This window comes from Aliiroseovarius crassostreae (assembly GCF_025137635.1).
GTDB lineage: Bacteria > Pseudomonadota > Alphaproteobacteria > Rhodobacterales > Rhodobacteraceae > Aliiroseovarius > Aliiroseovarius crassostreae.
In genome coordinates this window covers 1,479,080-1,592,674 of sequence record NZ_CP080772.1, presented here as the reverse complement: position 1 = coordinate 1,592,674, position 113,595 = coordinate 1,479,080, and the positions used below count along the sequence as shown (strand labels likewise).

Genomic DNA, 113,595 nt, shown 5'->3' with positions numbered 1-113,595 from the left:
AAGGTTGAAAAGCAGGAATTTGACACGGTGATTTCGGCGGTCGGCATTGTCGGCAATGTCGAAGGGCTGGGTCTGGAAGGGCTTGGCGTGAAGGTTGACCGCACCCATGTGGTCACCGACGCCTATTGCCGCACCGGTGTGGACGGTCTTTATGCGATTGGCGACATTGCCGGTGCGCCGTGGCTTGCCCACAAAGCCAGCCATGAAGGTGTGATGGTGGCCGAGCTGATCAATGGCCTGCATGCCCATCCGGTGAAACCAGAAAGCATTCCGGGCTGCACCTATTGCCACCCGCAGGTGGCCTCGGTCGGCCTGTCGGAGGCTAAGGCCAAAGAGCAGGGCTATGAGGTCAAGGTCGGCCGTTTCCCGTTTATCGGCAACGGCAAGGCCATCGCCATGGGCGACGCTGAGGGGATGATCAAGACCGTGTTCGACGCCAAAACCGGCGAGCTGCTGGGCGCCCATATGGTGGGCCCCGAAGTGACCGAGATGATCCAGGGGTATGTGGTGGGCAAGACGCTCGAAACCACGGAAGAAGAGCTGATGCACACGGTGTTCCCGCACCCAACGATCAGTGAATCGATGCATGAGGCCGTGCTTGACGCCTATGGTCGCGCATTGCACATCTGATCTAAGGGTCTGATATTAAAGGAAACCCGCGCTGATCTGGCGCGGGTTTTTCCATTGTCGGGATCTTATCGGGTGACCTCGCCACCTGCCTGATGCCAGTGGCCGAGGCCACCGATATTATAGACCTCATCATATCCCAGTTTCTTCAGGATACGGATGCCCATCGCTGAGCGTGCACCTGAGGCGCAGTAAAGGGCGACCGGTTTGGATGGGTCGATCGCCTTGTTGAAATCTGGCCCTTTGGGGTCACATTGAAAAGGCATCACGGACAGGGGAACCACCAGTGCTCCCTTGGCTTTGCCGGTCATCTGCACTTCGCCCGCGTCGCGAACATCAATCACGGTGATTTCGCCTGCCTTGGCTTTACGAACCGCGTCTTGCGGAGCCATTTTCGCGCCGCCCATCATGAACCCGAACATGTTTTGCCTCTCTTGATGCTTGTGCAAGGCATATAGAGCGGTGCAGGGGGCGGTCAATATGACCTCCCTACAAATATTCAAAAAAAGAGATGTGATTTGGTGAATTCTTGCCGCATGTCAGGATGTTCCGTCTATGTTCTCACTTTTCGATTGTCCCAATGGGCTGTTTGCCCTATCGGTTAAAGCTAAGTGAACAGGGCTGCGCAGGAGAGATCGGCGCGGCAAAGGGGGCAAAATGGCCGAGCTTAAGGAAATCCAGGTGCGCGGTGCGCGCGAACATAACCTCAAGTCGATTGATGTGGATATTCCGCGTGACGAGTTGGTGGTGATCACCGGCCTGTCCGGGTCGGGGAAATCCTCGCTTGCCTTTGATACGATCTATGCGGAAGGGCAGCGACGCTATGTCGAAAGCCTGTCTGCGTATGCGCGCCAATTCCTTGATATGATGGAAAAACCGGATGTGGATCATATTGCGGGTCTGTCGCCCGCGATCTCCATCGAACAAAAGACCACCTCCAAAAATCCGCGTTCAACCGTCGGCACGGTCACGGAAATTTACGACTACCTGCGCCTGCTTTTTGCCCGCGCGGGCACGCCTTATTCACCTGCCACCGGCCTGCCGATTGAGGCGCAGCAGGTCCAGGATATGGTGGATCGGGTCATGGCGATGGAGGAGGGCACGCGTGCCTATTTGCTGGCCCCGATCGTGCGTGACCGAAAAGGTGAATATCGGAAGGAATTTCAAGAGCTTCAGAAGAAGGGTTTCCAGCGCGTCAAGGTGAATGGGGAGATGTATGAGCTTGATGCGCCCCCCACGCTTGATAAGAAGTTTCGCCATAATATTGATGTTGTCGTGGACCGGATTGTGGTGCGCGAGGGGATGGCGCAGCGATTGGCTGACAGTTTTCGCACCGCGCTGGACCTGGCTGATGGCATTGCCGTTCTGGAAACAGCCCCGCGAGAGGGAGAGCCGGAAAATTTCACGTTCTCCGAGAATTTTGCCTGCCCCGAGAGTGGTTTCACCATCCCCGAGATCGAGCCGCGCCTGTTTTCCTTCAACGCCCCGTTTGGGGCCTGCCCGGCATGTGATGGTCTGGGGAAAGAGCTGTTTTTCGATGAACGCCTTGTGGTGCCGGATGTGACCCTGAAAGTTTATGACGGGGCGCTGGCGCCCTGGCGCAAGGGCAAATCCCCCTATTTTCTGCAAACGATTGAGAGCATTGCAAAACACTACGAATTTGACCGGAACACCTCCTGGAAGGACCTGCCAAAACATGTGCAGCAGATCTTTCTTTACGGATCTGGTGGGGAAGAGATCCCCTTCCGATTTGATGAAGGGGGGCGGGTTTATGAAGTCACGCGGCCATTTGAGGGTGTTATTCCCAATATGGAACGGCGCTATCGTGAAACTGACAGCAACTGGGTGCGGGAGGAGTTTGAACGCTACCAGAACAACCGTTCTTGCGGGGCGTGTGGCGGCTATCGTCTGAAGGACGAGGCGCTGGCGGTGAAAATCGGTCCGGCAGAGAACCTGATGCATATCGGGCAGGTTGTGCAGCTTTCGATCCGCGAGGCGCTGGCATGGATCGAAGAGGCGCCAAAGTCGCTTTCGCCGCAAAAGGCAGAGATCGCCCGCGCGATTGTAAAAGAGATCCGCGAGAGGCTGGGCTTCTTGAACAATGTCGGCCTTGAATACCTGACCCTTGCGCGCAATTCCGGCACACTTTCGGGTGGGGAGAGTCAGCGGATCCGGCTGGCAAGCCAGATCGGATCGGGTCTGACCGGTGTGCTCTACGTGTTGGATGAGCCGTCGATTGGTCTGCACCAGCGCGATAATGGGCGGTTGCTGCAAACGCTCAAGAACCTGCGTGATCAGGGCAACACGGTGATTGTGGTCGAACATGATGAAGAGGCCATTCGCGAGGCAGATTACGTTCTGGATATCGGGCCGGGGGCAGGGGTGCACGGGGGCGAGATCATCGCCCGTGGCACGCCGCAGCAAATTGCCGAAACCGCTGATTCCATTACGGGTCAATACCTTACCGGTGTGCGTGAAATCCCGGTCCCTTCAGAACGGCGCAAGGGAAATGGCAAGAAAATCACCGTGAAAAAGGCCACGGGAAACAACCTGAAAAATGTGACAGCCGATTTCCCGTTGGGCAAATTTGTATGTGTGACCGGGGTGTCCGGTGGTGGCAAATCCACCCTGACCATCGAGACGCTGTTCAAGACGGCCTCGATGCGGCTGAATGGTGCGCGGCAGACACCTGCGCCCTGTGAGACCATCAAGGGGCTGGAGCATCTGGACAAGGTGATCGACATTGATCAGCGTCCGATTGGGCGCACACCGCGTTCGAACCCGGCGACCTATACCGGCGCCTTTACCCCGATCCGCGAATGGTTTGCCGGGCTGCCCGAGGCGAAAACCCGTGGATACAAGCCAGGCCGGTTCAGCTTCAACGTCAAAGGGGGGCGTTGTGAGGCCTGCCAGGGGGATGGGGTCATCAAGATCGAAATGCACTTCCTACCCGACGTTTATGTCACCTGCGAAACATGCAAGGGCGCGCGCTATAACCGGGAAACGCTTGAGGTCACTTTCAAGGGCAAGTCGATTGCAGATGTGCTTGATATGACTGTCGAGGATGCGCAGGAATTCTTTCAGGCGGTGCCTACGATCCGGGAAAAGATGGACGCGCTGATGCGGGTTGGTCTGGGCTATATCAAGGTGGGGCAGCAGGCCACCACCCTGTCTGGTGGCGAAGCGCAGCGGGTGAAATTGTCAAAGGAGCTGTCAAAGCGCTCAACCGGACGCACCCTTTATATTCTGGATGAACCCACCACCGGACTGCATTTTGAAGATGTGCGTAAGCTGTTGGAAGTTTTGCATGAATTGGTGGATCAGGGGAATTCTGTTGTGGTGATCGAACACAATCTCGACGTGGTGAAAACGGCAGATCATATTATTGATATCGGGCCAGAGGGCGGCGATGGCGGGGGGGCGATTGTGGCCAAGGGCACACCGGAACAGGTTGCAAAGGTCGTGGAAAGTCACACCGGGCGTTATCTCAAGGATATGCTGTGATGCCCAAACCTGTCCTGGCCGTCCTTGCGATTGTTCTGCGTGGTCAGGACGTGCTTTTGGTGCAGCGCAAGAATGAACCGGATGCAGGTCTTTGGGGTTTTCCCGGTGGACGGTTGGAATATGGTGAAACGCTTGAGGAGGGGGCGTGTCGGGAGCTTTTCGAAGAAACCGGCGTGCGGGCCTCTGCTGAACGGTTTTTGGACCTGCAGGAGGTGATCAAACCACCGCTTCCGGGGCAGGGCGAACCGGCGTTTCATTACGTTCTTCTGGGGATCAAGTGCCGCTATGAAGGCGGGGAGCCCTCAGCGGCTGATGACGCGTTGGAAGCCCGGTTTGTGCCTTATGAGGATGTGTTTAAAGCGCGCTTGCCGCTGTGTGATCAGGTGGCTGACATGCTGTCGCGCGCCATGGAATAAAAGAAAACCGCCCGGATTTCTCCGGGCGGTTTTTTCTTTTGATGTCAGGTGGTTGGCGCAGTGCTTAGCCGTCGAAATCAACCTCTTGCACCAGCTTCAATGCGGCGGGGCGTTCCTTGGCCACCTCCATCAGGTTCAGGCTGTCAGCGGTAAAGCTGCCCCAGCTTTTCACCAAGTCATCCGCCTCGGTGCCCGGTGCAATCGGGTATTCAAAGTTCTGCGCTGCATAGATTTCCTGCGCTTCCGGCGAGGACAGGAATTCCATCAGCTTCACAGCATTGTCCTTGTTCGGCGCGTGTTTGGTCAATGCCATGCCCGACAGGTTCACATGGGTGCCGTCCCCTTCGAAGACCGGGAACACCACGTTCACGCTGTTGGCCCAGGCTTTCTGCTCCTCATCCGAAAGCATCTTGCCCATGTAATAGGTGTTGCCGATCGAGATGTCACATTCGCCGGCCCAGATCGCCTTGACCTGTGCGCGGTCATTGCCTTGCGGTTTGCGGGCGAGGTTGGATTTCACCCCTTCCAGCCAGGTCTTGGTGGCCTCTGCACCATGGTGTTTCAGATAGGCCGAAACCAGCGCCAGGGTGTAGGAATGGGTGCCGGACCGGGTGCAGATGCGTCCTTTCCACTTCGGATCAGCCAGATCTTCATAAGTGGTCACGTCCCCTTCGGCCACACGGTCTTTCGAGGCGTAAACGATGCGTGCGCGTGAGGTCAGGCCGAACCACTGGTCTGCGGGGTCACGGAACTCAGCCGGGATATTTGCTTCCAGTGTTTCGGATTGTACAGGCTGGGTCAGGTCCGCTTCCACAACGCCATTCAGACGAGAGATATCGGTGGTCAGCACCAGGTCGGCGGGCGACCGTTTTCCTTCTGCTTCCAGACGTTCGATCATGCCTTTTTTCAGGAAGGCCACGTTCACGTCGATGCCGGTTTCCTTGGTGAAGGCGTCCATCAGCGGCTGGATCAGCTCGGGCTGGCGATAGGAATAAACATTCACCTCGTCGGCCGAGGCCATGACGGGCAGGGCTGTGGTCAGGGCAAGTGCAGCGGTGAGGGTGCGGGCGAAGGTCATCATGCGACTCCTTGGAGCATCAATTTCGTTGCGCGTCTTAAACCCGACAAAAACACTTCGGTCAATACCTGATTAAAAAAATCAGGCAAAAGATCGCCGGTTTTATCCGTTTTTCAGTTTGTCCGCGGCGCGGATCTCGTTCCAAAGGGCATCCATTTCGTCCAATGAACTGTCTTCCGGCTGTCGGCCCTGTTCTGCAAGGCGTTGTTCAATATAGGAAAATCTCCGCTCAAATTTGGCGTTGGCCTTGCGCAGCGCCTCTTCGGGTTCGACGTCCAGATGGCGGGCAAGGTTGGCGATGACAAACAGCAGATCCCCCATTTCCTCGCGGATTTCATCCTGGGTCAGCCGGTTTTTTGCCTCGACCAATTCGCGTGCCTCTTCCTGAAGTTTGTCGAGGACCTGCGTGGTTTCGGGCCAGTCAAACCCAACGCGGGCCGCGCGTTTTTGCAATTTGGCAGCGCGCAGCAGGGCGGGCAGGCCAATGGCCACTCCGTCCAGCACACCTTTTTGCGCCTTTGCCGCGCGTTCCGCTGCCTTGATGGTTTCCCAATCCCGCGTCTGCTGTTCGGCGGATTTATCCCGGCTTTCGTTGCCAAATACATGAGGATGGCGGGCAACCATTTTGTCTGACATGCTATTGGCCACATCATCAAAGCTGAACAGCCCCTTTTCCTCGGCCATCTGTGCGTGGAAAACGGATTGAAACAACAAATCCCCCAACTCGCCTTTCAACTCCTCCCAGGCTTCACGTTCGATTGCATCTGCCACCTCATAGGCCTCTTCGATCGTGTAGGGCGCTATGGTCGAGAAGTCCTGCTCGATATCCCAGGGGCATCCCGACTTAGGATCCCTGAGGCGCCGCATGATTTCACGCAAACGCTCCATCCCGCCATTGGGCCCGCCATTGGAGTTGTGCACAATCTGGTCAGATGTATTCGTCATTGCAATTGCCCTTCGTTTCGGGAAAGCCTGCCTTCAGTTGCCAGGCGTGAGTTAAAGGAGGTGCCCATGCCCGTTATCAACCGTATCGCTGATTTTGGCGAAGATATGAAGACCTGGCGGCGCTGGATGCATGCCCATCCGGAGTTTGGGCTCGAATGTCACCAGACTGCCGCCTATGTGATGGAGCGGCTGCGAGAGTTTGGCGTGGATGAAATTCACGAGAAAATTGGCGTCTCGGGGGTGGTGGCCGTGATCAATGGGCAGGGAGAAGGCCCAACCATTGGCTTGCGCGCCGATATGGATGCCCTGCCAATGCAAGAAATGACCGGGTTGGAATATGCGTCGCAAACGGACGGCATGATGCATGCCTGTGGGCATGACGGCCATACAACCATGTTGCTCGGCGCGGCGCGGTATCTTGCGGAAACCCGCAATTTTTCAGGGCGCGTGGCGCTGATTTTCCAACCAGCCGAGGAAAATTTCGGCGGCGCAAAATACATGTGCGATGACGGCATGATGGACCGGTTTGGCATCCAGGAGGTTTACGCTCTTCATAATCTTCCCGGTGAAGAGCTGGGCAGTTTCATCACCATGCCCGGCCCGTTGATGGCGGCGGAGGACACGCTGCGGGTCAATGTGACCGGCGTCGGGGGGCATGGGGCGCATCCGGACGAATGCCGTGATCCGATCATGGCGCTGGTCTCGATTGCTCAGGCGCTGCAGAGCATTGTCAGTCGCAACCTGCCGCCGATGGAGCAGCTGGTGATTTCCGTCACGCAGGTGCATGGCGGCACAGTGGATAACGTGATCCCGGAAACCGCCTGGCTTGAGGCGACGATCCGTTCTTTCACACCAGAGGTCCGGGACCTGGCGGAAAGGCGGGTGCGCGAGATTGTGGCCGGGCTTGCTGCGGGGTTCGATGTTTCGGCAGAGGTGGTCTATGATCGCGGCTATCCCGCGACTGTGAACCATGCGGAGCAGACCGAATTTGCGCTTGGGATTGCCCGTGAGCTTTCTGGGGAGGCGCGGGTTGATGGAAATGGCGGTCTTTCCATGGGGGCGGAGGATTTTGCCTATATGCTGGAAGAGCGACCAGGGGCCTACCTCTATCTCGGACAGGGCGAGGGGCCGTATGTGCACCACCCGGAATATGATTTTAATGACGACGCTTCCCCCTATGGGGCCAGCTTCTTTGCGCGACTGGTTGAAAAGCGGCAGCCAGTGAAGTGATCTTTATTTGATCAAATTTCTGGATTGTCTGCACGCAATGTGTTAGGCAGGCCAAAAGCATTGGTCAGACAAGGGCCACATCCAACAGGAGAAGACCATGGCACTGGAAGACGCCAGCAAAGAGGTGGACACCGCGATCACTCGTGACGGGTTCAAGGGGTTGTCTTTTGAAAATACCTTTGGGGGGGTCACATCCTTTTTACGACGCACCTTCACCAAGGATCTGCGCAATGTGGATATTGCCGTGACCGGGGTGCCGTTTGATCAGGCTGTCACCAACCGCCCCGGCACCCGTCTGGGTCCACGGGCGATCCGTGAAGCGTCGGCATTGCAATCCCCTGATCCGGCCTATGGCTGGGGCTTTGATGTTCTCAGCGAGTTTGCCATCGCCGATTATGGTGATCTGGCGTTTGACTATGCGAATACCGCCCAGTTTCCGACCACGCTGGAACAACATATCGCCGGCATTCTGGATCAGGATTGTGCAACGCTCACGCTGGGCGGGGATCATTACATCACCTATCCGATCTTGCGCGCATATGCCAAGAAATATGGCCCTTTGAGCCTGTTGCAATTCGATGCGCACACCGACACCTGGCCCGATGATGACCTTACGCGGGTGGATCATGGCACCATGTTTTACAAAGCGGTGAAAGAGGGGATCGTAGACCCCCGGCGTTCGGTCCAGGTGGGTATTCGCACCACAAACGAAGACACGCTTGGTGTGAATATCATTGATGCGCGTGAAGTGCATGAGACCGGTCCGCAGGCGGTGGCGAAGAAGATCAAATCTATTCTGGGAACACATCAAACCTATCTGACCTTTGATATTGATGGTCTGGATCCGGCGTTTGCGCCGGGGACCGGAACGCCGGTCTGGGGGGGGCTGACCTCCGCGCAGGCGTCGATCATTCTGCGCGATATTGCTGGCATCCATCTGGTTGGCGGGGATGTGGTTGAGGTGTCCCCGCCTTTTGATACCACCGGGGCCACGGCGATTGCCGGGGCGCATGTGGCGATGGAGATACTGAATCTCTGGGCCTGGACCCGACGCTGACACTCTTTTTGTCCGACATATGATCATATCAGGGGGAGGCCGCCCGGAACGGGACACCCGGCGGTTTTCTTCCCCGCCTCAAGATTTCCGTTGAGGAAGGCTCGCATCCTGCCCCAAGCCATGATAGTGCGCCGCGCGAAATGTGCAGAGGTGATCGGAATGCAAACTGGAATTTGGCTGCTGGCAGGGCTTGTCGCATTGGCGATGCTGGGGGTGGTGGCTCTGGCCGGCTATAGTCGGTGGGCACCGCTTCCCACCGGGCGTCTGGCGGACCATCCGGGGCCGCAACCCCGTGGTCAGCACACGTTGGAAGGTGGCGTGAAATACGTGCTGCCACTGGGGCAATTGCCGCAAGGTGGTGTCGCGCGCTTGCTGGATCTGGTTCGTAAGACCCCGCGCACGGAAGAACGTCCCGCTGCCGATGGATACAGTTTCGTGCATCGCTCGCGCCTGTTCGGCTTTCCTGACATCACCCGGATCTGGGTTGCAGACGGGCATCTGCATATCCATTCGCACCTGGTGATCGGCCGCTCAGATCTTGGGGTCAATGCTGCCCGGCTCTCCAACTGGCTCAAGCTGCTTTATGCCCAGCCGGGACGAGAGGCAGGCGCGGCCCGTGTCGCGCCAGATCGGGACATTCAGGCTCATGTCGCATAAGGCCATGAAGGCGCGCCCGTCCACGAACAGACAGGTTTCCTGACCCAGCTCCACCCGTCCGCCCTGACTGTCGGTGCAATAACAGTCGATCACCCGCCCACTGGGGGCGGTCACATCTGCCTGGGCTGCCGGGCCGACAAGCATGGTGATAAGAAGGAAATGGCGCATGAGGTCAGTATATCACGGTCCGGCCTCTTGACCAAAACCCGGCAATAAGACAGACCGATCTTCATGGTTCCTTTGGAAAAACTCAACGCGATCACCGAGCGGTTCGAATTTCTCGAAGCGCGCATGTCACAAGGTCTGTCCGGCGATGAAATCGCCGCGGTTGGCCGTGAATATGCGGAGCTGAAACCCGTGGTGGAGGAAATTGCAGCCTATAAGCAGCTCCTGGCCGATATCGAAGAGGCCGAGGTGATGATGGGCGATCCGGAGATGCGGGAACTGGCGGAAGAAGAGTTGCCCCAGCTGACCGCCCGCCTGCCCGAGGCTGAGCAGGGGATGCGGCTTGCACTTTTGCCCAGGGATGCGGCGGACAGTCGCCCGGCAATGATTGAGATCCGCCCCGGCACCGGCGGGGATGAGGCGGCGCTTTTTGCCGGTGATCTGCTGCGTATGTATCAGCGATACGCCGAAACGCAGGGCTGGAAGTTCGAAATCATGCAGCAGTCCCTGTCGGAACTGGGAGGAGTGAAAGACGTCACCGCACATGTGAAGGGCGAGGGGGTCTTTGCACGTCTCAAGTTTGAAAGCGGTGTGCATCGGGTGCAACGCGTGCCGGAAACCGAAAGTGGCGGGCGGATCCATACCTCTGCGGCAACCGTGGCGGTTCTGCCGGAAGCCGAAGATGTGGATATCCAGATCGACGCAAATGATATCCGCATTGATACGATGCGGTCCTCCGGCGCGGGGGGACAACATGTGAACACAACCGATTCTGCGGTGCGGATCACTCACCTGCCAACCGGCATCGTTGTGACCAGTTCGGAAAAATCCCAGCATCGCAATCGCGAGATCGCAATGCAGGTTCTGAAAACCCGACTGTATGATCAGGAGCGGCAACGGATTGACGATGAACGCTCGGCGGACCGGAAATCACAGGTCGGTTCAGGGGATCGCTCGGAACGGATCCGCACCTACAATTTTCCGCAAGGGCGCATGACGGACCACCGGATCAACCTCACGCTTTACAAGCTTGACCAGATCATGAACGGGGATCTGGACGAGGTGATTGACGCGCTGATTGCCGAAACCCAGGCCGCACAATTGGCTGAGATGGACACATGACTGCGCCTGATCTGACGGCACAGATGCTGCTGGTGCAGGGTGTGCGGCGGCTTTCTGAGGCGGGTATTGAGGGTGGAGCGGGGGATGCGCGCGCGCTGCTGGCTTACGCCCTGGGGATGGATCGCGGACGTCTGACGCTGGCGCTGCCTGACCCGGTCAGCGCGGATCAGAAACAAAGGTTCGACCAAGCCATCGAGGCCCGGATTGCCCGCCAGCCGGTGGCTCAGATCGTGGGCAAACGCCATTTCTATGGGCGTGATTTCCGCGTCACTCAGGATGTGCTGGATCCGCGCCCTGAGACCGAAGAACTGGTCTCACTGGCCCTGCAGGCGCCGTTCGGGCGGGTTCTGGATCTGGGCACGGGATCAGGCTGCATCCTTGTGACACTTCTGGCTGAATGTGAGGGCGCGCAGGGGGTGGGGGTGGACCTGTCGCCCGCGGCGCTTGAGGTGGCTTGCGAAAATGCCAGGGCCCTTGGCGTTCTGCCGCGTGTTTCCTTTCTCAAAGGCAGTTGGTTTGCACCCGTTCACGGTCGATTTGACCTGATCGTCTCCAACCCACCCTATATTGCAGCCGATGAGATGGCTGGTCTCGCGCAGGATGTGCTGAATTGGGAGCCGCATATGGCGCTGACGCCGGGCGGGGACGGGTTGGAACCGTATCGCGAAATTGCCGCTCAATCGATCCGTTTTTTGCAGCCGGGCGGGCGGGTGATGGTTGAAATTGGTCCCACGCAGGGGGCAGCGGTGGCCGCGATGTTTGGGGGGGCTGGCCTGTCCGATGTTCAGATCAAACAGGATATGGATGGCCGGGATCGGGTGGTTTGTGCTATACTGCAATAGTCCATCCCGCATTTTGGTCTCTGACTGCGCAAAATGATGCGCAAAAATGTGGAAAAAACGCGTTTTCCGTATGAAACAGGCAGATTGCACTTGTCTCTCCTGTCGGTGATGGTTACGAAAGAGATGTCGATGGCGGTAGTCCTTTGGGACATCGGTCGACTTTAAGCCCCAAAAACGGACCTGTGGATGCGCCTTCGCGCCCTGTCCGAGACAACACTGGTCCTTGCGACCACTTGCCTATGACAAGGCTGAAAGCAAAAGCTAATGAGATCTTCGAAGTCCCGCTCGCGCAATAAGTCGAACCGCAACCGGAACAATCCGGGCAATATCATCAACCGCGTATTTGACAGCTCGGGCCCAGAGGGCAAGGTGCGTGGCACGCCGCAGCAGATAATCGAGAAATACAGCCAGCTGGCACGCGATGCTTTCCTGTCGAATGACCGGGTGGCCGGTGAAAACTTTCAGCAGCATGCTGAGCATTATACGCGCATTCTGGCAGAAGCGCAGCGCGAAGTGGATGCCCGGCGCCAGCAGGCAGAACAGCAAAACCGCGAGCGCCAGCAACGTGAAAAGGACGAACGAGAGCGTAAGGCAGACACATCCGCCGACGTCGTTGATACGCCCGCTGATGCCACTCTGGAAGGGGCTGAGCAACCTGATCTGATCGAGGCGCCCGAAGATAGCGGGCTGGTCGAAACACCTGAGAGCAAGCCCAAAAAGGCCCCGGCCAAACCGCGCAAACCGCGCCGTCCGGCCAAGCCCAAAACGGATGTGAAATCCGACGATCAGGGCGGGGGCGCGCAATCGCAGCCCGAAGCGCCTGATGCGCCGGAAGCTGCCGAATAACACGCCTGTCGTCTTTTTTGGTGAATTGGCAATTCTGAGGTGTCCAATGCTTTGCATGGGCACCTTTTTTGCATTCTGTTCAAGGGGGTAAAAGAAAACCCCGGTCGCGGGACCGGGGTGTTTTTTGTCTGTCAGATTGCCTGCCAGTTTGCTTTTCTGTGGTGGTCAGTCTTTGCCCCGATAGGGTTCGACATATTGCAGCGCCATGTCCCAGGGAAAGAAAATCCATGTGTCCTGGCTGACTTCAGTGATGAACGTGTCCACCTGAGGGCGGCCCTTGGGCTTGGCATAAACCGTTGCGAAATGCGCTTTTGGATACATTTGCCGCACCAGTTCCAGCGTTTTGCCACTGTCGACAAGATCGTCGATGATCAGGATGCCTTCGCCGTCGCCCATGATCTTTTCATCCGGCGCTTTCAAGACTTCCGCCTCGCCCTGGGCCTGATGGTGGTAAGAGCGCACGGAAATCGTATCCACGGTGCGAATGTCGAGCTCACGGCTGACAATCATCGCAGGGGCCATGCCGCCACGGGTAATGGCCACAACCGCGCGCCATGCGCCATCATCCGGGCCCTGTCCGTCCAGACGCCATGCCAGCGCCCGAGAATCGCGATGGATCTGGTCCCAGCTGATGTGGAACCCTTTTTCATGGGGCAGACGATCATTCATAACAGTCCCTTTCAATCACTTGCGGCCGGTGGCCACATCGATATCCGGTGCATCGACCGCTTTCATGCCGACAACGTGATAGCCGGCATCCACGTGATGGGTTTCACCGGTGACACCGCTGCCGAGGTCGGACAGGAGGTACAGCGCGGACTTGCCGACATCTTCAATCGTCACATTGCGGCGCAGGGGCGAGTTCAGCTCATTCCATTTCAGAATGTAGCGGAAATCCCCGATCCCGGAAGCGGCGAGCGTCTTGATCGGGCCAGCAGAGATCGAGTTCACACGGATATTGTCCTTGCCCAGGTCTTCCGCCATGTAGCGGACCGAGGCCTCAAGCGCGGCTTTGGCAACACCCATCACATTGTAATGCGGCATCACCTGTTCGGCGCCGTAATAGGTCAGTGTCAGCATCGAACCGCCATCCGGCATCATCGCCGCCGCACGGCGGGCCACGGCCGTAAAGCTGTAGACAGAGATATCCATGGTCAGGCGGAAGTTTTCGGGGCTGGTGTCGATATACCGCCCGCGAAGTTCAGTTTTGTCCGAGAAACCAATGGCATGGACGATAAAGTCCAGCTTGCCCCATTTCTCTTCCAGGGTGGCAAAAAGCGCATCAATCGAAGCGGCATCCGACACGTCGCAGGGTTCGACAATATCCGACCCAAGCTGTTGCGCCAGCGGGGCCACCCGCTTTTTCAAAGCGTCCCCCTGATAGGAAAAGGCAAGCTCTGCACCCTGATCCGCACAGGCTTTGGCAATCCCCCATGCAATGGATTTGTCATTTGCGAGCCCCATAATCAGGCCGCGCTTGCCATTCATCAAACCGGTCGACATTCTCTGTTCCCCGTCCCACATTTCTGGTTTAAGCCCATTTAGGCGATTGCCCATCTTACTGCAAGTCTGGTTGGAAAGACCAGATACATTAGGCTGACAATCGCGAGACAAATGCGCCTTAATGGCGTCTGTTTGATTGGTTCGGAAAGGAAGTGACATGTCTGAGCGGGACGGGATCTTTGCGGGCGACAACCCATTTGAAATTGCGCGCAGCTGGCTGATCGAGGCGGAAGCGTCCGAGCTGAACGATCCCAATGCCATTGCGCTTTCCACGGTGGATCCGAAGGGGATGCCGAATTCCCGAATGGTGCTGTTGAAAGAGATCGAGGATGACGCTTTCGTTTTCTATACCAATTATGGCTCGGCCAAGGCGCAGGAGATCGAAGCCACCGGCAAGGCATCGTTTGTAATGCACTGGAAATCGCTGCGCCGACAGATCCGGGTGCGCGGCACGGTGACACGTGAGGAGGGGCCGCAGGCAGATGCTTATTACAGCTCCCGGTCGCTGAAAAGCCGCCTCGGGGCATGGGCCTCGCACCAAAGCGCGCCGCTTTCATCGCGTGCCGCGCTGATGGCTGAGGTTGCCAAAGTCACCGCCACCCATGGTCCATCACCGAAACGTCCGCCTTTCTGGGGCGGATATCGCATTCACCCGGTTGAGATTGAGTTCTGGGCAGATGGCGCGTTCCGGTTGCATGACCGCTTTCGATGGACACGCGAAGAGAGCAATCCGAATTGGGTTGTGACCCGTTTGAATCCTTAAAAGAAAGTAAATTTTTGCGTTGTTCATGCAGGGTTACCGGTCAAAACCTGTCTAAAAGGACAGGTAGTTTTGGCTTGCGGGCACACACCAATTGTTTCAAAACTATAGGTGGGGATGTGAACTTTTAGGGTGACCAGATGACGCACGAGTCTGAGGTGCAGAACACAGTGGTTCTGCATGGACATGTAAAGTGGTTTGATCCCACCAAGGGATTTGGGTTTGTGATTGCCGATGAGGGTGGCGCAGATATTCTGCTTCACGCCAATGTCCTGAGAAATTATGGGCAAAGCTCCGTCGCGGACGGGGCCGGGATTGAGATTGAAGTGCAGGACACCCAGCGTGGTCGTCAGGCGGTTCTCGTCCGGTCGATAACGCCGCCGGAAACACCCGATCTGACCGGGCTGAGCGAAGAGCAAACCGGTGAAATTGATCTCGAAAATGCTGGCCCGATTGAGCCTGCCCGCGTGAAGTGGTTTGACAAGGGCAAAGGGTTTGGCTTTGCCAATATCTTTGGCTCGGATGAAGACGTGTTCATTCATATCGAGGTTCTGCGCCGGTCCGGTTTGGCAGATCTGCAGCCCGGAGAGGCGATTTGCCTGCGTACGGTTCAGGGAAAACGCGGAAAACTAGCGCTTGTCGTATCGGCTTGGGATTCTGCCGTGAACGGAACCAGTTGATCTTGTCCTGCCTTTGCGTTTTGAATGCGGGCAGGGTGACAAGGGATCTGGTCCATGCGGTTTTTGCTTTCAGTTTTGCTGATCTGTCTGGCCTTACCGGGGCAGGCCGAGTGTCGTGCTGATCGCGTGGATCTGCGCGGGGTCTGGGGGCAGGCAGGGTTTTCCGTTGAAGTGGCCCAGACCAACCGGGAGCGCGCCAAGGGGCTGATGTTTCGTGAAGAACTGCCGAAAGGGCAGGGGATGCTGTTTGTCTATCCCTTCGCGCATCAGGTGGCGTTTTGGATGAAAAACACCCTGATCCCGCTGGACATGATTTTTCTCTCTTCTGATGGGCGGGTCACCTATGTGCATGAAAATGTGCAGCCCGGGGACCTGACACCTGTCAGCGGGGGGCAGGATGTGCGCTATGTTCTGGAAATCAACGGGGGGCTGGCGCGGCAGATCGGTATTTCAGAAGGCAGCGAATTGCGCTCTCCCTTCGTGGTGCAAAGCCTTGCGGCCTGGCCCTGTTCCGAGTGACGCAAGCTCCTGGCTGTCACCTGAAAATTTTCTGGCCAGATTTCTCACTTTTCCGACGTTTAGGGCTTTTCTCACACAAAAGAGATCGTTATCTGTCCTCCTGTCGGGGCGTAGCGCAGCCTGGTAGCGCGACGGTTTTGGGTACCGTAGGTCGCAAGTTCGAATCTTGCCGTCCCGACCATCTTCTCCTTCTATCTGTTGAAGTTACTGGACTGCCCAGAAGTGTCGTGTGTGACGCGCAGGACGTGGCGTCTTCACCAGAAGGCTGGTCCTGCGGGAGGATTGGGTCGAGCGCGCCCCCGGTTTTCAGATTTGTGTATCCCAACACAGGGTTTTCCACAGGTCCCGAAATGAGGGGCGCATCACCGACGTGGGTGACCGTGTCGGGAGAAGAGCGGACAAACCAACCGAATTATCAGGAAAACAAGGCTACACGCGGTGGTTGTGTTTTAAGGGAATCAAAAGGTTAATTCCCAACGGCAAAACTGCCATGTTGGGTCAATGGAAAAGAGCTGTGGATATATCTTAAAATATCATTGACGTCTCATGTCCTCCTACGCCACGTTGTGGGGGTCGATCACATGGCCACAAGATATGGTGGCCTGGTGGCGGTGGGACAGTTGGCATAGTGCATGAGGGCTGCTTTGGCGGTCTTGGCGTTGACACAATGCGCATGAAAGATCCCGTTTCTACCATGGGCTGGCGATGTCGAAGATTTTTGGGACAGAGTGGCCAATGGCCATACCGCATGCATAAGGATGACAGGGCAAGATGAAGATTGAGCGCAAATTCACCAAAGCCGGGGCGGATGCCTATGCTGACCTGGATTTCACCACCACTTCATCCGAGATCCGAAACCCTGATGGAAGTATCGTGTTCCAGCTTGAAAACTGCGAAGTTCCCGCCTCCTGGAGCCAGGTTGCCTCGGATGTGATTGCGCAGAAATATTTCCGCAAAGCAGGTGTTCCGGCGGTGTCGAAACGGGTGAAGGAAAAGGGGGTTCCATCCTTCCTCTGGCGCTCTGTTCCGGATGAAAAAGCCATGGATGAACTGCCGCAAGAGGCGCGGTTTGGTGGCGAAACCTCAGCCAAACAGGTTTTTGACCGGCTGGCCGGGGCTTGGGCCTACTGGGGCTGGAAGGGCGGGTATTTCACGTCAGAAGAGGATGCGCGCGCGTATTTTGACGAAATGCGCCACATGCTTGCAAGCCAGCGGGCCGCCCCGAACTCGCCCCAATGGTTCAACACGGGTCTGCACTGGGCCTATGGGATTGATGGGCCAAGCCAGGGGCATCACTATGTCGATCATGCGACAAAGAAACTGACCCGTTCGACCAGCGCATATGAGCATCCGCAACCCCATGCCTGTTTCATCCAATCCGTTGGCGATGATCTGGTGGGGAATGGCGGGATCATGGATCTGTGGGTGCGCGAGGCGCGCCTGTTCAAATACGGATCAGGCACCGGCACGAATTTTTCCAGCCTGCGCGCCGAAAACGAAGCCCTGTCTGGCGGCGGTAAAAGCTCCGGCCTGATGGGGTTCCTCAAGATCGGGGATCGGGCTGCCGGGGCGATCAAATCCGGTGGCACCACCCGGCGCGCCGCCAAAATGGTGATTGTTGACGCCGACCACCCGGATATCGAGGAATATATCAACTGGAAGGTCAAGGAAGAGCAGAAAGTGGCCTCGCTGGTCGCGGGCTCGAAGATGCACGAAGCGCATCTGAACGACATTTTCGCCGCGATCCGCGCCTGGGACGGGGCGGAAGAAGACGCCTATGATCCGAAGATCAACGAAAGCCTGAAGGGCGCTGTGCGGGCCGCGAAAAAGGTTGCGATCCCAGAAACTTACGTAAAGCGCGTGTTGGATTACGCCAAGCAGGGCTTTGCCGCGATTGAGTTCCCGACCTATGACACCGATTGGGATAGCGAGGCCTATGCCACCGTCTCGGGGCAGAACTCCAACAACTCGGTCCGGGTAACCGATGCCTTCCTGAAAGCGGTTGAAAATGATGCGGACTGGGAGCTGATCCGCCGGACCGATGGCGCCGTTGCCAAGACCATTTCCGCCCGCGATCTCTGGGATCAGATCGGTCACGCCGCCTGGGCCTGTGCCGATCCCGGCATTCAGTATCATGATACGGTCAACGCCTGGCACACCTGCCCGGAAGATGGCGAGATTCGCGGCTCAAACCCGTGTTCGGAATATATGTTCCTTGATGACACCGCCTGTAACCTCGCGTCGATGAACCTGCTGACCTTCCTGAAGGACGGTGTGTTTCAGGCTGAGGATTACATGCATGCGACCCGGCTTTGGACCGTGACGCTGGAAATCTCGGTGATGATGGCGCAGTTCCCGTCGAAAGAGATTGCGCAGCTTAGCCATGATTTCCGCACACTCGGGTTGGGCTATGCCAATATCGGTGGCCTGCTGATGAATATGGGGCTTGGCTACGACTCGGTTGAGGGGCGTGCCCTGTGTGGGGCGCTGACCGCGATCATGACCGGCGTCGCCTATGCCACTTCGGCTGAAATGGCGGGAGAGCTGGGGGCATTTGACGGTTACGCCCGCAATCGCGAACACATGCTCAAGGTGATCCGCAACCACCGCACCGCGTCCTATGGCGCGTCGGATGGGTATGAGCAGCTTGAGGTTCTTCCCGTGCCACTGGATCACGCCAACTGTCCCGATGCCCGTCTGGTTGAGCTGGCGATGGGGTCTTGGGACGAAGCGCTGCTTCTTGGCGAAAAACACGGGTTCCGCAATGCGCAGGTTTCGGTCATTGCGCCCACCGGCACAATTGGCCTTGTGATGGATTGCGACACCACCGGGATTGAGCCGGATTTCGCGCTGGTGAAGTTCAAAAAGCTTGCCGGGGGCGGGTATTTCAAGATCATCAACCGCTCGGTGCCCGCGGCCCTCGAAAAACTGGGCTATTCTTCGGCACAGATCGAGGAGATCGTGTCTTATGCGGTGGGGCATGGCACCCTGGGCAATGGCCCGGCGATCAACCACACCACGCTGATCGGGCATGGGTTCGGCGCAAACGAGATCGAAAAGATCGAGGCGGCGCTGCCCTCCGCTTTCGACATTCGTTTCGTGTTCAACCAATGGACCCTTGGTGAGGAGTTCTGCACCAATGTGCTGGGCATCCCGGAAGAAAAGCTGAATGATCCCGGGTTCAGCCTGCTTTCCCATCTGGGCTTTACCCGTCAGGACATCGAGGCGGCGAATGATCACGTCTGCGGGACGATGACGCTTGAAGGAGCGCCATTCCTGAAGAAAGAGCATTATGCCATTTTCGACTGCGCCAATCCCTGTGGTAAAAAAGGCAAGCGTTTCCTGAGCGTTGACAGCCACATCCACATGATGGCCGCGGCGCAGTCCTTCATTTCGGGCGCCATTTCCAAAACGATCAACATGCCCAATGACGCCACGATCGAGGACTGTCAGAAAGCTTATGAGCTAAGCTGGTCGCTTGGTATCAAGGCCAATGCGCTTTATCGCGACGGATCGAAACTGTCCCAACCTCTGGCCGCGTCGCTGGTCGAAGATGACGAGGAGGCAGAGGAGGTTCTGACCTCGGGCACCCCGCAGGAAAAAGCGGTGGTTCTGGCTGAAAAGATCATCGAGAAAGTGGTGATCAAAGAGGTGGCGCGCGGCCGTGAGAAACTGCCGGAACGGCGTAAGGGCTATACCCAGAAGGCGATTGTCGGTGGCCACAAGGTCTATCTGCGCACGGGTGAATACGAAGATGGCAATCTGGGTGAGATTTTCATCGACATGCATAAGGAAGGCGCAGGCTTCCGGGCGATGATGAACAACTTCGCGATCGCCGTGTCGGTTGGTCTGCAATATGGTGTGCCGCTGGAAGAATTCGTGGACGCGTTCACCTTCACCAAATTTGAACCGGCGGGGATGGTGCAGGGCAATGACTCGATCAAGAATGCCACCTCGATCCTCGATTACATCTTCCGCGAACTGGCAGTGTCCTATCTCGATCGCACTGATCTGGCCCATGTAAAACCGTCAGGCGCCAGTTTCGACGATTTGGGCCGTGGGCAGGAAGAGGGTGTCTCCAATGTTCAGGAAATGTCCGAGAGCGCGGCCTCCAAATCCCTGGAAGTGCTGAAACAAATCAGCTCTACCGGATATCTGCGCAAACGGCTGCCGCAAGAGCTGGTGGTGCTGCAGGGGGGGCAGGATGTTTCGTTGAACGGAACCGATCCGGTGGTGGCACTCGAAACTCTGGTCCCGGAAACTGCGCTGGATCGTGCGCCCTCAACGGACATTTCGACTGTTTCGACAAGCGATGCAGCCGATGCGTCGGGTATGGTCATGTCGATGGACCAGCGGACCAAGGCAAAGATGCAGGGCTATGAGGGGGATCCCTGTGGCGAATGCGGGAATTACACGCTGGTGCGCAATGGCACCTGTATGAAATGCAACACTTGCGGGGGAACTTCTGGGTGTAGCTGATTGAATTTGCGCCTTAATTCCCCTTCTTTGGGATGGGCGCAAGGGATAGGGTGGGCGGTTTTGCCCCCCATCCTCACGCGGGGCGGGTGCGCTCGCCCTCGACGCGGATAAGGCCGCAGGCAATAAATACGACGGGCAGTGAACGACGAGCCTTATCAGCGAAACTGGGCGCCTGCGGGCGTCCTTTCTTTTTCGGAAGGACAATTTAACTCTACTTTCCCTTGCGTAAACGGCCTTCGTGACCCAAGATCAAGTGGCAGGGGCAGTCGGAAAGCACCTCGGCTGTTGTGGAGTTGACGCTCTTTCGCGTCAAGTTCGTGGGTTGTGACGCCGAAATTGTGTGCGCCGAAGTCAAAACTCCGCTGGCGGGTCTCGTAACCGGTGAATAGAGTTACCCTAAAAGAATGGAGCAGGTCATGAACGGTATTGTTCTTTGGTACAAGAGGGACAAGAAGATCGGTTTGGTATGGTGTGATGATCAGGGCCCTCTGGCCTGTATCACGTCAGACACGCTGGTTCGAAGTGGGTTTGACCACTTGGAGGCAGGAGATCAGATCCTTTGCGATGTTCGTGACGCTGGCGGCATGCGAGAAGTATGCCGGATCCTCAGCCACCGCCCGTGCTCTTCAGCGTTGGATGTGCAGGTTCTGCTGCGGGCCGAGGCTGATAAAACAGAGCAGGTGGGTGGGGCAGGGGACGCCCCGGTAAGCGATCAGGCTGAACCGGACACCCCCACGGCAATAAACCAGGAGCCACAGGATGGCGGTGCGCGCCCGATCCCCCAAGCCGCTGGCCATCTGAGGGTTGTTGCGTAAAGCAGCCCGTCCCTGTTCAGCCGCGTATCTTGCCTCTCTGGAGAGACCTCTCCTGAAAGAAAATGGCCCACACCAATCGGTGCAGGCCAGTATTGAGCATCCTTCAAAGGGTAGGTGTCAGCTGTCTCCGCGAGACAGCGCAGCAACCCCGGTCCGGGCCACTTCCAGCAGTCCGAGCGGACGCATCAGTTCAGCAAAGGCATCAATTTTTTCCGTGGTGCCGGTGATTTCGAACACAAAGCTGTTCAGCGTGCTGTCGACCACATTGGCGCGGAAAATATCTGCCAGACGCAGAGCCTCAACCCGTTTGTCCCCGCTGCCTTCCACCTTGAACAGGGCAAGTTCACGCTCCACGGCCGGCCCTTCAACGGTCAGATCGTGGACTTCGTGCACCGGAACAATCCGCCCCAGCTGGGCCTTGATCTGCTCGATGATCGAGGGGGTGCCGGTGGTGACAATGGTGATGCGCGAGCGGTGCCCCTGATGATCCACCTCTGCCACGGTCAGGCTTTCGATATTGTAGCCACGACCGGCAAAAAGCCCGATCACACGCGCCAGAACGCCCGCTTCGTTGTCGACCACACAGGCCAGAGTGTGACGCTCGATCACTTCCGAATGCGGATCCCGCAGATCATAGGCCGATTTGCGCGATGAGCCTTTTTTGATTTTCAGTGCAGACATTTGCTTCGTCTCCTTACACCAAAGTTGCGCCAGCAGCGCCAATAACACCCTGGGTTTCCGCTTCACCCATCAACATGTCGTTATGCGGGGCCCCCGACGGGATCATCGGGAAACAGTTGGCGTGTTTTTCGACCAGAACATCCAGAATGAACGGCCCGTCATAGTCCAGCATTTCCTGAATGGCGTCATCCAGCTCTGCCGGGTCCGACACCTGACGGCCCTTGCAGCCAAAGGCCTCTGCCAGTTTCACGAAATCAGGCAGGCTCTCGGACCAGCTGTGCGAATAGCGTTCGCCATGCAAAAGCTCCTGCCACTGGCGCACCATGCCCAGGCGTTCATTGTTCAAAATGAACTGCTTGATTGGCAGGCGGAACTGCACGGCCGTGCCCATTTCCTGCATATTCATCAGCCAGGAGGCATCCCCCGCCACGTTGATGACGAGGCTGTCCGGATGGGCGACCTGTGCGCCTACGGTTGCCGGCAGGCCATAGCCCATCGTGCCCAACCCGCCGGATGTCAGCCAGCGGTTCGGATCTTCAAAGCCCAGGAACTGAGCAGCCCACATCTGGTGCTGTCCCACTTCCGTGGCCACGTAACGGTCCTTGTCCTTGGTCAGGGCTTCCAGACGTTCCAGCGCATATTGCGGTTGGATGATCTGGTCATTTTGCTTGTAGGTCAGGCATTTGCGCGCTTTCCATTCGTCAATCTGGCCCCACCATTTGGCGATGGCCTCGCGGTCCGTCTTGCGGCCACGTGCCTTCCAGACCTTGAGGATATCTTCAAGCACATGCCCCACGTCCCCCACAATCGGCAGATCCACATGGATCACCTTGTTGATCGAGCTGGGGTCGATATCCACATGCGCCTTTTTCGATTTCGGTGAAAAGGCATCCACGCGCCCGGTGATTCGGTCGTCGAAACGGGCGCCGATATTGATCATCAGATCGCAGTCATGCATGGCCATGTTGGCCTCATAAAGACCATGCATGCCCAGCATCCCGACCCATTTCTCACCTGAGGCGGGATAGGCCCCAAGCCCCATCAGGGTTGAGGTGATCGGGAAACCGGTGGCATCCACCAGTTCACGCAGCAATTGACAGGCCGCGGTGCCCGAGTTGATCACGCCGCCGCCTGTATAGAAAATGGGGCGCTTGGCGCTCTCCATCAGGTCAACCAGTGCGGTGATCGCCTCAAGATCGCCACGCAGTTGCGGGGCGTAATGGGAAATATCGGTTTTTGACGGGGCGGTATATGTGCCGGTGGCAAACTGCACGTCTTTCGGGATGTCGATCAGCGTCGGGCCCGGGCGGCCGGACTTGGCGACGTGGAACGCCTGATGGATTGTGTCCGCCAGCTTGTCAGTCTCTTTCACCAGCCAGTTATGCTTGGTGCAGGGACGGGTGATGCCCACCGTGTCTGCTTCCTGGAAACCATCGGTGCCAATCATGAAGGTCGGCACCTGGCCGGTCAGAACCACCAGCGGGATCGAGTCCAAAAGCGCATCGGTCAGGCCGGTCACCGCGTTGGTGGCACCGGGGCCGGAGGTCACCAGCACAACACCCGGTTTGCCGGTTGAACGGGCGTAGCCTTCGGCCGCATGAACCGCCCCCTGTTCGTGGCGCACAAGGATGTGGCGAATGTCGTTTTGCTGGAAGATCTCGTCATAAATAGGTAGGACGGCCCCCCCCGGATAGCCGAATACCGTGTCCACACCCTGATCCTTAAGGGCTTGAACCACCATTTTCGCTCCGGTCATTTGACGTGTCATCTTACTCTCCGTCTACACGCGTCCAAATTTTGTGAAGTGCTAAAAAAAAACCCCCGATCTTCGGGGGCGCATGGGGTTACCTTCAGGTTCCGTTACCGGCCCATGCGCCATGTTCCTACGACGACCAGAAGGATGTTCATTGGGGAAGGTCCCTATGTTCCATGTTTTCTTAGCATCCCCGGATGGGGACTGACTTCTTGCGCGACATTATGAGGGGGGGGCAGGGGCGTCAACAGCGAAAATGACGAATAAAATGTCGCAGGGTCGGTTTTTTTGAATTATTTGGAAATAATATTGCTCAGTCTGGTAATAAATGAAAATCGACTGGTGGAATTTGGTTGGGTGCGGTCAAAATTCTGCGCAGACCTTTTGTGACGGACACGCAGGGCGGCATGAAACGGGGGGCAGGGGGGCGGCGTATATCCCGATGCGTCAACAGTATTGGTATCTCGTGCCGCGCTTGGACGTCTCCCATCTCAGGAGAAAACCAATACGCTTTAATGATCCGTGTTTGGCAGGCTGGGCAGCTGGATCCCCGCAACCTGCTCTGAAATCGGATCAGTAGAGAGCGGATGCTGGTCCACCTCATAGGCTTTCGGATCCTGCAGTGGTTCCCACTCTCCGTGGCGATACACTTCGAGAGACGAGAATTTGGCCTTGTAATCCATTTTCGGGCTGCCAGGCACCCAATAGCCCAGATAGACATAGGGAAGACCCACTTCGCGGGCCAGTTCAATATGATCAAGGATCATGTAGGTGCCCAGGGACAGATCCTGCAGGCCCGGATCATAGAAGGAATACACCATCGACAGCCCATCATCGAGCACATCGGTAAGGCAGACCGCGGTCAGGTCTCCTTTGCGCTGATCGCTGGGGGAACGGTATTCAATCACCCGCGTCTTGATCGGGGTCTCTTCGATCATCGCTGCAAATTCGAACACATCCATATCCGCCATGCCCCCATCCGCATGGCGGCTGTCGAGATAGGTGCGAAAAAGGTCAAACTGGTTTTCGGTCGCCCAAGGTGCGCGGGCCCGCCGTTGCAGGGCTGCATTTTTCCGTGCGGTCCGTTTCTGGCTCTTGGTCGGAACGAAATCCTCAACCCGAATTCGGGCCGACAGGCAGGCATTACATTCCGCACAAGAGGGGCGATAGAGCACATTTTGTGAGCGGCGGAACCCCTGCTTGGACAGGCTGTCATTCAGTTCGGATGCGTGTTCCCCCTGAAGCGCGGTAAACAGTTTGCGCTCCTGCCGATCCTCAAGATAGGGGCAGGTCTGGGGCGCAGTTACATAAAACTGCGGCGCAAGGGGAAGAGAATGGCGCATGGTCATCCGTGTAAATCATGGTTTCCAAAAAGGTAACGCCAATAGGCGGGTTCCTTCAACCCCATAGCATGAAAAGGGTAAACGGCTGATTGTCACAGCCGTTTTGTCCCCGTTTTTGGCGCTATTGGCGGGCTTGCCGGTTCAGGGCGGTTGTGCCCAGCACCATGTCGATCAGACCCTGACCGCGTGGGGTGGTAAACATCATCACCAGAGAGATCAGTTGCAACAGAAATGTCGCCATTGAGATATAATAGCCCAGCGTGTGGAAAATCGCAGTCATCGGATCAAACCGGTCTCCGCGATGGGTGCGCAGTTCGATGGCCATCAGGCGCATGCCCAAAGTGGCAGACCGACCAGAGATCGTGAGGACCCGGTAAACAAAACCAACCGAGAAATAGACCAGCCCAAACAGGAAAAAGCCGATCCCGAAACTCAATAGGCTGGCCAGCACCGAAAGGGTGAAGATCACAACCACGTCCACGCCCCAGGCCATCAGGCGCTTCAGCGCAACACTTTCATAATATTCAGGCTGGTAGGTGGGATCAGGGAGCCCCCAAAGCGCATTATCTGTATGGGTCATTTTCTTTCTTTACCGGGTTGTGACGCAAAGGAAAAGCGCGCCCCATTAAGTCAGGTTGCGGGGCGCGCAGGGTGGGCAGGTGAGAAGGGAGGAAAGGGGTTACTTCTCGTTTTTGCCCGGTTCGTCAAGCGTATCTGCCTCATCTGCCAAATCATCACCTGCCTTTACGGCCGCATCACGGGTGGCATCGGCGCGCTCGTCCATAAACTGGTCGAACTCCGATTTGTCCTTGGCGGCCCGCAGGCGTTCGAGGAAGTTTTCAAAGGCTTCCTGCTCATCCATCAACCGGCGCAGGGTTTCGGCCTTATAGGCGTCAAAGGCGGTGTTGCCAGAACTGCGGAACCCGTGCCGACGGGCGAAATGCTGATCGCCTGACATGTGGTGGCGGTGATGGGAACAGGATTTCGAAAACATGCGTTTGCTCCAGATCATATAGGCAAGAAGGGCGAGGCCGACGGGCCAGAACAGGATGAAGGACACAACCATGGCAGCGATCCAGGCGCCTTTGCCACGTTGATCCAGCCAGCTCTCGGCGCGCGAAAACCAGCCTTGCGGGGCGGGGCTGATATGCGATTGGGCGGCGGTGGACATGGTGGTTCTCCGTAGGATTGTTTCGGTGTATGTGAATGCCTTTCACATTACTGCATGTGGGGAGCCTACGAAGGGGGTGCAAGGGTAAATGTGAATGTTTTTTACATTTTTCAGTTACCTAATTGAAAACATTAAATATAAACTGATGCTTTGCATTCTGTCTGTTGCGAAATAATGGCCCGAGTACCGCGCTTAAACAGTAAAACAGGCCAGTTTTGCCCCGCTTGCGCGGATCACATCCGCCGGAGGAGCCGCAAAAATATGGCGCGGTGTGCCTGCGGCGGCCCAGACAAGGTCAAATTCATTCAGACGAGGGTCGCAGAATGCACGAATGGGGGTCAGGTGCCCAACGGGGGAGACGCCACCGATTGCAAATCCGCTCTGATCCCGGATCAATCGCGCATCAGCTTTGCCCAGAGGTTCTCCCGCCAGGGCGGTGGCCTTGTCCGCACAGACCTGATTGCCGCCCGCAGTCAGAAACAAGATGAGGTTCCCGGAGTTTTCCCCCCGGAACATAATGGATTTCACGATCTGATCCAGCGCGCAGCCCGCCGCGGCGGCTGCCTCTTTGGCGGTGCGGGTGCTCTCGGCCATTTCCATGATCTCGACCGCGATCCCATGTGTTTCCAGTGCGGCCCGCACCCGTTTCAGGCTTTTTGACATCTCTGTTCCTTCGTTCGTTCCTCGCACCCTCAGGCGTTTCGACTTTAACCTTCTATCGGGAAACGTCGAGCCGCCGTATGAGATATCAATCTCATGGGCGTTTCGCAAAATACATGTGTTTCAGGTTTGTCCCGAAACGCATTCCCCTAAGGATGCAAAAAGACAGCGACTGAAATGTCGCAGCCCCCCTTTGCGCTGTTGACCCGGCGGTGCCGCGGGGGCAATTTTGCCCCATGACAACAGAACCTTTCGCCGCCCGCATCACGCGTTCTCCAATCGCATATGAAACCGAACCCGCCGGAGAGATTGCCGACCACTTCAAAGATCTCTCCCCCGAGCTGCGTGAGGTCCTGGCCGGCACCGCCGGCTGTTCGCCCTATTTGCGGGGATTGATGGAAAAACAGGCGGATTGGTTGCGAGCGGCCTTGTCGCAGAGCCCTGAGGGTGCTTTTGAAGATGCGATGCAGGCGATCGACGGCGACAGTGACAGCGCGCTGCGCAGCGCGTTGCGAATTGCCAAGCAACGTGTGGCCCTGCTCACCGGGCTGGCAGATCTTGCGGGTGTGTGGACACTGGAACAGGTCACCGGGGCGCTGACTGATTTTGCCGGGCACGCGACCGATCTTGCCATGAAGTTTCAGGTGGGACAGGAAATCCGGCGCGGCAAATTGCCGGGCATGAGCGAGGACGACATTGCCACGGCAGGCGGTATGGTTGCGCTTGCGATGGGAAAGATGGGCGGGCATGAGCTCAATTACTCGTCCGATATTGACCTGATCATGCTGTTTGATGACAGCCGGTTCGACAATCTCGATTTCCACGACGCGCGCGCAAGCCATGTGAAGGCCACCCGTCGGATGAGCGCGATGCTGTCTGAACTGACGGCGGATGGCTATGTGTTCCGCACCGACCTGCGGTTGCGTCCGGATCCTTCGGTCACGCCGGTCTGCGTGGCGATGCAGGCGGCAGAGCGCTATTACGAAAGTCTGGGACGCACCTGGGAGCGGGCGGCGCATATCAAAGCGCGCCCTTGTGGGGGCGATCTGGCCGCAGGCGAAGCCTATCTCAAACGGCTCAGCCCCTTTGTCTGGCGAAAGCATCTGGATTTTGCCGCCATTCAGGACGCCCATGACATGCGGTTGCGGATCCGGGCCCATAAGGGGCTGCATGGTGATATCACCCTTCCCGGTCATGACATGAAACTGGGGCGCGGTGGCATTCGGGAAATCGAGTTTTTCACCCAGACCCGCCAGATCATTGCGGGCGGGCGCGATGAAACCCTGCGCTCTCGCCAGACCGTGCCGGGGCTGGCCGCCCTTGCCGCGGCCAACTGGCTCCCGGATGAGACGGCTGAGGTTTTGACCCGCCATTACCGGTTCCATCGCGAGGTTGAACACCGGGTTCAGATGTTTCGCGATGCGCAGACCCATAAACTCCCCTCAAACCCCGAGGAGTTCGATCGCCTTGCGCGGATGATGGGTGAGGGGGATACCGAGGCATTGAAATCCCGTATCCACGATGCTTTGACCGAGGTGCATGAGGTAACCGAAGGCTTCTTTGCCCCCGATGACACGGGCGCATCCGTGCCCCAGCTGGAGGAAAGCGAAGCCGAGATCGTGTCGCGGTGGGAAACCTATTCCTGCCTGCGGTCCTCGCGCGCGGTCGAGATTTTCAACCGGTTGAAACCTGATCTGTTGGCGCGCTTGGCCGCGGCCCCCCGTCCGCATGATGCAATGATCCAGTTTGATGGGTTTCTCAGCCGATTGCCGGCCGGGGTGCAGCTGTTTTCGCTGTTTGAAGCCAATCCAACCCTGGTGGATCTTATTGTCGATATCGCCGCCACCGCACCGGCCCTTGCCGCCTATCTTGGTCACAATGCCCAGGTGCTGGATGCGGTGATCGGAGGCGGGTTTTTCGAACCCTGGCCCGGAGAGGCGGCCCTGACCGGGATGCTGAAGGACCGGCTGTCAAAGGCGCCGGATTACGAAGTCAAGCTCGACACCACCCGGCGCTGGATGAAGGAATGGCATTTCCGCATCGGCGTGCATTTCCTGCGCGGATTGATCCACGCACGCGAGGCCGGGGCGCAATATACCGACCTTGCCGATGCGGTGATCCGGGCGCTCTGGCCCGAGGTGGTGGCGAATTTTGCAGTGAAGCATGGCCCGCCGCCGGGGAAAGGGGCGGTGCTTGTCGGCATGGGCAGCCTTGGCGCGCGCTCGCTTTCGGCGATGTCGGATCTTGATCTGATTGTGATTTACGATGCAGACGGGCAGGACATGTCGGATGGCAAACGTCCGCTGGCCACCAAGCCCTATTACGCCCGTTTGACCCAGGCGTTTGTCACCGCAGTTTCCGCGCCGATGGCAGAAGGCAAGCTTTACGAGATCGATATGCGCCTGCGCCCATCCGGTCGACAGGGGCCGGTGGCCACGTCCATCGACAGTTTCCGCACCTACCAGCGCGACGAGGCCTGGACCTGGGAGCATCTGGCACTGACCCGCGCGCGGGTGGTCACCGGGCCTGCCGATGTTGCGGCCGCCTATGAAGCGGTTCGCCAAGATGTGCTGAGCTTTGACCGCGATCCGGCGAAAGTGGTGCAGGATGTGATTGATATGCGGGCGCGCATTGCTGCCGCCAAGGGCGAAGGCGGTGGGGCGCTTGAGGCCAAGCTGGGGGTGGGGCACCTGCAGGATGTGGAACTGGTGGCGCAATCCGCCTCGCTCCTGTCCCCGGATGTGGCGCGCACGCCCCGGGAACAGATCGCGCAGGGGGTCGCAATTGGCTGGTTCACTGACGCCCAAGGGCAAGCCATGGCTGACAGCCATGACCTAATGTGGCGGTTGCAGGCTGCGTCCAAATTGCTCAGCGATGGTCCGCTGGATCTGCAGGCGTTGGGGCAGGGGGGGCAGGACCTGCTCTTGCGCGAAACCGGGGTCGAGGATGAGGGCGAGCTGGTGAGCGAGGTTGAAACCCGTGCCGCCCGTGCCGCGGAAGCAATCGAAGAGGTGCTGTCGCATCCGCCGGTGGTGGCGGGATCGGTTTCGGCGTGAGGAGAGGGGCCCATGCGTGAGGAGGGAGAGGACATGAGCGAGCTGATTGCCGCCATCGATAAACGGGGTCTGATCCGCGAAAGCTATCGGATCGACGGGATTCGGTCCGAAGAGTGCCGGTCGATCTTTCTCGACTGGGCGCTGTTTGACGAACATGAGCTGCCACAGGCCGAACGGATTGCGTTGTTGCTTGAGACCTACGGTGCGGACGCCCCGGACCATCCGATGACGTCGGTCATGCGGGCTGCTCTGGAACCCGCTGTAACAACCGGCCGCCGTGGTGGGCGCAATGCGCGGGTGAAAACCTGAGACCGGTGGCACCATAACCCCGCCTGCGCCATTGGCTGAAACGGGGGCAGGTGCCGAGATGTTTTAGGTGAAAGGCCATGTGCGAAAGCGGGGGCAAAGCCCCTTTGCCCCCCGTCTCCCGTCACCCTAGTCGTCCCAAAAGGCGCAGCCCGGTCAATCGAACGCCTCTTTCGGGCGCAGCATCAGCCAGATAAGAGATGCGCCTGCCAGTGCCAGAAACGGCACCATCGCGATGTTCACAGCACTCCAGCCTTCCACGGCGGTTCCCCCAGAGCAGTTCATCAACCCGCCAGAGGCGAGCGAGGCCACCGTCACGCAGCCAAAGACGATCATGTCGTTCATCCCCTGCACCCGCCCGCGTTCTTCTGGTTTATGTGCGCCGGCCAGCATGGTGGTTGCGCCGACAAAGCCGAAGTTCCAGCCAATCCCAAGCAGGACCAGGGCAAGGAAGAAGTTCTCCAGTTCGACCCCCTGAAGCGCGACGATCCCTGCCAGCCCGAGGATGACCAGCCCCGAGGCTATCACGGCGCGCACCCCGAAGCGGGCAATCAGATGTCCGGTGAAGAAGCTGGGCACAAACATGGCCAGCACATGGGCGGTGACGATATTTCCCGCCATGTCGGTCTCAAAGCCGCAGCCGACAACGGCCAGCGGGGTAGAGGTCATGACCAGATTCATCAAAGCATATGAAACCATGCCGCAAATAATGGCCACGGCAATCACCGGATCCCGCAGCAGCTCAATCCTGGTGCGGCCCTTGGGGGCGTCCACATGTGGCTTTTCCGGCTTGGGAATGTCGAGGCCAAGGAAAAGAAAGGAGCCCGCAAGGTTGATGGCAATGATCGCCAGGTAGGCACCAAGGAAGGGCACCACCAGCATGTCATTGGTCAGGTTGAACAGTTGAGGGCCGATAATGGCAGAGGCCAGCCCGCCCGCCATCACGTAGGAAATCGCCTTTGGACGGAATTCGGGTGAGGCGGTATCTGCTGCGGCAAACCGGTAAAAACCCTGTGCGGATTGATACAGGCCCATCAGGAAAGACCCCAGAAGGAAGAGCGAGAAGTCATATTGCATCAATGCGTAGGCGCTGATGGCTGCGCCGAGCGACCCCCCACCAGTGCCAACCCAAAATCCAACCCGGCGACCATAGGTCTGCATCACCCAGCTGATCGGATTGGCCCAAACCATCGACCCGGCCACCATCAGTGAGATCGGCAGTGTTGCCCAACAGGGGTTTGACGCCAGCGACTGTCCCGCCAGACCTGCCATGGTGAAAATCATCGGCATTTGTGCGCCCAGAATGGCCTGGGCCAGCACCAGAATGGTTACATTTCGCCTGGCGCGGCTGTCATCCGCCATGGAAGGGGCATTAATATCGGTCATGGGTCAATAAGCCTGACATGAAGGGGTCAACCCCAAGCACCAAGCAAATTGCCGCCAAAAAATCAATCCGCTTTGTCGATCAGATGGGCAAAGCTGCCACTGACATTGGCGCGGATGAGCCCCATTGGAATAAGCGTTTGTCCCTCGGCATCCGTGGCCTCGAACAGGGCGGTTCCTTCGGCACGGATTGTGGTGGCGTAGTGGAACTCATGTGCATTCCAGCGCCCGGCAAAGGGCCCGAGATCCGTGCTGACCTGCCGATACCCCAGGTGCAGCTTGCGCTTGGAGAAACTGGTCTCAAGTCCCAGGAGGCCAAGCATCTCATGGGTATTTCCATCTTTGTCTTCAATGGTTTGGCCAAGGGTCATGTAACCTCCGCACTCACCGTAGATGGGGCAGGTTGCAGCGCGCATACCAGATTTGAAGCTTTGCGCATCTGCCAGTTGGGCTGCATGAAGTTCCGGGTAGCCCCCGGGCAGGAAAATGAAATCCGCATCTTTTGCCGGGGCTTCATCCGCCAGTGGAGAAAATGGCAGGATTGCCGCACCACCCGCCCGCCAATCGGCCAGAATATGCGGATAGGCAAAGGCAAAGGCGCGATCATGTGCCACAGCAATGCGGCCGCCCGGAGGGGTAAGGCGTGCAGCCGTTGGTGCGTTGGGAAGGGTGGTTGCCAGAGAGGTCAGGGCTTCGAGGTCGATCGCGTCACTCACCGCGTCGCCAACCCGGTCCAGATAGGCCTGCAGATCCGGGTGCTCGCCCGCTTGTACCAGCCCAAGGTGGCGTGACGGATGCGCCATCTGATCCTGACGATAGACTGCGCCCAGAACCGGCAGTTCGATCCGCGCCATGGCGGCACGCAGCATTGCCTCGTGGCGCGCCGATCCAACCTGATTGAGAATCACCCCGGCCACCCGCACATCGGGGTCATGGGCGGCAAACCCGGAAATCAGCGGGGCAAGTGATTGCGCCATACGTGCGCAATCCACCACCAGAACGACCGGAAGGTTCAGGATGCGGGCAAGGTCCGCGGTGGCGCCTTTGCCCTCTGGCGGGGCGCCGTCAAACAGCCCCATGGCCCCTTCGATGATCAGCAGATCACCACTCTGTCCCGCCAATGCCCGCACCCGGTCCGGCGACATTGCCCATGCGTCCAAATTCAGGCAGTCCCGCCCGCAGGCAGCGGCGTGAAAGCGCGGGTCGATGTAGTCCGGCCCGGATTTCGCCCCGGTGACATGATGCCCCTGACGGGTCAGAGCGCGCAGAATGCCCAGGGTAAGCGTGGTCTTGCCAGACCCCGAATTGGGGGCGGCAATGATCACACCCTGCGGATGGGGCAATTGCGCGGCGGCCATATCAGCGATCCTCAGCCGGGCGCCCCCGCCCAAGCGGGTCGGGGTTGCGCGGCGCCATGCCCTCTGCGATCGCCTGCCAGTCAAGCGCCTGACGCATCAATGTCGCGCGCCCGACGCAGATGATTGCCGGGGCACCAAAGCCACCAGCTTCGGCGTCTTCGACACAGGTGATCAGGGTGGTTTCCAGCACGCGCTGCTCTGGCGTGGTGGCATTGGTGACAATGGCAACGGGTTCTTCCGGTTCGCGCCCCGCGGCAATCAGGGCGGAGCGGATCCGCCCCAGATGTTTCATGCCCATGTAGATCACGATGACCTGCGACCCTTTGGAAATTGCGCCCCAGTCCAAAGAACCGGGCGTATTGCCGGACTGGTCATGCCCGGTCACAAAAGTAACCGACTGGTTCACATCACGATGGGTGACCGGGATGCCAGCATAGGCAAGACCGCCAATCCCTGCAGAGATGCCGGGGATGATGCGGATCGGGATCTGGTGCTGAACCAGCGTCTGTCCTTCTTCGCCGCCACGCCCGAAGACAAACGGATCCCCCCCCTTCAGGCGCAACACGCGCTTGCCTGCACGGGCGTGATCCACCAGTTGCAGCGAAATATCGCGCTGGTTGGCAGAGGGTTTGCCACCGCGTTTGCCGGCATAGATGATCTCGGCATCCGGGCGTGCCCAGTCCAGGATGACCTTTTGAACCAGTGCGTCATAGACAATCACGTCTGCCTGGCGCAGTGCATTTACAGCGTGCAGCGTCAACAGGCCGGGGTCTCCGGGGCCTGCGCCTACCAGCCAGACCCAGCCGGGTTTCATTTCGGGCCATGCGCCTCCGGCAAGTGAGGCAGGAAAAGAGAGTTCGTTTTGCATGGCGCTCTTATAGGTGGGAGTTCGACCGGGCGAAAGCCGTCTTGCGACATTCAGTTGTCTGCCACCGCCACACTGCCGCGCTTGCGCTCTCAAATGGCGCAAACGCCGATTGGCGGCGCGAAAAGAGACTGGTAAGGTCACGCCGATGACCGAGACAAACCCAGTTCAATTGCGCCGTGGCTGGACCACGGGGGCCTGTGCCACCGCTGCCACCTGTGCGGCGGTGCATCACCTGTGGGGCGGGGCGTTTCCGGACAAGGTGTCGATCACTTTGCCCAAAGGCGAGATGCCCGAGTTTGACCTTGAGGTTGCGCATCATGGTCAGGGCTGGGCCGAGGTTGGGGTGATCAAGGATGCGGGCGACGATCCGGATGTTACCCACGGTGCGCTGATTCTTTCCCATGTGCGCACTGGCACTGCGGGCCAGGGCATTCGCTTTCTCGCCGGGGAAGGCGTGGGTATGGTGACCAAGCCGGGCCTGCCCGTGCCTCCGGGAGAGCCCGCAATCAACCCGGTGCCGCGCCGTATGATCACCGAAGTGATCGAGGCCGCCGCCCGCCAATTCAATCATGTGCCTGACCTTGATGTGACGATTTCCGTGCGGGGAGGCGCGGACCTCGCTCAAAAGACCTGGAACCCGCGGCTGGGAATTGTTGGCGGGCTGTCGATCCTCGGCACCACGGGGGTGGTGCGGCCGTTCTCCTGTGCGGCATGGATCGCCTCTATCCACCGTGGTGTCGATGTGGCGCGAGCCACCGGGCTGCCCCATGTGGCTGGCTGCACCGGGGCCACCTCAGAGGCCACTGTGCAATCCCTCTATGGTCTGAGTGATGGCGCCATGATCGATATGGGGGATTTTGCCGGGGGTATGCTGAAATACCTTGCCAAACATCCGGTGGGACGGGTGACGGTTGGGGGCGGGATCGGCAAGATCACCAAGCTCGCACAGGGCGCGCGCGATCTGCATTCGCGCCGCAGTCAGGTGGACTTTGATCTGCTGGCGGATTGGCTTGGAGATGAGGATGTTCGGGGGATGAATACCGCGCTTCAGGCCTATGAAAAGTATGGAAAAATGATGGTTGATGTTGTGGCAGACAAGGCGTTGGCGCAGGTGCGTCAAATTTTGCGCAACACGGATTGTGTCGTGGATATCGTCATGATCGACCGCCCGGGCAACATCATCGCACAGGTGGGCGGATGAGCCGGCGGCGCCTCCTGCTGCTTGCGGGAACTGCGGAAGCGCGTGAATTGGCAAACCGTCTTGCCAAGGCGGGGTTTGAGGTGATTGCGTCCCTTGCCGGTTCAACGCGCCAGCCCAGACCAATGGCGGTGACCACGCGCATAGGTGGGTTTGGTGGTCAGGAGGCGCAGGCCGCCTATATGACGGATCAGGCATTTGATCTTGTCATCGACGCCACGCACCCTTTTGCCGACCGGATCAGCCAGCGGAGTGCCGAGATTTGCGCCGCCTTGTCGATCCCCTATCTCAGATATTCTCGCCCCGCGTGGGCACCGATCCCCGGTGAAACCTGGGACATTGTTGAAAATATACATCAACTGTCTGACTTAATTGGAGAAAAGGAGAGAGTGTTCCTCGCCACTGGAGGGCAGAGCAGCGATATCGCCAAGGCGTTGCCGGGTCGGGTTCTGTTTTGCAGGCGGGTGGATGATGGGTCAGAGCCTTTTCCCTTGTCCGGCGGATGGATCACCGGACGTCCGCCTTTTACCCGGGCGGCAGAAACCGCTTTGCTGAAGCAGCTTGGCGTGGGTTGGCTGGTTGCCAAAAACGCCGGGGGGGCGGCGCGCGCCAAACTTGACGCCGCGCGAGCGCTTGGGGTGAAGGTGGTCATGATCGCCCGCCCGGATGGGCCGGATGCAGAGACGGTTTCGACATTGGACGAGGTCATGGCCTGGGCAGAGGCCCATCAATGATGGAGCGTGTGATCACAGGGCAAGCCTGCTTGAAAGAGGGGGCCGATTGGCTGGTCGCATGTGAGCCACGATTTGCGAAAGCCCTTGAGCAGATTGATGAAATCCCGTTGCGGCTGAGGTCGGACGGGTTTGCGGCGCTTTTGTCCGCGATCGTCTCTCAGCAGGTGTCGACCGCATCGGCGCAGGCCATCTGGGAGCGGATCGAGGGGGCCGGGCTGGTCACGCCCGAGCGGGTTGCGCAGGCAAGCACCGAAGACCTCGCGCAACTTGGCCTGTCTCGTCCAAAAATCCGCTATGCGCAGGCCCTTGCAAATGCGGGGATTGATTACGCGGCGTTGCAGTCTGCCTCTTCTGATCAGGTGATTTCGACGCTCACTGCGGTCACCGGCATCGGAGAGTGGACCGCCGAGATCTATGCCCTGTTTTCGCTGGGGCGTGCAGATATCTTTCCAGCTAAGGATCTGGCCCTTCAGGAAGCCGCGAAAGAGATGTTTGATCTGCCTGCGCGCCCAAAAGATCGTGAACTGAAAGTGATGGCAGAGGCCTGGTCCCCATGGAGGGGCGTTGCAGCGCGGCTCTTGTGGGCCTATTACCGGGTGATCAAACAAAGGGAAGGGATCCGCTGATGACTCGCATTCTGGATGCAAAACGCCGCCCTGCGGCTTCGGGCACAACCAAATCTGTGGTGGTGTTCCTGCATGGGTATGGTGCGGATGGGGCGGACCTTCTGGGGTTGGCGGATCCCCTGTCCGAACATCTGCCGGATACCACATTCATTGCGCCTGACGCGCCGGAGAAATGTGCGGGCAATCCGTTTGGCTATCAGTGGTTTCCCATCCCGTGGCTTGATGGATCGTCGGAAGAAGACGCAATGCGTGGCGCGGAAATGGCCGAGGCCGACATCAATGCTTTTCTGGATGGGGTGCTTGAAGAGGAGGGGATAACCCCCTCACAACTCATTGTTTTCGGGTTCTCTCAAGGCACGATGATGAGCCTTCGCGTGTTGCCGAAACGCACCGAACCTGTGGCCGGTATCGTGGCCTTTTCGGGTCGGATGCTGGAGCCGGACGAGTTTGCAGCTCATATTGTCAGCAAGCCGCCGGTGCTTTTGGTTCATGGCGATCAGGACGATATGGTCCCGCCGCAACATTTCAGCGAAAGTGGCACCATTCTTGAGGCCAACGGGTTTGAAACCTATGGGTTCATTATGAAAGGCACTGGCCATGGCATTGCCATGGACGGGCTGTCGGTTGCGTTGCAGTTCATGCTCGATAAACTCGGCATTCAGAAGATGCAGATGGGAAATGAAGGCGAACAATAAGCGCCAGTCACGGTCATTTGGTCCGTCACATCTTTGTCACCTCTTGCGGTTATAGCTCACACAACCCTCTATCTTGGGGGTTGTTTGGTTTCTGTTCCTATATATAGTTGAACCAAGCGCAGGGGCGGGAGCTCCCGCCCCGTGAACCAAAGAGGTTAAGCACAGGGCGGTGGGGGAGTCCCAAATGGATGGCGATTTCAGAACAGAGTTTACGAGGGAGCCGGGGCGGATAAAGCAGCACCCGGCCTTGGTCCTGAATGCGGATTTCAGGCCCCTGTCCTATTATCCGCTTTCGCTTTGGCCTTGGCAGGAGGCGATCAAGGCGGTGTTTCTGGACCGGGTCAATATTCTGGCGGAATATGATGAGTTGGTTCATTCCCCCAGTATGGAGATGCGGATCCCCTCGGTTGTGGTTCTGAAAGATTACGTCAAACCCCAAAAGCGCGTGGCCTTCACGCGCTTTAATTTATTTCTGAGGGATGAATTTTGCTGCCAGTATTGCGGGGGCAAAGGGGACCTGACCTTCGATCACGTGGTGCCGCGGGCATCAGGTGGCGTGACCAGTTGGGAAAACGTGGTCGCGGCGTGCCAGAAGTGCAATCTGAAAAAGGGGTGCAAACCTCTGCATCGGTCAGGTCTGAGCTTGCGCAAACCCGCGAGGCAACCCACGGCGGAAGAGCTGCGCAATGTCGGGCGCAAGTTTCCTCCTAACCATTTGCATGAAAGTTGGATGGATTTTCTGTATTGGGATGCCGAGTTGGATGCCTGATGGACAGGCGATGCCATCTGAAAAGTGAAGACGGGATGTCTGGATCGGGTTAGCCTGTCCCAAAGGGAGGCTCAGATGATCAATCAGAAAACCGATGACTTTTTCAAACCCGTCTCGGGGTTTGACCTGCCACGCTTTGCGGGCATCCCCACTTTCATGCGCTTGCCGCATGTCGATCTGGATCATGAGCGGATCAAAGAGGTGGATGTGGGGCTGATTGGTGCGCCATGGGATGGCGGCACCACCAACCGGCCAGGTCCGCGCCATGGTCCCCGCCAGTTGCGGGACATGTCCACCATGATCCGTGCGCAAAATGGCGCCACCGGTATGCGCCCGTTTGAAGTGATGAACTGTGCTGATCTGGGGGACGTGGCGCCAAACCCCGCGGATGTCATGGACAGTCTTGAGCGGATGCAGATCTTTTACACCCGGGTGAAGCGGGCAGGGATCCGGCCTCTGACTGGCGGAGGGGACCACCTGTGCACCTTACCCATTCTGCGGGCGCTGAGCGGGGATGCCCCGCTGGGCATGGTGCATTTCGACAGCCACACCGACCTGTTCCATTCCTATTTTGATGGCACCATGTATACCCATGGCACCCCGTTTCGGCGCGCGGTTGAAGAAGAACTGCTGGATCCGAAGCGCGTGGTCATGATCGGGATCCGTGGCACGGCATATGATAGCGAGGACCGGGATTTTGCCAATGCAGTGGGCATTCGCGTGATCCCGATTGAGGAGTTCCATGCCCGTGGCGTTGTCGATGTGATGCACGAGGCGTGCGAAATCGTCGGCGCGGGGGATACCTATGTCAGCTATGATATCGATTTCGTGGATCCGGCCTTTGCGCCGGGCACCGGCACGCCAGAGGTGGGCGGGCCGACCTCCTATCAGGCGCTTCAGGTGGTGCGCGCCCTTGAGGGGATAAAGATTGTCGGCGCCGACCTGGTTGAAGTGTCGCCGCCATTTGACCCCGCTGGCGCAACAGCCTATCTAGGAGCGTCGATCATGTTCGAACTTCTGTGTGTCATGGCCGCTTGCAAGCCCACGCAGGATGGATGATCGCTAACCGGCACGTGGTTTGCGACAGATAAGTTACGGAGAGCTTCATGGTTTCGCGCGTTATCCCTGTGGATCCTTTCGATCTGGTCATCTTTGGAGGGACCGGCGATCTGGCCCGTCGCAAGATCTTGCCGGGCCTCTATCGCCGCTATCGTGATGGGCAGATCCCCGCAGAGGCGCGTATCATCGGCGCGGCCCGGTCAGAGCTTGATTGTGCAGGGTATCGGGACTTTGTTGAAACTGCCGTGCGCGAATTCGTGTCGAAAAAGAAATGTGATCCCAGTGTGTTGAGGGGGTTTCTTGATCTTTTTTCTTACGTGGCGATTGACGCACTTGGGGATGAGGGATGGGCGCATCTCGCCAAAGAAATGCGCAAGGACGTGGTGCAGGCCTTTTACTTTTCTGTTGGCCCTCGCCTGTTTGGACCGATCGCCGAACGCCTTCGGGGGCATGAAATTGCTGGCCCACAGGCACGGATCGTTGTCGAAAAACCGTTCGGGCATGATCTGGAAACCGCGCGCGCGCTCAATGCCACGCTGGCCCGGCATTTTGAAGAAAGCCAGATCTATCGGATTGATCACTACCTGGGCAAGGAAACGGTGCAGAACCTGATGGCGCTGCGGTTTGGAAACATGCTGTTTGAGCCGCTGTGGAATGCGCAATATGTGGATCATATCCAGATCACTGTTGCGGAAACCGTTGGGGTCGCCGGGCGCGGGGCCTATTATGACCGCTCGGGGGCGATGCGCGATATGGTGCAAAACCACCTGATGCAGCTTTTGTGCCTCACGGCGATGGAGCCTCCCTCGAAATTCGATCCAGATGCGGTGCGGGATGAAAAGCTGAAGGTGATCCGGGCCCTTGATCCGGTGGCGCCCGAAGATCTGGTGCGGGGGCAGTATCGTGGCGACGACGAAGTTCCTGCCTATGCGGGGGACGCCGAAGTCGATGCAAGTGATACGGAAAGTTTCATCGCGATGAAGCTGCACGTGTCGAACTGGCGTTGGAACGGCACGCCGTTTTACCTGCGCACGGGCAAGCGTCTTCGCGCGCGCATGTCTGAGATCGTGGTTCGTTTCAAAGAACCGCCCCATTCCATTTTTGAGGAAGATACCGGCCAGTCTGCCAATGAGTTGTCGATCCGGTTGCAGCCAAATGAGGGCATGGATCTGAAAGTGACCATCAAGGAACCGGGGCCGGGGGGGATGCGGCTGATCGATGTGCCGCTCGATATGACCTTTGCAGAAGCCCTGGGCGAAGAGGTGGCTGACGTGCCGGATGCCTATGAGCGGTTGATCATGGACGTGATCCGCGGCAATCAGACCCTGTTTATGCGTGGCGATGAGGTGGAGGCGGCCTGGGCCTGGACGGATCCGATCATCGAAGGCTGGCAGGCGCGTCGCGACAAACCGCATTCCTATGACCCATTCACGTCTGGGCCGGATGAGGCATTGATGTTACTACATAAAGATGGACGTCGTTGGAGGGAGCTGCGCGAATGAAGCTGATTGATTACCCCGACCAGGACATGATGATGCTGGACTTGGCGGACCGCATCGCATCTGAGCTTGTGATGACATTGGAACATGAAGACCGCGCCAGCCTGGCGGTGCCGGGCGGCGCGACACCGGGCCCGGTTTTTGACGCGCTTTGTGCGGCGGATCTGGATTGGGCGCGGGTGGATGTGATGCTGACCGATGAACGCTGGGTGCCGGAAACGCATCCGCGTTCCAACACGGCCATGCTGCGGGACCGGCTGCTGACCAGCCGGGCGGCCCGCGCCAATCTTGTGCCCCTCTATCACGCCGGGGCCACGCCCGAGCAGGTGATTGCGCAGATTTCCGATCGGGTGGAGGATTGCCTGCCGCTCTCTGTCGCCGTGTTGGGGATGGGGGAGGATATGCATACGGCCAGTTTGTTTCCCGGCGGTGACCAGCTTGCACAGGCTTTGTCGCGTGAAGCGCCAGCTGCACTGACCATGATCGCCCCCGGTGCAGAGGAGCCGCGCGTCACGTTGTCCGCGCGGGCATTGAACTCGGCGGTGAACAAACACCTGATTATCACCGGGCAGGCCAAGCGTGACGCGCTTGCACAGGCGATGGAGGCAGAGGATGCGCTGGACGCTCCCATCAAAGCGCTGCTTGGGGCGCTGAACGTGCATTGGGCCGCGTGATGTTCGGGGCATATGGTCAGCCCGCGGGGAATGTGTATAGTCGGTTCAGTGCAGTGCAGGTTTCTACCCTATCAAACAGAGTGCAGTATGACATTTGAAAAGCTTGTAGCCCATCGGGCCGCGCATCAAGCTCAGCGTATTATTGACCTTTTCGACGCGCCCGACCGGGCAGAGATGTTTTCGACCGAAGCCCTGGACATGGTGCTTGACTGGTCAAAAACCGCGATGGATGACAACGCCGTATCGCTTCTTCTGGAACTCGCATCAGAGGCCGGGTTGGAAGATCGGCGTGAAGCCATGTTTTCCGGCGAACCCATCAACGAAACCGAAGGCCGGGCGGTGCTGCACACTGCGCTGCGCGCCACCACGGCGCGGCGGATTATGGTGGACGGGCAGGATGTCGTGCCCGAGGTTCAGGCGACGCTGGAACGGATGCGCGATTTCTCGACCCGGCTGCGGGCGGGACAGATCCGCTCCCCATCGGGGGGGCGTTTCAAACATGTTCTGAACATTGGGATCGGCGGGTCCGACCTTGGCCCGGTGATGGCTGTCCGGGCGCTGGCGCCTTATCATGACGGGCCCGACGTGCATTTCGTCTCAAACCTCGACGGGGCACATATTCACGACACGCTGCGCCGCCTCAACCCCGCGGAAACCCTGGTGATCGTGGCGTCAAAGACATTTACAACTGTCGAAACCATGACCAATGCCGAGGTGGCCCGCAAATGGATCGCCAATCAAGTTGGTGACGCTGCAGCCGCACTGCATTTCGTGGCCCTGTCCTCGAATGAAGAAAAGACCGCCGAGTGGGGCTTGTCGGCTGAGCGCGTGTTCGGTTTTGAAGACTGGGTTGGTGGGCGCTATTCCATGTGGGGACCAATTGGTCTGTCGATCATGATAGCGATCGGAGCAGATCGGTTTTCCGAGATGTTGGCCGGGGCACGGGCGATGGACACCCATTTCAGGTCCGCCAAAGGGCGCGAAAATATGCCGCTGATGCTGGCCCTTACGGGGATCTGGCACCATCAGATCTGTGGGTATCCCACGCGGGCGGTTTTGCCGTATGAGCAGCGACTTGCACGCTTGCCTGCCTATTTGCAGCAATTGGAGATGGAATCGAACGGCAAGCGTGTGGCGATGGATGGTACGGCACTGAAAGTGGTGTCCGGCCCGCTGGTCTGGGGCGAACCCGGAACCAATGGGCAGCACGCGTTTTATCAGCTGATCCATCAGGGGACTGCTGTGATCCCCTGCGAATTCATGGTGGCGCGGGAAGGGCATGAGCCTGACCTTGCAGATCAGCACAAACTTCTGGTCGCCAATTGCCTGGCTCAGTCGCAGGCATTGATGATGGGCCGGGGCAGGGAAGAAGCCGAAGCCCGTATGCGCGCCGCAGGTTTTGAGGGGGAGGAGCTGATCCGTCAGGCTGCCCACCGGGAATTCCCCGGCAACCGCCCTTCAACCACATTGCTTTACCCCAAACTGACACCGCGCGTGCTTGGTCAGATCGTGGCGCTTTATGAGCACAGGGTGTTTGTCGAAGGGGTGCTCCTCGGGATCAACTCCTTCGATCAATGGGGGGTGGAGCTGGGCAAAGAACTGGCCACGGCGCTGGTGCCGGTGGTGACGGGTGCGCAGGGTGTTGACGGGCTGGATGCCTCAACCGCCCGGATGGTCAGCTACCTGACCCACGGATCTGATGTAACGTAATTTTTGCAGATACGCTTTGGGGTCGGTGGGTAGGCCGCGTTTTTGAGCGGTCACGGGCAAAATCGGACTGAACGTGGCGTTCTTATCATACCGGCTCCGCAACGGAGGGCTGTTGGGAGGACAGGCAGGACAAGCTGTCATAGACCCGTTGCCGGATTTCCGCGCTTTCCATCAGGACCTCGTGTTCCGCCCCCTCAATCATGACCAGTTTGCCGTCTTGCCACCGTTGCATATGTTCATGGATCGGTGACGCCTGCACGATCCGTTCGCAACTGCCCAGAAAGGTAACGGTTCTGACCTTTGGTGGCGGGGTTAACATCAAGGCGCGGGTTTCTGACAATGCGGCGTATAACCAGCCTGCCGTCGGGCCCCCCAATGTCAGTTCCGGATGCGCCTCGGCCTGAGCCTTCATATAGCGATACATTTCTGGATCCGTGGTCAGCAGGTTATCGGCAAACGGGGCAAGAGACAGGTATGTTTCGCGCTGGGTGCCGGGGGTCAGCATATGTTTGAACGGGCTCATATGCAGGGCCCAGCTCAGGCTCCACGCCACTGGTCGCAATGCGGGCGCCATGGAGATCCCCCACATGGGGGCAGAGAAAATGGCCCCCTCCACAGGAAGATTGTTCAATAGGGCCCGCAATCCGATGCAGCCCCCCATGGAATGACCGATCAGGTACCAAGGGCGTGGGAGGTCAAGTTGCCGGGCCAGATCCACAAAAGCCTGAACATCCAGCTGATATTCTGCGAAATCCCCAACATGTCCAAGGATGCGGTCCTGTTCAGGGCGATCCGCAAGCCCCTGTCCACGCCAATCCACCGTCAGGGTATGATATCCCTGTTCAGACAGTTCTTTGGCGATAATGCCATATTTTTCAATATATTCGGTGCGTCCGGGAAACAGAAGAACGCTGCCCCGCAGGTTCGAGCCGGAAGTGGCCGGCCAATGGCCGGCCCGCAGGCGCACAGCATCCGTCGCGGTCAGCCAATAGGCCTGCCCGCCAGCGGGACCTTGTGCAATATCATGAAAAAGCGGTGCGTTCAGCATGGTGCCTCTTGCGCAGATTGATCGCGTGATCCGCCGCCCTTGGAAGAGGGGATCAGCTCAGGACGCTGCCCAGCTGCATCGCCAGCCCCATATTGCCATCCACGCTCAGCTTGCCGGTCATGAAGGCGGTGGTCGGGTTCAGGTTCCCGGCCAGAATGTCTTCGAAGACATCGGCATCTGCTTTCAGGGTAACATCCGCATCATCGTCACCTGCGCGCACACCGTTGCTGTCGAGGATGATGGCGCCTTCGCCTTCAATCTCGAATTTGGCGGTGCCAGCGTCAAATCCGCCGGTCAGTTTTTCGCTCAGGGCCGCTACGGCCGCAGTGATCACGTCGCTCACGTGCAATCCTCCATTGGTCACTTTACCTGAAGCGTTTCTGGATAAACTTGAGACACATGTTTATTCTGAAACGCTCACATCATTGATATCTCTTGCAGTGGTTCGGTTTTTCCCATTGTCAGGTCAATACCGAACCGCTTTAGTCATATAGGTGTTACCGAAACGCTAACCTAGACTTTACGTTGAGGTAAACTCATTTTTTCGCTGACGTTTGGGAATGTGAGGTTTGTTGATGGAAGGGGGAAAGCTTCCCCATTGTTCTGTCATTCCATGCGCGCTAGCCTTGGTCATGTTTCGTGTCCTTCACCTCTTTTTACTGATATCCACACTGGGTCTGCTGACGCCGGTGAGTGCACAGGCACAAGATCAGAGAGAGGTGCCGCTGGACGCCCTTTATGCCCAATTGGAACAGGCGGATGACAGCAACTGGCAGGCGCTGGAACAGGCGATCCAGAGCCGTTGGGCCCAAAGTGGCTCTGCCTCGGTTGACCTGCTTTATATGCGGGCCAAATCCGCCATCGAAGCGGGCGATCTTGATGGAGCGTTCTCACATCTGGGTGCCGTGACCGATCATGCCCCCGAGTTTGCCGAGGGCTGGCATTTGCGCGCCACGGCATTTTTCCGCGCAGAACGCTATGGGCTCGCGCTGGACAGTCTGCGCCGGACCCTGGCATTGGAGCCACGTCATTTTGATGCGCTGCAAGGGGTTGCTGTGGTGATGGAAATACTGGATGAACCTGACCGGGCCTTGGAAATGTACCATGAAGTCCTTGCTATACATCCGCGAAATCCGGACGTAAAAGAGGCGGTGGCCCGGCTGACCAAACAGCTGGCAACTGATCTCTGACCCGCAATCAGCCCGCAAAAAAAGGCCAACAGATGGTTTCCGATACAGCCCGTGCCGGCAATCGCATCACTGCGGTGCTTGGGCCCACAAATACCGGGAAAACCCATTACGCGCTTGAGCGGATGCTCAGCTATCGCACCGGTGTGATTGGCCTGCCCCTGCGTCTGCTGGCACGCGAAGTCTACGACAAGCTGGTTGGGTTGCGTGGGCCAAATGTGGTGGCGCTGGTAACCGGCGAAGAGCGGATCGTGCCGGATCGGGCGCAATATTGGGTCTGCACGGTTGAGGCGATGCCGCCGGGCATCGGGGCGGATTTCGTGGCCATTGACGAGATCCAGCTGTGCTGTGATCCAGAGCGCGGCCATGTCTTTACCGACCGTCTTCTGCATATGCGTGGCACCCATGAAACGCTGTTCCTCGGGTCGGATACGATGCGCGGGGTGATTGCGGCCCTCGTGCCGAAGGTCGAATTTCTGCGCCGTGAGCGGTTTTCCGAACTGGTCTATGGCGGATCGAAAAAGATCAGCCGGATGCCCGGACGCTCGGCCATTGTCGGGTTCTCTGTCGATAACCTCTATGCCATTGCGGAATTGATGCGCCGACAGAAAGGCGGGGTTGCGGTGGTCATGGGGGCGCTCAGCCCGCGCACCCGGAACGCCCAGGTGGCGATGTATCAAAACGGCGATGTGGACTACCTGGTGGCCACTGATGCGATCGGGATGGGGTTGAACCTCGATATCGACCATGTGGCGTTTTCCGCGCTGGAGAAGTTCGACGGCCGCCGGATGCGCCCGTTATTCCCGCATGAGCTTGCCCAGATTGCGGGCCGCGCTGGTCGGCATATGAACCATGGCTCTTTCGGTGTCACCGGAGAGGCACCGCCGATGGCGGAAGAGGTGGTTGAGGCCATCACGGCGCATCGTTTCACACCGCAGAAAAAACTGATGTGGCGCAATGGCGATCTGCAGATGGGCACCCCAGAGGCGCTGATCCGGTCGCTTGAGGCGCCAAGCGGTAACGAACACCTGACCCGCGCCCGAGACGCCGATGACCTCATTGCGCTGAAACTGGTATCTGCCGACGAAGAAGTGTCTGCCCGTGCCACTGATGGTGCCTCAACCCAGCTTTTGTGGGAGGTCTGCCGCCTGCCGGATTTCCGTGGCATCAGCCATGGTGAACATGCCAGCCTTGTCACCAGCCTGTTTAAGGATCTGCACCAGCATGCAGAGATTCGCGAAGACTGGTTCGCACGACAGGTGAAACGCATCGACCGCACCGATGGTGATATTGACACATTGTCGAAACGGTTGGCGTTTATTCGCACTTGGACATATGTGGCGCAACGCCGCGACTGGTTACGTGATGTTGCCCATTGGCGCGGGGCCACCCGTGCTGTAGAAGACCGATTGTCGGACGCATTGCATAATGCGCTGACCCAAAGATTTGTTGACCGGCGCACCTCTGTGCTTCTGCGCCGGTTGAAGCAGAAGGAGAGCCTCGTGGCTGACGTGAATGACAAGGGTGAAGTGACGGTAGAAGGCCAGTTTGTTGGCCGTCTGGAAGGGTTCCGGTTTAGCCAGGATGCCTCGCAATCCCCCGAAGAGGCAAAAACCCTGCGTGCGGCCAGCCTTCAGGCGCTGGCACCGGAATTCCATCTGCGGGCAGACCGATTCTATAATGCCCCAGATACGGAAATGGATTTCACCGAGCAAGGTGGCCTGATGTGGGGGGAATACGCGGTCGGGAAACTCGTCAAAGGTGACGATGTTCTGAAACCGCGTGTCGAGGCATTTGTGGATGAAGAAGCCGGGGCGGATGTGGCTGAAAAAGTCGCACGCCGTCTGCAGCACTTCATCGACCGGAAAGTGGCCGCGTTGTTTGAGCCGCTTTTGGCGATGCAGAAGGACGAAACCCTGTCCGGGCTTGCCCGCGGCTTTGCCTTCCGCATGGTCGAAGAGCTGGGCATTATCCCGCGCGACAAGGTCGCGGGGGAGGTCAAGGATCTTGATCAGGACGCCCGTGGGGTATTGCGCAAACATGGCATCCGCTTTGGTCAGTTCACCATTTTCATGCCGCTTTTGCTGAAACCGGCACCGACCCGGCTGCGTCTGGTGCTGCATTCGCTGTGGCAAAATCTGCAGGAATTCCCCGAAGCCCCGCCCCCCGGCCTCGTTACCATCCCGGTGATCGAGGCAGTGGATCCGTCGGCCTATCTTCTGTCCGGGTATCGTCCCGCAGGTGCGCGTGCGATTCGCATTGATATGCTGGAACGCCTGGCCGACCAGCTGCGTGTAGAGAACAGCCGCAGTGGTTTTGAAGCCAAGGCGGATATGCTGTCGATCACTGGCATGACCTTGGAGCAGTTTGCGGACCTGATGCAGGGGCTGGGCTACAAGGCCGAAAAAGGGGAGCGGGTGAAAGTGAAGGCTGAGGCAGAAGCCGAAGCTGGCGCGGATCCGAAGGAAACGCCTGCGGAACCACCGGTGGAACAACCGTCAGAAACGCCGGCAGAGGCGCCTGCGGAGCCCCCCGCGGAAATTCCTGCGGATGCCCCGCAAGAAGCCCCCTCAGAAACGCCGGGCGAAGTGGCTGCGGCAGACGTGGCCGAGATGGAAACGTTCTTTACGTTCACCTGGGGCGGGTTCAACCGCCGTCAGGGCGCGCGCAACCAAGGTGGTCGCCGCGACAGCGGTGAGCGGCAAGGGGATCGCAAAGCCCAGGGCGGCAAACGCCGTGAAGGTGGTCGTGATGGCGGCAAGCCGCGGGGTAAACCTCAGGGCGATCGTCGGGGCAAAGGGGGTAAACCCCAACGCGACAATAAACCCAAGACCTACACAACCGGGCCGTCGAACCGCGACAAGAAGGTTGATCCGGACAATCCGTTCGCGGCGCTTCTGGCGCTCAAGGACAAGGGTTAAGTGTAAGTGGCGGCAACGCCCACTGAAGAAACTCCTCCGGGCGGCGCGTCTGCCCGGATGCGGGCAGACAAATGGCTCTGGCATGCGCGGTTCTTCAAAACCCGCGGTTTGGCCACCAAGCTGATCGCGGCGGGGCATCTGCGGGTGAATGGAGAGAAGATCTCCAAACCTGCGTTCCAGATTGGCCCGGGCGACGTTTTGACATTTCCGCAGGCGCGCCTTGTGCGCGTGGTCAGAATTTCCCTGCTATCCGTGCGGCGTGGTCCCGCGCCTGAGGCGCAGACCCTGTATGAGGATCTGAGCCCGCCACAGGGGGAAAACGACTTTCCTCCAAATATGGGTGCTGCGCCAAAATTTGACGGAAAAGGGCGCCCAACGAAGAAAGATCGTCGCAACTTGATGAAAAGCGGGCAGCCCCCGCTTGATTGATCCGGCGCCTTCAAATAAGTGGGGCACAGCCAAAGGTTTGAGGATGCATCATGACTTACGTTGTTCAAGACAACTGTATCGCCTGCAAATACACCGACTGCGTCGAAGTCTGCCCCGTGGATTGCTTCTATGAGGGTGAAAACATGCTGGTCATCCATCCGGATGAATGCATCGACTGTGGCGTGTGTGAACCGGAATGTCCTGCAGATGCGATCCGGGCTGATACCGAGCCGGGAACGGAAAAATGGGTGGAATTCAACCGTAAATATGCCGAGCTTTGGCCGGTGATTGTTGAGCGCAAAGACCCGCTGCCGGAGGCTGAAGACCTGGATGGTGTCGAGAACAAGCTCGAAACCCATTTTTCGGAAGCTCCTGCTGAGCAGTAATCTCAGCCTGCCAAAGATCTGATTCGCCTGCCGGTCATGATATCGGGGGCGAATTTCGCGACACCAACCCTTTAATCCTTTGATTTACAACGGGTGGTGAGGGGTGGCGCGCGGCTGCTCTTTCGTCTGGTCTGTTTTTTTGATATACTGTGGCCAATGAAAGCCAGGATCCAAACATAGGATCAGGGTGGTGCAGATGGTCAGATGGGCCGCGCCACTCTCTGTCCGGGGGATGTTCCGATCAAATGACCATACCGAGGGGCGCGATTGCACCCCCGCGGTGTTTTTGTCGTCTGTTGAGGAGCGTCTTCGGCACCGTGCAAATGACCAGACTTGTGAAGGAAGACTTGTATGAGCAAGAAAACGAATGATTTCCGCCCGAACGACTATGTGGTCTACCCGGCCCATGGGGTTGGTAAGATCCTGTCGATCGAGGAGCAGGAAATCGCCGGAATTCAGCTGGAGCTGTTCGTCATTTCCTTTGAAAAAGACAAAATGACCCTGCGCGTCCCCACCCACAAGGCCACGGAAGTGGGCATGCGGGGACTGGCAAGTGATGCGGAAGTCACCAAGGCGATGGATACGCTCAAGGGCAAAGCCCGGGTCAAGCGCGCCATGTGGTCGCGCCGTGCGCAGGAATATGAACAGAAGATCAACTCGGGTGACCTGATTGCGATCGCTGAAGTGGTGCGTGACCTGCACCGCAATGACGACCAGCGTGAACAGAGCTATTCCGAGCGTCAGTTGTATGAAGCTGCACTTGAGCGCCTGACCCGCGAAGTGGCTGCAGTTGCTGGTGGTGATGAGCTGGCCGCGCAGAAAAAAGTCAGCGATGTCCTGACCTCGCGCGCCGCGTAAACCGGCCCGATCAGTGTGAATATCTGGATCCGCCGCCTGTGTCCTGCAGGCGGCGGATTTTTATGTCAGCAGGCTTGCCACAACAAACAGCCCGATAATTTCTGAGATCTGTTGACTGGCCCCCAGAACGTCGCCGGTCTGGCCTGCAATTTTTCGCTTGGCGACCAAAGCCAGCAGACCCATCGCCGCACCTGTCCAGATCAGAATGGGCAGAAGCTGCATACCAAGCAGCGCAAAACCCAGCACGAGGGTGAGGGCCGTGGCGACGCAGACGATTGAAATGGGCGGGCGGCCAACCGATTGTGCCAGCCCGTCACCGCGTGCGTTGGGCAGCAGATGCATGAGTATCACCATTGGCAGGCGGCTGATCATGCCGATGGCCATCAGGGGGATGACAGTGGAATAAGGCCCCCCCAGATCCGCGGCCAGATCAACGGCCTGACCCGCGGTCAGAACCGAAGTCAGGGCAAGCAGACGCGCCGCCAGAGACAGTCCAATGGCGATCACACCATAGGCGCCAATGCGGCTGTCTTTCATGATCTCCAGCCGTCTGACACGGTCATACCCGCCCCAAAACCCGTCCGCACAATCGGCCAGCCCATCCTCATGCAGGGCGCCGGTGATCAGGATCTGGACCGTCAGAAAGCTGACAGCCGCCAAAGGGGCGGGCAATCCGATCCAAATGAGCGCAAGTGCTGCGATGCTGGGGATTGCGGCAATCAGCAGACCCGCCAGCGGCCAGGCCCATGCGCTTTGCGCACCGCGCTCGAGGGCCAGGGTGCCATTCACCGGCACAGGTAACCGGCTGAGCAGCCCAAGGGCGGCGGGCACGTCCTGTGGGTGAAGAAGGGGCATGTCGTGTTTGGCCATATTAAGTCTTTTGTGATCTGGTTCGTTCCACCTCTCCTCGGTAAAGAGGAGAGAGCGAGGAATCAATCGGGGATCGGGCCATGTCAGACAAGTCATTTTCCACACTTGCGGAATTCAAGGCGCTTTTGGAGGGGGCTCGCGGGCCAGACACCGCTGCCGAAGCCGCAGCGCAGGACCGCAATGGGCAGCTGACAAAGCCACCGGGCGCGCTTGGCCGTCTAGAAGACCTCGCTATCTGGTATGCAAGCTGGCGCGGCAACGGGCGTCCGTCGCTCGAGGCGCCGCAGGTGATTGTTTTTGCTGGAAACCACGGTGTGACCGCCCGGGGCGTTTCCGCATTCCCGGCGGAAGTGACCGAACAGATGGTTCTGAATTTCCAGCATGGTGGGGCGGCGATCAATCAGTTGTCGAAAGCTTTTGGGGCAAAAATGGATGTGCATGCCCTGTCGCTGGACAAACCCACTGCTGATTTCACGCAGGCCCCCGCCATGAGCGAAGACGAGGTGGTTGCGGCGCTGACTGCGGGTTGGGAGGCGGTTGATCCCGCATGTGATCTTCTGGTGACCGGGGAAATGGGCATCGGAAATACCACCTCGGCCGCTGCCATTGCGCATGCTTTGTTCGGCGGAGCCCCCGGCGATTGGACCGGGCGTGGCACGGGGGTGGATGATGCGGGAATTGATCTGAAATCCCGCGTGGTTGCAGAGGGTCTGGCGGCAAATCCGCAAGCTTCGGAAAACGGTCTGGAGGCCCTTCGCTGTCTGGGCGGGCGTGAAATTGCTGCGATGGCAGGTGCAATTGCGCGTGCGCGGGTTGAGGGTATTCCGGTCATTCTTGATGGCTTTATCTGTTCGGCAGCGGCGGCCTGCCTGTCGGCAGTGGTGCCCGGGGCATTGGATCACGCTGTGGCAGGGCATGTTTCTGCAGAAGCCGCGCATGAGCGTGTTTTGACGCATATCGGCAAAGCCCCGCTTTTGTCGCTTGGGATGCGCCTGGGGGAAGGCTCCGGCGCGGCGCTTGCCATTGGCGTCCTGAAAGGTGCGATTGCCTGCCATTCCGGGATGGCGACCTTTGCCGAAGCAGGTGTCTCGGACGGGTAGGGGGACTCGCAACCCGGTTTTGCCACTCGGATACGGTGTCAGACACGCAGTTGCGAAATATCCTCTCCGAGCGTTGCAATGCTGTCCAGCTGGTGCTTGATCCGGTTTTGGAATGTCATCAATTGAGAGATGATGTCATCAAGAGCGTCCCCGGCGTCAGGCCGGCGGGCGCTTTCAATTTTACACATGACACGCGTTGTCGACAGGCCTAAAACGTGACGGTTCATGATGGCGCAGGCTTTGGTGATGCGGTCGGCTTCGTGTTTCACCTCGTGAAAGCAGGTGTCGCATTTCTGGACATATCGCGCAGCAATTTCGTCCATGTAACGGCGTTCATTGGTGATTGACACGTTTTCCCCCATGCTGCGGCGTTCCTTGTGCAATTGCTCGGCGCATTCTTTTAAGAGTTTGGCCATGCCCGACATGGTCATCGCGCTTTCTACCGCTCCGCGAATGGTTGAGAAGTTGCTGTTCTCCCCCAAAACATGGGTTTCAAACCATTGCGACATTTCCCGTGACATGATGCCATAGTTCTGTGAGAGGGTTGAAACAGGTCCCCCGGTGGGTTCCAGCCGCGAGGCGATTACACGCAGATTATGCGGAACGGTCCGCATGGCTTCAAATTGTGAAATGAGCTGTTGTGTCTGCTGTAGCAATGCCCCTGAAAGCTGGTGCATTTTCTGGAAATTATGAATGGTGCGGTCGCTGGGATGTTCCAGTTTCTTGTCCCGCGAAATCATTTCCTCGACCAAGCTCTGGGCCATGAATTGCTTGTAGCTTGCATAGCCATGTTCCGCGAGTTTTTCGAGCAGCAGGGTGGCGCTGTCCTGCGGCGTGATGGATGTATTCTGTTCCGTTTGCAGCACTTCGGAATATAGGTTTTCGATCAGCTCAAGCTTGCCGCAGGACGGTTTGATCCGCGCAGACAGATACCCGTTGCCGAAGGGAAGCATCGCGGCGAAAACCCAGTAATGCAGCCCGTCCTTTGCCCGGTTCTTGACATATCCGCTGATCGGATTGCCTTTTTTCAGCTCATCCCAGATCAGCCAGAAGACGCCCTTGGGCATGTCCGGGTGGCGAACGATGTTGTGTGGATGGCCGATTATTTCTGACCATTCATAATGTGCCACGCGTTTGAAAATGTCATTGCCTGAGCGAATGATCCCACGCTCATCGGTTCGCGAGAAGAAAATTTCATTCAGATGAAAGGGAGCTTCGCCTGTTTCAGGGCGAAAATCCTTGCGGCGCTCAATCATGGTCACGGTCAGACATCCAGAGTAAGAAATGGCTGCTCTGGAGTCTATGTGGCAGACCTTCCCGCTTGGTTAACGCTGGACGAAAATCTGCCAGAACGTCGCTTAAATGTCCGGAGACACGGGCAAAGGGGCGTCTGATTTCAACTGGTTCATCACGATTTGGCTTTGGACACGCGCGACTGAAGGATGTGGCAACAGAACATCATGGATCAGGTGATTGAGCGCAGCCAGGTTCGCGCAATAGACCCGCAGCAGATAGTCCGCCGCCCCGGTCAGGGTCCAGGCCGAAACCACCTCTGGATGGGTTTCGATCATGCGTGAAAAAGCTTGTGCCGCTTCTGGCGTGTGGCTCGACATTTCTACCTGAATGAAACTCTGCACAGACAGGCCCAGCTCCAGTGGATCCAGACGCACCGTATATCCTTTGACGATACCAAGCTCCTCAAGACGTTGCCTGCGGCGCCCTGCCTGGCTGGGGGACAGGTGCAGGATTTCCCCCAGTTCCTGGGCGGTGAGATGGGCATTTTTCTGGAGCGCCGACAAGAGGCGGGCATCTAGGTGATCCATAAGCATTTCCTGCAGAAATTTTTCACAAACCATAGTTCGTGCAGGTGGATCACGCAAGAAATTGCAAGATGGTGCGGAGTGTCTGTAAGTGGCAAGGTCAGCTGAAGGGAAGAATTTTCAGCGTGTTGGTCCGGGACCCCTTTTTGTAGACAAGCTGCCCTTCAGAGATCGACACCACCCGTCCGCCATCCAGACGATCCCCCACACCAACTTTGACATACCGGCCGTTGGACAATCGCACCAGTGCCTGGCGTTTTGCAGCACTTCCATAGATGCCAATCAACGCAACCTTGCGCAGCGGGATCGCATTTTTCATCGTGGCCTGTTTGGCCACAGACGCGCGGGTCGGCAGGGCAGGGGTGACAACCTGATTGGGCGGAGTTGCCGCAATGACCACCGATCCGTCTGATGCATCCGCGACCGGAGGCGCCGAGGAGACGATTTTATCAAAGCGACCGGGGCGCGGGCGGGGGAGGAGCGATCTGGTGATGGCCTGTTCCGTCGGGCTGACAAAAGCGGCCTGGGCTACGTTTTCTACGGCATTTGCGATGCTCTCAGCCTGAGCGACAGCCTGAACCTGAGAAATCAGCCCGGCTGGGCGTAGGGTCGGCGCTGGTGTGGCCAGTTCCTGACGGGTGCGGCCTGCAAACAACCGTTCCTCTTCAGTCAAAATCAACCCCTCAGGACGGAGCTGTGGGCGTTTGCCCGCCAGGGCGGGATCCGCCGTAACGGGGGCAGGCTGGCTTGTTTCCTCAAAAAGCCCGTCCGGCCTTATTGGCGGCACACGGGGGGGGAGCCCCGCAAAAACCATAATCCCGTCACGCGTCAGGCTACCTTCGGCCGTTGGGCGCACAAAACCGTTCTCATCCAGGTCAAATTTGGTCCCTTTTGGGGGTGGGGCAAGATGGCTGCCACCGGTCTGCGTCCCCGAGGCCAAGGTCTGAAGAGGGATGTCGGGCAAAGCGACCGCATCATGGGCAAGACCTTCCGGGTCAATCGAGGCGACATAAAGGTCGTCAATGGCCCCGGCAGGCGGACCGACGATGGCATCGGGGGCGCGTTCCCAGATGCCCGTGGCCGCGTAACGTGTTGCTGCGACTTCCTGAGAGAGCGGCTCAAACCCTTCAGACGTCGCAGCATCTGTGACGTCCAGATCTTCCGCCGCTTCCGGCTCGGCCTCCAGCTCTGCCGCGTCAATGCTGTCTGGTCCGGTTGTGATCGCACTTTCAAACTGGTCAGGCTGGTCGGGGAACAGTTCGCTGGCCTGATCCGATAGAAAGAACATCGACCATACGGCCAGAATGGCCATCATCAGGAGCAAACCGAGCACCAAAATCAGCCCGAGATATTTGCGCCGCCCCGCAGGCGTGTCACTGCGGCGTGCGCCAAAGACTGTCATCGCGTCGGTCTCGGAGGGGGACCGGTGGGCTTTGCCGGGTTGCGGGACTTTGGGGGCGCCTGACATTGCTCCGGGTGGTGGCGCGACAGCCATGTTCGACTGAGCTGCGGTGGAGCCCGGGCTGGTTTTCTGAGCGGGCTGTTTCTGCTTTGCCGGTTGAGCTGGTGCCGCGACAGGGGGCTTGTCCGCCCTGTCTTCGTTGGCAGAACGGGGGCCTTCTGGCGCCGGCTTTTCAGGTTTCTTGGCAGCTTTCGCCCCGTGTGGCCGTGCGGTGTTGTCGGTTTTCTGCGACGTCAGGGCGCCCTCAGCCGGGGGCGTAATGGTCTTGTTTTCCGCTCCCTCCAGCGAGGGGGCTGTCACGGGCACATGCACTTCTTGCGGCCGATGTGTGGGGGCCGCCGGGGGGGTGATGTGAAGTCGGGTCGCAACGGTTTTTGTCGGAACGGAGGGGGTGGTCTTTCCACCCGCTTGTGTATCCTGACCACTGCGCTGGCTTGCGAACGCGGGGGGGGCGGGTGTTTCTGCAGGTGTTTTGTTCCCCGCATCCGAAGAGGGGGGCTTGGAGGTGCTGCCAAGGGCGGAAGGTGGAGCCATATCGGAGCGGGGAGCCGAGGTCGGTGCCTCCGGGCGCTTGTCACTGCCCTGCGTGTCAGTGTTCTGTTCAGTATTCTGCCCAGCAAGGCTCTGGTCGCCGGGTTTGCCAGCATCCTTGTGAGGCTGTTTGGAACCACTTTTTTCTTCGGGAACAAAGTCAGGGGGAAAAGGCGCCAGAACGGGGGGGGTATCTGCCGTCGGGGTGGCATCATCCTGCTTTTCGCCATCCTGTGTCGACGCGTTCTCTTCAGGTTCGGCCAGAGGGGCGTTGCCACTCACCTCCGGTGTGTCTGTCTGGGCTGCGTCCAAAGCAGGCGTGTCCAAAGAGGAAAGGGATGCGCCGGTGCCCATCAGGATTGGAGGGGCAAGCTCATCAAGGTCCACCGTGGCCTCTTCCGGCAGGTGTTCCGCCGCGCAGGCCGTTTTGCCGAAACCGGCCACCCTCTCATAGCTGCCATGCGGGCGTGCCATGAAAGCAACCGGGTTCAGCCGATTTTCCACGGCAAAGCTTTCCGCTTCCTTCAGGGTTTCGCGAACCACAACCGCCACATGGGCCATGTCGCCATCGGCATACCAGTCAAACACCAGCTCATCGACCGGGTAGGGGGTTAGCCCTTCCAACCCTTCACGGATGCGGGCCTCGCGGGTGATGTCATCGGGGCCGGGGGCTGTCATGGTTGTGAACAGCAGCTGAGAAGGAGGGATGATCAGCGAGGTGGCAAATCCACCGGTGTTCAGATCCACGGCCCGTTGGCGCATCATGCCCAGTTGTGCGGGCAGGTCCGCTGCATCCAGCTTAACCTCGCCAACAAGGGACCAGCCGCCCTTTCCGCGGTGCATCAGGGCGATTCCCTCATGGGTGAGATCAAGCGCAAATCCTGGCGTCATACCGGTGTTCTTTTCCCTTGTCGCATCTCCGGTGCCGTTCCATGCGCACGTCACCGCAGCCATTGCGTCTTTCTGATCCTGTGGCATTTGCCAAAACACGAGAGGACCCAGCCAGCCCAATACCCGCTTGCAATTTAGGTCCAATAACCGCCTGCCAAGCCGAAACTACAGCAGGAAATTGCCCATGGAAAGAGTGGGAGGGTGCAATTGATTGAACAAGGCGGGAAATGGCGCAAGCTGGCGTGAGATAGGAGAGTAACATGAAGAAATTACTTGCTGTTTTTGGGATTGCGCTCTGCATGGCAGGTGCTGCGCAGGCGGATATGGGCCCCTTGCCAAAGGTGCAGGTCAGCGGGCAGGGCACGGTGTCGGTTGCACCCGATCTCGCGCGGATCCGTCTGGGGGTGCGTCAGCAGGCAAAAGAGGCGGCAGAGGCCAGCGGTCAGGTTGCCGTGGCGATGTCCTCGGTTTTGGAAAACCTGCGCAAGGCGGGCATTGCCGAAAAGGATATGCAAACCACCCAGCTGCGTCTTTCGCCCATGATGGATTATTCTGGCAACACGCCCCCCCGACAGGTCGGGTTCGAGGCCATATCGACGCTGACAATTGTCGTGCGCGACCTCACAGATCTGGGACCGGTTCTGGACCGGGTGATGCGTGCCGGGGCCAACCAGTTCGAAGGATTGAGTTTTGATCTGAGCGACCGGCAGGCTGCCGAGGATCAGGCCCGTGCCGCGGCGGTCAAAGACGCAGTTCACAAGGCCAATCTGTTGGCTGAGGCCGCGGGGGTGTCACTTGGGCCGGTGCTGCGGATCAGCGAAGGGGGCGCCTCTCCGTCGCCCCAGTTCGGTATGGCGCGCATGTCGATGGAGGCAGACGGAAACATGCCGATCGCGGCAGGGGAAATCGAAATCTCAGCGCAGGTTCTGATGGAGTTTTCTCTGGGCGTTGAGAATTAATAACGCTCTGTAAGCTGTTGTAAATAAAAAGAGCCGCCTGATGAGGCGGCTCTTCCTTTTTGTCAGTAAGATTTAAAGCGTATCAAGTTCATCCCGAAACGCTTTAGGAACAGGCGGTGCCCAGTGCCTGATCAAGGTCAGCGATGATGTCATCGGCATCCTCGGTTCCAATGGACAGGCGCACCACATTGGGGGCCGCACCCGCCATCACCTGCTGCTCTTCGCTCAGCTGGCGGTGGGTGGTCGAGGCCGAGTGGATGATCAGCGAGCGGGTGTCGCCAAGATTGGCCACATGGCTGAACAGTTTCAGACTGTCGACCAGTTTGGTGCAGGCATCATACCCGCCCTTGACCGCTACAGTGAACAATGCGCCGGCGCCTTTCGGGCTGATCTTGTCGGCCAGCGCCTTATAGGGTGAGCTGTCGAGGCTGGCCCAGGTCACGCCGTCGATCCGGTCATCCGCTTCCAGCCATTCTGCCACTTTGCGCGCATTGGCCAGATGTTTTTCCATCCGCAGCGACAGGGTTTCGATCCCCATCAGCGTGTAATGCGCGGCCTGCGGGTTCATCGTCATGCCGAGGTCGCGCAGACCGATGGCGATGCCGTGGAACGTATAAGCCATCGGGCCAAGCGCCTGACCGAAGCACAGCCCGTGATAGGCCGGTTCCGGCTGGCTGAGCGACGGGAACTTGTCGTTTTGCATCCAGTCAAACTTGCCGCTATCGACAATTGCCCCGCCGGTCACGGTGCCATTGCCGGTCAGGTATTTGGTGGTGGAGTGCACAACAATGGTGGCGCCAAGCTCGATCGGGCGCACCAGGTAGGGGGTGGCCGAGGTGTTGTCAACAATCAGCGGAATGCCGGCCTTGTTGGCAATTTCGGCCATGGCCGGAATGTCGGTGGGCACGCCCGCCGGGTTGGCAAGGGTTTCGCAGAAAAGCGCGCGGGTGTTGTCGTCAATCGCGGCTTCCACGGCGGCCGGATCATCAAAGTTCACCAGCTTGGCTTCCCAGCCGAACCGTTTGAACGTCTGGGTGAACTGGGTGACCGTGCCGCCATAAAGCTTGTTTGAGGCCACGATGTTCAGCCCCGGTCCCATCAGCGGAAACAGCGCCATGATTTGGGCAGCGTGACCGGAAGAGCAGCAGACTGCGCCCGCGCCGCCTTCGAGTTCGGCAATCCGGTTTTGCAGCGCCCCCACGGTCGGGTTGGTCAGGCGCGAGTAGATATAGCCGACTTCTTCAAGGTTGAAGAGGCGCGCGGCGTGTTCGGCGTCTTTGAATACATAGGCGGTGGTCTGGTAAATCGGAACCTGACGGGCGCCGGTTGCCGGGTCCGGAGCGGTGCCGGCGTGAATTTGCAGTGTGTCAAAACCCAATTGACGTTCTTCGGTCATGTCTGTCTCCCTAAACTCGTTGCCGGCAGGCTAGGCGAAAGACGAAACCGCTTCAATAACAGGGTGCACCCGCCATTGGAAAGGGGAGGGGATTTGCAGCAGTTTCAAAGCGCGAAACAATATTCCGCAAATATCATGCTTTTTGGGATGTCGTTTCGTGGTGAGGCGGGGTTTGTAACAAAATATTGCAGGTTGTGGTGACGACAGGGCAAGTTTGCCGCGCAGGATGGGTGTTTCGGAACAACCCTGTGCTTCAAGTTGATCCCGGAACGCTACAAGAGATATCAATATTGTGGGCGTTTCGGATTAAACATGTGTGTCAAGTTTATCCCGAAATGCTTTAGGGACAATGTCATTGTATTTCCCGGATGATGGACCCGTCGGGGGATGCATTCTCTCAGAAGGACCGCACATGCTGACACCTTTTCATCTTGCCATCCACGTAACGGATCTGGATCAAACCCGCAGATTTTATCGGGACATTCTTGGCTGCGAAGAGGGCAGGTCGACCGACAGTTGGGTGGATTTCAGTTTTTTCGGACACCAGTTGAGCCTGCATCTGGGCCCCCCTTTTTCGACGACGAAGAGCGGGAAAGTCGGGGCGCATATGGTGGCGATGCCGCATTTCGGCGTCGTGTTGCCTTATGAGGACTGGCGCGCGCTGGCCGACCGATTGGAGGCAGCCGGGGTGGAATGGGCAATTGCCCCTACTGTGAGGTTCGAAGGGGAGCCGGGAGAGCAATGGACCATGTTCTTTCACGATCCATCCGGAAACCCCATTGAGGTCAAAGGGTTCCGGGATCTTTCTCAAGTCTTTGCCAGCTGATTTTCCGCTGGCGAAGATTTGGGGCGTTCAGCGCAGCCAGAACCCTTCGCGCTTGATCTTGTTGCGAAGGATCTGTTCGCGCCGGGGAAGGTCATTGCGGTCAAACATGGCGCGCACCTTTTGGCCACGCCCCTGAAAGATCATTCGCAACATCGGTTCATATTCTTTCAGCACCTTCTTGACCCTGTTCGGCGCCGAGGCCGTTTCGATGACCTCGATCACCCGGTCACTTTCGCGCGCATAAGCAAGCGGCAGAACCCGCCAGTGGCAGGTGATATCCCCGTCCAGCCCCGCCAGCTCCGGCCCCGGCCGTCCGCCTCCGAAAGATGAGATCACAAGGGGCAGGGCAATCTGGTCGAGCCAGGGATACAGCTCCTGACAGACCAGCGCCTCGGGCGCGTCGTCGCGGATTGCCAGCGCATATTCCAGAAAACGGGCGCCAAACTGACGGGGGCAGGCGCCAAAGAACCAGCCCGCATTGAAATACATATAGCGTTCCCAATGCTCATCCGGTTGGCCAAGATCAAGTGAGCCATCGAAGTCGAGGTCGAACTTTTCATAAAGCGCACGCCATGTGTCGGCATATCCCGGACCGTAAAGTTCAATCTTTGGCCAGGTGTTTTCCCGCCGCATCGAGGCGGAGGGGCGATCGAAATTCAGATCCATGTCAGACAGTTTTCCGGTGACCACCGTGTCACTGTCAAAAAAGATAAAAGGCTCGCCTTCAGGCATTTCCAGCAGCGCCTCAATCTTATTGGCATTTGGATAGCTTGCCCCGAAATGGTGGTTCTGGAATGGCAGGATTTCTGCCCCCATGTCCTCAAGCGCCTCCCGCACCGAAGGGCGAATGCGCGGATCATCGGGCCACGCGTCGCCGGGTTGGGGTTCGGCAACAAAGATGCGCCCGGAAAACTCCGGATCGGATTGGCGCAGCGAGGCCACAAAAAGCAATGCCTCATAGGAAAGACGGCCAGATTGCCCAACAATCATGATGTTGAAAGCAGCCTTTTGGGGAGTGTCGCCCGAAACGCGTGGGGCGCGTGCCTTGGGGGCGCCCTTTTTCTGCGCACCGGTGCCGGTCCGCTTTGGGTTTGCTCGCTTTTTTGCCGATTTTACCATTGCTCTTTGCCTGCTTTGGTCTTTTCGGGCAGTATAGGTGGGAAAGCAGGCGCCGCATAGGGGCGCTTTCGCGTGAATGTCGCGTGGATTTCAGGCAAGCCTTTGTCTGCGCGGGATTTCGCCTGCATGTGAGGAGTAATCATGATGGGACTTGTTCCGAAATTATCCGTATTGGGGATGACCGCGTTGGGGGCACTTGCCAGCCCCGCGGCATCGCAGCCTTTCACCACCGCCGCAGAAGTGCGTCCCATTCTTGATGCCACGCAGGCCAATTGGGTGGCTTTGCGGGAATATGATGGGCAGGACCTGCTTTATTTCACCCACCTCCTCGCGTGGCGGTGCGGGTTGGAGCAGGTGCAGTTTTCCGTGAATGGGGGCGATGTGCAGATTTTTGAGTTGGAGCCCTGCTATATGGACGAAGCCCAGCCCAACGCCATCAAGGCAACGGACAGCCTGCCTTTCCTGAATTTCCCGCTCAATTCGGTTGAGCAGGTGGACGTGACACTGACCTATGATGACGGGGCAACCGCGTCAGGCAGCTACGCGCGGGCCAATATCCTGATGAACTGAGACCCCGCCCAAGTGCCCGGAAAGCGGACAGGGGCCGTCATACCCCTTCTCTGAACGCGCCAAACTTGCCTGCTCGAAAGGCAAGGGAGGCAGACATATCGTGACTGGCGCGCAGCACCCGGCCGAGGATGATCGAATGGTCTCCCCCATCCATCACGCGCTCTGTGACACAATCCAGACGCGCCGTGCAGCCTTCCAGATGCGGGACACCATGATCGTCGATTTGGTGCGGCACTCGCGTGAAATCATCGCCATTGCGGGCAAAATGCTGCGCCAGTTCGCGCTGGGTTTCGGCAAGAATGTGGATGGCGAAATGCTCTGCCGCGACAAAAACATCATGGCGGGCCGAGACAAGCGCGGGACACCACAATACCAATGGCGGGTCGAGGGAAACCGACGTGAAACTGTTCACCGTCATGCCGACAGGTTGCCGCTTCCCCGCGATCAGGGCAGAGGTGGTCACAACCGTGACACCGGTCGGAAAGGTCCCGAAAACGCCCCTCAGTTCTGCGGCATGTTCCGGGCCGGGATTGAAACTCTTCATCTGGTCTGTCTCGCGCGTTGCAGATCCGTTGTCGCGCGACCCTATAAGGCAGGGCGGGTGGTGAAAAGGTCAAAAGCGGCAAATTTTGCAGCTGATACGCAGTGTTCCGTCAATCTTCATGAGGATTGACCGGTCTGAATGTCTGGCCCGAATATTTGGCCTGAATACCCGGTCTTTCCTGCCGCCGGCGAGAGATGCCTATTCAGCGATGGCAAAACCTGAAATCAGGTGGCGCAGCCCGATGGCTGCCCCGGCGACAATGGCCAGAAAGGTGACCGGTGCGCCGTAATACAGAAGCGCAAAGGCCGACAGCCCCTGACCAATGGAACACCCGAAGGCAACCACCGCGCCGACCCCCATGATCGCCGCTCCGAGGATCTGCCGTTTCAACTCGCGCGGGTCTTCACAGGCTTCCCACCGGAAATGCCCCAGCCGCAGGCTGCCGAGAAAGGCACCAAGCAGGACCCCGACCACAGATCCGACACCAAAATTCAGGTCATTTCCGGAAGAGGTCATCAGATAGATGATCAGGTCGCCAATGGGGGCAGAATAGGTATGGCTTTCCACAGGGGTCGCTGAAAACCCGTTGGTGAAGACCCAGAAGGTCCCCCCCCAGCCGATCACCACCGCAAGCCCCACGATTGCCCCCCAGAAGATCTTGTCTTTTGCCGCGCGCAATTCCGGGCTGGCGAGCATGCTGATCAGGATGAGAGCGCCGATCCCGATGCCAATCGCGGAGGGGGAAAGCCCTGTTGTTGTGCTTAGCCCATGGGCCAGCGAGGGCAGGGCCGTCGCCTCTGCGGGTGTCTCGGGGAACAGCCAGATGCGCCATTGTGCAAGAGGGCCGGAAATGGCCACATAAGCCGACAGGCCCATGACCAGCACAATCACGAAGCTGCGCAGATCCCCGCCGCCCAGCCGGGCCAGCGCGCCAAAGCCGCAATTGCCTGACAGGGCCATGCCATAGCCGAAGGCCAATCCGCCAATGATCGACGCCAGCGGGTTCCATCCAAGGCGCAGATAGACGGCTTCCTCCGCGTTGAGCATGCCTGTCCCGATCAGCGCAAAGGTTCCGATCATTGCCACGCCGATGGCTACCCCCCACATCATCAGGCGCACCCGTGACCCACCATAAAGTGCATCTTCGATAGCACCCAGTGTGCAGAAGCGGCCAAGGCGTGCAGACAGCCCCAGAAGGATGCCCCCCACCAGCCCCACAATCGCTGCCAGGTTGGCGTCTGAAATCCAGTCCAGCATGGTCGCTCCTCCCAAAACAAACCAAAATTTCCTGACCGGGATAATCCCGCACAGACGTCGTTTGCGCCGGGCACACTGATTTACAGCTGCGCCGTTCGGTCATGGTTTCAGATGTTTGTCCGGCCGCTTGGTCACGCGGTGACCATAAGGTTGGCGTTGCGGTTATTCCGCAGCCTTGTGCGTGTCCGTTTTTCCAACCGTGCAGAACATCTCGTAAATCACTTCGAGGATGCGCCGGGGGCGGTCGTCGGTCAAGGAATAGTAGATGGTCTTGCCGTCGCGCCGGGGGGTTACCAACCCTTCCAGACGCAGTCGGGCCAGTTGCTGTGACACGGCGGCCTGACGGGCAGAAAGCAGTTTTTCCAGCTCGGTTACGGATTTCTCGCCGGTGACCAGATGGCACAGGATCATCAGACGTCCTTCGTGACTGATCGCCTTAAGCAGGGTCGATGCGTCACAGGCGCTGGACATCATCTGATCCAACTCTTCGCTTGTCATGTCTTCGCGAATGACGGGTAGGGCCATCTTGCGATCCTCTGGTTGCTCCGGCGGTGGGCCCGCCGGGGAGTGTTTGTGCAGCGCTGTGCCAAGAGGAACCCGGCCCATGCGCAGACAGCCCGGTCATTGCGTCCGGGGCGCGTCTGTATACTATATAGAAGAGCTTGATTGAATTGCAAAGGTTTCGCAACAATCACGGATCCGTGTAGAGAGGGGACGCCGAGGGCCGGATCTCAGCCTTCCGGCTGGGCAAAACGCGTGTGTTCCAGCAGCATCTTTTCCAGCAGCCCCCAGAAGAAATCCTCCCCCGGATATCCTTCGATCCGCGCCATTTCCCGACCGTCTTCCACAAGCAGGAAGGTCGGGGTGAAGGACACGGGGCGGGCCAGTGTGAACCCGAGTGTCTCTTTGCGGGTTGCGCGCAGGTTCATTTTGCTCAACGGGGCAAATTTTCCTTCCGGAGTTTTTGGGTAAATTGCCCCCAGATCATGCTCCCACTTCGCACACCATGCGCAACCGGGTTCTTCCACCATCACCAGTTCGGCCGCGTCAGCGGTCAGGGCAAAGCTGGCGAAGACCATGAAAGCGGCGGCAATCTTGGAAAATGTGCGGCGCATGAAGAGACCCCGGTTGACCTTGTTTCAATACAACACATAAGTTGAATATGTTTTGACCGCAAGCCGTGTTCGGTGTCCGTTGGGGGCAAGCAGCGGTAAGCAGGTGGGGATGGAAATGCTCGAGATCAGTTTTGCAGGGGCGGCGCTGGCCGGTCTTCTGTCCTTTGCCAGCCCCTGCATCCTGCCGATGGTGCCCTTCTATCTAAGCTATCTGGCCGGCCTGTCGATGAGTGAGTTGCAGGACGAAGGCGGGATTGCCCCCGGTGCCCAACGGCGCTTGATCCTCGCAGCCCTTGCCTTTGCCTTGGGGGTGACAAGTATTTTTGTGCTTCTTGGGTTGGGCGCCACGGCGTTGGGAACGGCTTTTGCGCAATATAAACCTGTTCTGGCCTATGTGGGGGCGGCGCTGCTGGTGGTCTTTGGGCTGCATTTCCTGGGGATCTGGCGGATCGGGTTCCTGTATCGAGAAGCCCGTCTGGACAGCGGTGCGGATCCGAGTTCGATTATGGGCGCCTATCTGATGGGGCTGGCATTCGGCTTCGGCTGGACCCCCTGTGTGGGGCCTGTTCTGGCGTCGATCCTGATGATTGCGTCAGGGATGGGGGATCTGACCCGCGGAGCGGCGTTGCTGGCGGTGTATGGCGTGGGGATGACGGCCCCGTTTGTCCTGGCTGCATTTTTTGCAAAAGGGTTTATCCGCTGGGCGGCGCGCCATCGCAAATATCTTCCCGTGATGGAAAAGGTAATGGGGGGGATGTTGATCCTCTTTGCGGTGTTGATTGCTTCGGGGCAGGTCAATGTGATTGGACAATGGTTGATCGACTGGTTTCCGGCGCTGACCCGCCTGGGGTGAGCAAGAGGAATCACGTCTGTGATCCCCCGATCTTCCCCGCGAAATGGATCTTGCCCTGATAGCACAACGCATGCCCGCGCTGGGTGTCAGTGGCGAATTGTCAGATCGGCGAGGGGTGGCTTCCGCCGCAAATATGCCCCGTATACAACAGGATACATCTGTTTTATCAGGGAGCTTCGGAAGAATGTTTCGCCAATTTATACGAATAATTCAAATAATAGAATTTGATATTGCGAAAATTACTTCACATGCGTAACTTGGCCTCACAACGGTCATGGGAGGTATTATGAAGCGGACAAAGATCACGCTCGCCGTTCTGTTTGCTGGCGTAACGCTGGCGGGAACGGTGCAGGCCGAAGTGGTGGCGCCGGGCGCTGTCGCATTCAACGAAGATGGCGCGGTGGACATGTCGCTGACCGGGGTTCCCGGCGACGTCATGGAAGGCGCCAAGGTCGTCTCGACCAAATCCATGGGCAATTGCATTGCCTGTCACGAAATCACCGATCTTGCTGATGTGCCGTTCCACGGCGAGGTGGGGCCGCTGCTGGATGGGGCGGGCGACCGCTGGACCGCCGCTGAGCTGCGCGGCATCCTGGTGAACGCCAAGGTTCTTTTCGAAGACACGGTCATGCCGTCCTTTTACAAGACCGACGGGTTCAATCGTCTGGGCAAGGCCTATACCGGTAAAGCCCATGAGGGCGAGGTGGAGCCGCTGCTGAGTGCACAGCAGATCGAAGATGTCGTCGCCTATCTGATGACGCTGAAATAAGCGTGTCAGAGAGCTGACAAAAAAACTCACAGGAGAGAGAAATGAAATTCACACGTCGTGAAGCTCTGGCTCTTGGTCTCGGTGCGACTGCCGTGGCCATGCTGCCGATGCGGGCAAGTGCGGCCGCCGATGAGGCGATCGCCGCCTTTACCGGGGGCGCAGAACTGGGGGCAGGGGGCATCACGCTGACCGCTCCGGAAATCGCGGAAAACGGCAACACCGTTCCGGTTTCCGTGGACGCACCCGGTGCGGCTTCGATCCTTATTCTGGCCGCTGGCAACCCGACACCGGGCGTGGCCCAGTTCAACTTTGGCCCGGCGGCCGGGTCGCAAGCGGCTTCGACCCGTATTCGTCTGGCCGGCACCCAGGACGTGGTTGCGATCGCCAAGATGGCTGATGGCAGTTTTGTTCAGGCGCAATCGACCGTGAAGGTCACCATCGGCGGCTGCGGCGGCTAAACGCGGTGTAATCCCGGCAAAATTGGAAACCGGTTTTGTGTTTCGGGATTGTGACCGCTCAAGAAATTGGAGCATGAAGACATGGCAAAAGGTGTAAAACCCCGCGTGAAAGTTCCCAAGTCGGCTGCTGCTGGCGATGTGGTGACGCTCAAGACCCTGATCAGCCACAAGATGGAATCGGGTCAGCGCAAGGATAAGGACGGCAACGTCATCCCGCGCTCGATCATCAACCGTTTTACCTGCGAGTTCAACGGCGCATTGGTTGTGGATGTGGCAATGGAAAGCGCGATTTCCACCAACCCGTATTTCGAGTTTGAAGCCAAGGTGGATGCCGCAGGTGATTTCAAATTCACCTGGTATGATGATGACGGGTCTGTTTACGAAGAAACCAAACCGATCAAGGTCGCCTGAGGCCCCAGAAAAGAAGGCCCGCCGCCAGGGGACGCGGCGGCGGAGCCCCATAACAAGAGCGCATTTGCGCCAACCCACCGAAAAGGGTCGTAACGCCTTAGGGAGGTAAAACATATGAAATATGGCATGACAGCATTGCTGGCCGCCGGCGCCATCATGGGGGCGGGTTTCGCCAGTGCTGATGAAAATGCGGAACTGATCGTCAATGGTGAGATTGATATCGTCACCCGCACCGCGGCACCGGCGCATCTGGCCGACAGTCTGGACGAGGTGATTTCGGGCTGGGTCTTTCGCTCTGACCAGACCCAGACCATGCAACAGGATGATTTCGACAATCCCGGGATGCTTGGTGTCGAAAACGGGATCGAAATCTGGAACACCGTGGATGGCAGCAAGGGGAAATCCTGTGCTGATTGTCATGGTGAACCGGAAAAGATGGCTGGTGTAAAAGCCGTTTATCCCAAGTGGAATGATAAGGCCGAAACGGTGTTCACGCTTCAGATGGCGGTGAACAATTGCCGTGAGAACGCGATGGGCGCGGAACCGTGGAAAACGGATGCCTCTGATGCCATTGATATCGAAGGGCTGCTGGCCTCTGTGTCGCGTGGCATGCCGGTGAACGTGGCCATTGATGGCCCCGCCCAGGCAACCTGGGAATTGGGCAAAGAGCTGTATTATACCCGCACCGGTCAGCTGGACCTGTCCTGCGCCAACTGCCACGAGCAGAACTATGGCAACATGATCCGTGCTGACCACCTGTCACAGGGTCAGATCAATGGCTTCCCGACATATCGCCTGAAAAATGCCAAGCTCAATGGGGTGCATTCGCGCTTCAAGGGCTGTGTGCGTGATACGCGTGCCGAAACCTTCAGCCCCGGCTCGGATGAGTTCATTGCGCTGGAGCTTTATGTGGCGTCGCGTGGCAATGGTCTGTCGGTTGAAGGGCCTTCGGTCCGTAACTGAGTTTGATCCCGCCCGGGCGCAGGTTCGGGCGGGATTTCTTTAGCTGAATATATTCGGGGTTTTGCATATAACGCCCCGCCCAACTCTAGGAAACCGCACATGATCTCTCGTCGCGACTTTCTCCAGGTCTCAATGGCCGCATCGGCACTTTATGGCGCATCGGGCTTTGGCAACTGGGCCAAACTGGCAGCGAGCCAGGCCTTGACGCAAGATGACCTTCTGAATTTCGACACGTTCGGCAATGTCAGCCTGATCCATATCACGGACATCCACGCCCAGCTGAAACCGATCTATTTCCGCGAGCCCGAGATCAACCTTGGTGTTGGCGCGGCCAACGGCCAGATGCCCCATGTGACGGGTGCGGATTTCCGCAAGGCCTACGGGATCGAGGATGGGTCTCCGTCGGCTTACGCGCTGACATATAACGATTTTTCCTCTTTGGCGCAGGCCTATGGCAAGGTCGGTGGCATGGACCGGGTGGCGACCGTGGTGAACGCCATTCGTGCTGATCGTCCCGATGCGCTGCTCTTGGATGGGGGCGATACTTGGCATGGCTCCTACACCTGTCACCATACGCAAGGGCAGGATGTGGTGAATGTGATGAACGCGCTGAAACCCGATGCGATGACCTTCCACTGGGAATTCACCCTTGGGTCTGAACGGGTGAACGAGATCGTCGAGGGTCTGCCCTTCGCAGCCCTTGGTCAGAACATCTTTGACGCGGAATGGGACGAACCCGCCGAGCTGTTCAAGCCTTACAAGTTCTTTGAACGTGGTGGCGTGAAGGTGGCCGTGATTGGTCAGGCCTTCCCCTATATGCCGATTGCCAACCCGCGCTGGATGTTCCCGGAATACTCGTTTGGGATCCGTGACGAAAACATGCAGGCCATGGTGGATGAAGTGCGCGCGGCGGGCGCCGAACTGGTTGTTGTCCTCAGCCACAACGGCTTTGACGTGGACAAGAAGATGGCCAGCCGCGTGACCGGCATCGACGTGATCCTGTCAGGCCACACCCATGACGCGCTGCCCGAGCCGGTGCAGGTCGAACAGACCTTCATCATTGCTTCGGGCTCAAACTCGAAATTCGTCAGCCGCGTGGATCTGGATGTGCGCGATGGTAAGATGATGGGCATCCGCCATAAGCTGATCCCGATCTTCGCTGATGTGATCACCCCGGACGCCACAATCACCAAACTGATTGATGAGCAGCGCGCGCCTTATGAGGCTGAGTTGAATGAGGTGATCGGCACCACCGATACGCTCTTGTATCGTCGCGGCAATTTCAACGGATCGTGGGATGACCTGATCTGTGACGCGCTGATCAATGAGCGTGAAGCAGACATCGCCATGTCGCCCGGCGTGCGCTGGGGGCCGAGCATTCTGCCGGGGCAGGACATCACCCGTGAAGATATCTGGAACGTGACGTCCATGTCCTACGGTGAAGCCTACCGCACGGAAATGACCGGTGAGTTCATTCACACGATCCTCGAAGATGTGGCCGATAACCTGTTCAACCCCGATCCCTATTATCAGCAGGGCGGCGACATGGTGCGCATCGGCGGTATGGGCTACCGGATTGATGTGAGCAAACCGCAAGGCTCGCGCATCACCGAGATGACGTTGCTGAAAACCGGTGAAGCGATTGATCCGGCGAAAAACTATGTCGTGGCTGGTTGGGCCTCGGTCAATGAAGGCACCGAAGGGCCGCAGATCTGGGATGTGGTGGAAAGCCATATCCGCAAACAGGGCACAATCAAACTTGATCCGAACAACTCGGTCAGCGTGGTCGGCGCCTAAGTCATTCGGTCTGGATGCCCCCGGCTCAAGGGGGTGTCCGGGCGATTTTTTCACGCCTTTACATGCATGTAGGCGAATAATTTGATGCAATAGGAGAGATGCCAGATGAGTGACAGCTCCAACAATCAAGGCGGGTCGGTGCAGACATCCCGCCGTGGGTTTCTGAAAGGGGCCGCCGCCAGTGGGGTGGCAATTGGTGCCGCCGGTGCCGCGCAGGCAGCAGGGGATGATCCGCTGATCACCGAGGTGCAGGAATGGGCCTCGGGGCTGGGCGACGGGGTGGATGCCTCGCCTTACGGGATGCCGATCGAATTCGAAAGCGACGTCGTGCGCCGCAATGTGGAATGGCTGACCGCTGACACGATTTCGTCGATCAACTTCACGCCGATCCACGCGCTGGACGGCACGATCACCCCGCAGGGCTGTGCGTTTGAGCGTCACCACTCGGGCGCGATTTCGCTGAAGAAAGAAGACTATCGCCTGATGATCAACGGGCTGGTCGATACGCCGCTGGTCTTTACCTATGAGGACCTCGAACGCTTCCCGCGCGTGACCCAGACCTTCTTTCTCGAATGTGCCGCCAATACCGGTATGGAATGGGCCGGCGCGCAGCTCAATGGCTCGCAATACACCCACGGCATGATCCACAATATGGAATATACCGGCGTCACCCTGCGCACGCTTCTGGAAGAGGCGGGCATGAGCGCCGTGGGCGACATCAAGGACAAATGGGTCTATGTCGAAGGCGCCGATGCCTCGTCGAACGGGCGGTCCATTCCGCTGGAAAAGGCGCTCGACGACTGCATGATCGCCTTCAAGGCCAATGGTGAAGCCCTGCGGATGGAGCATGGTTATCCGGTCCGTCTGGTTGTGCCCGGTTGGGAAGGCAATATGTGGGTCAAATGGCTGCGCCGGATCGAGATCATGGACAAGCCGGTGGAAAGCCGCGAAGAGACCTCGAAATACACCGACACGCTGGAAGATGGCACCTCGCGCAAATGGACCTGGGTGATGGATGCGAAATCCGTTGTCACAAGCCCCAGCCCGCAAATGCCGATCAAACATGGCAAAGGTCCGTTGGTGGTCACCGGTCTGGCCTGGTCTGGCCGTGGTGCGATCACTGCGGTGGATGTCTCACTTGATGGTGGTGTGACCTGGCAAGAGGCCCGTCTGGCAGAACCGGGCAAACCGATGGCGCTGACCCGCTTTTACCTCGATATCAACTGGCAGGGCGAAGAGATGTTCCTGCAGTCGCGGGCGATGGATGAAACCGGTTACGTGCAACCCACCAAGGCGCAGCTGCGCGAAGTGCGCGGCCTGAATTCGATCTATCACAACAACTGTATCCAGACCTGGCATGTCAATGCGAACGGGGAGGCCAACAATGTCGAAGTTTCCTAAATTCCTGATGGCGGCTTCGGTTGCTGCCCTGACCGCCGCCCCCGCCATGGCTGAAAAACTGGGTCTTGGCCGCGCCGCGACCCCGGCAGAAGTGGCCGCGTGGGATCTGGATGTCTTCCCGGACGGGTCGAACCTGCCGGAAGGATCGGGGGATGTCTGGACCGGCGAAACCGTGTTTGCCGACAATTGTGCGGTCTGCCATGGTGATTTTGCCGAAGGGGTGGACAATTGGCCAAAGCTCTCGGGCGGGGCGGATACGCTGGCGGATGAGGATCCGCTGAAAACGGTGGGCAGCTATTGGCCCTATCTGTCGACCACTTTTGACTATGTGCGCCGGTCCATGCCGTTTGGCGGGGCGCAGACCCTGTCTGATGACGACGTTTATGCGATTGTCGCCTATATCCTCTATTCCAACGACCTGGTGGAGGATGATTTCACCCTGTCGAAAGAAACATTCCTTTCGGTCGAGATGCCGAATGCAGAAGGGTTTATCGTGGATGACCGCGATGCGACGGAACTGGGCAAGTTTACCAATCGCTGCATGGCAGATTGCAAACCGGCGGCGGTGACAATCACCAAACATGTGGTGTTCCCAGGGGATCCGAATGCCGGCGCTGAGCCCGCGGAAACGGCGGCTGCGACGCCGGTTGAAGAGGTGGCCCCCGCCGCAGGAGCAGAGACCGCAGCCATGGAAATCGACGCACAACTTGCAGAGCAAGGGGCCAAGGTCTTCAAGAAATGCAAGGCCTGTCACAAGGTCGGTGAAAAGGCCAAGAACAGCACCGGCCCGATCCTGAATGGCATCTGGGGACGGGCAGCGGCCACCGTGGACGGGTTCAAATACTCAAAAGCCATGGAAGCCGCTGGTTCTGAAGGGCTGGTTTGGAATGAAGAGACGCTTTCGGGCTATCTTGCGTCCCCCAAGAGCTATCTCAAGGGGAACAAGATGAGTTTTGCAGGTCTGAAAAAGGACGCAGATATCTCCGCCGTTCTTGAGTTCCTCAAATCAAACAGCCAGTGAAAATCGCTGTCTGACAAAACAGGAAAAACGCCGGGTCCGCCCTGGCGTTTTTTCGTCTGGGGGCGTTGAGGTCTGTTTTGGGCCGGTTGGTAAGTATAAGATTGTGAACGAAAATACGCCTGAACTCTTGTTCTGATAGCTCCAAATGACCGTAAGCCGAACTCATTCTGATCGACATGACGGACCCAGCATGTGTCACTGGTTTGTCCCGAAACGCTTTTAGGACTCCGAGGCAAGATCGTGCGACCGAAAGGGGTAGGATATTGCCTGTATGCTGAAAAATGAATATGTTCACAATATCACCCGCTGCCAACCGGATTTGTCCCGGACATGGCGGTGACATCTTAATCTCTGTCACGAAAGTTTTCCTTATGCGCATGTTGCTTACCGCCACCCTGACCGGACTTTGTCTGACCGTTCCCGCCTTTGCAGATGGTCACCAGAAAATGGAGCATAGCGGGTCGATCACATATAAATTTGATGGCGCGTTCGATGACGCCACCTTTGCCGTTGAAAGTGCAATTGTGGGGGCCGGCCTGAAGATCGACTATACCAGCCATGTGGGAGAGATGTTGGCGCGCACGGCTGAAGATGTCGGGTCTGATGTGAAGCTTTTCGATAATGCGGATATTTTCGTTTTCTGCTCGGCCGTGGTGAGCCGCCGCGTGATGGAAGCAGATCCGACCAACCTTGCGTTTTGCCCCTACGGAATCTTCGTTTCCGACCGCGAAGGTCAGGTGGAAGTGGGCTATCGCAAATATCCAGATGGCCCCATGCAGGAAGTTCAGGCGCTGCTCGACAGCATCGTGCGCGAAGCGGTGGCCGAGTAACGCCCGCCGCCGGTATCGGAAACGGGAGAGTTGACGGCGCTTCCTTGCACAGTGAGGGTGGAGGAGCGTCAACATAAGGAGAAACGCGCCATGGAAACGGAATTTACACCTCTCGCATCCACCGTCGGGGGACTGCTGATCGGTGTTGCTTCGGTCTTTTTGATGTGGGCCCGGGGAAATATCCTTGGGGCCACAGGTATCCTGACCGGGTTTCTGGCCCCACGGAATTCCAGCGATTGGGCCTGGCGTGCTGCGATCCTGGCCGGAATGTTGAGCGGGCCGTTTCTCTACCTGTTCATGGCGGGATCTCTGCCAGCCATCGACGTTCCAGTCAGTCGCTTGTCGATGATCATTGGCGGGTTTGTGGTCGGGATCGGGGTGACTTACGGGTCGGGATGCACCTCCGGCCATGGTGTCTGTGGCATGGCGCGCTTTTCCCCGCGCTCGATTGTGGCCACAGCCTGTTTCATGCTGGGCACGGCCGTGATGGTCTATGTCACCCGCCACGTGATCGGAGGGTGATGCAATGCCTTTGCTGCTGATTTTTGTCATTGGCGCGATATTTGGCCTCGGGATCTCCGTGTCCGGCATGGCCAACCCCGCCAAGGTTCTGAACTTCTTTGACATTGCCGGAAGCTGGGACCCCAGCCTGGCTTTTGTCATGGGGGGTGCACTTGCGGTCACCATTCCCGGTTACTGGTGGGTGTTTCGTCGGGGGCGCCCGGTTCTGGAAGCCAGCTTCACCCTGCCGGGCACGCGCCTGATCGACCGTAAACTGGTTCTGGGCAGCGTCACGTTCGGGCTGGGGTGGGGGCTGGCCGGGTTCTGTCCCGGGGCGGCCCTTCCTGTGCTCTCTACCGGAAATTCAGATGTGGCAATCTTTGTGCTGGCGATGCTGGCGGGGTTGTTTGTGGCGCGGTGGGCCATTGCCCGGCAGGCGCGTCTGTCCACGTCACCCCCCGAACAAACTCCAAGCTGAGAAAGGACGTGTCATGAGCGATTATCCCATCAACACCGACCTGACCCCTGAGGTGACGGGGTTTTTCGACCCTGCCACCAACACGATTTCCTATGTGGTGAAAGATCCGCTAAGCCGCGCCTGCGCGGTGATCGACAGCGTTATGGATATCGATTATTTCGCCGGTCGGATCACCCATGAAAATGCTGACCAGATCATTGACCATATTCAGGCGCACGACCTTGAGCTTGAGTGGTTGATCGAAACCCATGTCCATGCGGATCACCTGTCCGCCGCGCCCTATATTCAGAGCAAGCTGGGGGGTAAGCTCGGCATTGGGTCCAAAATCACCGTGGTGCAGGACGTGTTTGGAAAAATCTTCAACGAGGGGACGGAGTTTCAGCGGGACGGCAGCCAGTTCGATTGCCTGTTTGAAGAGGGCGACACCTATATGATCGGCACGATGCAGGCGTTTGTCATGCACACGCCGGGCCATACGCCTGCCTGCATGGTGCATGTGATCGGGGATGCCGCTTTTGTGGGGGATACCCTGTTCATGCCCGATGGCGGCTCGGCGCGTGCGGATTTTCCCGGCGGGGACGCAGGCGTTCTTTACGATTCGATCCAGAAAGTCCTTGCCCTGCCGGACCAGATCCGTCTGTTCATGTGCCACGATTATGGCCCCAACGGGCGCGACATTCAGTGGGAGACCAGCGTTGGGGCGGAAAAGATGCACAATATCCACGTCGGAGGCGGCAAGACGAAAGAAGAATTCGTGGCCTTCCGCACGGAGCGGGATGCGCAACTTGATATGCCCAAGTTGATTATCCCTTCATTGCAGGTCAATATGCGCGCCGGAGAAATGCCACCGGCGGACAAGGATGGCCGCACCTTTCTCAAGGTGCCGGTGAATACGCTTTGACAGATTGGGGAAACCCCATCCGGTGGCGGTAAACAGGATCCTTTCGGGGAAAAATGAGGGCAGCAAAATGATGGCAAAGAAGCTGAGCGACCGCGTGACCGTGGCGCCGCAAATCGCGGTGTCGGATGTGGCCGCGATCAAACAGGCCGGGTTTACGACCCTGGTCTGCAATCGACCTGATAACGAAGACCCCGGACAGCCGAGCTGGGCCGAAATCGAGGCTGCCGCCAAAGCGGAAGGCATGGCAACCTCTTTCCTGCCCATGAGCAACCGCGAAGACGCCTTGAAAGTGATGGGCGAATTTACCCGGCTGATGGAGGAGGCTCCGGGGCCGATCTTTGCCTATTGCCGCTCTGGCACCCGTTGCGAAATCCTTTGGATGACCTGCGAAGCCAACCGATAACCTTTCCCGCCCCGCCCATCGGCGGGGCGTTTTCAATCCTGTTTCTCTCCCCGGATTTTCCATGTTTAATTTGATACCCTGTCGGGCGGGCCTGTCCCGCCACATTCCGATATTGGATTGGGGGCGCAGCTATCGCCGTCAGGACCTGTCGGCGGATGCCATGGCGGCAGTGATTGTGACCATCATGCTGATCCCGCAATCTCTGGCCTATGCGCTTCTGGCCGGGTTGCCTGCGGAAATGGGGCTTTACGCCTCGATCCTTCCGCTGATTGCCTATGCGATATTTGGCAGCTCTCGTGCGCTTGCGGTGGGGCCGGTTGCGGTGGTCAGCCTGATGACGGCCGCGGCAATCGGCAAGCTGGGGCTGAGTGATCCGGCGCAGATCGCACTGGCGGCCATGACGCTGGCGTTTTTGTCGGGGGGCATTCTTCTGATCATGGGCGTGTTTCGCCTTGGTTTTCTGGCCAATTTCCTCAGCCATCCGGTGATTGCAGGGTTTATCACCGCCTCTGGCCTGCTGATTGCCGCAAGTCAGCTGAAACATATCCTTGGCATTCAGGCGAATGGTCATTCGCTGTTTCAGATCGTGTCGACGATCCTGACCCATCTGCACGAGATCAACCTGATCACCTTTGCCCTGGGAGGGGGGAGCGTGGCGTTTTTGCTTTGGGTGCGCAAGGGGCTGAAATCTGCGGCAACCCGGTTGGGCGCCAGCACGCGATTGGCAGATATTCTGACCAAAGCCGGGCCGGTTGGGGCGGTGGTCGTGACGGCCTGGCTCTCATGGCAGTTTGATTTGCAGGGACACGGGGTTGCAATTGTCGGGGCGGTGCCGCAGGGACTGCCTCCGCTGACCTCTCCCAGTTTCGATCTCGGGTTGTGGTCGGACCTGATCGGTGCGGCGCTTTTGATCTCGATCATCGGTTTTGTCGAAAGCGTATCAGTGGCCCAGACGCTGGCCACAAAGAAACGCCAGCGTATCGTGCCCGATCAGGAGCTGGTAGGGCTTGGCGCTTCGAATATCGCAGCCGCCATAAGTGGTGGGTATCCGGTCACGGGCGGGTTTGCGCGTTCGGTCGTGAATTTCGATGCGGGTGCCGAAACCCCGGCTGCGGGGGCGTTCACGGCAATTGGCATCACGCTTGCCGCGCTTTTCCTGACGCCATTCCTTTATTTTCTGCCCAAGGCCACGCTGTCCGCAACGATCATTGTCGCCGTGCTCAGCCTGGTGGATTTCAAAATTCTGCGGGCAACCTGGTCGTATCATCGCGGGGATTTTGCCGCCGTTCTGGTCACCATCCTGCTGACCCTCGGGTTCGGGGTCGAGCTTGGCGTGTCTGCCGGGGTGGTTCTGTCGATTGTCCTTTACCTGCACAAAACCTCGCGCCCGCATATCGCTGAGGTCGGGTTGTTGCCCGGCACCCAGCATTTTCGCAATATCGACCGGCATGATGTCTGGACCCATCCGGCCCTTGTCACGCTGCGTCTTGATGAAAACCTCTATTTTGCCAATGCCAGATTTACCGAGGACTATCTTCTGGAGCGGGTCTCTCGGGGGCAGGTTAAGCATGTCGTCCTGATGTGTTCAGCGGTGAATGAGATTGACCTCTCAGCGCTTGAGACATTGGAGGAGCTGAACCTGCGCCTTCGGGATATGGGGATCACTCTCAGCCTTTCTGAGGTCAAGGGACCGGTCATGGACCGGTTGTCGCACACCCATTTCCTTAAATCGCTCAGTGGGGATGTCTACCTGACCCAGTTTGCAGCCATGCAGTCGCTTGGACCTGTGGATGGGGGGAAAGCGTACCGGATGCAGGACGCTGCGTCATTTTTTCGCTGAATTGAACGGTTGTGCAATTCCTGTTAAGCGGGTTCGGACTGAGCCGTGGTAGAGGTTGGGAGACCCAAATGCAGATTACCGAAAACACTGTTGCCGTCGTATCCGGTGGGGCCTCGGGCCTGGGGGGCACCGTTGCCCGTACACTTGCCAAAGCCGGGGCCAAAGTTGGAATTTTTGACCTGAACGAAGATGCCGGGCAGGCCATGGCCGCAGAAATTGGTGGTGCCTTTGCCAAGGTGGATGTGTCTGACGCGGCGTCTGTGGCTGCGGGGTTTGAAACGCTGCGCTCAGCCCATGGTCAGGAACGGATCATGGTGAACTGCGCCGGGATTGCACCTGCGGCCAAGACCCAGTCCAAGGGCGTGGCCCATGATGCGGCCCTGTTTGCGAAAGTCATTGCCGTGAATATGATTGGTACGTTCAACTGCGCCAGTCAGGCGGCGGCTGGCATGGCCTCTGCCGATCCGGTTACCGAGGACGGAGAACGGGGTGTCATTGTGAATACCGCCTCCATTGCAGCGTTTGACGGGCAAATTGGTCAGCTGGCCTACGCGTCGTCAAAAGGGGGGGTCGTGGGCATGACCCTGCCGATGGCGCGCGACCTGATGCGCGACGGCATCCGCGTGATGGCCATTGCGCCTGGCATTTTCAAAACACCGATGGTGGCGGGGCTTCCGCAGGAAGTTCAGGACAGCCTTGGCGCGCAGGTCCCATTCCCGTCCCGTCTGGGCGATCCGAATGAGTTTGCCGCTCTGGCCCGGCATATCGTGGAAAACCCGATGCTGAATGGTGAGGTGATCCGCCTGGATGGAGCAATCCGCATGGCGCCGCGCTGACCCCCAAAACCTTTCGGGATTGGAAAAGCGGGTTTCGGCCCGCTTTTTTCGTTCGTGGCAGAGCGTCACGTCGATAAATACATTTTTCGACAAATTCCGATTATTTTTAATTTGGAAACAATTCTCCATTTAGTCGTTTTTTAGAGATTTCCCTCCAGCCTGCCACTGAAAGTTCGCTGTGCTGGAGGTTGAAAATGTTTGGTGTCGCGCTGGTTCTGCCGTTGCTTGGCCTGGCTCTGGGTATGATGGGAAGCCTTGAGGAGGTGAGTGACAAACCTTCGGAAGGTGATGATCTCATTGATAAAAGCTCTCAGGACGTGGGGGTGGATCTTGTGGCTCATGCAGGGGATGACACCGTGGTCGGCACCGAAGGCGACGATTTCATTTCTGTCGGGGACGGTGATGATGTTGCCATTGGCGGAGGTGGAGAAGATGTGATTGAGGGGGGGGCAGGGGATGACTTCCTGTCAGGCAATACGCTGGGCGAAACCTATGGTGAGGTGTTTGACGATCATGCTCCTGACCTTCTTAAGGGAGGAGAGGGGAATGACACGCTGATCGGCTATGGTGATGAAACGCTGATTGGGGGCGCAGGCGCGGACAGCCTTCATCTTATTCATGACATGAACAATGATGACGTTCCCAGTATCGAAGATTTTGATCCGGATGAAGACCAGATTATTATTTACCTTCAGGGTGTTGACGATGGAGACGAGGTCGAGGTCAGTGCCGAAACGACGCCTGAGGGGATTGCTTTGACCATTCAGGCTGGCGAGGAGGAGGCAATTGTTCATGTGGCCGGGGACAACCTGACCACGCAGGGAATGGATTTCAGTTTTCTGAAGCTAAAAGTTGCGGAAATGCCAACCGCGGCTTGAGGCGGCAAGACCCGCAGAATGCAACTGTTTCTGATTGGGAAACGAGGCGCCATGTTTTTGCCCGATTTTGACATTGTCAACCACAGGTCGGCTCTTTACTTTCTATTCATAATTGAAAAATGAAATTGGAGAGTCGCCATGTTGTGGTTGTTTGCCCTGATCCCCCTGGTTGCAGGTGGCTTTATCATCGACAGTTGGTCCGACAATGATGATGAGGTGGAGGACGCTGAAACTCCTGATGTGACGGTGACGGATGGTGATGAAAACGGGTCTGGTGATGGCGGGGACACGGACAACAGTGGTTCGGATGGTGACGGGCCTGTGACGGTCAACGGCAGTTCAGATGCTGATGTGGTCAACGAGCAAAACAGCAAGCACGACACTTTGGTAACTCTGCGTGATGGCGACGATGTTGCAAGCACGGGGGCGGGAGATGACGAGATCTACGGCGGTGCGGGCAATGATGCCCTTTTTGCCGGGGCGGGGAATGACCTGCTGAGCGGCGGCAAAGGCAATGATATTCTGGTTGGCGGCGACGGCGAAGATCAGTTGTTTGGTCACGAAGGTGCTGATGCGCTTTGGGGCGGGAGCTTTTCGTCGGATGGCACGGACATAATCGATGACCTTGCAGCGGATACCTTGTCCGGAGGGTGGGGGGCAGACACCCTGGTCGGAGGGGCGTCCGACGTTCTGACAGGCGGCGAAAAAGCCGATATGTTTTACGCGATCCAAAACGGCGCCGAAGAAGGAAACGCGCCGGTTGTGACCGATTTCGAGAGCGGTTTGGACACTCTTGGCGTGATCGTTGAAGATGATGACCCGTCCTCCGATCATGTCAGTTTCCAGGAAAACGCTGACGGGACCGGCGTCGACATGTTCTACCGCTCGGTAAAGGTGATGACGCTTGAAGGCCGCGCGGTGGACGATTTTGAAAATGTCGTCGTTGATGTGGTTGTGGCAAGCGCGCAAAACGCAGCCTGATCCATCAAGGCCTGTCCGCAAGGTTTTCTGGGCAGGTCTTGAGCGTCAAGCTCACACCTTATTTCCAGCCATAACCTGCAAAGCTGCGCTTGTGCCGGTGCGTGATGATGGCTGGAATTCTGGCTCAGTCCGGGAAAACCTATGGCTCCCCGATGGTTCCCTGTGCCAAAAGAGAGGGGCGTGATGCCGAACAGGCCTCGCAATCAGCATCAAACAGGAGCCGTCTTTTTGTCGAAACGCGTTGTGATCATTGGGGGTGGGTTTATCGGTTTCGAACTGGCTCGGGCGCTGGACGCGCTGGCCGATGTTACCTTGATCGAAGCGCAAACCCATTTTGTCCATGCGCCTGCCATGTTGCGGGCCGTGGTCAATCCTGATCTTCTGGAACGGGCGCTGATCCCTTATGACAAGCTGTTGAAACGCGGTCGGGTCATACGGGCCCGGGCCACGCAGGTTTTGCCCGACGGCGTGCGTCTGGAGGGAGGGGAAACTGTCCCGGCAGATTTTATCGTGGTGGCGACAGGGGCCAAAAACGCGGCGCCGTTTCGCCCCCAATCCCATGATATTTTAGAATTCAGAAAGGAACTGGATCGGGTCCATGCGCAATTACTGGATGCCCGCTCGGTCCTGATTGTGGGGGCTGGGGCCGTTGGGGTGGAACTGGCTGGTGAAATCTCTCACGCCTTTCCAGACAAGACGCTTACCCTGATTTCTGGCGCCACCCGGCTGTTTCCGGAATTTCCCCAGTCACTCGGGAAAACAATAACCAGAAAGCTTCGCGCAGCAGGCGTCGAGATCCAATTTGGGCAGCGCGCAACTGATCTTGAAAATCGAACCATACCCTATGCAGGAAAGGTGCAACTGGCAGATGGGCAGGAGCTGGAGGCCGACCTTGTTTTTCCTGCTCTGGGGGCAGAGGCAAAATCTGATCTTCTCACCAGCCTGCCAGGTGTGAAAATCGCCAGCTGTAACCGGGTCAAAGTGGATGTCTGGATGCGCCCTTCGCGCTATCCCAACGTTTTTGCTGCGGGTGATGTTGCAGATATAGGGGATGCGATGACCGTGGTGGCGACCACGCGACAGCTGCCCTGGCTGATCAAGACGTTTCGCGCGATCGTCAGGGGGAAAACGGTCGAGGAGCTGAGGCCGTATACCCCGTGGGCGCGCCCGCCGATCCTGCTTCCTCTCGGTCCGAAACATGGCGCGTCTTACCTGTCATACCTGACGGTCGGGGATATCCCCACCTCTCTCATCAAGGGCAGAGATCTGTTCCTGACCAAGTTCAATAAGGCGATGGGTCGCTGACAATCCCGCCGGGTTGAGGGGGGGGGAATCTTTTAGCGATCTCAGGGGTAAATGGCGGAGAGACAGGGATTCGAACCCTGGGTGGGCTTGCACCCACAACGGTTTTCGAGACCGCCCCGTTCGACCACTCCGGCACCTCTCCGCGGGGGGTGAGGGGGATTTAGATCGACTAAACCGGATGCGCAACCCCCAATTTTGAGAAAAGTCTGAAATGAGGAAGAAAAGTCGGCGCTTTTCCACTCCTTTGGTTTTTTGCCCCCCTTGTCCGGATCCCGCCCGCAGTCTAGGCTTTTGTAAACCTGCCTTTGTGTACGGAGATAAAACAAAGATGTTTCAAAGAGTTCTTAGCCTTATTCTGACCCTCTTTCTGGTCGCAGTTTCCCCGGTCCAGACAAGCTTTGCTCAAGGCAGCGAGCCGGGCGCGGATCGGGACAAAATTCGCGAATTTCTTGAGGTGACCGGCTTTGATGTGGCCATTGCCTCAATTCAACAAGGGGCCATGGCGGGGCCCGCGCTGACGGGGGCCGCTCCGGATCAGTTCGGGCGCAACTGGGTGCGTCTGGCAGAACAGGTTTTTGCCCCTGACAAGATGGTCGATGATGCGGTTGACATGATCGAAGCGGTGATGCCTGCGGATCTGCTTGATCATGGCGTGGTGTTTTATGGCAGTGATCTGGGAAAACGCGTCGTGGCGGTTGAGAATGAAAGCCATATGGTTGAAGACGCAATCCGGCAGACCGAGGGCGAAAAACTTGTCGACGAGCTGCTTGAGGACAGAAGCCCGCGCCTTGATGTCTTCAAGGCAATGTCGCAATCGGTTGGAAGCACGGATGTTGCGATCCGGTCCATTGTCGAAATTCAGGTCCGCTATCTGATGGCGGCTGCGGCTGCGGGCGCAACGGATCTTGAAATTGGCGAAGAGGACCTGCGCGGCATGCTGATGGCGCAACAGGGAGAGATGCGGCGGAGCATTGAGGTTCATGGCCTTGTCGCCAACGCCTATACCTATCGCAGCCTTAGCGATCAGGAGCTGATTGATTATCTTTCCGCTCTGCAATCGCCCCAGATGATGCAGGTCTATGAAATCCTGAACGCTGTGCAATACGAGATCATGGCGGATCGTTATGAACGTCTGGCCACCCAGCTTGGCCGTCTGCAACCGGAATCGGAGCTTTGATGCAACCTGTCCGTCAATGGCATGTTCTGGCCCTAAGGGTGATGGCAACTCTGCTGATGCTTGGGGCGGTGTTGCCCGGTGTGGCGACGGCGCAGGCCAGTTCATTCGACCGGTTCTGGAACGCGCTGCAGCTGCAGGAAACCCTGACAATCGTGCGCGAAGAGGGTCATAGTTACGCGCTTGAGGCGGCAGAGCAATTGACTGGACGGCCAAGTGATCGGTTTTGGCGGCGCGAGGTGGATCAGATCTATGATCTGGAGCGGATGACAGCACAGGTGCGCGCCGATCTGCAGCAGGCAATGGTTGGGCGTGATCTGGGCGCGGCCCTGACTTACTACGAAAGCAAGGCCGGACAACAGGTGATTGACCTCGAGATTTCAGCCCGGCGTGCCTATCTGGCCCCAGGGGTGGACGAAGCCGCGCGCGAGGCCTGGTATGGTGGTGGCAATGTTGGCACACGCGCCGACCTTATCCGCAGAATTATCCGGGATGGGGAACTGATCGAGCGCAATGTCGTCGGGGCGCTCAACAGCAATTTCGCATTCCTCACCGCCTTTGCGCAATCTGGCCCGAATGAGGGGATGGTGCTGGATGAACGCGCCATTCTTGATGAGGTCATGAGCGAGGAAGATGCACTTCGGCTTGATACGGCTGAATGGCTTTATGGCTATCTTTCGCTCGCATATGGTCCGCTGTCTGAACAGGCATTGGAAGAGCTGGCCGAGATATCCGACAGCCCAGCGGGACGGCATCTGAACGATGTTCTGTTCTTGGGGTTTGATCCGATGTTCGAAGATCTCGCCCGGCGGCTGGGGGTGGCGGCAGGGCAGGCCTTGCTGCAACAGGATCTCTGACCGGATCTCCAATCCGACGGCCTGCGGCAAAAAGGCAAGCTGGGGGTTTCACCCTTTCCTCTGCGCAGCCTGCGTTTTATCCAATTGGAAACACCAAAGGATCCAAGCATGTCTGACGCGCCACAGAAAAAAGCACCGTATTTTCCTGCGCCCAAGCCGATCCCGCCCAAGGCCGGGTTGTTCCAGCGCACCCCTCCAGCCATGTTCCCTCCGCTTTTTGGTTTGTTCGGTCTGGGGCTGGCGTGGCGCCGCGCCTCTGAAAGCTTTGCGATGCCATCGGAAATCGGAGAGATGATACTGGGGGCTGTGACGCTTCTTTTTCTGTTTTCGGTTGCGGCCTATCTGATCAAGCTCACCCGGCGCCCCGGTGTGTTCGTCGAAGATCTGCGGGTTCTTCCGGGCCGGGCCGGTCTCGCCTCGATGGGGCTGGCGGGCTATCTGATGGCGGCAGCTCTGGTCATCTATTCGCCTTTCTGGGCATTGGTGACCCTATGCCTCGCCGGGCTCTGGCATCTGGCTGTTGTGCTGACAGTGTTGCGCATTCTCATTGCGTCCGCGCCAGAGGGGCGGGCGGTCACACCAGTCTGGCACCTCACCTTTGTCGGCTTCATTGTCGGGCCAATCGCCGCATTGCCGCTTGGTCTGCACAGTTACGCGCAGGCCGTGTTCTGGGTCACCCTTGTGATTGCGGCCGGGATCTATGGGGCCAGTGCGCTGGCCTTTGCAAAGAAAACGGTTCCCGCACCTCTGCGGCCCCTTCTGGCGATCCATCTTTCGCCAATCAGCCTTTTGGGAACGGTGGCCTATCTGTTGGGGGATGCGCAATTTGGACAGGCCCTGGCGTGGGTCGCAATTGTGGTTTTCGCGGTGCTGGTTGCCTCCGCACGCTGGTTGACGGCGGATGGATTCAGCCCATTCTGGAGCGCCTTCACCTTCCCTCTGGTGGCGTTCTCGACCCTGATGCAGATCACCTGGCTTGCGGGCGGCGGAGAGGTTTTCCGTCTGCTCGGGGGGCTGAGCCTGATTTTCGCCACGCTGATCGTTCCGCCGATTGCCTTCCGGATCCTGAAACTTTGGGCAAAGGGCGTGCTGGCTGTGAAAACCAATGCGGCTCAGGCTTGAAGATAGGCCCAAGGCATGTCGCCCCTGTTCCTGTGCATAAAACTCAGGGGGGAACGGCCTGTCGTTCTCGGGCAATGCCCTCCTAAAGCGTTTCGGGGTAAACTTAAAACGCTTTAGCCATCCTCCCAGGGGGGCAGGGTCGCCTGCAGCTTTTTGCTCAGGGATTTGCGGATAATCCCATAAGAGCGTTCAATCCGGTGGCGAAGTTCATTTTCGCCCGCCCCGAACGGAACCCGCACCCAGGATTTGTGGAAATAGGGCGCCTTCTCCGCGACCCCGGCCTCTTTCAGCATGTCTGCTGTTGCCACATCGGCACATTTTACCGAAACGCCATCCGTGTCGACAGACATGGCCGCAAAGATCTTGCCACCCACTTTCCAGATATCGTGATCCTCGGGCGTTTTCCCAAATGGATGGGTCAGCTCGGCGCCCGGCAGGGCGTGACACAGCGCGGTTGCAAAGGCTCGGGACATCCTACACTCCAAACTTGCTCTTGGACCAAATCCTTGCTACCAAGCCGTCATGAAACGGACAAGCACCCTCATTATTTGCTGCATTCCCTGCTGAGATATCTCGGCGGGTCGTTTCTTCATTTCCAAATCAATGTGAAGTCGCTAAACCCGCCACAAAAGTGGTGTGTCCAGACGTATACAATTCGCCGCGTGGGGCGGGACAAGAGGCCGATATGACAGAGATTAAGATTTACAACACCAAGGCACGCGCCAAGCAGGTGTTTGAGCCGCTGGACCCCGAAAATGTGCGCCTCTATGTCTGCGGTCCAACCGTTTATGATCGCGCCCATCTGGGCAATGCGCGTCCTGTTGTGGTGTTTGACGTTCTGCAACGGCTGCTGCGTCATGTGTATGGCGCGGATCATGTGACCTATGTGCGCAATTTCACCGATGTGGATGACAAGATCAACGCCACCGCGCTTTCCCGCAAAGAGGCCGGCGCCGAGGGCACGCTTGAAGAACTGGTGCATGAACGCTCGAACGAGACCATCGACTGGTATCTCAAGGACATGGGCGCATTGGGTGCGCAGGAACCCGATCAGATGCCGCGCGCAACTGAATATATCGCGCCGATGATTGCGATGATCGAGGAGCTGATTGCCAAGGGCCACGCCTATCCGGACGGGGCGGGGCATGTGCTCTTTTCCGTGAAAAGCTATGACAATTATGGCGCGCTGTCTGGCAGGTCGGTGGATGACATGATCGCTGGCGCGCGGGTTGAAGTGGCGGACAACAAACGCGATCCGATGGATTTTGTGCTGTGGAAACCGTCCAGTGATGACTTGCCCGGTTGGGACAGCCCCTGGGGGCGCGGCCGCCCCGGCTGGCACATCGAATGCTCTGCCATGTCGCTGGAACTGCTGGGCGCGTCTTTCGATATCCATGGCGGCGGCAACGACCTGCAATTCCCGCATCATGAAAACGAAATTGCCCAGTCGAAATGCGCCCACCCGGAAGGCGATTTCGCGCGCTATTGGATGCATAATGAAATGCTGCAGGTTGAGGGCAAGAAAATGTCCAAATCCCTGGGCAATTTCTTCACCGTGCGCGATTTGCTGGACCAGGGCGTGCCCGGCGAGGTGATCCGTTTTGTCTTCCTCGGCACCCACTATCGCAAGCCGATGGACTGGACCGAGAAGAAGCGGGGCGAGGCGGAGGCGACCTTGCGCAAGTGGTATGCACAATTGGCGGATGACACCTCCCCAGCGCGGGCTTCTGATGGCGTCATTGCTGCGCTTGCGGATGATCTGAATACTTCACAAGCAGTCACTGTTCTTCATGGTCTTAGCAATCTGTCAGAGTTGTCCGGGCTAAAAGGTGGAATGGAGCTCCTCGGCCTATGGAATGGTCAGGTGCCGGAATGGGCAGCGGTATCAACTGTCGACCTGTCTGCCCTCGCCGCCAAGCTACACGAGGTTCGCCTTGCTGCAATGGAAACCAAGGACTTCTCTGCCGTGGATGCTTTGAAAGCCGCCCTGACGGAGGCAGGTGTACAGATCCGCATGTCGAAAGACGGGGTGGAGCTGGAACCCGGCCCGACATTCGATGCAGCGAAGCTGGACGGGATTTAGGCTCTGACCCGCGGGCGTGTCCCGCTTCGCGCCCGACCCGCCCCCCAGGGCGGGCGCGAAACCGCACCCACCCTCGGGCCGGGCGCAAAGCGGGGGCGATGATGATGACACGAGAGGCGCCAGATGACCGAGAAGCTCTACCTCTATGATACCACGCTGCGCGACGGGCAGCAGACGCAGGGTGTGCAGTTTTCCTTTGCGGAAAAGACCCAGATTGCCAAGGCGCTGGACGGGTTGGGCATTGATTACATCGAAGGTGGCTGGCCGGGCGCGAACCCAACGGATAGCGAGTTTTTTGACAAGGCGCCCAAGACCCGCGCGACCTTCACCGCCTTTGGCATGACCAAACGGGCTGGGCGCTCTGCCGAAAACGATGATGTGCTGGCGGGGGTGATGAATGCGGGCACGTCTGCGGTCTGTCTGGTGGGCAAAAGCCATGATTTTCACGTCACCACCGCGCTTGGTATCACGCTTGAGGAAAACATCGAAAACATTCGCGCCACGATGGACTACATGGTCCGGCAGGGGCGTGAGGCGCTTTATGATGCAGAACATTTCTTTGATGGCTACAAGGCAAACCCCAGCTACGCGATCGACTGCCTGAAGGCCGCCCATGACGCCGGTGCGCGCTGGATTGTGCTGTGTGACACCAATGGCGGCACGCTGCCGCATGAGGTGTTTGAGATCACGAAGGCCGTCATAGATGCGGGTATTCCCGGCGATCACCTTGGCATCCATACCCATGACGATACCGGCAACGCGGTGGCCTGCACGCTGGCCGCGATCGACGCGGGGGCGCGGCAAATCCAGGGCACGCTGAATGGGCTCGGTGAGCGTTGTGGCAATGCCAACCTGACAACGCTGATCCCGACGCTGCTGTTGAAAGAACCCTATGCAAGCCGGTTTGACCTCGGGGTCAGCCGGGAGGCGTTGAAAGGCTTGACCCGCCTGTCGCGCCAACTCGATGACATCCTGAACCGGGTGCCCAACAAAGCGGCGCCCTTCGTTGGTGCGTCAGCTTTCGCCCATAAGGCGGGGCTTCATGCAAGTGCGATTTTGAAAGATCCCACCACGTATGAGCATATCCCGCCGAAAACCGTGGGCAATACACGCATTGTGCCGATGTCGAACCAGGCGGGGCAATCCAACCTGCGCGCCCGGCTTGCGGATGCCGGAATTTCGGTTGAGAAGGGGGATCCGCGGCTTGCGGATATCCTGACGCGGGTGAAAGAGCGTGAGGAAAAAGGGTATGCCTATGATAGCGCGCAGGCGTCTTTTGAACTGGTGGCGCGCAAGGTCCTTGGGCAACTTCCTGAGTTTTTCGAGGTCAAGCGCTACAAGGTGACGGTTGAGCGGCGCAAGAACAAGCGCAACAGGATGGTCAGCCTGTCCGAAGCGATTGTGGTGATCAAGATAGGCGGCGAAAAGAAGCTGTCGGTTTCAGAAAGCATGGATGAGAGCGGCACCGACCGGGGGCCGGTCAACGCGCTGGCCAAGGCGCTTGGCAAAGATCTGGGTCCCTATCAGTCGATCATTGATGATATGCGGCTGGTGGACTTCAAGGTGCGCATCACGCAAGGCGGGACCGAGGCGCAGACCCGCGTGATCATCGACAGTGAAGATGGGGCCGGGCACCGCTGGTCGACGGTTGGCGTCAGCCCGAACATCGTGGATGCCTCGTTTGAGGCGCTTCTGGACGCCATCATCTGGAAACTCCTGCGCGACGGGGCCAAGGCGGTATGAGTGGCGTCATGACAGCTCATGAGGCCCTGAATGCCTGTGCGCAGATGGTGCAGAAGGGCGATCCGGATCGGTTTCTGGCGGCGATGACGGGCCGTCCCGACGAACGCGCCCGGCTGTTCCCGCTTTACGCTTTCAACCTTGAAATTGCCCGCGCGCCCTTCATGTCGAATGAGCCGATGGTCGCCCTGGTGCGGTTGCAATTCTGGCGCGACGTAATTGAAGGCAAAGCGGTTGTCGCACATGAGGTGGCCACGCCGTTGCAAGAGCTGATTGCCGCGGGCCAGCTTGATCGTGGGTTGCTGGAACAGATGGTGGATGCTCGGGAAGGGGATGTGGACGGGATTGGCCGGCAGGGTGCCTCCTCTATCCTGGCCTATGCAAAGGCCACCAGCGGCGTGCTGATGGCCGCGAGCGCAGACGGAGACCGCGAGGGGCTTGTCAGGTTTGGCACCGCGTTGGGTGTTTCCAACTGGTTGAATTCCCTTCCAGAACTTGCGCGCGTGGGTCGTGGCCATGTGCCCCCGAGCGATGAAGTCATCGCTGAACTGGCAAATGCAGGTCTGGCGGAGCTGAAAGCGGCCCGCAGATCTTTGCCACGGAAAGGGTCGGGCGCATTGCGCAGCGGATGGCGGGCGGAAGCGATCCTGACCCGCGCCAAATCCTCCCCTGATCTGGCCACTGCGGGTGCTTTGGGTGGATCGGAGTTTTCCCGCCGCGCGCGCCTCCTGTGGCTGTCCGCGCTTGGCCGCTGGTAAGCGCTTTTGCGCGTCCTAAAGCGTTTCGGTTTTAACCTGAGACAGGGAAAAGTCGAGACGCAGTCAGAAATGTCAATGTTGTGGGCGTTTCAGAATAAACATGTGTTTCAAGTTTATCCCGAAACGCTTTAGATACTGTTAGCCCGTTTGACCGGATCAGCCCAGTTTTGCAGCGGTGCGGGCAAGTGTTGTGATGCCGTCCCAATCTCCGGCCTCGATCAGCTGCTGCGGGGCCACCCAAGACCCGCCCACGCACAGAACATTGGGCAGCGACAGATAGTCTGATGCATTTGCAAGGCTCACCCCACCGGTTGGGCAGAACCGGATCTGGGGCAGGGGAGAGGCCAGGGATTTCAGAAATTTGCTCCCCCCGGCGGCCTCTGCGGGAAAGAACTTCTGCACCGAATACCCGCGTTCCAGAAGGCGCATGGCTTCGGTGGCGGTGCTGGCTCCCGGCAAAAGTGGCAGTTCCACGGCTTCGCAGCTGTCGATCAAGAGGTCGGTCACGCCGGGGGAAACGGCAAATTTGGCGCCAGCAGTTTTGGCATCGGCGGCATGGGTTGGGGTCAGAACGGTCCCGGCCCCGACAATACCCCCTTCCACCTGAGACATTTCCGCGATTACTTCGATGGCGGCAGGCGTGCGCAGGGTGACTTCCAGCACCGGAAGCCCGCCCGCGACAAGAGCGCGGGCCAGCGGTTGTGCATGGGCCGGATCATGCACCACGAGGACCGGAATAACAGGCGCCCGGGTGCAGATGTCTTCGCTGAAGGCCGTGGCGGCGGCAGCAGGTGTCATGTGTCATCTCCTGTCAGGATCGGGGAGGCGCCGGTGGTGGCCGGGCCGACATGCTGGCGAAACGCGGCGAACAATTCGCGCCCCATGCCGGTTTCGTTGGCGGTAAGGTCCTTGGTTTCAGGCGTGCGATCCGCAAACCCGTTGGTCAGCACCTGAAGCTGGCCGGTGGTGGCATCAAGGCGGATCAGGTCCCCATCCCGGACCCGTGCGATCGGACCACCTGCCGCGGCTTCGGGTGAAATATGAATGGCTGCGGGAACTTTTCCCGAAGCCCCGGACATGCGCCCGTCTGTCACAAGGGCCACTTTCAGACCGCGATCCTGGAGCACGGAAAGAACCGGGGTCAGGCCGTGCAACTCGGGCATACCATTGGCTTGCGGCCCCTGAAAGCGCACGACGACGATAGTATCTGTTGTGATTTCATTGGCTTGAAAGGCTGCCTTCACGCTTGATTGATCGGTAAAGACCCGTGCTGGTGCTTCGATAATGTGGCGCTCCGCTGCCACGGCGGAGGTTTTAATCACGCCTTGCCCAAGGTTGCCATCCAGCTTGGCCAGCCCCCCGGTCGGCTGAAACCCCTCGGAGGGAGGGCGCAGGATCTTGTCGTTCAGGCTGGTGCGTGGGGCAGGTTCCCAGCGTACTCTTTCACCTGCGAGCTTGGCTTCAACTGCGTAGTTTTCCAACGGTCCCGCCACCGTGGTGACATCGTTATGCAAGAGCCCCGCTTCGAGCAGATGGCCGATCATGTAGCCAAGGCCGCCGGCTGCATGGAAATGGTTCACATCCGCCAGCCCATTGGGATAAACGCGGGCCATCAGTGGAACGGCGGCGGAAATATCGGCAAAATCCTCAAGTGTCAGGATCACCCCGGCCGCGCGGGCCATGGCAGGCAGGTGCAGCACCAGATTGGTGGATCCACCTGTTGCCATCAGCCCGACAATCCCGTTCACGAAGGCGCGGGCGTCCAGCACATGGGCGGCGGGTGTATGCCGGTCAGGCGCTGCGATTTCAATTGCGCGGCGCACCCCTTCGCGGGTCAACGCATCGCGCAGGGGGGTGTGAGGGTTGACGAAGCTTGATCCCGGAAGATGCAGTCCCATAAACTCCATCAGCATCTGATTGGAATTGGCGGTGCCGTAAAATGTGCAGGTTCCGGGGCCGTGATAGGCGGCCATTTCCGCCTGCATCAGGGCTTTTCGGTCAATCTCACCTTTGGCGAAGCGTTTCCGTATTTCGGCTTTTTCATCATTTGGCAGGCCAGAGGTCATGGGGCCTGCGGGCAGGAACACTGCGGGGATGTGCCCAAAAGTGGCAGCGGCCATGACAAGACCGGGAACAATCTTGTCGCAAACCCCAAGGTAGAGTGCTGCATCATAGGTGTTGTGGCTGAGCGCGATGGCTGCGGCCATGGCAATCACGTCACGGGAAAACAGGCTCAGCTCCATGCCTGTTTCGCCTTGGGTAACGCCGTCACACATGGCGGGCACCCCGCCTGCCACCTGGGCGGTGGCGCCCATCTCACGCGCGGTCTGTTTGATCAGGTCGGGGTAGGTGGCATAGGGGGCATGGGCCGACAGCATATCGTTATACGCGGTGACAATGCCCAGGTTCGGGGCCGTCCCCTCTGCAAGACTGGTCTGGTCTGGTCCTGCCCCGGCATAGGCGTGCGCCTGTCCCGAACATCCCAAATGCCCGCGGGCTGTCCCTTTCGCAATCGCGGCGTCGATCTTGGCCAGATAGGCAGCGCGGGTATGTCTGGAACGTGTTTCAATCCGTTCTGTAACCTTGTCTATCCGGGAATTCAGCATGGCGGTCCTTTGGGGTGAGTTTGGGAACGGAGCGGCGCAAGGAGTGAATAGCAGGATCTGCTATCGCTAACAAGTGCGGCCAGGTGATGCAGGGGGGCTTTCCGGGCAATTAAGAAAATGTGGTTTTTCAGATTGATAGTGCATTTGTCACAGGGTTACCCTGCGGTTTCCTTAATGCTGCCTCAATTGGTTAACAAGATCCTACGAAAAAGGATGTGCAGAATGCACTTCCATCGCATCAATCGGAGGCGAGCATGAAACTGGGTAAGCTCTTTCTTGGCATGGTGGCCATCGCGGCCTTGTCGGCCTGTATGAAACCAGGGGAAGTGACGCGGGCGCAACCTTCCAATCTTGAACTGGGGGCGGCAAGCGGCGCACAACAGCCCAAATCCGTTGAATATAATGTCACGGATGTTCGCGTGACCGTGCCGCGCAGCCTTACCGTTTCCGAGGCCAACTCGCTGAAGCCGAGAGCCGACATTGTCTGGCGCGAAGACCCGCTTGGGGATCGCTACAAACAGGTTCAGGTGATCCTTGACGACGCGTTTGATCGCGGGGTCAGCACCCTGAATAAAGGGCGTCCGGTGGTTCTTGAGATCACCTTGCAGGAGTTCCATGCCCTGACCCAGCGCACACGTTATACCTATGGGGGCACCCATGCGCTGCGCTTCGATCTTACGGTTCTGGACGCAAAAACCGGGATGATCCTGGAGCCCAAACGCACGATTCAAAATGACCTGCGCGCTTTTGGCGGAGAAGAGGCGCTGGCCGCAGAGGCACGGGGTGAGACGCAGAAAGTTCGGATTACCGCCCATCTGGCAGCCGTCATTTATCAGGAAATGACCCGCCCGAGAGATTTCCTGCCCGCGGATTTTGTTCCCCATATGCCGCAGACCACCGTTGCTGCCGTTGCTCCCGAGGCAGCTCAGTAAGCTGGCGACCTTTCAGCAAAGCAGACCGAAACAGGCGGCGTCAGCCGCCTTTTTCATTGGCCCCCCCGGCAAAACCGGCTAACAGGCGGGCATGACTGATACGCGCCCCACAATCCGCCTTAAACCAAAAGCCAACGCCCGCGCCATTCGCCATGGCGCCCCGTGGGTTTATGACAATGAAGCTGTCACTGATCGCCGGACAAAAAAACTGGCTGCAGGAACAATTGCGGTGCTCGAGGATGGTGACCGGGCGGCTTTGGCCACGGTGGCGATCAACCCCGGCTCGCGCATTATTGCGCGTGTGCTGGATCGCGATCCCGAGGCGCAGATAGATCGCAACTGGCTGCGCGGAAAACTGGCCGCGGCGCTGGCCCATCGTGAAACCTTGTTCGACGCGCCGTTTTACCGGCTGGTGCATGCAGAGGCAGACGGGCTTCCCGGGGTGATCATAGACCGTTTCGGCGACGTTGCGGTTGTGCAGCCCAACGCTGCCTGGGCGGAGCTCCTGCTGGATGATCTGACCACCGCCCTTGCCGAAGTGACCGGCGTGACCACCATTTTAAAAAATGCAGGCGGGCGGGCCCGGGTGCTGGAGGGGCTGAGTGATGAAAATGCCGTGCTGCTTGGGGATCTACCCAAGGCGCCGGTCCCGGTGTCGATGAATGGCGCAACCTATCTGGCTGACCTGGTGGGGGGGCAGAAAACGGGTTTGTTCTATGACCAGCGCCCCAATCACGCATTTGCGGCGGGTCTTGCCAGGGATGCGCGGGTTCTGGACGTGTTCTCTCATGTTGGGGGCTTTGCCTTGGCGGCACTGGCGGGCGGTGCGAAATCCGCCCTGTCGGTTGACGGGTCGGCGGCGGCGCTGGAGCTTGCTGCGGGTGGGGCCGACGCGATGGGGGCCGCAGATCGGTTTGCCACCCGCAAGGGGGATGCCTTTGACGTCTTGACGGCGCTGGCCGAGGAAGGGGCGCAGTTTGACGTGGTGATCTGCGATCCGCCTGCCTTTGCCCCGTCGAAAAAGGCGTTGGAACCGGGGCTGCGGGCTTATGAACGCGTGGCACGGCTGGCAGCGCCCTTGGTGGCACCCGGTGGATATCTTGGGCTGTGTTCCTGTTCGCATGCGGCAACCGTGGACAAGTTCCGCAATGCCTCGAACCGCGGAATCGGCCGGGCCGGGCGTGTGTCGCAACTGATCCACACCGGATATGCGGGCGCTGATCACCCCCAGCACCCACAGCTTGCGGAAAGCGGCTATCTCAAGGCGCTGTTTTACCGGATGTTGCCGTGAAGGTTTGTATCGACGCCTGCGTGCTTTACCCGACGGTGATGCGCGAAATGGTGTTGGGGGCGGCTGAGGCCGGTCTGTTTGCCCCCTTCTGGTCACCGCGTATCCTTGAGGAATGGGCGCGTGCCGCAGCGCGCCTTGGTCCGGATCAAGAGATGTTTGCGCGGGGTGAGATTGCCCAGCTGAATGCCCGGTGGCCATCGGCCAGCGTGGCCCCGCGAGAAGGGGACATGCGCAGGCTTTACCTGCCCGATGAAAATGACATTCATGTTCTGGCGTCGGCCATAGCAGCAGGGGCCGATGTCTTGCTGACGCTTAATCGTGCAGATTTTCCGGGCCATGTGTTGGCGGAAGAGGGGCTGCGCCGCGAAAGCCCGGACCTGTTCCTGCGTGATTTCGTCGACACCCACCCGCAACAGATGACCGCGCTGGGTGAGCGGGTTTTGGCGGAGGCGCGTCGTCTGTCAGGAGAGGACAGCTGGACGCTGCGCAGCCTGATGAAAAAGGCGCGCCTGCCACGTTTGGGCAAAGCGCTGGAGCAACTTGGTTGACGCGGTCCGCCCGGTTTCAAAGCGTTTCAACCGACCATTTGGCCTCGTTTTTCTCAATCGCGGCAATGCGATCTGCGGTTTTTGGATGGCTCATCAACCATGCAGGCATCACCCCGCCGCGCCCCTTGGTGAGGTGATCGAGCTTCCCAAACAGGGACTTCTGCGCCTCTGTGCCAATGCCTGATTTGAGCAGGAGCGCGGAGGCATATTCATCCGCTTCATATTCATCCCCTCGCGAAAGCCCCGCCGCCACGAGGCGGGTCAGGAAGCGGGCGATATAGACACCGGCGCCGGGCAAAAAGCGCGACAGCATCATGCTCAGCACTGTGCGCAATGCGTTCTGCCCGGAAAAATCAATCATGCGTTTGCGGGCATGTCCAAGGGCCACGTGCCCCAGTTCATGGGCAATCACCGAGGCCAGTTCCGGTCCGGTGACGCGGCCATTGCGATATTCCTCCATGAACCCGCGGGTGATGAAAATCCGTCCATCCGGCGCGGCCAGGCCATTGATCGGCTGAATTTCATAGACGAAAACCCGGATCCGGGGCAGGTCGAGGGCGCGTGCCATCTGGTCGGTCAGCTGTTTCAATCCCGCATCAGCCAGTTCCGAAGAATTCTCGTCCAGCTCGCGATGGGTGCGCCAGACCGAAAACCGGTAAAGCACATAGCCATAAAGGACAGGGAGAAGGATAGGGAGGAGCTTCAGCATGAAGCTTATATGGGGGCAAAACCTGATTTGGGAAAGAGGAACCAACCGGTTCGTTTCAGGTTTTTCGACTGCGGACCATGGCGTGGATCCAAGAAAAAAGGAGAGCAGCCAGGGTCAGTGCGGCAAGAAAGCCAGCCAGATTTCCCATGACACCGGCCAGATATTCAACCTGATTGGCAAACCCATATCCGAGACCTACGTAAAGTGTGACCCAGAGGACCTCTCCGATCAGGTCCCAAAGGGTAAAGCGTCCCCAGGACAGCCCCGTCGCGCCTGCGGTGAAGTTGACCCATGGACCAAGTGGTGCGACGGCCCATGTGGAGAGAAACACGCCAAGGCCGCCAAAGCGGTCGATCAGCTTTTGTGCCCGTTGCAGGACCCGTTTTCGCGCGGGGCGACGGGTCAGGCCGCGCAAGACAGTCGGTCCGCCCCAGCGCCCGAGTGCAAATCCGGTCTGGTCCCCAATCACCGCGCCCGCAAATGCCATGGCTGCAACCAGAGCCAGATCCAGATCCCCAACGGCAGAAAACGCCCCGCCTGCCAGCATCATCAAAGAGGTCGGGATCGGGAGCGCGAGACAAGAAAGAAAGGCGGCTGCAAAGACCACCCATGGTCCATAGGTGGTCAGCAGGGCAAAAACGGCTTCCGTGGTCATCATTGGCCCGCATCCCCGGCGGGGTGTTCGCTTTGATAGACCGACAGCCCCGTGTCGATCCTTTGCAGCAATTCAATCAGCGCCAGATCATGTTTGGCTGCGATATCATTCAGCGATCGGGGGCCGTTTTCAAGATCAAGACCCGGCACCGCTGATTGCATGATGTCCATCATGTCAGGGCGTGGGATGCGCCAGGAATGGGCCACGTATCTCGGGGTCATCCAACCGGCAAGCGGTTGATTGTGATGGTCGGGATTGCTCCAATATACGGCTTCGCTGATGGTGCGGGTTGCGAAAACGCCGCCTGCAATCAGGCAAAGGATCATCAGCGCGGTTGCCACCGGAGCAGCGCGCCACATGGTTTGAAGCTGGATTTTTACCGTGTTCAATAGGCGTTTCACGCGATCCTCCTTGCGGCTTTCATATCTTATACTTCTTGTTGCCCCGTTTCCGTCGCCTGTCGTTGCGACATTTCGCCGGGTGTCTTGAAGACGGTCGTGCGCCTATCTGATGAAGGGTGCTGAACAAAGGGTCTCGGGATGGGGCCGGAACACGTGGTTGTTTTGAAACACCCACAACATTGAAACCTCTTCCGGTGTTTCGACCTTCCCCGTCTCAGGTGGAATTCGAAACGCTTCAGGGACCGATATCATGACCAAAGCCCGTTGGATCCGGATATTCCGATATGTCGCCTCAATCGAAGGGTGGAGCTATGTTGTGTTGCTGTTTGTGGCCATGCCGTTGAAATACTGGGCTGAAATGGATGCGGGTGTTACGCTGGCCGGAAGGGTGCATGGCGGATTGTTCATTGCCTATATTGCCGCCCTGTTTGGTGCCGCGGGGCTGGGGGGACTGTCGAGCGAACGGGTCAATTGGGCATTGCTGGCCAGTTTGCTGCCTTTTGGGACCTTTCTGCACGACCCCTATCTGAAGCGGGAAGAACAGGATCTGCGCGGTTTGCAACAGGAGGTTTAACGCCCCAGATCGCGCATCCCGCGATCAATGCCTTCCAGCGTCATTGGGACCATGCGCCCCTCGAAAATCTCATTGATCATCTGAATGGACTGGGTGTAGCGCCAATGATGCTCCGGTGTCGGATTGATCCACATGTGATTTGGCCATTGCTCGCGCGCGCGCTGCAGCCAGACCTGGCCGGCTTCATCGTTCCAATGCTCGTTGGCACCACCGCGATAGGCGACCTCGTAGGGGGACATGGAGGCATCGCCCACAAAGATACATTTGTAATCCGGCCCATAGGTGCGCAGAACCTCCCAGGTCGGGGTCTGGTCATTCCAGCGCCGGGTATTGTCGCGCCAGACCCCTTCGTAGAGACAGTTGTGGAAATAGTAATATTCGAGATGCTTGAACTCCGCGCGTGCGGCGGAAAACAGTTCCTCAACCACCTTGATATGCGGATCCATGGATCCGCCTACATCCAGAAATAGCAGGACTTTCACGGCGTTGTGCCGTTCCGGCCGGGTCTTTACGTCAAGATAGCCATGTTCGGCCGTGGCGCGGATGGTGCCGTCCAAATCCAGTTCTTCATGTGCCCCGTCACGGGCCCAGTTGCGCAGGCGCTTCAGGGCCACTTTGATGTTGCGTGTGCCCAGTTCCACATCACCGTCCAGATTTCTGAACTCCCGCTTGTCCCAAACCTTCACCGCGCGCTGGTGGCGCGAGCGGTCCTGCCCGATCCGCACCCCTTCGGGGTTGTAGCCATAGGCCCCGAACGGCGATGTTCCTGCCGTGCCAATCCATTTGTTGCCGCCCTGGTGTCGGCCTTCCTGCTCTTTCAGACGCTCTTTCAGCGTCTCCATCAGCTTGTCAAACCCACCCAGCGCCTCAATCTCGGCCTTTTCTTCCTCGGTCAGAAACTTCTCGGCCATTTTTTCGAGCCATTCCTGAGGGATATCGACGACTTCCAGCATCTCATCCATGCTGATCGCCTCCAGTCCCTCAAAGCTCATCGCAAAGGCCTGATCGAACTTGTCGATATTTCGTTCGTCTTTCACCATCGAGGTGCGGGCAAGATAGTAGAACCCCTCAATGTCATAGGTGACAAGACCTGACTTGATGCCTTCAAGAAAAGTCAGATATTCGCGCAGGGAAACCGGAACGCGGCAGGCCCGAAGATTTTCGAAAAAAGGAAGAAACATCAGTAGATTACCTTGCGAAGATGACAGAGGCAAAAATGGCCAGGAGGGCAAAGATAATGCCGTGAACCGCTGCGTATTGGGCCAGGTCAAACCCGGTTCCTCCACGCTTATGCGCCCGCCAGGCGCCAATGGCTGCTCCTGCAAGCAGGGCTGCGATGATACCCATGGCCTTCTCCCTTGCCGTCTGTTTCCCGCAAGGGTCCGTTGCAGGCCCGAGGGGTCAACCCGGTGAAATGGCAGCAATTTCGCGCAACCGCGCGCTTACCTGATCCGTCGAACCAAAGCCATACCGTGCCCAGCCCAGACTGTCGAGCCTCACCAGCTGGGCTTCGGTGTCGCGGCCCGCAAGGTCCAGCGCCTCTGCCTTCAGCATCAGAAGGGTTGAGAGAAGGGCGGCATTTTCCGCGGATTTCACGGGGGCGATATGGCGATTGACGATGTCGATGGCTTCCTCGGCATGGCCAAAAGACAGGGCATAGGCCGCCAGCTGAACCCCCATATGAGCGGCCTGAAGGCGTGCTCCGGGGCTGGCACTGTAAATGCGGTCGGCCTGACGGAAGGCATCAAAAGCACCAGTGCTATTGCTGGCCAATGTCAGGCGACCCTGAACAAATAGGCTGAAGGCAAGGCGGGGGCCTTGCCAGCCTTGCGCCCGGGCAATCTCCACGGCTTTGATCGCGGCGGCACGTCTTTGAACCTGGCTACGTCCCTGTCCCAGCGCGGTTTCAATGGCGTTTTTCCATTCTCGCGGGGCAGGCGGGTGGTGACGTGGCAGACCGATACCACCCGCCGGGTTCAGCCGGGCGAGCAGTGCCGGCAATTGTGCAGCCACCTGGGCGCGTGTCATTCCCGAGCGCAGCTCTGGCGCGTAAAACGCGCGCAGGATCAGCATGTCAAACCCCGTCAGGACAGTGTGAAAATTATCATCGTTGAAAACGGAATTTGTCAATCTATACAGGTCGTTAACCGGGCCAAGAGCCTGTGCCATCTCTTCATGCAGACAATCGCGCATCTCTTGTGGGGCGACATTTCCAGGCAAAAAGATCGACATCTTTGTTCTGGTGCGCAGCTGAGTCCAGTCTGTCACAATTGTTCCGCGGAAGGATTTGTATTCCTGCCAGCTTGCCACATTCGGAGCCACGAAGCAGGCTGCATGGGGCACAAGGCGCTGGAGTTCGGCCTTTGGGACAACCTCAACGGTGAGGGCTGCGGGGCGTGCGCTGTCAACCTGTCGAATATCAATGGCCGCCTCGATTCGCAGGCGTTGCAGTAACTGGGTCAGATCCTGTTGCATCTGACCGGGGTAACGCCCCAGAACTCTTACTGTAACAGGCCCCTCAAACCGGCTAAGAACGGGCAGGGGGCGCCCGCTTTCAAGCTGAAAGCTGAGGTCGAGGAAATCACCCGCGATATCTGAATTGCGCCGTTCCGGACGCGGGATGGAGGTATTGCTGAACGCTTTCATCGGCGGAAGGGCCGGTGAGAAATTCGGCACCTGTCGCGCAGTGACATCACCGGCACCGTTGCCCGCACTTGTCCCGCCGGGGGACATGCAACCAGACAAAACCAGCCCGGTCAGGGCCATCGCGACCCCCAGAACTTTCTTCCGCATCGTCAGCTCCTTCGTGATCCGGGAGCGTGGCACGATGTCGTGCCCCCCCGGAGATAGGTCTTTCGAGCGGTATGGTTGACGGTATGGGGGTGTGGTTGCGCAATCCGCGTCAACAATGGCCCAGGCGGAGCCTCTGTTCGGCGGGCATTTGCGCGATGACACAAGGCAGGTTCGGCTGAACTGGCAAGGTGCAGCCCCGCTGCGGCCATCTTGATGCAAACATCCACCACCCTTTGCCGGACACGACAACAAACATCCCAGCCAAGCGCAAACTGCCTGCTGAGACCCCGCGTCCACGGGTGGCAATCGTTCGGGTGCGCAAACACATGACGGAAAGGAGCGGTTTCAAGACCCCTGTCTCCGACAATCCCCCGCCAGCATGTCATGTGACCTTCCCACGGGTCAGTACGACAGGACTTGGCGGATCGCATCAGCGTCCGAACGGAATTGTGAGCATTGCTTCCCATAACAATACAATCACACCGTTACTATGCCCCCCCAGGCATAATCTCAGGTTAGTTAATAAACCGGGTTAAAGAAAGAAAAAGAGCGGGGCAAATGTGGCGTAAAAAGACTGTTTTCGTATTGGAACCAATGGAAAATCAATATCTTGTTGTGGATAACTCATCTTCTACAAGTCTGTGTGGGGGTGTTTGGAAATTCTCGACGAATTTGCCGCTGACGGGATGGTTTGGTGATTCTGTGGACAAACCCCGTTGTGGCGGGGGGAAACTGTCGAGTTCCTTGGCAAGACATGCCGGCATTGGGCACAAAGAAAAGGCGACCCGCAGGGCCGCCTTTGGCTTTAAGCTGTTTGCACCTTGTCAGCGGCGCCCGCGCGCCATGAAGGCAAGCCGTTCAAACAGATGCACATCCTGTTCGTTTTTCAAAAGGGCCCCATGCAATGTGGGCAGAGCACTGGCGCCGTCACGTTTCAGATCCTCGGGTGAAATGTCCTCTGCCAGCAGCAGTTTCAGCCAATCCAGAACTTCCGAGGTGGAAGGTTTCTTTTTCAGCCCGGTCTGTTCGCGGATCTCGTAAAACTGTGTCAATGCAGTGGTCAGAAGCTGCGGTTTGATCCCCGGGTGATGCACTTCGACGATCTTGGCCATCGTCTCCATATCCGGGAAGCGGATATAATGGAAGAAACAGCGGCGCAGGAAGGCGTCCGGCAGTTCTTTTTCATTGTTGGAGGTGATGATGATGATCGGGCGATGACGGGCGCGAATGGTTTCACCGGTCTCGTAGACATGGAACTCCATCTTATCGAGTTCCTGCAGCAGGTCGTTCGGAAATTCGATATCTGCCTTGTCGATTTCATCAATGAGCAGAACGATGCGCTCATCCGCCTCAAAGGCTTCCCACAGCTTGCCGCGTTTGATGTAGTTGGAAATATCATGCACCCGCTCATCGCCCAGCTGGCTGTCGCGCAGGCGCGATACGGCGTCATATTCGTAAAGACCCTGCTGCGCCTTGGTGGTGGACTTGATGTTCCACTCGATCATCTTTGCCCCCAGCGCCGTGGCCACCTGGCGGGCGAGTTCGGTTTTACCCGTGCCCGGCTCCCCTTTGACCAAAAGAGGGCGCTGCAGGGTTACGGCGGCATTCACCGCCACTTTCAGATCATCCGTGGCCACATAGTCGGAAGTGCCTTCAAATCGTGCGGTCATGGGGTCCGGTCCTGTTTAGCTGTCATTTCCGTCCCTGAGGTAAAGAGCGCGCGCCGTTTTTGCAAGTCGCACCGAATGGGGCCGCCCCGCTGGAGAGGGTAACGCTACGTGATGTGCAGGCAGATCGGGGCGATTGGGTGATTTTGATCCGGCTTTGTGTGCCTTGGCATTCCGTTTGAAGCGCAGTTTCCCCGGTTTTACAGGGATTTCCGAGCTGTTTCACAGTTTTGATCAGAAGAGAGGGAATGAGGCGTTTTCCACTAGTGACATTGGCACGGCAGGGGTGTAAACGAACGCTCAGGAGGAAACCGGGCGGCGCGAGCAGATGGAGATGTCAGCCATGGCTGTCCGGGAGCAAAAGGATATAGAGATGAAAGCGGAAGTTTTCCTGCCTGACGATTATCAGCCTGCGGAAGACGAACCTTTCATGAATGAGCGACAGCAGGAATATTTCCGCCGCAAACTGGAAGCGTGGAAAGCTGAGCTCCTTGATGAAAGCCGTCACACCATTGAAGGCCTGCAAGACAACACGCGAAACATTCCCGATATTGCAGACCGTGCTTCGGAAGAAACCGACCGGGCACTGGAATTGCGGACCCGGGATCGTCAGCGCAAACTGGTGGCAAAGATCGAACAGGCGTTGCGCCGTCTTGAAGAAGGCGAATATGGCTATTGTGAAGAGACTGGAGATCCGATCTCTCTGAAGCGACTGGACGCACGTCCGATTGCGACGCTGAGCCTGGAAGCACAGGAGCGCCATGAGCGCCGCGAAAAAGTGCATCGCGACGATTGATCCGTTCACGATCACCAAGGAATTGCCCGGGTTCGCCCGGGCTTTTGCTTTCCGGGTCAACGTCTTTTTCCGGGTGTGACCTTTCTGCGGCTTGCCGTTGAAGCCTATCCCGTTGAAAATACCCCAGACAAAGACCAAATCACCGCCAGACCGGACACGACGATATGACAAAGCTACAAAATCACGACATCACCGTTCTTGGTGGCGGGATCGGCGGTCTGACGGCGGCGATTGCGCTTGCACAGAAGGGGGCAAATGTCACCGTCCTTGAACAGGCCCCGGAGATCACCGAAGTGGGGGCCGGATTGCAGATCAGCCCCAACGGGTTTCGGGTTCTGCAGGCGCTTGGGCTTGAAAAGGCCGCATATGAGGCCAGTATGCGCTCCAAGGGTGTGTGGCTGCGCGATGGCATGTCGGGACGTGAGGTGGTGGATCTGAACTTTGGCGCCATTGCCCCGGATGACACGTTCTTGCTGTTTCACCGGGCCGACCTGATCGGTCTTTTGGCGGATGCTGCGCGCCGCGAAGGGGTTGAGATCCGCCTGAACCAGCAGGTGGTTGACGTCGAAGATGGTGACGCGGGGGTCGGGGTGCGCTTTGCAGACGGTTCCGCGCATCATTGTGCGTTCCTGGTGGGGGCGGACGGGTTGCATTCCATCGTGCGCGGCAAGCTTAACGGTGTGGAACATCCGTTTTTCACCGGACAGGTGGCCTGGCGCGCCATTGTCCCGGCCACCGGGCGCGAACAGGCTGAGGCCACCGTCTTTATGGGACCGGGACGCCACATGGTTACCTATCCGCTGCGTGGCGGGTCGCTGGTCAACATCGTCGCCGTTGAGGAGAGAGCTGCCTGGGTTGATGAGGGGTGGAATACTCCGGATGACCCAGCCAATCTGCGCGCCGCCTTTGCGGGGTTCTGCGATGACGCCATGGCGCTTTTGGAACGGGTTGAGGATGTGAAAGTCTGGGGGCTTCACCGGCACGAGGTTGCTCCGGTCTGGTATCAGGGTAGCAAGGGGGGGCACATGGTGCTGCTCGGGGACGCCGCCCATCCCACGCTGCCCTTCATGGCACAGGGGGCGGTGATGGCGCTCGAGGATGCCTGGGTGCTGGCTCATTGTCTGTCTCACGAAGGGATGGAGCGGGGAGGGGCGCTGTATCAGGCCCGCCGTGGTCCACGTACCCGCCACATCGTGGAAGCCGCGAATAAGAATGCCCGCAACTACCACTATGGAAATCCGGCGGCCCGGATGATTGGTCACACCGCGCTGCGGTTGGCCGGGCGCTTTGTGCCTCACCTTGTTTATAACCGGTTTCGCTGGATTTACGACGCAGATGTCACCGCGGATGTCACCCGCCCCTGAAACTGCGCGCGCAGGATCCAAGACCCGTCAGCGGGTCAGAAGCGCGTCGATTGTCGTGCCGGAAATGCCGTTGCCAAGCGGCGAGAAATCACCGTCCTGAAACATTGCGCTGGCCGCATCATGGATCACCCGGTGCGTGGCGCGCGCCAAAGCAGACCCCAGCGAAATCCGTGCCACCCCTGCCTCCGCGAACTGCGTGCGTGAGACTTCGGTGAACGGCCCCGCGGCCAGAGCATTGACCGGCAATGCCGTGGCGGCGCAGACCCGGGCCTGATCCGCAAGTGTCCCCGGCAGGGGCACGTAAACCGCGTCGGCACCGGCCTTTTCATATCCCCTGACCCGGGCAAGGGCTTCGTCAAGGTCGTATCCCCCGTTCATTACCCCATCCGCGCGGGCCAGCAGCACAAAATCGCCGGGCAGGGCGCGTGCGGCCGCACTTGCGGCACGGATCCGTTCGATCGCCATGTCGCGGGAATATGGCGTGGTTGAGGGAAGTGCGGTGTCTTCGATCGATATCCCTGCGAGCCCGACCTCTGCCGCAAGCCTGACGGTTTCGGCACAAGTGTCGGGGTCATCGCCAAATCCGTTTTCGAAATCCCCGGAAACGGGCAGGTTTACCGCCGCGACCAGATCCTGTGCATGGGACAGTGCCTCCTCCCGGCTGACATGTCCCATATCCGGTCGCCCCAGCGTAAAGGCATGTGCCGCAGAGGAGGTCCCGATCGCCTGTGCCCCCATGGCGGCGAGCAGACGGGCACTGCCGATATCCCAGGCATTTGCGAGGATAAACGGGTTTCCCCTCTGGTGAAGGGCGCGAAATTCAGCTCCGATGTCTCTCATGTTCCTCACTCCTTTTTGCAGGTTTGGGCAAATTGCAAAATATCCATGAGCGCGGATTGGAACCTGTGGTCCTCCACGGTCATGGCCACCCGAATGTGCCCGGCGGCCGCCGTACCGAAACTCTCTCCCGGCAGGACGGCAATCCGTTTTGACGTTAACAATGCTTCGGCGAACTCTTTGCCACTCAACCCGGTCGCCCGGATGTCCAGCAGCAGATACATGGTCCCATCCGCAGGCACGACGCGCACCATGTCCTGCCCCTTGATCAAGGCAAGCGCCGCTTCCCTGCGTCGTCTGAACGGCTCTGCGATCCGGGCCTCGAACCCCTCGCCCTGTTGCAGGGCAAAAAGTGCAGCATCCTGAATGAACCCGGCCACGCCATAGGTGGTGTTGATCGCCAGTGTTTCCAGGTGCCGTATGGCCTGTTCCGGTCCGATGATCCAACCGATCCGGCTGCCGGTCATGGCATGGCTTTTCGACATGGATCCGACCACAAGTGTTCGCTCTGCCATGCCGGGCAGGGCGCGCGGCGACAGGTGCGTGCCGGTCCAGACCTGCGTGTCATAGACTTCGTCAGAAATCAGCCACAGGTCTTCGTTGCGGCAGATCTCGGCAATCCCTTCCAGCGCCGCACGGGTATAAATTACCCCGGTTGGATTGTTGGGCGAGTTGATCAGCAGGCTGCGCGCGCCGCGGGCCTGGGCGCGAATGTCTTCGGCTCGGGGCTGGAACCCGTTGTCGGCATGGGTGGCAATCGGCACCGCCTGCGCCCCCACGGCGCGGATTGTGCCGGGATAGGTGGCGTAGTGCGGATCAAGATACAGCGCACGGTCACCTTCGTCACAGGCAGCCATATGGGCGGCAAACAGCCCCGCCTGACCACCGGGGGTGATCATGACATTCTCGCGCCCGGTGGGAACGCCGGTGCGGGTCTGGACCCGCGCCGCCACCGCATCGCGCAACGCGTTGGTTCCGGGAATGGCGGCATAGCCGGTATGGCCGTTCAGGGCTGCCTGATACATTGCGTGCAGTATGGACGGATCGGTGGCCCGATCAGGTTCGCCAATGGTCAGTTCGGTGACCTGCTCTCCGGCTTCCACCATGGCACGCGCCCGGTAAAAGACCCCCCAGCCATCATCGCCGCCGTCCAGAATGCCCGCGATCCTTGTCGAAACCCGCATCTGTTCTTTCCATGCTGCCCGTTGTTACCGCACGGGGGCATGTTGGGCTGAGCAAAGTCAATGTGAAAATCCAAAACTACCCACTGAGTATTTGGGCAGGTTTTGTCCCTGAAAATGCAAATATCGCCGCGAGAGGCAAAAAAATCAAAACAACCCTTTCCAAATGGTCAATCGCATGAGATAGGGACGTGCCAAACGAAAACTCCCAAGGAGAACGCTCATGGAGATTCGCGAGGCTCTTACCTTTGATGATGTCCTGCTGGTGCCGGCGGCCAGCAATGTGCTGCCCTCGACGGCCAATACCTCAACGCAGGTGACGAAATCGATCTCTCTGAACATCCCGCTGATGTCTTCGGCGATGGACACGGTGACCGAGGCCCGCATGGCCATTGCCATGGCGCAGGCAGGCGGTATGGGGGTCATTCACAAGAACCTCGATGTCGAGGAACAGGCGCGCCAGGTGCGCCGGGTGAAACGCTTTGAAAGTGGTATCGTCTACAATCCGATTACGCTCACACCGGACCAGACCCTTGCCGATGCCAAGGCGCTGCAAGAGCGGTATCGCGTCACCGGTTTCCCGGTGGTGGATGGCGACGGGCGCGTGGTTGGAATCGTAACCAACCGCGACATGCGCTTTGCCACCTCAGATGATACCCCGGTTCGTGTGATGATGACCGCGGATAATCTGGCCATGCTGCAGGAACCGGCGGAGCTGGAAGAAGCCAAGTCGATGATGAAGGCGCGTCGGATCGAAAAACTTCTGGTGGTTGACGGAAGCGGCAAATTGACCGGCTTGCTGACCCTGAAAGACACCGAACAGGCCAAGCTGAACCCAACCGCCTGTAAAGATGATCTGGGCCGTCTGCGTGTGGCTGCCGCCAGTTCCGTGGGCGAAAGCGGGTTTGAACGCTCCAAGGCGCTGATTGACGCAGGGGCAGATATCGTTGTGGTCGACACAGCGCACGGCCACTCCGCAGGGGTGATCGAGGCTGTGAAACGCATCAAGGCCTATAAACCTGACCAGCAGGTCGTGGCCGGGAACGTCGCCACGGCAGAGGCCACCAAGGCGCTGATTGAGGCGGGCGCCGATGCGGTTAAGGTTGGGATCGGGCCGGGCTCGATCTGTACCACGCGGATGGTGGCAGGTGTCGGTGTGCCGCAGCTCACGGCTATTTCAGATTGCGCCAAGGCCGCAGGGGATGTGCCGGTCATTGCGGACGGGGGCATCAAGTTCTCGGGTGATTTTGCCAAAGCCATCGCAGCAGGTGCGTCCTGCGCCATGGTTGGGTCGATGATCGCAGGCACGGATGAAAGCCCGGGTGAGGTGATCCTCTATCAGGGCCGCTCGTTCAAAGCCTATCGGGGCATGGGCTCGCTGGGCGCCATGGCGCGCGGATCTGCTGACCGGTATTTCCAGAAAGACGCCGCCAGTGACAAGCTGGTGCCCGAAGGGATCGAAGGGCAGGTGCCTTACAAAGGTCCGGCCGGCACTGTTATTCACCAGCTGGTGGGCGGTTTGCGGGCAGCCATGGGATATACTGGCAACGGCACCGTGGCTGAAATGCGCAAGAACTGCAATTTCGTGAAGATCACCGGCGCGGGCCTGAAAGAAAGTCATGTGCATGACGTTCAGATCACCCGTGAAAGCCCCAACTACCGTATTGGTTGATATAACAAGATGTTGCGCGGCATAATTAAACCAATTTGGGGTGAGAAATGACCCCCGCCGCGCGCATCAGTGCCGCGATAGAAGTGATGGACCTGATCCGGTCAGGTGATACGGCCGAGCAGGCCCTGTCAGGCTGGGCGCGCGGCCACCGTTTCGCCGGGTCCAAGGATCGTGCGGCGATCAGGGATCACGTGTTCGACGCTCTGCGCCGCCTTCGCTCCTCTCAGGTTTTGGGAGGAGGAGAGGATGGTCGTTCAACCCTGATCGGCCTGCTGCGGGGGCAGGGTCAGGCGTTGGATGCGATTTTCACCGGGGAAGGTCATGCGCCCAAGCCGCTCTCTGAAGCAGAGGCCGCACACGCCCCAACCCTCACCACGGCTGAGGCATTGGACTGCCCGGACTGGGCCTACGACCTGTTTCAGCGAAGCCTGGGGGAAAACTGTGATCCGGTGCTGGCCTGTTTGCGGGATCGGGCACCTGTGTTTCTCAGGGTCAACATTGCGCGCCTGACGCGGGAGGAGGCAATTGATGCCTTGGCGCGCGATGGCATTGTTGCCCGCGCTCATCCTCTGGCATCGACCGCACTTGAAGTGATTGAAAATCCGCGGCGTGTTTCGCAATCGAATGCCTATCAGATGGGGTTGGTTGAGCTTCAGGATGCGGCATCGCAAGCTTTGGTTGAGGAGCTGAGCGTGCGGCCGGGAATGCGGGTTCTGGATTACTGCGCCGGGGGCGGGGGCAAATCGCTTGCGATGGCGGCTCTTGGGGCCGAAGTCGTCGCCCATGATGTTTCTCCGCGTCGTATGAAAGATATTCCCGAACGGGCCCGGCGGGCGGGTGTCCAGATTGAATATTGCACCACAGAGGCCTTATCGGAACGCCCTCCTTTTGATCTGGTTTTGGCGGATGCTCCGTGTTCCGGGAGCGGGTCATGGCGCAGGGATCCACAGGGAAAGTGGCGCCTGACGGCAGATAAGCTTCATGAGCTTTGCGATATACAGGCCCAAATTATAAAGAAGATTTCGTCATTTGTGTCGGGGGGTGGACGGATCGGTTACGCCACGTGCTCATTGTTCGATGTGGAAAACCAACTTCAGATGATCAACAGGCCCTCGGGATGGTCTGTGAGGAATGAGCGTCAGTTCACACCGCTTGAAGGCGGGGACGGGTTTTACGTTGCTCTATTGACGCGCGATTAATCACGCGATTAGATCAACCCTGAGGGGATTGGTCCGCCTTTTTCTGTGGTCCCCTTGTCCAGCGTTAATGCCGTGTTAACGATAGACGCCGCATAAAGAGGCACCTGAACTCGCATGAAAGGGATCCACGTGGTGCGATCTGCCTTGTCCCCTCACCAAATGGTAGTTGTCGCCCAGGATCTCGCGCCGCGCGTCGGCTATATTGTGCTTCTGGCATTGATTGTGCTGGCCGGGGCGATCGCTCTTCCGGGAGTGCCCGATCTGGGGCGGTTTGCGGCGGTTATCTGTGGGGGGGCTCTGTTATCTCTTGCGCTTCTTGTCTTGGGCATTCGCCGTTGGCATCGCGTGCAGGTGGCGAAAATATTTGCTTCTGTTGAAATGTGTGCCGGCAATGATGCTGCACCGGTTCTGGTCACCGATGGCGAAGGTGAAATCATCTATGCAAACGCTGCCGCCGGGGCGCAATTCGAAGCGAAACCGGGGCAGACCCTGGCGCGGGCCTTCCATGACCTGTTTGCGTCACCTTCAGCCGTGTTGAGCAAATTGCAAAGCCGCGCCGAAGCCACCAGTTCTGCATCGGAAGATGTGGTCATAAGGCGCGGAAATATAAGGCTTACTGTGCATAGGATGCAGGAAGCCGGGTTCATTTGGCGGGTGGATGAGATCGGAGAGCGCAGCGTTGCTGGCCGATCGGGGGAAAACATCGCTTTGCCGATGTTGACGGTGTCCAAGAACGGCACAATCCTGTTCATGAATGAAGCGGCTCGTTTGCTGCTTGGAGGGCGGGAAACCACGCTGGATCGAATTTTTGTTGAAACACCGGTCCGTTCCGGTGTTGTGGTGCAGGTATCGGGTAAGACCGGCCCCGTGCCCGTGGTGGTGTATGAAATAAATTGTTCTGCTGCGCGAAAGGAAATGTATCTGCTGCCGGCGGATGCCGCGCCCAATATGTCAAGCGGTGAATGGGCCGGGGTCGAGGTCCTGCCTGTGCCACTGCTGAAGCTGGACGCCAAGGGCAAGATTTCCATGGCCAATAAACGGGCGCGTGACCTTCTGGCGGACAAGGATGCGGTTGGCAGTCTTTTGTCTGAGCAGGTGGAGGGGCTTGGTCGTCCGGTCTCCGACTGGCTGGCCGAAGCACATGCCGGGCGCCATCTGGGCAGAACGGAAGTTGTGCGCGCGATAAAGCCGGATGAGGAAGTGTTCCTGCAGATTTCTTTGAGTCAGATGACAGATGATGACGGCCCCACTCTGGTGGCAGTCATTCAGGACGCAACAGAGCTCAAGAACCTCGAAGCCCAGTTTGTGCAAAGTCAGAAAATGCAGGCCATTGGGCAATTGGCTGGTGGTGTTGCACATGACTTCAACAATCTGCTGACCGCCATATCGGGGCATTGTGATCTTTTGCTGACCGGTCGGGATGAGGCGGATCCTGAATACTCGGATCTTACGCAGATCCATCAGAACGCCAACCGTGCTGCTTCCCTGGTCGGTCAGCTTCTGGCTTTCTCGCGAAAACAGACATTGCGCCCGGAAGTGATTGATTTGTCTGATACACTGTCAGATTTGACTCACCTTCTAAATCGTCTGGTCGGGGAGCGCGTGTTGCTGGAACTGGATCATGATGAAAAACTGCTGGCTATCCGGGCGGACCGGCGCCAGTTGGACCAGGTGATCATGAACCTCGTGGTCAACGCACGCGACGCCATGCCGGACGGTGGGACCGTGCGTGTGGAAACTCGAAATGTCATACTTGACAGCGCGTTGGAGCGTGATCGCGCGACAGTGCCGCCTGGTGAATATGTAACGGTGCGTGTCATCGACCATGGAACGGGAATTGGTTCGGATAAGATCAACAAGATCTTTGAGCCCTTTTTTACCACCAAGAAGTCCGGGCAAGGGACGGGGCTTGGTCTGTCCATGGCCTACGGAATCATCAAACAGACGGGCGGATATATTTTTGTGGATTCCGTGCCCGGATCCGGGACCACATTTACACTCTATTTTCCCGTTTGGAAGGAAACTTCCAAGGAAACGCATTCTGAAAAAGAGGGGGCGGCAGCCGAGAATATCGACGCTACTGAGCGACCGTCCTCATCGCTGGAACCCCTTGTGCTTACCAACGCGGTGTCCGCACAGCCTGAGGATGTGAATGACCCTGGGCAGGACAAAGCAATTGATACAATTGTTTCTCAGGTTACTGGGGCGGTATCGCTCAATGGAAATGAAACTCCTGCTGCTGGTCCGGACACGCGCTTGCCCAACCCAACCCATGATCTGAGCCGTGATAGCTCGGGTGGTGTCGTTTTGTTGGTAGAGGATGAAGCACCTGTGCGTGCTTTTGCCTCCCGAGCATTGCGGATGAGAGGGTATACCGTGTTGGAGGCGGAAAGTGCTGAAGACGCGCTTTCTATCCTCGAAGACCCGTCATTGTCAGTTGATGTTTTTGTGACTGATGTGGTCATGCCCGGTATGGATGGACCGACCTGGGTGATGAAGGCGATGGAGAAGCGCCCCGGCGTGAAGGTGGTATTCGTGTCTGGCTATGCAGAGGATTCGGTTTCTGAGCATCAGGCGCGTGTTCCCAATTCGGTGTTTCTCCCGAAACCGTTCTCTCTCACGGAGCTTACCGCGACGGTTCAGCAGCAAATACATTAATAAAAACAATACTATATTGTGTTTCTTCCAATATTAACGACTTGGTTACCTTATTTGGGGAAAATTCATATTGGTAAATAACACGTTGTAATGTTCCTGTTTTGTGCTTTATACCTTGATGGGAACATCTTGTGAACATGCGATTGTGTTGCCGCAGTTCACCCGATGTGAAATAAGGAAAGAAACAATGGCGACTGCGGATATTTTTGACATGAAACGCGATAGCGACAAGCAAAAGGCGCTCGACAGCGCATTGGCCCAGATCGAGCGTCAGTTCGGCAAAGGTTCCATCATGAAACTCGGGGCCGATAATCCGGTTGCTGAAATCGAAAGCACATCTACCGGCTCATTGGGGCTGGATATTGCGCTGGGGATCGGTGGTCTGCCAAAAGGCCGGATCGTCGAGATCTATGGTCCGGAAAGTTCAGGCAAGACCACGCTGACACTTCATTGTGTCGCCGAAGAGCAAAAAAAGGGCGGCGTTTGTGCGTTTGTTGATGCAGAACACGCACTGGATCCTCTTTATGCTAGGAAACTGGGGGTGGATCTCGACGAGCTTCTGATCAGCCAGCCTGACACAGGCGAGCAGGCGTTGGAAATCGTTGATACCCTGGTGCGCTCGGGGGCCGTGAACATGGTTGTTGTTGACTCGGTGGCCGCCTTGACCCCGAAGTCAGAACTTGAAGGGGACATGGGCGACAGCAGCGTTGGCGTGCAGGCCCGCCTGATGAGCCAGGCCATGCGAAAGTTGACCAGCTCGATAGCCCGCTCAAATTGCATGGTGATTTTCATCAACCAGATCCGTATGAAAATCGGTGTGATGTTTGGCAGCCCCGAAACCACGACGGGTGGCAATGCGCTGAAATTCTACAGTTCAGTCCGTCTGGATATTCGCCGTATCGGTCAGATCAAGGATCGCGATGAGGTGGTGGGGAACGCCACACGGGTCAAAGTAGTCAAGAACAAGGTTGCTCCGCCGTTCAAGCAGGTCGAGTTTGACATCATGTATGGTGAAGGCATTTCGAAAATGGGGGAACTGCTGGATCTCGGCGTCAAGGCTGGTGTGGTTGAGAAGTCAGGCTCCTGGTTCAGCTATGGTGATGAGCGCATTGGTCAGGGGCGCGAAAATGCAAAGACCTACCTACGCGAAAACAAACGCACGGCCCTTCAGATCGAAGACAAGATCCGCGCGGCACATGGTCTGGACTTTGACATGCCGCCAGAGGAGCGTGACGAGGATGACGGGCTTCTGGAAGCCTGAGGCATTCTGATCAAATATCCTGAGAAAACAGCGAAGGTCGGGGGTGTTCCCGGCCTTTGTTTTATGTGCCAGATGATTTTCATATGGCCAGTGGACAGGGGAAGCGGGGCCGGGTAAACCACGTTGAAAGCTCACAAGAGGCAAGAGAACATGGCCAGCCTGAACGATATTCGCTCGACCTTTCTGAATTACTTCGACAAGCAGGGGCATGAGGTGGTGGACAGCTCGCCACTTGTGCCGCGCAATGACCCGACGCTGATGTTCGTGAACTCCGGCATGGTGCAGTTCAAGAACCTGTTCACCGGGGTGGAAAAGCGCGATTACGTGCGCGCCACGACCGCGCAGAAATGTGTGCGCGCAGGGGGCAAACATAATGACCTCGACAATGTTGGCTACACAGCGCGCCACCACACGTTTTTCGAGATGCTGGGGAATTTCAGCTTTGGTGATTATTTCAAACATGAGGCAATCCCCTTTGCATGGGAGCTGATCACCCGCGAATTCGATATTCCGAAGGACAAGCTCTACACCACCGTCTATCACACCGATGACGAGGCGTTTGAGATTTGGAAAAAGGTCGGTGTGCCGGAAGATCGGATCATCCGCATCGCCACCAATGACAATTTCTGGCAGATGGGGCCGACCGGTCCCTGCGGCCCCTGCACCGAGATTTTCTATGATCACGGCGAGCATATCTGGGGTGGCCCTCCGGGCAGCCCGGAAGAAGATGGCGACCGGTTCATTGAAATCTGGAACATCGTTTTCATGCAGAACGAACAGTTCGCGGATGGCTCGATGGTGCCGCTGGACATGCAGTCGATCGATACCGGCATGGGATTGGAACGGATCGGCGCGCTTTTGCAGGGCAGCCATGACAACTATGACACCGATCTTTTCAAAGCACTGATTGAGGCCTCGGCCCATGCAACGAATGTGGATCCCTACGGGGATCAGAACGTGCATCATCGCGTGATTGCCGACCACCTGCGCTCGACATCTTTCCTGATGGCGGACGGGGTTCTGCCGTCAAATGAAGGGCGCGGTTATGTGCTGCGTCGCATTATGCGTCGGGCCATGCGTCATGCGCATCTGCTGGGGGCAAAAGATCCGGTCATGCATCGCCTGGTGCCGGAGCTGGTCGCACAGATGGGGCAGGCCTATCCGGAGCTTGGCCGTGCGCAGACCATGATCGAAGAAACGCTTCTCAACGAGGAAACCCGCTTCAAAAAGACACTGGATCGCGGTTTGAAACTGCTTGATGACGAGCTGTCAGGGCTGGGGGAAGGCGAAGATCTGCCCGGTGAAACCGCGTTCAAACTGTATGATACTTACGGTTTCCCGCTTGACCTGACCCAGGATGCGCTGCGGGAAAAAGGCCGTGGCGTGGATCAGGCCGGTTTCGATACCGCGATGCAGGAGCAAAAGGACCGCGCCCGCGCTGCCTGGTCTGGTTCCGGTGAGGCCGCAGACGCGACCATCTGGTTCGATCTTGCGGAAGAGCATGGGGTGACCGAGTTTCTGGGCTATGACACCGAACATGCGGAGGGGCAGGTGCTGGCGCTGGTTTCTGATGGCGCGCAACTGGATGCGGCCAAAGCTGGGGACGAGGTTCAGATTGTTGTGAACCAAACGCCCTTCTACGCCGAAAGTGGTGGCCAGGTTGGGGATAGCGGATTGATCCGCACCGAGAGCGGCTCAGCCCGTGTAACGGACACCAAGAAAGTGGCAGATGTCTTCATCCATTTCGCCAAGGTGGAAGAGGGCGAGATCAAGACCGGGCAGGGCGCTGAGCTGGCGGTTGATCACCTGCGCCGCTCGGCCATTCGGGCCAACCACTCCGCCACGCACCTGCTGCACGAGGCGCTGCGCAATGAGTTGGGGGAACATGTGGCCCAGCGTGGCTCCCTCAATGCCGATGATCGTTTGCGGTTCGATTTCAGCCACAACAAGGGCATGAGCGCACAGCAATTGTCGAATGTGGCGCGTGAGGTGAACACTTACATCCGTCAGAATA

107 protein-coding genes and 2 tRNA genes (2 of these 109 only partly in view) are annotated in these 113,595 nt (G+C 58.3%); 70 read left to right on the top strand and 39 right to left on the bottom strand.

The window, feature by feature from the left end; all coding sequences use genetic code 11:
• Positions 1-630 carry the 3' portion of a dihydrolipoyl dehydrogenase gene (gene lpdA, locus K3J57_RS07605; protein WP_259790392.1) on the top strand. Its footprint begins 765 nt before the window's first position, so only the last 630 of its 1,395 coding nucleotides appear in the window; its start codon lies off the left edge, out of view; its stop codon occupies positions 628-630.
• A 65-nt stretch (positions 631-695) separates the two neighbouring features.
• On the opposite strand, the gene K3J57_RS07600 is transcribed toward lpdA, so the two are convergent.
• The gene (locus K3J57_RS07600) at positions 696-1,049 is read right to left on the bottom strand and encodes a rhodanese-like domain-containing protein (RefSeq protein ID WP_055191797.1); all 354 of its coding nucleotides are present in this window, start codon (positions 1,047-1,049) and stop codon (positions 696-698) included.
• 235 nt (positions 1,050-1,284) lie between these two features.
• Between K3J57_RS07600 and uvrA the strand changes: the two genes are divergently transcribed.
• Complete coding sequence (gene uvrA / locus K3J57_RS07595) at positions 1,285-4,131, top strand: excinuclease ABC subunit UvrA (protein WP_259795314.1); 2,847 nt, start codon at positions 1,285-1,287, stop codon at positions 4,129-4,131.
• On the top strand, positions 4,131-4,547 hold the full coding sequence (locus tag K3J57_RS07590; protein WP_259790389.1) for an NUDIX hydrolase: 417 nt from the start codon (positions 4,131-4,133) through the stop codon (positions 4,545-4,547). Before uvrA ends, K3J57_RS07590 begins: the two co-directional genes overlap by 1 nt.
• A gap of 64 nt (positions 4,548-4,611) precedes the next feature.
• Here K3J57_RS07590 and K3J57_RS07585 read toward each other — a convergent pair whose 3' ends face one another.
• Positions 4,612-5,625: a Fe(3+) ABC transporter substrate-binding protein gene (locus K3J57_RS07585; RefSeq protein WP_259787037.1), complete on the bottom strand. Its 1,014-nt coding sequence runs from the start codon at positions 5,623-5,625 to the stop codon at positions 4,612-4,614.
• A gap of 102 nt (positions 5,626-5,727) precedes the next feature.
• Positions 5,728-6,570, bottom strand: coding sequence for a nucleoside triphosphate pyrophosphohydrolase (gene mazG / locus K3J57_RS07580; RefSeq protein ID WP_259795313.1), 843 nt, complete (start codon positions 6,568-6,570; stop codon positions 5,728-5,730).
• Positions 6,571-6,636: 66 nt separating this feature from the next.
• On the opposite strand from mazG, the gene K3J57_RS07575 reads away from it, so the two are divergent.
• From K3J57_RS07575 to K3J57_RS07545, 6 genes are all read left to right on the top strand, one after another.
• Positions 6,637-7,800, top strand: a complete 1,164-nt coding sequence (locus tag K3J57_RS07575) for a M20 aminoacylase family protein (protein ID WP_259795312.1) — start codon at positions 6,637-6,639, stop codon at positions 7,798-7,800.
• Between the two features lie 97 nt (positions 7,801-7,897).
• Positions 7,898-8,857 carry an agmatinase gene (gene speB, locus K3J57_RS07570; RefSeq protein WP_173486972.1) on the top strand — a complete coding sequence of 320 codons (960 nt, stop codon included), beginning with the start codon at positions 7,898-7,900 and terminating at the stop codon, positions 8,855-8,857.
• A 159-nt stretch (positions 8,858-9,016) separates the two neighbouring features.
• Complete coding sequence (locus K3J57_RS16045) at positions 9,017-9,514, top strand: DUF1499 domain-containing protein (protein ID WP_311196465.1); 498 nt, start codon at positions 9,017-9,019, stop codon at positions 9,512-9,514.
• Positions 9,515-9,745: 231 nt separating this feature from the next.
• Entirely contained in the window at positions 9,746-10,801 is a 1,056-nt protein-coding gene (gene prfA, locus K3J57_RS07555) for a peptide chain release factor 1 (RefSeq protein ID WP_055191812.1), read from the top strand.
• An 11-nt stretch (positions 10,802-10,812) separates the two neighbouring features.
• Positions 10,813-11,643 carry a peptide chain release factor N(5)-glutamine methyltransferase gene (prmC, locus tag K3J57_RS07550; RefSeq protein ID WP_375542836.1) on the top strand — a complete coding sequence of 277 codons (831 nt, stop codon included), beginning with the start codon at positions 10,813-10,815 and terminating at the stop codon, positions 11,641-11,643.
• Positions 11,644-11,907: 264 nt separating this feature from the next.
• Positions 11,908-12,489: a DUF4167 domain-containing protein gene (locus K3J57_RS07545; protein WP_259795310.1), complete on the top strand. Its 582-nt coding sequence runs from the start codon at positions 11,908-11,910 to the stop codon at positions 12,487-12,489.
• Between the two features lie 165 nt (positions 12,490-12,654).
• Here the strand turns inward: K3J57_RS07545 and gpt are convergent, their stop codons facing one another.
• Both gpt and fabI read right to left on the bottom strand, forming a co-directional pair.
• Complete coding sequence (gpt, locus tag K3J57_RS07540) at positions 12,655-13,158, bottom strand: xanthine phosphoribosyltransferase (RefSeq protein WP_173486977.1); 504 nt, start codon at positions 13,156-13,158, stop codon at positions 12,655-12,657.
• A 15-nt stretch (positions 13,159-13,173) separates the two neighbouring features.
• Positions 13,174-13,992 (bottom strand): enoyl-ACP reductase FabI, encoded by an 819-nt coding sequence (gene fabI, locus K3J57_RS07535; protein ID WP_055192550.1) that lies wholly within the window; start codon positions 13,990-13,992, stop codon positions 13,174-13,176.
• Between the two features lie 157 nt (positions 13,993-14,149).
• Between fabI and pdxH the strand changes: the two genes are divergently transcribed.
• The 6 genes from pdxH to K3J57_RS07505 all read left to right on the top strand — a co-directional run bounded on the left by pdxH (position 14,150) and on the right by K3J57_RS07505 (position 21,245).
• Positions 14,150-14,755 carry a pyridoxamine 5'-phosphate oxidase gene (pdxH, locus tag K3J57_RS07530; RefSeq protein WP_259790381.1) on the top strand — a complete coding sequence of 202 codons (606 nt, stop codon included), beginning with the start codon at positions 14,150-14,152 and terminating at the stop codon, positions 14,753-14,755.
• A 137-nt stretch (positions 14,756-14,892) separates the two neighbouring features.
• Entirely contained in the window at positions 14,893-15,432 is a 540-nt protein-coding gene (locus tag K3J57_RS07525) for a cold-shock protein (protein ID WP_259786956.1), read from the top strand.
• A 54-nt stretch (positions 15,433-15,486) separates the two neighbouring features.
• Positions 15,487-15,951 (top strand): DUF192 domain-containing protein, encoded by a 465-nt coding sequence (locus K3J57_RS07520; protein WP_259790379.1) that lies wholly within the window; start codon positions 15,487-15,489, stop codon positions 15,949-15,951.
• Positions 15,952-16,055: 104 nt separating this feature from the next.
• Positions 16,056-16,132, top strand: a tRNA-Pro gene (locus K3J57_RS07515).
• Between the two features lie 590 nt (positions 16,133-16,722).
• A complete protein-coding gene (locus K3J57_RS07510; protein WP_259797704.1) occupies positions 16,723-20,430 on the top strand; it encodes a vitamin B12-dependent ribonucleotide reductase in 3,708 nt (1,235 codons plus the stop codon).
• A 416-nt stretch (positions 20,431-20,846) separates the two neighbouring features.
• Positions 20,847-21,245, top strand: a complete 399-nt coding sequence (locus tag K3J57_RS07505; protein ID WP_259794793.1) for a hypothetical protein — start codon at positions 20,847-20,849, stop codon at positions 21,243-21,245.
• Positions 21,246-21,362: 117 nt separating this feature from the next.
• On the opposite strand, the gene ilvN is transcribed toward K3J57_RS07505, so the two are convergent.
• The 6 genes from ilvN to K3J57_RS07475 all read right to left on the bottom strand — a co-directional run bounded on the left by ilvN (position 21,363) and on the right by K3J57_RS07475 (position 26,856).
• Entirely contained in the window at positions 21,363-21,926 is a 564-nt protein-coding gene (ilvN, locus tag K3J57_RS07500) for an acetolactate synthase small subunit (protein WP_173486984.1), read from the bottom strand.
• 13 nt (positions 21,927-21,939) lie between these two features.
• Positions 21,940-23,694, bottom strand: a complete 1,755-nt coding sequence (locus tag K3J57_RS07495) for an acetolactate synthase 3 large subunit (protein WP_173486985.1) — start codon at positions 23,692-23,694, stop codon at positions 21,940-21,942.
• Positions 23,695-24,191: 497 nt separating this feature from the next.
• Entirely contained in the window at positions 24,192-25,022 is an 831-nt protein-coding gene (locus tag K3J57_RS07490; protein WP_259794791.1) for an arginyltransferase, read from the bottom strand.
• Positions 25,023-25,143: 121 nt separating this feature from the next.
• Positions 25,144-25,602, bottom strand: coding sequence for an RDD family protein (locus K3J57_RS07485; protein WP_259797703.1), 459 nt, complete (start codon positions 25,600-25,602; stop codon positions 25,144-25,146).
• Between the two features lie 99 nt (positions 25,603-25,701).
• The gene (locus K3J57_RS07480; protein WP_173486987.1) at positions 25,702-26,193 is read right to left on the bottom strand and encodes a DUF2852 domain-containing protein; all 492 of its coding nucleotides are present in this window, start codon (positions 26,191-26,193) and stop codon (positions 25,702-25,704) included.
• Between the two features lie 192 nt (positions 26,194-26,385).
• The gene (locus K3J57_RS07475) at positions 26,386-26,856 is read right to left on the bottom strand and encodes a YbaK/EbsC family protein (RefSeq protein WP_259797702.1); all 471 of its coding nucleotides are present in this window, start codon (positions 26,854-26,856) and stop codon (positions 26,386-26,388) included.
• A gap of 233 nt (positions 26,857-27,089) precedes the next feature.
• On the opposite strand from K3J57_RS07475, the gene K3J57_RS07470 reads away from it, so the two are divergent.
• On the top strand, positions 27,090-29,909 hold the full coding sequence (locus K3J57_RS07470) for a bifunctional [glutamine synthetase] adenylyltransferase/[glutamine synthetase]-adenylyl-L-tyrosine phosphorylase (RefSeq protein WP_259797701.1): 2,820 nt from the start codon (positions 27,090-27,092) through the stop codon (positions 29,907-29,909).
• 12 nt (positions 29,910-29,921) lie between these two features.
• Positions 29,922-30,218 (top strand): hypothetical protein, encoded by a 297-nt coding sequence (locus K3J57_RS07465; RefSeq protein ID WP_259786947.1) that lies wholly within the window; start codon positions 29,922-29,924, stop codon positions 30,216-30,218.
• A 153-nt stretch (positions 30,219-30,371) separates the two neighbouring features.
• On the opposite strand, the gene K3J57_RS07460 is transcribed toward K3J57_RS07465, so the two are convergent.
• From K3J57_RS07460 to cobA, 3 genes are all read right to left on the bottom strand, one after another.
• Entirely contained in the window at positions 30,372-31,601 is a 1,230-nt protein-coding gene (locus K3J57_RS07460; protein WP_259794784.1) for an MFS transporter, read from the bottom strand.
• A 62-nt stretch (positions 31,602-31,663) separates the two neighbouring features.
• Positions 31,664-32,956: a cobyrinic acid a,c-diamide synthase CobB gene (locus K3J57_RS07455; RefSeq protein WP_259797699.1), complete on the bottom strand. Its 1,293-nt coding sequence runs from the start codon at positions 32,954-32,956 to the stop codon at positions 31,664-31,666.
• Position 32,957: 1 nt separating this feature from the next.
• Positions 32,958-33,824 carry a uroporphyrinogen-III C-methyltransferase gene (gene cobA / locus K3J57_RS07450; RefSeq protein ID WP_259786945.1) on the bottom strand — a complete coding sequence of 289 codons (867 nt, stop codon included), beginning with the start codon at positions 33,822-33,824 and terminating at the stop codon, positions 32,958-32,960.
• A gap of 145 nt (positions 33,825-33,969) precedes the next feature.
• On the opposite strand from cobA, the gene K3J57_RS07445 reads away from it, so the two are divergent.
• The 9 genes from K3J57_RS07445 to pgi all read left to right on the top strand — a co-directional run bounded on the left by K3J57_RS07445 (position 33,970) and on the right by pgi (position 42,788).
• Positions 33,970-35,025 carry a cobalt-precorrin-5B (C(1))-methyltransferase gene (locus K3J57_RS07445; protein ID WP_259797698.1) on the top strand — a complete coding sequence of 352 codons (1,056 nt, stop codon included), beginning with the start codon at positions 33,970-33,972 and terminating at the stop codon, positions 35,023-35,025.
• Entirely contained in the window at positions 35,022-35,756 is a 735-nt protein-coding gene (locus K3J57_RS07440) for a cobalt-precorrin-6A reductase (protein WP_259797697.1), read from the top strand. Before K3J57_RS07445 ends, K3J57_RS07440 begins: the two co-directional genes overlap by 4 nt.
• Positions 35,753-36,382 (top strand): DNA-3-methyladenine glycosylase family protein, encoded by a 630-nt coding sequence (locus K3J57_RS07435; protein ID WP_259797696.1) that lies wholly within the window; start codon positions 35,753-35,755, stop codon positions 36,380-36,382. The genes K3J57_RS07440 and K3J57_RS07435 overlap by 4 nt, the downstream gene beginning before the upstream one ends.
• Positions 36,382-37,077, top strand: a complete 696-nt coding sequence (locus tag K3J57_RS07430) for an alpha/beta hydrolase (protein WP_259786941.1) — start codon at positions 36,382-36,384, stop codon at positions 37,075-37,077. Before K3J57_RS07435 ends, K3J57_RS07430 begins: the two co-directional genes overlap by 1 nt.
• A gap of 184 nt (positions 37,078-37,261) precedes the next feature.
• The gene (locus K3J57_RS07425; RefSeq protein WP_055192533.1) at positions 37,262-37,846 is read left to right on the top strand and encodes an HNH endonuclease; all 585 of its coding nucleotides are present in this window, start codon (positions 37,262-37,264) and stop codon (positions 37,844-37,846) included.
• A gap of 75 nt (positions 37,847-37,921) precedes the next feature.
• Positions 37,922-38,905 carry an agmatinase gene (locus tag K3J57_RS07420; RefSeq protein WP_259797695.1) on the top strand — a complete coding sequence of 328 codons (984 nt, stop codon included), beginning with the start codon at positions 37,922-37,924 and terminating at the stop codon, positions 38,903-38,905.
• Between the two features lie 47 nt (positions 38,906-38,952).
• A complete protein-coding gene (zwf, locus tag K3J57_RS07415; RefSeq protein ID WP_259794771.1) occupies positions 38,953-40,407 on the top strand; it encodes a glucose-6-phosphate dehydrogenase in 1,455 nt (484 codons plus the stop codon).
• A complete protein-coding gene (gene pgl, locus K3J57_RS07410; protein WP_259794769.1) occupies positions 40,404-41,078 on the top strand; it encodes a 6-phosphogluconolactonase in 675 nt (224 codons plus the stop codon). The genes zwf and pgl overlap by 4 nt, the downstream gene beginning before the upstream one ends.
• A gap of 87 nt (positions 41,079-41,165) precedes the next feature.
• Entirely contained in the window at positions 41,166-42,788 is a 1,623-nt protein-coding gene (gene pgi, locus K3J57_RS07405; RefSeq protein ID WP_259794767.1) for a glucose-6-phosphate isomerase, read from the top strand.
• An 85-nt stretch (positions 42,789-42,873) separates the two neighbouring features.
• Here pgi and K3J57_RS07400 read toward each other — a convergent pair whose 3' ends face one another.
• Positions 42,874-43,836 (bottom strand): alpha/beta fold hydrolase, encoded by a 963-nt coding sequence (locus tag K3J57_RS07400; RefSeq protein ID WP_259797694.1) that lies wholly within the window; start codon positions 43,834-43,836, stop codon positions 42,874-42,876.
• 52 nt (positions 43,837-43,888) lie between these two features.
• Positions 43,889-44,179: an SCP2 sterol-binding domain-containing protein gene (locus tag K3J57_RS07395; protein WP_055192527.1), complete on the bottom strand. Its 291-nt coding sequence runs from the start codon at positions 44,177-44,179 to the stop codon at positions 43,889-43,891.
• 289 nt (positions 44,180-44,468) lie between these two features.
• Between K3J57_RS07395 and K3J57_RS07390 the strand changes: the two genes are divergently transcribed.
• The 5 genes from K3J57_RS07390 (at position 44,469) to K3J57_RS07370 (ending at position 49,617) form a co-directional block, all read left to right on the top strand.
• Positions 44,469-45,026, top strand: a complete 558-nt coding sequence (locus K3J57_RS07390; RefSeq protein ID WP_259797693.1) for a tetratricopeptide repeat protein — start codon at positions 44,469-44,471, stop codon at positions 45,024-45,026.
• A 32-nt stretch (positions 45,027-45,058) separates the two neighbouring features.
• Positions 45,059-47,944, top strand: coding sequence for a helicase-related protein (locus tag K3J57_RS07385; protein WP_259794763.1), 2,886 nt, complete (start codon positions 45,059-45,061; stop codon positions 47,942-47,944).
• A 57-nt stretch (positions 47,945-48,001) separates the two neighbouring features.
• Complete coding sequence (locus tag K3J57_RS07380) at positions 48,002-48,373, top strand: Hsp15 family ribosome-associated heat shock protein (protein ID WP_259774859.1); 372 nt, start codon at positions 48,002-48,004, stop codon at positions 48,371-48,373.
• 50 nt (positions 48,374-48,423) lie between these two features.
• Positions 48,424-48,759, top strand: a complete 336-nt coding sequence (gene fdxA, locus K3J57_RS07375; RefSeq protein ID WP_173487004.1) for a ferredoxin FdxA — start codon at positions 48,424-48,426, stop codon at positions 48,757-48,759.
• Positions 48,760-49,110: 351 nt separating this feature from the next.
• On the top strand, positions 49,111-49,617 hold the full coding sequence (locus K3J57_RS07370) for a CarD family transcriptional regulator (RefSeq protein WP_259797692.1): 507 nt from the start codon (positions 49,111-49,113) through the stop codon (positions 49,615-49,617).
• Between the two features lie 60 nt (positions 49,618-49,677).
• On the opposite strand, the gene K3J57_RS07365 is transcribed toward K3J57_RS07370, so the two are convergent.
• Positions 49,678-50,472: an adenosylcobinamide-GDP ribazoletransferase gene (locus tag K3J57_RS07365; protein ID WP_259797691.1), complete on the bottom strand. Its 795-nt coding sequence runs from the start codon at positions 50,470-50,472 to the stop codon at positions 49,678-49,680.
• 95 nt (positions 50,473-50,567) lie between these two features.
• Here K3J57_RS07365 and cobT point away from each other — a divergent pair, with 95 nt between their 5' ends.
• Entirely contained in the window at positions 50,568-51,587 is a 1,020-nt protein-coding gene (gene cobT, locus K3J57_RS07360) for a nicotinate-nucleotide--dimethylbenzimidazole phosphoribosyltransferase (protein WP_259797690.1), read from the top strand.
• Positions 51,588-51,625: 38 nt separating this feature from the next.
• Here cobT and K3J57_RS07355 read toward each other — a convergent pair whose 3' ends face one another.
• The 3 genes from K3J57_RS07355 to K3J57_RS07345 form a co-directional block, all read right to left on the bottom strand.
• On the bottom strand, positions 51,626-52,843 hold the full coding sequence (locus K3J57_RS07355; protein ID WP_311196516.1) for a PAS domain-containing protein: 1,218 nt from the start codon (positions 52,841-52,843) through the stop codon (positions 51,626-51,628).
• 102 nt (positions 52,844-52,945) lie between these two features.
• Positions 52,946-53,416: an Lrp/AsnC family transcriptional regulator gene (locus K3J57_RS07350; protein WP_259787034.1), complete on the bottom strand. Its 471-nt coding sequence runs from the start codon at positions 53,414-53,416 to the stop codon at positions 52,946-52,948.
• A 91-nt stretch (positions 53,417-53,507) separates the two neighbouring features.
• Positions 53,508-56,291, bottom strand: a complete 2,784-nt coding sequence (locus tag K3J57_RS07345; RefSeq protein ID WP_259797688.1) for a hypothetical protein — start codon at positions 56,289-56,291, stop codon at positions 53,508-53,510.
• Positions 56,292-56,551: 260 nt separating this feature from the next.
• On the opposite strand from K3J57_RS07345, the gene K3J57_RS07340 reads away from it, so the two are divergent.
• Positions 56,552-57,250, top strand: a complete 699-nt coding sequence (locus K3J57_RS07340; protein ID WP_259797687.1) for an SIMPL domain-containing protein — start codon at positions 56,552-56,554, stop codon at positions 57,248-57,250.
• Between the two features lie 103 nt (positions 57,251-57,353).
• Here K3J57_RS07340 and K3J57_RS07335 read toward each other — a convergent pair whose 3' ends face one another.
• On the bottom strand, positions 57,354-58,646 hold the full coding sequence (locus K3J57_RS07335) for an O-acetylhomoserine aminocarboxypropyltransferase/cysteine synthase family protein (RefSeq protein WP_259794750.1): 1,293 nt from the start codon (positions 58,644-58,646) through the stop codon (positions 57,354-57,356).
• Positions 58,647-59,058: 412 nt separating this feature from the next.
• Here K3J57_RS07335 and K3J57_RS07330 point away from each other — a divergent pair, with 412 nt between their 5' ends.
• Entirely contained in the window at positions 59,059-59,472 is a 414-nt protein-coding gene (locus tag K3J57_RS07330) for a VOC family protein (RefSeq protein ID WP_259794748.1), read from the top strand.
• A 27-nt stretch (positions 59,473-59,499) separates the two neighbouring features.
• Here the strand turns inward: K3J57_RS07330 and K3J57_RS07325 are convergent, their stop codons facing one another.
• Entirely contained in the window at positions 59,500-60,462 is a 963-nt protein-coding gene (locus tag K3J57_RS07325; protein WP_259797686.1) for a GT-B fold glycosyltransferase domain-containing protein, read from the bottom strand.
• A 270-nt stretch (positions 60,463-60,732) separates the two neighbouring features.
• Here K3J57_RS07325 and K3J57_RS07320 point away from each other — a divergent pair, with 270 nt between their 5' ends.
• Positions 60,733-61,161, top strand: a complete 429-nt coding sequence (locus K3J57_RS07320) for a hypothetical protein (RefSeq protein ID WP_259797685.1) — start codon at positions 60,733-60,735, stop codon at positions 61,159-61,161.
• A gap of 37 nt (positions 61,162-61,198) precedes the next feature.
• Here the strand turns inward: K3J57_RS07320 and K3J57_RS07315 are convergent, their stop codons facing one another.
• The 4 genes from K3J57_RS07315 to K3J57_RS07300 all read right to left on the bottom strand — a co-directional run bounded on the left by K3J57_RS07315 (position 61,199) and on the right by K3J57_RS07300 (position 64,077).
• Positions 61,199-61,705, bottom strand: a complete 507-nt coding sequence (locus K3J57_RS07315; RefSeq protein WP_259797684.1) for a flavin reductase family protein — start codon at positions 61,703-61,705, stop codon at positions 61,199-61,201.
• 198 nt (positions 61,706-61,903) lie between these two features.
• Positions 61,904-62,962, bottom strand: coding sequence for a YeeE/YedE family protein (locus tag K3J57_RS07310; protein WP_259797683.1), 1,059 nt, complete (start codon positions 62,960-62,962; stop codon positions 61,904-61,906).
• A gap of 162 nt (positions 62,963-63,124) precedes the next feature.
• On the bottom strand, positions 63,125-63,487 hold the full coding sequence (locus K3J57_RS07305) for an ArsR/SmtB family transcription factor (RefSeq protein WP_055192692.1): 363 nt from the start codon (positions 63,485-63,487) through the stop codon (positions 63,125-63,127).
• Between the two features lie 206 nt (positions 63,488-63,693).
• Positions 63,694-64,077, bottom strand: coding sequence for a thioredoxin fold domain-containing protein (locus tag K3J57_RS07300; protein WP_259797682.1), 384 nt, complete (start codon positions 64,075-64,077; stop codon positions 63,694-63,696).
• 115 nt (positions 64,078-64,192) lie between these two features.
• On the opposite strand from K3J57_RS07300, the gene K3J57_RS07295 reads away from it, so the two are divergent.
• From K3J57_RS07295 to K3J57_RS07210, 18 genes are all read left to right on the top strand, one after another.
• Positions 64,193-64,930, top strand: a complete 738-nt coding sequence (locus K3J57_RS07295) for a cytochrome c biogenesis CcdA family protein (protein WP_259794739.1) — start codon at positions 64,193-64,195, stop codon at positions 64,928-64,930.
• 286 nt (positions 64,931-65,216) lie between these two features.
• Positions 65,217-65,699 carry a sulfur oxidation c-type cytochrome SoxX gene (gene soxX / locus K3J57_RS07290; RefSeq protein WP_259774490.1) on the top strand — a complete coding sequence of 161 codons (483 nt, stop codon included), beginning with the start codon at positions 65,217-65,219 and terminating at the stop codon, positions 65,697-65,699.
• 41 nt (positions 65,700-65,740) lie between these two features.
• Complete coding sequence (gene soxY / locus K3J57_RS07285; RefSeq protein WP_173487018.1) at positions 65,741-66,157, top strand: thiosulfate oxidation carrier protein SoxY; 417 nt, start codon at positions 65,741-65,743, stop codon at positions 66,155-66,157.
• Positions 66,158-66,238: 81 nt separating this feature from the next.
• Entirely contained in the window at positions 66,239-66,568 is a 330-nt protein-coding gene (gene soxZ, locus K3J57_RS07280; protein WP_173487019.1) for a thiosulfate oxidation carrier complex protein SoxZ, read from the top strand.
• 114 nt (positions 66,569-66,682) lie between these two features.
• Positions 66,683-67,531, top strand: a complete 849-nt coding sequence (soxA, locus tag K3J57_RS07275) for a sulfur oxidation c-type cytochrome SoxA (RefSeq protein ID WP_259797681.1) — start codon at positions 66,683-66,685, stop codon at positions 67,529-67,531.
• Positions 67,532-67,630: 99 nt separating this feature from the next.
• On the top strand, positions 67,631-69,328 hold the full coding sequence (gene soxB, locus K3J57_RS07270) for a thiosulfohydrolase SoxB (protein ID WP_259794737.1): 1,698 nt from the start codon (positions 67,631-67,633) through the stop codon (positions 69,326-69,328).
• Between the two features lie 105 nt (positions 69,329-69,433).
• Entirely contained in the window at positions 69,434-70,729 is a 1,296-nt protein-coding gene (soxC, locus tag K3J57_RS07265; protein ID WP_259797680.1) for a sulfite dehydrogenase, read from the top strand.
• Positions 70,713-71,750 (top strand): c-type cytochrome, encoded by a 1,038-nt coding sequence (locus K3J57_RS07260; RefSeq protein ID WP_259797679.1) that lies wholly within the window; start codon positions 70,713-70,715, stop codon positions 71,748-71,750. The genes soxC and K3J57_RS07260 overlap by 17 nt, the downstream gene beginning before the upstream one ends.
• A 446-nt stretch (positions 71,751-72,196) precedes the next feature.
• Entirely contained in the window at positions 72,197-72,580 is a 384-nt protein-coding gene (locus K3J57_RS07255) for a DUF302 domain-containing protein (protein WP_259787033.1), read from the top strand.
• Between the two features lie 90 nt (positions 72,581-72,670).
• On the top strand, positions 72,671-73,102 hold the full coding sequence (locus K3J57_RS07250; RefSeq protein ID WP_173487025.1) for a YeeE/YedE family protein: 432 nt from the start codon (positions 72,671-72,673) through the stop codon (positions 73,100-73,102).
• 4 nt (positions 73,103-73,106) lie between these two features.
• The gene (locus K3J57_RS07245) at positions 73,107-73,559 is read left to right on the top strand and encodes a YeeE/YedE family protein (protein WP_259797678.1); all 453 of its coding nucleotides are present in this window, start codon (positions 73,107-73,109) and stop codon (positions 73,557-73,559) included.
• 13 nt (positions 73,560-73,572) lie between these two features.
• The gene (locus tag K3J57_RS07240) at positions 73,573-74,460 is read left to right on the top strand and encodes an MBL fold metallo-hydrolase (RefSeq protein WP_259794733.1); all 888 of its coding nucleotides are present in this window, start codon (positions 73,573-73,575) and stop codon (positions 74,458-74,460) included.
• A gap of 67 nt (positions 74,461-74,527) precedes the next feature.
• Positions 74,528-74,863, top strand: a complete 336-nt coding sequence (locus K3J57_RS07235; protein WP_139231508.1) for a protein tyrosine phosphatase family protein — start codon at positions 74,528-74,530, stop codon at positions 74,861-74,863.
• 61 nt (positions 74,864-74,924) lie between these two features.
• Positions 74,925-76,703, top strand: a complete 1,779-nt coding sequence (locus K3J57_RS07230) for a SulP family inorganic anion transporter (protein ID WP_259794731.1) — start codon at positions 74,925-74,927, stop codon at positions 76,701-76,703.
• A gap of 68 nt (positions 76,704-76,771) precedes the next feature.
• Positions 76,772-77,539: an SDR family NAD(P)-dependent oxidoreductase gene (locus K3J57_RS07225; RefSeq protein ID WP_173487029.1), complete on the top strand. Its 768-nt coding sequence runs from the start codon at positions 76,772-76,774 to the stop codon at positions 77,537-77,539.
• Between the two features lie 194 nt (positions 77,540-77,733).
• On the top strand, positions 77,734-78,417 hold the full coding sequence (locus tag K3J57_RS07220) for a calcium-binding protein (RefSeq protein ID WP_259786910.1): 684 nt from the start codon (positions 77,734-77,736) through the stop codon (positions 78,415-78,417).
• A 138-nt stretch (positions 78,418-78,555) separates the two neighbouring features.
• Entirely contained in the window at positions 78,556-79,398 is an 843-nt protein-coding gene (locus K3J57_RS16040) for a calcium-binding protein (protein WP_311196507.1), read from the top strand.
• A 228-nt stretch (positions 79,399-79,626) separates the two neighbouring features.
• Positions 79,627-80,703: an NAD(P)/FAD-dependent oxidoreductase gene (locus K3J57_RS07210; RefSeq protein WP_259797677.1), complete on the top strand. Its 1,077-nt coding sequence runs from the start codon at positions 79,627-79,629 to the stop codon at positions 80,701-80,703.
• Positions 80,704-80,755: 52 nt separating this feature from the next.
• Here K3J57_RS07210 and K3J57_RS07205 read toward each other — a convergent pair.
• A tRNA-Ser gene (locus tag K3J57_RS07205) sits at positions 80,756-80,845 on the bottom strand.
• 186 nt (positions 80,846-81,031) lie between these two features.
• Between K3J57_RS07205 and K3J57_RS07200 the strand changes: the two genes are divergently transcribed.
• From K3J57_RS07200 to K3J57_RS07190, 3 genes are all read left to right on the top strand, one after another.
• Positions 81,032-81,880 (top strand): DUF2059 domain-containing protein, encoded by an 849-nt coding sequence (locus K3J57_RS07200; protein ID WP_259797676.1) that lies wholly within the window; start codon positions 81,032-81,034, stop codon positions 81,878-81,880.
• Complete coding sequence (locus K3J57_RS07195) at positions 81,880-82,734, top strand: DUF2059 domain-containing protein (RefSeq protein WP_259797675.1); 855 nt, start codon at positions 81,880-81,882, stop codon at positions 82,732-82,734. The genes K3J57_RS07200 and K3J57_RS07195 overlap by 1 nt, the downstream gene beginning before the upstream one ends.
• Before the next feature lie 108 nt (positions 82,735-82,842).
• Positions 82,843-83,856 (top strand): TDT family transporter, encoded by a 1,014-nt coding sequence (locus K3J57_RS07190; protein WP_259777368.1) that lies wholly within the window; start codon positions 82,843-82,845, stop codon positions 83,854-83,856.
• 113 nt (positions 83,857-83,969) lie between these two features.
• Here the strand turns inward: K3J57_RS07190 and K3J57_RS07185 are convergent, their stop codons facing one another.
• Positions 83,970-84,329: an MmcQ/YjbR family DNA-binding protein gene (locus K3J57_RS07185; protein ID WP_259797674.1), complete on the bottom strand. Its 360-nt coding sequence runs from the start codon at positions 84,327-84,329 to the stop codon at positions 83,970-83,972.
• A gap of 212 nt (positions 84,330-84,541) precedes the next feature.
• On the opposite strand from K3J57_RS07185, the gene cysS reads away from it, so the two are divergent.
• From cysS to K3J57_RS07170, 3 genes are all read left to right on the top strand, one after another.
• Entirely contained in the window at positions 84,542-85,939 is a 1,398-nt protein-coding gene (cysS, locus tag K3J57_RS07180; protein ID WP_259797672.1) for a cysteine--tRNA ligase, read from the top strand.
• A 123-nt stretch (positions 85,940-86,062) separates the two neighbouring features.
• Entirely contained in the window at positions 86,063-87,682 is a 1,620-nt protein-coding gene (gene cimA / locus K3J57_RS07175) for a citramalate synthase (RefSeq protein ID WP_259794722.1), read from the top strand.
• Positions 87,683-87,690: 8 nt separating this feature from the next.
• On the top strand, positions 87,691-88,437 hold the full coding sequence (locus K3J57_RS07170) for a squalene/phytoene synthase family protein (RefSeq protein WP_259797671.1): 747 nt from the start codon (positions 87,691-87,693) through the stop codon (positions 88,435-88,437).
• Positions 88,438-88,593: 156 nt separating this feature from the next.
• Here K3J57_RS07170 and eda read toward each other — a convergent pair whose 3' ends face one another.
• Together eda and edd are read right to left on the bottom strand one after the other, a co-directional pair.
• A complete protein-coding gene (gene eda / locus K3J57_RS07165; RefSeq protein WP_259797670.1) occupies positions 88,594-89,235 on the bottom strand; it encodes a bifunctional 4-hydroxy-2-oxoglutarate aldolase/2-dehydro-3-deoxy-phosphogluconate aldolase in 642 nt (213 codons plus the stop codon).
• Positions 89,232-91,043, bottom strand: coding sequence for a phosphogluconate dehydratase (gene edd / locus K3J57_RS07160; protein WP_259797669.1), 1,812 nt, complete (start codon positions 91,041-91,043; stop codon positions 89,232-89,234). Before edd ends, eda begins: the two co-directional genes overlap by 4 nt.
• Before the next feature lie 254 nt (positions 91,044-91,297).
• Between edd and K3J57_RS07155 the strand changes: the two genes are divergently transcribed.
• The 3 genes from K3J57_RS07155 to K3J57_RS07145 all read left to right on the top strand — a co-directional run bounded on the left by K3J57_RS07155 (position 91,298) and on the right by K3J57_RS07145 (position 93,814).
• Positions 91,298-91,975 carry a DUF6778 family protein gene (locus tag K3J57_RS07155; RefSeq protein ID WP_055191933.1) on the top strand — a complete coding sequence of 226 codons (678 nt, stop codon included), beginning with the start codon at positions 91,298-91,300 and terminating at the stop codon, positions 91,973-91,975.
• Between the two features lie 91 nt (positions 91,976-92,066).
• Positions 92,067-93,266: an RSP_2647 family RNA methyltransferase gene (locus tag K3J57_RS07150; RefSeq protein ID WP_259794712.1), complete on the top strand. Its 1,200-nt coding sequence runs from the start codon at positions 92,067-92,069 to the stop codon at positions 93,264-93,266.
• Positions 93,263-93,814, top strand: a complete 552-nt coding sequence (locus K3J57_RS07145; protein ID WP_259794710.1) for an RSP_2648 family PIN domain-containing protein — start codon at positions 93,263-93,265, stop codon at positions 93,812-93,814. Before K3J57_RS07150 ends, K3J57_RS07145 begins: the two co-directional genes overlap by 4 nt.
• A 16-nt stretch (positions 93,815-93,830) precedes the next feature.
• Here K3J57_RS07145 and K3J57_RS07140 read toward each other — a convergent pair whose 3' ends face one another.
• The 3 genes from K3J57_RS07140 to K3J57_RS07130 are packed head-to-tail and all read right to left on the bottom strand — an operon-like array spanning position 93,831 to position 95,579.
• Entirely contained in the window at positions 93,831-94,523 is a 693-nt protein-coding gene (locus K3J57_RS07140; RefSeq protein ID WP_055191939.1) for a M48 family metallopeptidase, read from the bottom strand.
• A gap of 55 nt (positions 94,524-94,578) precedes the next feature.
• Complete coding sequence (locus tag K3J57_RS07135) at positions 94,579-95,181, bottom strand: DedA family protein (protein WP_259794708.1); 603 nt, start codon at positions 95,179-95,181, stop codon at positions 94,579-94,581.
• Entirely contained in the window at positions 95,178-95,579 is a 402-nt protein-coding gene (locus K3J57_RS07130) for a hypothetical protein (RefSeq protein WP_259794706.1), read from the bottom strand. Before K3J57_RS07130 ends, K3J57_RS07135 begins: the two co-directional genes overlap by 4 nt.
• A gap of 250 nt (positions 95,580-95,829) precedes the next feature.
• Between K3J57_RS07130 and K3J57_RS07125 the strand changes: the two genes are divergently transcribed.
• On the top strand, positions 95,830-96,153 hold the full coding sequence (locus K3J57_RS07125; RefSeq protein WP_259794704.1) for a DUF3817 domain-containing protein: 324 nt from the start codon (positions 95,830-95,832) through the stop codon (positions 96,151-96,153).
• Here K3J57_RS07125 and K3J57_RS07120 read toward each other — a convergent pair.
• The 4 genes from K3J57_RS07120 to K3J57_RS07105 all read right to left on the bottom strand — a co-directional run bounded on the left by K3J57_RS07120 (position 96,150) and on the right by K3J57_RS07105 (position 100,616).
• A complete protein-coding gene (locus K3J57_RS07120; RefSeq protein WP_259779108.1) occupies positions 96,150-97,334 on the bottom strand; it encodes a vWA domain-containing protein in 1,185 nt (394 codons plus the stop codon). The two genes, K3J57_RS07125 and K3J57_RS07120, sit on opposite strands and share 4 nt — an antisense overlap.
• Positions 97,335-97,341: 7 nt before the next feature.
• Positions 97,342-97,500: a hypothetical protein gene (locus tag K3J57_RS07115; RefSeq protein WP_055192479.1), complete on the bottom strand. Its 159-nt coding sequence runs from the start codon at positions 97,498-97,500 to the stop codon at positions 97,342-97,344.
• 54 nt (positions 97,501-97,554) lie between these two features.
• A complete protein-coding gene (locus K3J57_RS07110; protein WP_259794702.1) occupies positions 97,555-98,946 on the bottom strand; it encodes a DUF2927 domain-containing protein in 1,392 nt (463 codons plus the stop codon).
• Between the two features lie 824 nt (positions 98,947-99,770).
• Positions 99,771-100,616 carry an AAA family ATPase gene (locus tag K3J57_RS07105; protein WP_055191950.1) on the bottom strand — a complete coding sequence of 282 codons (846 nt, stop codon included), beginning with the start codon at positions 100,614-100,616 and terminating at the stop codon, positions 99,771-99,773.
• Between the two features lie 370 nt (positions 100,617-100,986).
• On the opposite strand from K3J57_RS07105, the gene dksA reads away from it, so the two are divergent.
• Both dksA and K3J57_RS07095 read left to right on the top strand, forming a co-directional pair.
• On the top strand, positions 100,987-101,409 hold the full coding sequence (gene dksA / locus K3J57_RS07100) for an RNA polymerase-binding protein DksA (RefSeq protein WP_055192480.1): 423 nt from the start codon (positions 100,987-100,989) through the stop codon (positions 101,407-101,409).
• Between the two features lie 164 nt (positions 101,410-101,573).
• On the top strand, positions 101,574-102,773 hold the full coding sequence (locus tag K3J57_RS07095) for an FAD-dependent monooxygenase (protein WP_259777353.1): 1,200 nt from the start codon (positions 101,574-101,576) through the stop codon (positions 102,771-102,773).
• Between the two features lie 27 nt (positions 102,774-102,800).
• Here K3J57_RS07095 and K3J57_RS07090 read toward each other — a convergent pair whose 3' ends face one another.
• Positions 102,801-103,613, bottom strand: a complete 813-nt coding sequence (locus tag K3J57_RS07090) for an isocitrate lyase/PEP mutase family protein (RefSeq protein ID WP_259797668.1) — start codon at positions 103,611-103,613, stop codon at positions 102,801-102,803.
• A 5-nt stretch (positions 103,614-103,618) separates the two neighbouring features.
• A complete protein-coding gene (locus K3J57_RS07085) occupies positions 103,619-104,794 on the bottom strand; it encodes a pyridoxal phosphate-dependent aminotransferase (protein WP_259797667.1) in 1,176 nt (391 codons plus the stop codon).
• Positions 104,795-105,014: 220 nt separating this feature from the next.
• Here K3J57_RS07085 and guaB point away from each other — a divergent pair, with 220 nt between their 5' ends.
• From guaB to alaS, 5 genes are all read left to right on the top strand, one after another.
• Entirely contained in the window at positions 105,015-106,463 is a 1,449-nt protein-coding gene (gene guaB, locus K3J57_RS07080; protein WP_055191956.1) for an IMP dehydrogenase, read from the top strand.
• Between the two features lie 47 nt (positions 106,464-106,510).
• Positions 106,511-107,662 (top strand): RsmB/NOP family class I SAM-dependent RNA methyltransferase, encoded by a 1,152-nt coding sequence (locus tag K3J57_RS07075; RefSeq protein WP_259797666.1) that lies wholly within the window; start codon positions 106,511-106,513, stop codon positions 107,660-107,662.
• A gap of 159 nt (positions 107,663-107,821) precedes the next feature.
• Positions 107,822-110,320, top strand: coding sequence for a hybrid sensor histidine kinase/response regulator (locus K3J57_RS07070; protein WP_259797665.1), 2,499 nt, complete (start codon positions 107,822-107,824; stop codon positions 110,318-110,320).
• Between the two features lie 187 nt (positions 110,321-110,507).
• Positions 110,508-111,581, top strand: coding sequence for a recombinase RecA (gene recA, locus K3J57_RS07065; RefSeq protein ID WP_311196504.1), 1,074 nt, complete (start codon positions 110,508-110,510; stop codon positions 111,579-111,581).
• Between the two features lie 150 nt (positions 111,582-111,731).
• Positions 111,732-113,595 carry the 5' portion of an alanine--tRNA ligase gene (gene alaS / locus K3J57_RS07060; RefSeq protein WP_259797664.1) on the top strand. 782 nt of this gene lie beyond the right edge of the window, so the window shows 1,864 of its 2,646 coding nt (coding positions 1-1,864); its start codon is at positions 111,732-111,734; the stop codon falls past the right edge of the window.

Excerpts from the sequence above, each read along its gene's own strand:
- K3J57_RS07600 (WP_055191797.1), bottom strand. The coding sequence starts at position 1,049 with ATGTTCGGGTTCATGATGGGCGGCGCGAAAATGGCTCCGCAAGACGCG.
- uvrA (WP_259795314.1), top strand. The coding sequence starts at position 1,285 with ATGGCCGAGCTTAAGGAAATCCAGGTGCGCGGTGCGCGCGAACATAAC.
- K3J57_RS07590 (WP_259790389.1), top strand. The coding sequence starts at position 4,131 with ATGCCCAAACCTGTCCTGGCCGTCCTTGCGATTGTTCTGCGTGGTCAG.
- K3J57_RS07585 (WP_259787037.1), bottom strand. The coding sequence starts at position 5,625 with ATGACCTTCGCCCGCACCCTCACCGCTGCACTTGCCCTGACCACAGCC.
- mazG (WP_259795313.1), bottom strand. The coding sequence starts at position 6,570 with ATGACGAATACATCTGACCAGATTGTGCACAACTCCAATGGCGGGCCC.
- K3J57_RS07575 (WP_259795312.1), top strand. The coding sequence starts at position 6,637 with ATGCCCGTTATCAACCGTATCGCTGATTTTGGCGAAGATATGAAGACC.
- speB (WP_173486972.1), top strand. The coding sequence starts at position 7,898 with ATGGCACTGGAAGACGCCAGCAAAGAGGTGGACACCGCGATCACTCGT.
- K3J57_RS16045 (WP_311196465.1), top strand. The coding sequence starts at position 9,017 with ATGCAAACTGGAATTTGGCTGCTGGCAGGGCTTGTCGCATTGGCGATG.
- prfA (WP_055191812.1), top strand. The coding sequence starts at position 9,746 with ATGGTTCCTTTGGAAAAACTCAACGCGATCACCGAGCGGTTCGAATTT.
- K3J57_RS07545 (WP_259795310.1), top strand. The coding sequence starts at position 11,908 with ATGAGATCTTCGAAGTCCCGCTCGCGCAATAAGTCGAACCGCAACCGG.
- gpt (WP_173486977.1), bottom strand. The coding sequence starts at position 13,158 with ATGAATGATCGTCTGCCCCATGAAAAAGGGTTCCACATCAGCTGGGAC.
- fabI (WP_055192550.1), bottom strand. The coding sequence starts at position 13,992 with ATGTCGACCGGTTTGATGAATGGCAAGCGCGGCCTGATTATGGGGCTC.
- pdxH (WP_259790381.1), top strand. The coding sequence starts at position 14,150 with ATGTCTGAGCGGGACGGGATCTTTGCGGGCGACAACCCATTTGAAATT.
- K3J57_RS07525 (WP_259786956.1), top strand. The coding sequence starts at position 14,893 with ATGACGCACGAGTCTGAGGTGCAGAACACAGTGGTTCTGCATGGACAT.
- K3J57_RS07520 (WP_259790379.1), top strand. The coding sequence starts at position 15,487 with ATGCGGTTTTTGCTTTCAGTTTTGCTGATCTGTCTGGCCTTACCGGGG.
- K3J57_RS07510 (WP_259797704.1), top strand. The coding sequence starts at position 16,723 with ATGAAGATTGAGCGCAAATTCACCAAAGCCGGGGCGGATGCCTATGCT.
- K3J57_RS07505 (WP_259794793.1), top strand. The coding sequence starts at position 20,847 with ATGAACGGTATTGTTCTTTGGTACAAGAGGGACAAGAAGATCGGTTTG.
- ilvN (WP_173486984.1), bottom strand. The coding sequence starts at position 21,926 with ATGTCTGCACTGAAAATCAAAAAAGGCTCATCGCGCAAATCGGCCTAT.
- K3J57_RS07495 (WP_173486985.1), bottom strand. The coding sequence starts at position 23,694 with ATGACACGTCAAATGACCGGAGCGAAAATGGTGGTTCAAGCCCTTAAG.
- K3J57_RS07490 (WP_259794791.1), bottom strand. The coding sequence starts at position 25,022 with ATGCGCCATTCTCTTCCCCTTGCGCCGCAGTTTTATGTAACTGCGCCC.
- K3J57_RS07485 (WP_259797703.1), bottom strand. The coding sequence starts at position 25,602 with ATGACCCATACAGATAATGCGCTTTGGGGGCTCCCTGATCCCACCTAC.
- K3J57_RS07480 (WP_173486987.1), bottom strand. The coding sequence starts at position 26,193 with ATGTCCACCGCCGCCCAATCGCATATCAGCCCCGCCCCGCAAGGCTGG.
- K3J57_RS07475 (WP_259797702.1), bottom strand. The coding sequence starts at position 26,856 with ATGTCAAAAAGCCTGAAACGGGTGCGGGCCGCACTGGAAACACATGGG.
- K3J57_RS07470 (WP_259797701.1), top strand. The coding sequence starts at position 27,090 with ATGACAACAGAACCTTTCGCCGCCCGCATCACGCGTTCTCCAATCGCA.
- K3J57_RS07465 (WP_259786947.1), top strand. The coding sequence starts at position 29,922 with ATGCGTGAGGAGGGAGAGGACATGAGCGAGCTGATTGCCGCCATCGAT.
- K3J57_RS07460 (WP_259794784.1), bottom strand. The coding sequence starts at position 31,601 with ATGACCGATATTAATGCCCCTTCCATGGCGGATGACAGCCGCGCCAGG.
- K3J57_RS07455 (WP_259797699.1), bottom strand. The coding sequence starts at position 32,956 with ATGGCCGCCGCGCAATTGCCCCATCCGCAGGGTGTGATCATTGCCGCC.
- cobA (WP_259786945.1), bottom strand. The coding sequence starts at position 33,824 with ATGCAAAACGAACTCTCTTTTCCTGCCTCACTTGCCGGAGGCGCATGG.
- K3J57_RS07445 (WP_259797698.1), top strand. The coding sequence starts at position 33,970 with ATGACCGAGACAAACCCAGTTCAATTGCGCCGTGGCTGGACCACGGGG.
- K3J57_RS07440 (WP_259797697.1), top strand. The coding sequence starts at position 35,022 with ATGAGCCGGCGGCGCCTCCTGCTGCTTGCGGGAACTGCGGAAGCGCGT.
- K3J57_RS07435 (WP_259797696.1), top strand. The coding sequence starts at position 35,753 with ATGATGGAGCGTGTGATCACAGGGCAAGCCTGCTTGAAAGAGGGGGCC.
- K3J57_RS07430 (WP_259786941.1), top strand. The coding sequence starts at position 36,382 with ATGACTCGCATTCTGGATGCAAAACGCCGCCCTGCGGCTTCGGGCACA.
- K3J57_RS07425 (WP_055192533.1), top strand. The coding sequence starts at position 37,262 with ATGGATGGCGATTTCAGAACAGAGTTTACGAGGGAGCCGGGGCGGATA.
- K3J57_RS07420 (WP_259797695.1), top strand. The coding sequence starts at position 37,922 with ATGATCAATCAGAAAACCGATGACTTTTTCAAACCCGTCTCGGGGTTT.
- zwf (WP_259794771.1), top strand. The coding sequence starts at position 38,953 with ATGGTTTCGCGCGTTATCCCTGTGGATCCTTTCGATCTGGTCATCTTT.
- pgl (WP_259794769.1), top strand. The coding sequence starts at position 40,404 with ATGAAGCTGATTGATTACCCCGACCAGGACATGATGATGCTGGACTTG.
- pgi (WP_259794767.1), top strand. The coding sequence starts at position 41,166 with ATGACATTTGAAAAGCTTGTAGCCCATCGGGCCGCGCATCAAGCTCAG.
- K3J57_RS07400 (WP_259797694.1), bottom strand. The coding sequence starts at position 43,836 with ATGCTGAACGCACCGCTTTTTCATGATATTGCACAAGGTCCCGCTGGC.
- K3J57_RS07390 (WP_259797693.1), top strand. The coding sequence starts at position 44,469 with ATGTTTCGTGTCCTTCACCTCTTTTTACTGATATCCACACTGGGTCTG.
- K3J57_RS07385 (WP_259794763.1), top strand. The coding sequence starts at position 45,059 with ATGGTTTCCGATACAGCCCGTGCCGGCAATCGCATCACTGCGGTGCTT.
- K3J57_RS07380 (WP_259774859.1), top strand. The coding sequence starts at position 48,002 with ATGCGGGCAGACAAATGGCTCTGGCATGCGCGGTTCTTCAAAACCCGC.
- fdxA (WP_173487004.1), top strand. The coding sequence starts at position 48,424 with ATGACTTACGTTGTTCAAGACAACTGTATCGCCTGCAAATACACCGAC.
- K3J57_RS07370 (WP_259797692.1), top strand. The coding sequence starts at position 49,111 with ATGAGCAAGAAAACGAATGATTTCCGCCCGAACGACTATGTGGTCTAC.
- K3J57_RS07365 (WP_259797691.1), bottom strand. The coding sequence starts at position 50,472 with ATGCCCCTTCTTCACCCACAGGACGTGCCCGCCGCCCTTGGGCTGCTC.
- cobT (WP_259797690.1), top strand. The coding sequence starts at position 50,568 with ATGTCAGACAAGTCATTTTCCACACTTGCGGAATTCAAGGCGCTTTTG.
- K3J57_RS07355 (WP_311196516.1), bottom strand. The coding sequence starts at position 52,843 with ATGATTGAGCGCCGCAAGGATTTTCGCCCTGAAACAGGCGAAGCTCCC.
- K3J57_RS07350 (WP_259787034.1), bottom strand. The coding sequence starts at position 53,416 with ATGCTTATGGATCACCTAGATGCCCGCCTCTTGTCGGCGCTCCAGAAA.
- K3J57_RS07345 (WP_259797688.1), bottom strand. The coding sequence starts at position 56,291 with ATGACGCCAGGATTTGCGCTTGATCTCACCCATGAGGGAATCGCCCTG.
- K3J57_RS07340 (WP_259797687.1), top strand. The coding sequence starts at position 56,552 with ATGAAGAAATTACTTGCTGTTTTTGGGATTGCGCTCTGCATGGCAGGT.
- K3J57_RS07335 (WP_259794750.1), bottom strand. The coding sequence starts at position 58,646 with ATGACCGAAGAACGTCAATTGGGTTTTGACACACTGCAAATTCACGCC.
- K3J57_RS07330 (WP_259794748.1), top strand. The coding sequence starts at position 59,059 with ATGCTGACACCTTTTCATCTTGCCATCCACGTAACGGATCTGGATCAA.
- K3J57_RS07325 (WP_259797686.1), bottom strand. The coding sequence starts at position 60,462 with ATGATTGTTGGGCAATCTGGCCGTCTTTCCTATGAGGCATTGCTTTTT.
- K3J57_RS07320 (WP_259797685.1), top strand. The coding sequence starts at position 60,733 with ATGATGGGACTTGTTCCGAAATTATCCGTATTGGGGATGACCGCGTTG.
- K3J57_RS07315 (WP_259797684.1), bottom strand. The coding sequence starts at position 61,705 with ATGAAGAGTTTCAATCCCGGCCCGGAACATGCCGCAGAACTGAGGGGC.
- K3J57_RS07310 (WP_259797683.1), bottom strand. The coding sequence starts at position 62,962 with ATGCTGGACTGGATTTCAGACGCCAACCTGGCAGCGATTGTGGGGCTG.
- K3J57_RS07305 (WP_055192692.1), bottom strand. The coding sequence starts at position 63,487 with ATGGCCCTACCCGTCATTCGCGAAGACATGACAAGCGAAGAGTTGGAT.
- K3J57_RS07300 (WP_259797682.1), bottom strand. The coding sequence starts at position 64,077 with ATGCGCCGCACATTTTCCAAGATTGCCGCCGCTTTCATGGTCTTCGCC.
- K3J57_RS07295 (WP_259794739.1), top strand. The coding sequence starts at position 64,193 with ATGCTCGAGATCAGTTTTGCAGGGGCGGCGCTGGCCGGTCTTCTGTCC.
- soxX (WP_259774490.1), top strand. The coding sequence starts at position 65,217 with ATGAAGCGGACAAAGATCACGCTCGCCGTTCTGTTTGCTGGCGTAACG.
- soxY (WP_173487018.1), top strand. The coding sequence starts at position 65,741 with ATGAAATTCACACGTCGTGAAGCTCTGGCTCTTGGTCTCGGTGCGACT.
- soxZ (WP_173487019.1), top strand. The coding sequence starts at position 66,239 with ATGGCAAAAGGTGTAAAACCCCGCGTGAAAGTTCCCAAGTCGGCTGCT.
- soxA (WP_259797681.1), top strand. The coding sequence starts at position 66,683 with ATGAAATATGGCATGACAGCATTGCTGGCCGCCGGCGCCATCATGGGG.
- soxB (WP_259794737.1), top strand. The coding sequence starts at position 67,631 with ATGATCTCTCGTCGCGACTTTCTCCAGGTCTCAATGGCCGCATCGGCA.
- soxC (WP_259797680.1), top strand. The coding sequence starts at position 69,434 with ATGAGTGACAGCTCCAACAATCAAGGCGGGTCGGTGCAGACATCCCGC.
- K3J57_RS07260 (WP_259797679.1), top strand. The coding sequence starts at position 70,713 with ATGTCGAAGTTTCCTAAATTCCTGATGGCGGCTTCGGTTGCTGCCCTG.
- K3J57_RS07255 (WP_259787033.1), top strand. The coding sequence starts at position 72,197 with ATGGAGCATAGCGGGTCGATCACATATAAATTTGATGGCGCGTTCGAT.
- K3J57_RS07250 (WP_173487025.1), top strand. The coding sequence starts at position 72,671 with ATGGAAACGGAATTTACACCTCTCGCATCCACCGTCGGGGGACTGCTG.
- K3J57_RS07245 (WP_259797678.1), top strand. The coding sequence starts at position 73,107 with ATGCCTTTGCTGCTGATTTTTGTCATTGGCGCGATATTTGGCCTCGGG.
- K3J57_RS07240 (WP_259794733.1), top strand. The coding sequence starts at position 73,573 with ATGAGCGATTATCCCATCAACACCGACCTGACCCCTGAGGTGACGGGG.
- K3J57_RS07235 (WP_139231508.1), top strand. The coding sequence starts at position 74,528 with ATGATGGCAAAGAAGCTGAGCGACCGCGTGACCGTGGCGCCGCAAATC.
- K3J57_RS07230 (WP_259794731.1), top strand. The coding sequence starts at position 74,925 with ATGTTTAATTTGATACCCTGTCGGGCGGGCCTGTCCCGCCACATTCCG.
- K3J57_RS07225 (WP_173487029.1), top strand. The coding sequence starts at position 76,772 with ATGCAGATTACCGAAAACACTGTTGCCGTCGTATCCGGTGGGGCCTCG.
- K3J57_RS07220 (WP_259786910.1), top strand. The coding sequence starts at position 77,734 with ATGTTTGGTGTCGCGCTGGTTCTGCCGTTGCTTGGCCTGGCTCTGGGT.
- K3J57_RS16040 (WP_311196507.1), top strand. The coding sequence starts at position 78,556 with ATGTTGTGGTTGTTTGCCCTGATCCCCCTGGTTGCAGGTGGCTTTATC.
- K3J57_RS07200 (WP_259797676.1), top strand. The coding sequence starts at position 81,032 with ATGTTTCAAAGAGTTCTTAGCCTTATTCTGACCCTCTTTCTGGTCGCA.
- K3J57_RS07195 (WP_259797675.1), top strand. The coding sequence starts at position 81,880 with ATGCAACCTGTCCGTCAATGGCATGTTCTGGCCCTAAGGGTGATGGCA.
- K3J57_RS07190 (WP_259777368.1), top strand. The coding sequence starts at position 82,843 with ATGTCTGACGCGCCACAGAAAAAAGCACCGTATTTTCCTGCGCCCAAG.
- K3J57_RS07185 (WP_259797674.1), bottom strand. The coding sequence starts at position 84,329 with ATGTCCCGAGCCTTTGCAACCGCGCTGTGTCACGCCCTGCCGGGCGCC.
- cysS (WP_259797672.1), top strand. The coding sequence starts at position 84,542 with ATGACAGAGATTAAGATTTACAACACCAAGGCACGCGCCAAGCAGGTG.
- cimA (WP_259794722.1), top strand. The coding sequence starts at position 86,063 with ATGACCGAGAAGCTCTACCTCTATGATACCACGCTGCGCGACGGGCAG.
- K3J57_RS07170 (WP_259797671.1), top strand. The coding sequence starts at position 87,691 with ATGACAGCTCATGAGGCCCTGAATGCCTGTGCGCAGATGGTGCAGAAG.
- eda (WP_259797670.1), bottom strand. The coding sequence starts at position 89,235 with ATGACACCTGCTGCCGCCGCCACGGCCTTCAGCGAAGACATCTGCACC.
- edd (WP_259797669.1), bottom strand. The coding sequence starts at position 91,043 with ATGCTGAATTCCCGGATAGACAAGGTTACAGAACGGATTGAAACACGT.
- K3J57_RS07155 (WP_055191933.1), top strand. The coding sequence starts at position 91,298 with ATGAAACTGGGTAAGCTCTTTCTTGGCATGGTGGCCATCGCGGCCTTG.
- K3J57_RS07150 (WP_259794712.1), top strand. The coding sequence starts at position 92,067 with ATGACTGATACGCGCCCCACAATCCGCCTTAAACCAAAAGCCAACGCC.
- K3J57_RS07140 (WP_055191939.1), bottom strand. The coding sequence starts at position 94,523 with ATGCTGAAGCTCCTCCCTATCCTTCTCCCTGTCCTTTATGGCTATGTG.
- K3J57_RS07135 (WP_259794708.1), bottom strand. The coding sequence starts at position 95,181 with ATGATGACCACGGAAGCCGTTTTTGCCCTGCTGACCACCTATGGACCA.
- K3J57_RS07125 (WP_259794704.1), top strand. The coding sequence starts at position 95,830 with ATGACCAAAGCCCGTTGGATCCGGATATTCCGATATGTCGCCTCAATC.
- K3J57_RS07120 (WP_259779108.1), bottom strand. The coding sequence starts at position 97,334 with ATGTTTCTTCCTTTTTTCGAAAATCTTCGGGCCTGCCGCGTTCCGGTT.
- K3J57_RS07115 (WP_055192479.1), bottom strand. The coding sequence starts at position 97,500 with ATGGGTATCATCGCAGCCCTGCTTGCAGGAGCAGCCATTGGCGCCTGG.
- K3J57_RS07110 (WP_259794702.1), bottom strand. The coding sequence starts at position 98,946 with ATGCGGAAGAAAGTTCTGGGGGTCGCGATGGCCCTGACCGGGCTGGTT.
- K3J57_RS07105 (WP_055191950.1), bottom strand. The coding sequence starts at position 100,616 with ATGACCGCACGATTTGAAGGCACTTCCGACTATGTGGCCACGGATGAT.
- dksA (WP_055192480.1), top strand. The coding sequence starts at position 100,987 with ATGAAAGCGGAAGTTTTCCTGCCTGACGATTATCAGCCTGCGGAAGAC.
- K3J57_RS07095 (WP_259777353.1), top strand. The coding sequence starts at position 101,574 with ATGACAAAGCTACAAAATCACGACATCACCGTTCTTGGTGGCGGGATC.
- K3J57_RS07090 (WP_259797668.1), bottom strand. The coding sequence starts at position 103,613 with ATGAGAGACATCGGAGCTGAATTTCGCGCCCTTCACCAGAGGGGAAAC.
- K3J57_RS07085 (WP_259797667.1), bottom strand. The coding sequence starts at position 104,794 with ATGCGGGTTTCGACAAGGATCGCGGGCATTCTGGACGGCGGCGATGAT.
- guaB (WP_055191956.1), top strand. The coding sequence starts at position 105,015 with ATGGAGATTCGCGAGGCTCTTACCTTTGATGATGTCCTGCTGGTGCCG.
- K3J57_RS07075 (WP_259797666.1), top strand. The coding sequence starts at position 106,511 with ATGACCCCCGCCGCGCGCATCAGTGCCGCGATAGAAGTGATGGACCTG.
- K3J57_RS07070 (WP_259797665.1), top strand. The coding sequence starts at position 107,822 with ATGGTAGTTGTCGCCCAGGATCTCGCGCCGCGCGTCGGCTATATTGTG.
- recA (WP_311196504.1), top strand. The coding sequence starts at position 110,508 with ATGGCGACTGCGGATATTTTTGACATGAAACGCGATAGCGACAAGCAA.